This is a genomic window from Shinella pollutisoli, from assembly GCF_024609765.1.
GTDB classification, from domain to species: Bacteria; Pseudomonadota; Alphaproteobacteria; order Rhizobiales; family Rhizobiaceae; genus Shinella; species Shinella pollutisoli.
Genome location: NZ_JANFDG010000003.1, coordinates 169,536 through 276,111, shown reverse-complemented (window position 1 = coordinate 276,111; position 106,576 = coordinate 169,536). Strand labels below are relative to the sequence as shown.

The following is a 106,576-nucleotide window of genomic DNA, read 5'->3' as shown; positions in this document are numbered from 1 at the left end:
CCTCAACGCAAGAATGAGAGACCATCTCACAAAAACGCTTGCGGCCTAACACCGTTGCTTTTTTATCCGTCCGTAAACCCCGGTCGCTCGGGTGGCCGATAGGCCGGGAGACAGCAGGATGAGGGGGAATGTCCCGCGCCCGAAGGCCGTTTCATCCCCCTCATCCGCCCCTCTTGAGCCGTCCTCCCTGGCGGAGAGGACGGGCCCCAGCCTTCGCTCAAAGGAAGTCGAAGTCGCCGGCGGAGAGCTTGGTCACGCCCTGCAGCGTGGCGATCAGCTCCTTGTCGGCGTTGTCGCCCTTGCCGTCGGCATCATACCAGAGACGGCCGTTGTCGGTCTCGAACAGGAAGACCGGCTTGGTGCTCCTGGCCGCCGGGTCCGCGCCGGTGACGAGGTTGACCGTCTTGTTCATGCCGAAGCTGTAGCCGCTGATGGCGAGCTTGTCCGTACCGCGGGTGAAATCGGTGATGACGTCGCCGTCGCCGCCGCGGCTGGCGGAATCGAAGACGAACCTGTCCCTGCCCGCCCCGCCCGTCAGCCAGTCGTCGCCGCCGCCGCCGATCAGGACGTCGTTGCCGCCGCGGCCCTGCAGCACGTCGTCGCCGTAGCCGCCGTCCAGCCGGTTGGCCGCCGAATTGCCGCGGATGTCGTCGTCGAGATAGGAGCCGATGATGGTCTCGATGTTGCGGATCTCCAGTCCCTTGGCGCTGCCGCCGTTGTTCGACTGCTTCTCCAGGTCGACGATGGCCGAGAGGGCGCCGGTGGAGAAGAACAGCGTGTCGGTGCCGGTGCCGCCGTCGAAGAGGTCCTTGCCGCCGGCGGCGTTCCTGTAGAAATAGTCGTCGCCGTGCCCGCCGTAGAGCTTGTCGCTGCCCGCGCCGTCGGTCAGCCGGTCGTTGCCCCTGCCGCCCTTCAGCGTGTCGTTGCCGAGCCCGCCATCGATGTAGTCGTCGCTGCCCGAGCCGGTGACGATGTCCTTGCCCTGGCTGCCCATGTAGCCGAGCGACTCGAAATTCTTGTAGACGGTCTTCGAGTCGAGCTTGATCGTCTTGGAGAAGGTCAGCGTGTAGCTCTTCTTCTGCTCCGCCAGCATCACCCAGAGGGCATCCTTGCCGCTGCCGCCGTTGGCGTTGTCGCCGAGGCCGGCATAGACGGTGTCGTTGCCCGCGCCGGCGTCGATCACGTCGCGGCTCTTGTTGAAGAAGTAGCTGTCGCCGTAGATCGTGTCGTTGCCGTTGCCGCCGTAGAGCCTGTCGTTGCCGCCATCGCCGGAGATGAAGTCGTGGCCGTCGCCGCCCTTCAGCGTATCCGCGCCCTCGCCGCCGCGCAGCGTGTCGTCGTGCCTGCCGCCGGTGAAGGTATCGCCGCCCGTGCCGCCGGTGATGTCGATGATCTCGAAGCCCTTCAGCGTCACCGACGCATTCGTCACGGAGGCGCTGGACGAGAGGACGAAGGTGAGGTTCTTCGTGAAGCTGCCGAGGTTGATGCGCGCCGTGTCCGTGCCAGCGCCGCCCTGGGCGTTCAGCGTCTCGCCGGCGCGCAGGAAGGCGCCCAGCATGTCGTTGCCGCTGCCGAGGTCGACGGTGTTGTCCATCACGATTGCGCCGTAGCTGTAGCTCTGGAGATGGACCTCGTCGTTGCCGACGCCCGTCAAGATCGTGTTGCGGCCGCCGTTGTCGACGACGCGGTCGTTGCCCGCGCCGGCGTCGATCACGTCGTCGCCGTAGCCGCCGTCGATGTCGTCGTCGCCGCCATGGCCGGTGAGCGTGTCGTTGCCGTCGCCGCCCGAAAGCCGGTCGTTGCCGCCGGTGCCGAGGAGCCTGTCGTTGCCGCCGTTGCCGTAGAAGGCGACGGATTGCGCCGAACCCACCGCTTCCACCACGTCGTCGCCGCCGCCGAAGCTGACGGAGAAGGTTTCGAAACCGGTGAACGCGCTGCCGTCCGACAGCGTCGCGTTGTTGCCGGTCACGCGGAAGGCCAGCGCGTCGGTGCCGTCGCGGATCACGGTCAGCCTGTCCGTCCCCGCGCCGCCGTCGGCGGTGTCCGCGCCGCCCGCACCGAGCAGCACGTGGTCGTTGCCCGCGCCGCCCTCCGCATGGTCGACGCCGCGCCCGGCGTCGAGCTCGTCGTTGCCCGCGCCGCCCTTCAGCGTGTCGTTGCCGTCATAGCTAGAGACGATGTCGTCGCCCGCGCCGGTGACGATGACGTTGTCGCCGCCGCCGGAGGCCTTGATGGTGAAATGCTCGATGCCCTTGTAAGTGGTGCCGTCGGAGAGCGTGCCGGTGGCGCTCGCCGCCGCGGCGGTGAAGTTGCCGGTCAGGCCCTCGACGACGAGCCGGTCGCTGCCGCTCGAATCGACGATCCTGTCCTTGCCGGCGAGCGTGCCGACGCGGTGGATATAGGTGTCGTTGCCGCTGCCGCCTTCCAGCACGTCGTTGCCGTCGCCGCCCTCGAGCGTGTCGTGGCCGGCGCCGCCGTAGAGCCTGTCGCTGCCGGCGCCGCCGTTCAGCGTGTCGTTGCCGGCATCGCCGGAAAGGGTGTCGTCGCCCTCGTTGCCAGAGAGCGCGTCGTCGTCCGCGCCGCCGTAGAGCCTGTCGTTGCCGGCACCGCCGCTCAGCGTGTCCCGGCCTGCGTCGCCGTGGAGCGTATCGTTGCCCGTGCCGCCCATCAGGTAGTCGGTGCCCGTCCCGCCCCTGAGCGTATCGTTGCCCGCGCCGCCGTCCAGCCAGTCCTGGCCGCGGCCGCCGGAGAGCGTGTCGTTGCCGGCGCCGCCGGAGAAGGTGTCGTTGTAGTGGCCGCCGGTGATGGTGTCGGCCCTGGCGGTGCCGGTGATGGTGAAGGCCTCGACGTTGACGACCTTGAAGCCGCCCGTGAAGGACGCGGTCTTGATCCAGTCGCCGATCTTGATCCTGAGGCCGGCCTTGTAGGCCGAATAGTCGACCACCAGCGTATCGATGCCCGAGCCGCCGTTGACGATGTCGCCGACGGCCTGCGCGGCAGTGCCGACGACGAGCCGGTCGCGGCCGGAGCCTCCGTAGAGCCTGTCCTTGCCCGCGCCGCCCGTCAGCGTGTCGTCGCCGGAGCGGCCGTAGAGCGCGTCGTTGCCGTTGCCGCCGTCGAGCTGGTCGGCCTGGAACGAACCGTCGATGATGTCCTTGCCGTCGCCGCCGTCCACGTAATCGTAACCGAGGCGTCCATAGATGCGGTCGTTGCCCGCATAGCCGCGGATCATGTCGAAGATTTCGTTCGTGCCGAAGAGTTTGTCGCTATTCTTCGTGCCTTGTATCGTGGCCATGATCAGCTCCGGATGGCGTGTCGGGGTATGACGAGGAGACGGATCGGGAGGATCGACTCAGGCCCCCGCGCGTCCGGAAACCTTATCGATGAATTCCTCCCGGCCCGGTATCCCCCGAACGGGTGAGGAGCGGGCGCTTCAGCCGTCGCCCCGGTCGCGGAGCAGCCCGCGCCGGTCGGCCTCCAGCGCGGCCTCGGCGCGGCTGGAGATGCGCAGCTTGCGGTAGATCGCCTTGATGTGGGTGGCGCAGGTGTTGCGCGCCATGCCGAGGGCCGCTGCGATGTCGACCGCCGTCAGCCCCTTGCCGAGCAGCGACAGCACCTCCTGCTCGCGCCGGGTCAGCGCCTCGGCGGGCTCCCCGTCCTCCGCCTTCGCGGACAGGCGGGGCATGGCGCGGAAATGCGCGATCATCCGGTGGGCGATCTGCGGCGAGAGCGGCGGCTCGCCGGCGTCGATGCGGCGCAGCTGCTCGATGAGGCTCGCCATGGTCGCGCTCTTGAGGATGTAGCCCTTCGCGCCGGCGGCCAGCGCATCGAACAGCGTGCGGTCGTTGTCGAAGATGGTGATGACGACGGGCATGGTCTCCGGCAGGGCGTCGGCGATGGCGCGGATGATCTCGACGCCGTCGCCGTCCGGCAGGCCGATATCGACCAGCGCCAGATCGAAGGCGCGGCGCTCCGGGCCGAACAGCAGCCGGCGCGCCTCGCCGGCCGTCGCGACGCCGGAGGCCGAAAGGCCGGCGAAGGCGGCCTGCAGGGCGCGGCAGATGCCCGTTCGCACCTCGCGATTGTCCTCCACCACCAGCACCGAACGGCCGGCGAGGCTGTGCGTCTCGTTCATGGCGGAGGCTCCGTGACGGGGAATTCGAGGCGGACGGAATGGATGCCGCCGCCGTCGTCGACGGCAAGTTTTCCGCCGAGCGCGCGGGCGCGGGCCTGCATGTTGGCCGAGCCGTGGTGGCGCAGGCCCGGCTCTGCGGCGGGCTTTCCGGCCGGCGCGCGGGCATTGGAGACGCTGTGCGTCAGCCGGCCGCCTGCAAGCGCGGAACGCACCGCGATCTCGCCCGGCACGCCGTGCGCCAGCGCGTTGGAGAGCGCCTCGCGGTGGATGGCGTGGAAATTGCGGTGGAGCGTATAGGGCAGCACGATCTCGCTGTCGTCGGCGGCCGGGTCGAGCGGCCAGGAGAGCGAGAAGCCATGCAGCTCCGCCCGTATCCGGCTTTCATGGCGCATCTGGGCGATGAGGCTCGAAAGCGTCACGTCGCGGCCGGCGAGCCCGCTGGCGATCTGGCGGATGTCGGAGAGCGCGTCGACGATGCATTCGTGCCGGCGGTCGGGATCGGCGGCGTGCAGGCCGGACAGCAGCGTCGCGCCCACCTCGTCGTGCAGGTCGCGGGCGATGCGGCTGCGCTCCTCGGCCACGCCGCGGTCGTAGGAGGCGCGGTCGGCGATGGTCGTCTCCACCAGCCGGGCGAGCTCGCCGGCCAGCGCCGCGTCACGCGGGTTGAACAGCCGCCGGCCCTCCTCGGCGAAGCGCAGCTCCGCGGCCGGCAGGCCCGCGAAGGCGGGGATCGCGAGGCCCTCGCCGTCGGAAAGCAGCTCCGGCCGCTCGGCCCCCGTCTCCCGCCGCTCGACATGCATCGGCCGGAAGGTCGCCTTCAGCGTTCCGATCCAGGCATCGGCGCGGGCCGCCGCCGTCGGCTGCAGGCCGACCGAGACGGTGCGGCGGTAGAGGTCGGCGATGTCGGGCGTGCCGCTGCGGAAGAGCTTCTCGAACAGAAAGTCGCGCAGCGGCAGGTAGGCGATGCCGGCCATCGCCACGGCGATGGCGAGCGATGCGGTCGGGGTGAGCCTGAACAGCATCACCAGCGCCGCGTCGCAGGCGAAGAGCAGCGCGAGCATGGCGGTGTAGAGCAGCACGCGATAGGCCCAGCGGCCGAGATCGAACAGGCGGAAGCGGGCGATGGCGAGCGCCGTGCCGATATAGATCGCGGCGAGCGGGATGAAGCCCAGCGCCTGGGTGATCAGCCCCTCGGAGCCGAGCGCGACCGGCAGCGCGACGAAGACGACGAAGACGCCCGCGCCGATGATCACCGACAGGCCGAGCCAGAGCAGCACCGCGCGTCCCGCCGGATCGCGCCGCGTCGCCCGGTACTGCGCCGCCACCAGCGCGACGATCGCCACCAGCATGAGGACGATGACGGTCTGCGCGGCGACGAGCCCGTGCGGGGCCCATTGCAGCCGGTAGAGCACGAGACAGGCGAGGCTCGCCGCCGGCACGGGCCACAGCCGCGCCGGCCGCACGACCGCCGTCGGATAGATCGCGAAGAGATAGATGGTCGCGACGCCGAAGAGGAAGGTGGAGAACTGGTTGACGATGGAGAGCGCCGTGAACAGCGCCGGGTCGAGGCCGAGATGGCGCGTGCTGTAGATCGCCGCCGAGAAGGCCGCGCCCGCGACGCCGAACCCCGCGGTGGCGAAGGCGACGACCGGCGGATGGGCTGGCCTCAGCGCCACGAAGAAGGCGGCGATGGTGGCCGTGAGGAAGCCTGCGGCGAGCTGCACCCAGAAGGCGGCGGGCAGCGAGTCGAGGGCGCGCGACGGCTGGACGGCGACGGGCACGACGTGCTCGCCCCCGTCATCCGCAAGAAGGGCGGCGAGGCGGGGACCGGTCATGAGCGCGGTGATCGCGCCCTGCCGTTCGAGGAAGCGGTCGAAGGCCGCGTAGCCCGGAAGCATGTCCGGTTCCTCGATGAAATCCGCCGGCTCCAGCCGGATCGCCGTCCCGGGCGCCGCGCCGGCCCCGAGCAGGCCGCGAAGCTCGCCCGCCCGGCCGTCGATCTCGGCGAGGATGCGGCCCTCGGCATCGACGCCGCGCAGGACGATGTCGCTCGCAGGCCGGCTCAGCGCGCCGTAGAGCACGAAAAGGCACGTGCCCGCGATCAGCAACAGGAAGACCAGAAGACGAAACAGCGGGGCGCGAAAATGCAAGGTCCGGAACCGTGGCAATGCTGCGATGGAATCGAAGTATAGCGCACAAGGCTTCCACGCAAGGCGGGACGTGAGGCATTGCATGCCAAATTTCCGGGCCTCGAAGCCTCGGTCCGCCGGACATGGCTGGAACAGGCGCGTTTGTATATGTTGGCGATATTGGCGGCGATTACTATTGGAAAGCGACCTGGGATCGACTTCCCGTCCGATCCGGGAGAGTTTCGGGTTTCAAACTTGCCGGGAGTGATGTTACCCACCGATGAATGGAGTCTATCTCTGCTGGAATCCTCCTTCCATGCAGTAAAAATCGAACCTCTCAAAAATGCCGAGGACAGGAAATTCTACCGCCCTGACGAGGGGTTGGACCTCACGTTGATCCCGTTCAACTCCCCTCCGGCAAGCCACGCCTGCGACTGCTGCACCTAACCGGGCCGGCAATACTTTGCTTCGTAGAACGCCCTCGCGGGGTTCATGTGCGCCACGCAAAGGAACGCCAGTTTCTCCAGGTCGCCGGCCTCGATAGCCTCGATCATGGCCAGGTGCTCGTCGCGAGCCTTCTCCGGCAGGCCGGGAACGCCGAGGCCGTGGGAACGGATGCCGTGGGTTTTCGCGTTTGACAGATCGATGGCCTCAACGAGGTAGGAATTGCCCGTGCCCTCGAAAAGCCTGCGGTGAAATTGGCTGTTGGCGGCGAAAATCTCGCCCAGGTCGCCGCCCGCGACCGCCTTCGCGTGCTGCTCCTGCGCGGTGCGCAAGGCGTCGAGCCATGACGGATCGGCAGGCAGCCTCATGCGCCGGGCCGCGGCGTCGTGAAGGATCGCGCGCAATTCGTAGAGCGCAGCGACTTCCTCGCGGGAGAAGTGGCGCACGACGGCACCCCTGTTGGGATGTCTCTCGACGATTCCGCGCCGTTCGAGCTCCTGCAGGGCGGCACGCACGATGTGGCGCTTGGTATCGAAGCGCAGGATGAACTCGTCTTCGTAGAGGCGCTGCCGCGGCAGGAAGCTTCCGAAAATGATGTCCCGCTCGAGCTCGCCGACGACCAGCGAGACGGCTTCTGCCGTGGTGGTTCCGTGAACGCTCATGGGGTCACCGTACGATTATCGATAATCTTCGCGGCATGCATGTCATCCTGAAGGGCGACGCGATCGGCGCCCCGAAAGAACTTGCGGGGGTTCACGGCGCTCATATAGTCCGCCCAGCCTGAGCCGGCAAATGGAGCCGGCTTCGCGGCCCTTGGGCACCGGCGCAAGGGTCCGGATCAACCGTATGGACCTCGCCGCGGTCGGCCAGACCCGGCACAGCCGTACACCGTCGCGAGACGATTTCCAAGGACATGGGCCTGGCCGCATGAACACGCATACCACCCCCGACATGCTGGTGAGCATAGACCCTTCCAATGGCGAGGAAGCCGGCCGCGTGCCGATCACCACGATCGACGAGCTCGACGCCGTGGTGGCGCGCGCCCGGCATGCCTATCGCACATCCGGCTGGAAGGATTTGCTTCCGCACAGCCGTTCCGCGGTGCTGCGCGCCATTGCCGACGGCCTCGAGGCTGAGAAGGAGGCGCTCGCCACGCTGCAGATGAGGGACAACGGCAAGCCGCTTTCGGAGTGCCGCAGCATGGTGGACTATGCTGTCGGCGCCTTCCATTACTACGCCTCGGTCTGCGAGACGCTGGAAACGGACGTCACCCCGCGCCGCGGAGATTACGTTTCGCTGACGGTCCTGGAACCTCACGGCGTCGTCGCGGCGATCACGCCGTGGAATTCGCCGATCATGAACGACACCACGAAGGTGGCGCCCGCGCTGGCGGCCGGGAATGCCGTCATCCTCAAGCCATCGGAGGATTCGCCGCTTCTGGCGCCGGAGCTCCTGCGCATCGCGCTGGCGGCCGGCTTGCCGCGGGACATGCTGCAGGTCGTCCAGGGGCGCGGCGCGATCGGCGCGGCGCTGGTCTCCCATCCCGGCGTGCGCATGATCTCGTTCACCGGGGGGACCTCGACGGGGCGGGCGATCGGCAGCATGGCCGGCAGCCGCCTGATACCGGCAGCGCTGGAGCTGGGCGGAAAGTCGCCCCATATCGTCTTCGCCGACGCCGACCGAAAACACGCGGTCGCGGCCGTCGCCGCGGGCATCTTCGGCTCGTCGGGCCAGTCCTGCGTCGCCGGGTCGCGGCTGTTCATCGAGGAAAACATCTATGACGAGGTGCTTGCGCAGGTGGTCGAGCGCGCCAGACGCATAGTCGTCGCCGCGCCCGACGCGCCGGGCGTCGAGGTCGGTCCGCTGGCGTCGTTTCATCACCGCGACCGGGTCCACGCCTTTGTCGAACGCGCGCGCGCCGAAGGCGGTCGCGTCCTGTGCGGCGGCAGGGCTCCCGAAGGCGAGCAATACGCGAAGGGCGCATATTATCTGCCGACGGTCATCGACGGATTGCCCGCCGATTCCCGGACCTGCCAGCAGGAGGCCTTCGGTCCGGTCCTCGTCGCCATCCCGTTCCGGGACGAGGCGGACCTGATCGAAAAAGCCAACGGCACGCCCTTCGGCCTCGCCTGCGGCATCTGGACGGAGAACTTCAAGAAGGCATGGCGCATCGGCCGCGCGCTCGATGCCGGTTCCGTCTGGGTCAACACATACAAGCAATCCGTGACCACAACCCCCTTCGGCGGCTTCAAGGACAGCGGTCTCGGCCGCGAGAAGGGCATCGACGGCCTGCGGCTCTATTGCCAGGTCAAGAGCATGTTCTTCGGCCTGCACGAGAAGCCGCTGCCGATTGCCAAGTAACCTCGTTTCCGGTGATGAACACAATGAGACCAAACGAAAAAGTCGCCCTTTACGGGTTGGGCAACATGGGCTTTCCGATCGCCAGACGGATTGCCGGCGCGTTTCCGCTGCAGGTAGCCGACCTGAACAGGGACATGGTGGACCGGGCCGTCGCGGAGTTCTCGGCCGTCGCCATCGGCAGCCCCGAGGAGCTGGCCGAGACCCGGATCGTCGTGCTCTCGCTGCCCAGTCCCGCAGCCTCCGCCGGCGTGCTGAAGCAGATCGCTCCGCATCTGCCGAGGGGCAGCGTCGTGGTGGAAACCAGCACGGTCAATCCGGCGGACATAGCGGCGGCGAGCAGGCTGCTGCTGCCCCACGGCATCGCACTGGTCGATGCGTCCGTCATGGCCGGCGTCAGCCAGATGGAGACCGGCACGGCGATGCTGCTGATCGGCGGCGAGGAAGAGCATATCGAGGCGGTCAGGCCGGTGCTTAACGCCATTTCCGACAGGCTGATCACGTTCGGGCCGCTCGGAACCGGTGCCGCCGCCAAGGTGATCAACAACGCCGTCGCCCATGCCGTGATGGTCGTCGTCGCCGAGGCGGGTGCCATGGCCACCGCCACCGGCGTCGACATCCAGAAGCTCGTCGGCCTTCTGTCCGACGTGCAGATGGGCCTGCACCGTCCCCTGACCTTCCGCTACGCGCAACGCATCCTCAAGGGGGATTATGCGGGCGGCATGCCCCTCGATGCGGCGCGCAAGGATTCGGTGCTCGCGCTCGCGCTGGCGCAGGACTGCGGCGTGCCGCTGTTTGCGATCCAGGCGTCGCAGACCGTCTACGACATCGCCGCCGCATCCGGATATGGCCGCGAGGACTATGCCGCGATTGCCAAGATATGGAGCGACTGGGGCGTGCCGGCCTGCCCCGCCGCCTCGGGTTGAGCTTTCCCGCCATGCCGGCCGCGCATTGCCCGGCCATCGGCGGGGGAACGCGCAGGATCGTCCCGGCGCGCCTGCGCGGGACGTCACGGAGGCCTTTCAGCCATGGACGCGATGCACGTCTGCGCCGCGCTTCAGTGGCTTCTTGTACCTATTAAAACAACACATGTTGAAATTTCATTTGATGCCGTGATCACGCTACGTGCCTTGCGTCGTGTCGTAGATAACGCCGCGATACCGGGCCGAAGATAGGAGGAAAATCTATATAAAACACGATCTTATTGGCGAAATCACTGCTTGTGCAATTCTTGATCCAGCAGGACCGCGCTGAAGGGAGCGAGAATCGCGCCCGATCACACCCATTTCACCGCAAAATTGCAATTTCGGCGTAATTCAGCGCGTTTTAGCGCAGTAGTCGGGGCCTTACGACGGCCACGCCTGCTGCTCGGACCGGAAACAGCGACCAAAAGATCGGCTTGACAAGCCAGGCATGACCCGGTTTACTTAAATGGTACAAACGTTGTCCATATAACAAATACCAACGGCCTTGACATCGAAAGGGGAACACATGGCTTTCACGAAGAAGATTATGCCGGCACTCGCGGCTGTGGCGTGCCTTGGCGTCTCACCGGCTCTTGCCGAAGGAACCGTCACCGTGCTTTCTCCCGGCGGCACGGTTTTCGCCGGCGGCAAGGCGGCGCTGTGGGGGCCCGCCGGCGAGGCTCTCGGCATCGCGGTGAAGGAGGAGACGACCGACGAGGGCCTTCCGGCGGTGCGCCTGCAGGTCGGCGCCGGGAACGTGACGGCCGACATCGTCTTCCTCGCCGATTACGAAGGCGAACTCGGCGGCCGCGAGGGCATCCTCGAGCCCCTCGACTACTCGGTCATCGACAGGTCGAAGTTCCTGCCCGGCACGACCTCGGACTATTGCGTCGGCGTCTACGGCTACGCGACGGTCATGGCGTGGAACACCAAGACCTACTCCGGCGAACAGCCGAAGACCTGGCAGGACTTCTTCGACGTCGAGAAGTTCCCCGGTCGTCGCGCGATGCGCTCCAACGCCGAGACGCAGATCGAGGCCGCCCTGCTCGGCGACGGTGTCCCCGCCGCCGAACTCTACGACGTCATGGCGACGGACGAGGGCCTGGAGCGCGCCCTGAACAAGATCCGCGCGCTGAAGCCGCATATCGCCGTCTGGTGGTCGTCGGGCGCGCAACATGGCCAGTTCATGAAGGACGGCGAGATCGACATGACCACGGGCTGGAACGGCCGCTTCGAATTCGCCCGCAAGGAAGGCGGCGCCGTCGACTACACCTTCAACCAGGGCATCCTGGCGACGGATTGCCTTGCCGTTCCGAAGGGTGCGCCGAACAAGGATCTGGCGATGAAGATGATCGCGGAGATGTCCAATGCGCGCTCGCAGGCGGAGATGAGCAAGTACACCAACTACGGTCCTGTCATCCCCGAGGCCTTCTCGATCGGCGTCATCGATTCCGAGGCGGCGAAGGTCCTGCCGACCAACCCCGAATACTCGGACGGTCTCATCATTCAGAACATCGGCTGGTGGCTGGACAACAACGACAGGGTCAAGGCTATGTATGAGGACATGATGACCGAGTGATTTCCGGGCGCAGTCGAGACAGGATACATCCAATATGGCCTTAGCATTCAACGGAGCGCGCCCATCGGGCGCGCTTGCCGGACACGCCGATACCGGCGCCGACATCGACATCTCGGGTTTGACCAAGACCTATGGGGATTTCACCGCCCTGCGGAACGTCGACCTGTCGATGCGGCCCGGTGAATTCGTGGCCGTGCTTGGCTCGTCCGGCTCGGGCAAGAGCACGCTCCTGATGGCGCTGGCGGGCTTCATCCAGCCCGACAGCGGATCGATCCGCGTGCGCGGCCGGGAGGTTCTCGGAGACCCGGCCAACAGGCGGGGATTCGGCGTGGTCTTCCAGAACTACGCCCTTTTCCCGCACATGACCGTCTTCGAGAATGTCAGTTTTCCGCTCAGGCTGCGCAAGATAGCGAGGTCCGAGGTTGCGCGCCGCACCGAACAGGTGCTGGAAACCGTCAAGCTCGGCGGCTACGGCGACCGCCCGATCGCAGCGCTTTCCGGCGGGCAGCGGCAACGCGTCGCTCTCGCCCGCGCCATCGTCTATGAGCCGCAGGTGTTGTTGATGGACGAGCCCCTGTCCGCGCTCGACAAGTCGCTGCGCGAGGAGATGCAGATCGAAATCCGCGAGCTGCACGAGAAGCTTCACATCACGACGCTCTACGTCACCCACGACCAGCGCGAAGCGCTTACGATGGCGGACCGCATCGCCGTCATGAGCAAGGGCGAGATCATGCAGATCGATACGCCCGAACGCATCTATCGCGAGCCCTCCAGCGAGTTCGTCGCCCGGTTCCTCGGCGAGGCCGTCGTCTTCAGCCGCGGCGATGCCGGGCGCGCTTTCTCGAACCTGCCGCCCGCACCGGCCGCGAACCTCGACCTGGTCATGATCCGGGGAGAGGACTTCCGGCTGGAGCCGGCCGCGCGGGAGCCGTGCAGCCAGACCACGGCGACGGTGGCGGCGGTGGTGTTCCAGGGAGACAGCTGGCTCGCCAGGCTGACCACCGCCGGCGGACTGCCGTTCGACGTGCGCATACAGCGCGCGGACTCGCGGCGCGTCGCCTCCCTCACCGGCGGCGCGGAGGTGACGCTGTATGTCCGGCACGAGGACATCCATTTCCTGCGGGTGGATCCATGAGCGCCTCGGCGACATCGGCCGGTACCGTGCCGGCTCGGGGCGAGGGGAGGCTGACCGGGATCTTCGGGCCGTCCCTCCGGCCGTATCTCGGCCTGATGCCGGGCCTCGCGATCGTCTTCCTCTGCGTCGCGCTACCCTGCCTGTGGCTGCTGTACCTCTCCTCCTTCGACGATGCGGGCCGGCTCAGCGCCGTCAACTACGAGCGCCTGATCGACCAGGTCAGCTATCGCCGTATATTCGTGACGACCTTTCTGGTCAGCGCGCAGACCGTTATCTGCTGCGTCCTCCTCGGCGTTCCGCTCGCGACGTTCATCGCATCGCTGGGGCGGCGGTCGGCGGCCCTGTTCATCGGCGCCATCCTCTTCCCGCTGTGGACGTCGCTTCTGGTCAGGGCCTATGCATGGCTGGTCATCCTCCAGCGCAACGGCCTCGTCAACAACTGGCTGATGTCCGCGGGCGTCATCGACGAGCCCCTGCCGCTGGCCTTCAACACCTTCTCGACGGTCCTCGGCATGACCCACATCATGCTGCCGATATTCCTGCTCCCGGTCATCGGCGCCATGCGCGACATCGACCGCAGCCTCATCCGGGCGGCTGCCAGCATGGGAGCCTCGCGCACCTATACCTATCGCAAGGTGTTCCTGCCCCTCGCGCTGCCGGGCATCGTCGCGGGCGCGACGCTCGTCTTCGTCATGAGCCTCGGCTTCTATGTCACGCCGGCGATCCTGGGCGGCGGCAACGTTCAGGCCATTTCGATGCGCATCGCACGCAGCCTGTCGACATATTCCAACTTCGGGGCCGCCGCCGCCATCGGCGTCGTGCTGCTCTTGTCGACGTTGGCGCTCCTGGCAGTAAGCCTGCTGATCCGCAGGCTGGCGCAGGGGCGCGCGGGAGGCGGCCATGCTTGACGGATTTGCCCGCAACCGCGCGCTCGCCTGGGCGGGGTGGAGTTTCGCCCTGGCGATGATGTTCTTCCTCATCGCGCCGTCGCTGATCGTCATCCCCATGTCCTTCTCGTCGTCGGAGTACCTGGAGTTCCCGCCGCGCGACTTCTCGATGCGATGGTATGAAGGCTTCTTCGGCTCCCTGGCATGGCTGCAGGCCGCGCGGGCCTCGCTGATCGCCGCCGTCTCCACCGCCGTGCTTTCCGTGCCGGTGGGCACGCTGGCGGCCTACGCGGCGCGGTTGCTGCCGTTGCGCATGAAGATCGTCGTCGGCGCCTTTCTGCTGATGCCCGCGATCGTGCCCTCCATTCTGGTCGCCATCGGCTATTTCTTCGTCCTGGCGCAGATCAATCTCATCGGCACGATGACGGGCCTGGTGCTGGGCCATACCGCTCTCGCCATTCCGGTCGTCTTCGTCATCATGAGCGCGGCCTTCGCCACCTTTGACGCCAATCACGAGCGGGCGGCCGAAAGCTTCGGGGCGGGCCGCCTGACCATCTGGAAGGACGTCATCATTCCGCAGATCAAGGCGCCGCTGTTCGCCTCCGCGCTGCTCGCCTTCGTCACGTCGCTCGACGAGGTCGTCGTGGCGATGTTCATTTCCTCCGGCTCCAACGCAACCCTGCCGAAGGTGATGTTCAGCGCCCTGCGCGACAGGATCGATCCCACGGTCGCGGCGATTTCCACCATGCTGCTTCTCATCGCGATGGTCGCTGTGGTCTCCCTGCTGAAATCGGGGTCCAAGCGGGCAGACGGCTAGCTGCGATACATTCGGAGATCTGGAACGACAATGAACGATGACGAGACAGTCGAAAGCCTCGACGGCGGCCCCTACGATTTCATCGTCGTCGGCGCCGGGTCGGCGGGCAGTGTCCTCGCCGGGCGGCTGAGCGAGAGCGGGCGCCATCGCGTCCTGCTCCTCGAAGCCGGCCCCCGCGACACCAGCCCGTGGATCCACCTGCCTCTCGGATATTCGAAGCTCTATACGGATCCCCGCTATAACTGGATGTACGAGAGCGAGCCCGAGCCCGGCATGAAGGGCCGCAACACCTATCAGCCGCGGGGAAAGGTGCTCGGCGGCTCCAGCTCGATCAACGGCATGATGTATGTGCGCGGCAACCGCCTCGATTTCGACGACTGGGCGGACGCCGGCTGTACGGGGTGGTCCTATGCCGATGTCCTACCCTACTTCATGCGCGCGGAAGACCAGTCGCGTGGCGCGGACGCGTATCACGGCGTCGGCGGCCCGCTCAAGGTATCGGACCAGTCGTTCGACCACGAGCTGCCCAATGCGCTTTGCGCAGCCGCCCTGGAGGCCGGGCTCGAGGCCAATCCGGACTTCAACGGGGAACGGCAGGACGGCTTCGGCTACTACCAGATGAACGTCCACAAGGGGCGGCGCTGGAGCGCCGCGCGCGGCTATCTCGCTCCCGCCCGCAAGCGCCCGAATCTCCGGGTCGTCACGTCCGCGACGGCCGAGGCGCTCGTCGTCTCGGACGGCGTGGTTCGCGGCGTGAAATTCAGGACCGGGGGCAGGTCGCTCGTTGCGGAGGCGCGGGAAACAATCGTCTCGGCCGGAACGATCGCCTCGCCGCAGCTGCTGATGCTCTCCGGCATCGGCCCCGCGCGGCATCTCGCCGAGCATGGCATCGCCTGCCGCGTCGACAATCCGAATGTCGGCCGGAACCTGCAGGACCACACGAACGTCCAGCTCATGTTCCGATGCAGCAGGCCGGTCACCATCAACGATCTGGCCAACAGCTTCGTCCGCAAGATGTTCGCCGCCCTGCGATATGCCGCATTCCGCAAGGGGTTTCTCGCAGAGACCGGCATCTATGTCGGGGGATTTGCGCGCAGCGATCCGGGCATGGACAGGCCGGACGTGCAGATGGCGATGGCGGCATGGAGCGTGGCGGAGCGAACGGCGAAGGGCGCCCGCCAGCACCCCTATTCCGGGTTCAGCCTCAGCCCCGAGCACGTCGCGCCGGAGGCAAGGGGCTCGATCACCCTGCGCTCGGCGGATCCGGGCGCTCACCCGCGGATAAGGTTCAATTTCTTCCAGACCGAGTATGACGTCAGGGCGATGCTCTTCGGCATCCGGCTCGTCCGGCAGATCGTGGCCCAGCCGGCGATTGCGCCGTACATCACGGCGGAGATCCAGCCAGGACGGACGGTCGAAAGCGACGAGGCGCTCATCGAGTTCATCCGCGAGAAGGGCGGTTCGGACATTCATGCGGTGGGGACGTGCCGGATGGGCGTCGACGGTTCGGCGGTCGTGGATCCCCGCCTGAGGGTCGGGGGCATTGGCGGTCTCAGGGTCGTGGATGCATCGATCATGCCCACCGTGGTGCGAGGCAATACCCACGCCGCGACCGTGATGATCGCGGAAAAGGCATCCGACCTGATCCTCGAGGACAACGCCCGCTGACCGGCGGCGTACAGACGGCGCCTTGCGGCCTTCGCGGGTCGGCACCGGCAACGGTTTCACCGTCGGGCGCCGGCTCTGCCCTACCGCAGCCGTATCAACCGGTGGTAAGGTTTTTGATATTTAAACAAAAATATAAGACTTTTGCTGCCTGAACAGGATAATAGCCCGCCGAAGCCTTACAAGCTTTACAGCGGAAGAATGCCTACCATTATCGCATTTACGGCATACTCGTAGTCGCTTGCCGGCCTCCGCACGATGCAGCCGGTCCGAATACAGGCGAAATCAGCAATGTTCATTGACAACAATTATTATTGTTATGTATGAACAATCACATTCGAGCACCTTCCGGGTGCTGCCGGGCAGGAAGGAGCTTGATTGCGATGGGGACGACCGAGGACATGATCAGGGTGGAAGCACGCGCACGCGCGATAGCGAAGGCGGGGAGCGTTCAGGACGCGATCGAGACCGGGGCGCTGGAGCCGGTCGTCGCGCTTTCGGTCTCGGAGGCCCTGGTCATCGGCCTGCTCAATCAGGGGGTACGGAAATACCTGGCCGTCTTCGGCCACGGTTCGACCGCATTCGGCGAGGTGCTGCGCGTTTACGAGCAGGCCGGCGTCGTCCGCACCTTCGCGTTTCACAACGAGGTGGCGATGGCCCATGCGGCGAGCGCCTTGCGCTGGCAGTACGGAGAGGTCGCAGCCCTCGTGACGTCGATCGGGCCGGGCGCCTTGCAGGCGATGGCGGGTTCGCTGACCGCGATCACCAACCATGTCGGCCTCTACCATATCTACGGGGACGAGACGACGTTCGGCGAGGGACACAACCTGCAGCAGATCCCGAAGAACGAGCAGGCCGTGTTCAGCCGCATGACGGCGCTGATGGGCGAGTCCTATCTCCTCCACACGCCGGAAGCCATGCGGGACATGCTCAAGCGCGGCTCGGCGCGGGTCAACCATCCCTACCGCCCCGGACCGTTCTACATCCATCTGCCGATGAACGTTCAGCCGGTCGGGATCGAGAGCTTCAACCTGAAAGCCCTGCCGGCGAAGGTCTCGACGAGAATCGGCGGCGCCCATCCCTCCGCATTGTCTCCGGCCACCGACCTGATCTCGCGCTACAAGCGCATCGTCATCAAGGCCGGCGGCGGCGCGCGATCGTACGGCAAGGAACTGCAGCGGCTTGCCGAGGCCATCGGCGCAGCGGTGGTCGTCGCACCCGTCAGCCACGGCCTCATCGCCGATGACCACGATCACAACATGCTGCTGGGTGGCGGCAAGGGCAGCATCTCGGGCAACTTCGCGATGGCGAATGCCGACCTCGTCATCCTGGCCGGGTCGCGCGGCGTGTGCCAGTCGGACTGCTCGGGGCTCGGATACGAGAAGGCCGAAGCGGTCATCAATATCAATGCGAACCCCGACGACGCCGTCCACTACAACAAGACGGTGCCCCTGGTCGGGGATATCGGCCTCGTGGCGGACGAGCTGGCCGCGGCCTGCGAGCCGCTGCGCCTCGCGCAGGACCCGGACCGGAGGGCATGGCTCGAGCAATGCACGCAGAAGAAGCGCGAATGGAAAGCCCGTCTCGATTCGCTGGTCGCAGCACCTGCCGTCCCCGATGCCCGCTGGGAGCGGCCCGTGCTGACCCAGGCGGCCGCGATCAAGGCCGTCATCGATTTCGCCGGCGAGCACGCCCTGCCGAAATTCTTCGATGCGGGCGACGTGCAGTCCAATGCGATGCAGCTTTGCGCCGATCCGCACATCGGCCTGACGTTCACCGATGGCGGCGCCTCCTACATGGGCTTCGCGGCCAGCGCGCTGATCGCCAGCGGCATCGCCGACGACCCCCGCTACGGCATTGCCGTCACCGGCGACGGATCGTTCTGGATGAACCCGCAGGTGCTGATCAACGCCGCCGAGCATCGCGCACGGGGATGCCTCGTCGTTCTCGACAACCGGCGGATGGGAGCGATCAGCTCCCTGCAGGTCGCGCAGTACGGCCGCGACTTCAGGACGGCCGACGACGTGGTCGAGGTGGACTACCTCGCCATGGCGCGGGCCGTGGCGGGCGTCAGGGCGATTGCCGGCGGCGACAGCGTGGCCGGCATACGCGCAGCGCTCCTCGACGCCATCGCCCATCCCGGCCTCACGGTGGTGCACGTCCCCGTCGTGTGGGACCGGGACGGCACGGGCAATGTCGGCTCCTTCGGCCGCTGGAACGTCGGCAGCTGGTGCGAGGCCGTGCAGCGCGATTACCTGGCTCAGGATCTGTGAGGCGCATACCATGTGGAACCGCGAATATCCCGATCCGCAGCATTTCATCGCCGGCGCCTGGCAGCCCGGCGCCGCGGGCGACCGGCACGAGATCGTCGACCCGGCGTCCGGCGAGGTGATCGCGCGCCTTTCCGGCGTCAGCCCTGCCCAGGTTGAGGAGGCGATCGAAGCCGCCGGCTCCGCCTTCCACGCCTGGTCCGCCGTCCCGGCCTGGGAGCGGGCCGAGACGCTGTCGCGGGCGGCGACCATATTGCGCCAGCGCACGGACACGATCGCGCGATGGATGACCCTCGAGCAGGGCAAGCCGCTCGCCGAATCCAGAGCGGAGGTGCACGCCGCCGCGGATGTGTTCGTCTGGGCCGCGGAGGAGTGCAAGCGCACCTATGGCCGGCTGATACCCTCGCGGGTGAAAGGGGTGCGGCAGTTCACCGAGTTCGAGCCGGTGGGGCCGTCCGCCCTCTTCGCACCGTGGAACTTCCCGCTGATCCTGCCGACACGCAAGGTCGCGACGGCGCTCGCGGCGGGATGCACGGCCGTCCTGAAACCCGCCGAACAGACACCGGCCAGCGCGATGGCGCTGGTGCTGGCATGCCTGGAGGCGGGCGTCCCCGCAGGCGCGCTGAACCTGCTGACGGGAGATGCGCCGCCGATTTCGCAAGCGCTGCTGCAAAGCCGCGTCATCCGGAAGGTCTCGCTGACCGGGTCCGTGGCTGTCGGCCGGCAGGTGGCGCGGCTTGCCGGCGAGCATCTGAAGAAATGCACGCTGGAGCTCGGGGGGCATGCGCCCGTCATCATACTCGACGATTGCGACCTGGAGCATGCGGTCGCAACGCTGGTGAGGACGAAGTTCCGCAATGCCGGGCAGGTCTGCGTTTCTCCCACGCGCCTGCTCGTTCAGCAGGGGATCGCCCGGCAATTCACCGAACGCTTTGTCGCCGCCGCCGCCCGGCTTGCGGTCGGCCCCGGCCTGGACGAGGCGACGCAAATGGGGCCTCTCGCGACGGCGCGCAGACGTGAGGCCGTCGACGCGATGGTCCGCGATGCGCAAGCGAAGGGCGGAAGGCTGCTGACCGGAGGGGTCGTTCCCGAAGGCTCCGGCTTCTTCTATCCCCCGACCGTGATCGCGGATACCCCGGTCACGGCCTCGGCCTTGCGTGACGAGCCGTTCGGCCCGGTCGCGCTTCTATCGACGTTCACGGATGTCGACGACGCCGTCGCCGAAGCCAACCGTCTGCCGCTGGGCCTTGCTGCCTATCTCTTCACGACCGACCTGAAGCACGCGCGCGACCTGTCCGCCGGGATCCGTTCGGGCATGGTCGGCATCAACCACGTGGCGTTCGGCCTGCCCGAAACGCCGATGTGCGGTGTCCGCGACAGCGGTTACGGCCATGAGGGCGGCAGCGAGGGGATCCGCGAATATCTGGTGACGAAATTTGTCAACGAGTACTGCTGAGAGACGCGCATGCCGAATTCGCCCGCGCGGGCCGCAGCGCGCCGATGCGGCGCGGCCCGGGCCCGCATCACTCGAGGATCCGGTCGTCGATGCTCTTCAATGCCGAGATGATCTTCTCGAAACGGCCGGCCTCGCCGCTGACCAGCGCCGTCACGGAGGTCACGCCCACCGACGCCACGGCTTCGCCCCGCGCATTGAACAGGGGGCGGGCGACGCAGGTCAGCCCCTCGTGAAGCTCGCTGGCGTCGATGGCATAGCCGCGCTCCCTCGTCAGCGCGAGATCGATACGCAGCGCGTCCCGGCTCGTGATCGTATTCTTCGTGAACGCAACGAGGTCCATGCCCTCGATGATCCGGTCCTGCCGGTCCTGAGGCAGAAACGCCAGGATGGCCTTGCCCGCCGCCGAACTGTGCATCGGCTCGAACGCACCGATCTGATGGCGGATGGTCACGAGCGAGGCCGACAGCGCGAAATCGGCGAGCAGCACGCGGTTGTTGATGAAAAGCCCGAGATGGGCGGTTTGCTGGACCGAATCGGCCAGCTCCTGCAGGCGCTCGTGAAACGAGTTGATCAGCCTGGTCTTCTCGCGCAGCCGCGATGCCCAATAGTAGAGCCGCCCGCCGACATCGTATTCCTTGGTGACGGCATCCTTGCGCAGGAAGCCCTTGCTTTCCAGCGTCTGGAGGAAACGGAAGGCCGATGCCCGGTCGATGTCAAATCGCCGGATGATGTCGGACAGCTTGAGAGGCGTGGATGAATCGATGATCTCGTCGAGTATCGCCAATCCCTTCTCCAGGGTTTTGATGTTGCCGGAGGCGGGCTTGCGGTCTGGCTCGTCAACGGGCTCAGTCATTTTCGTTCTCATAGTATGTGTTTGATATTTCGACAATCTCTATTGGAATCGGCGCCGATTGTCAAACACGACTTACAGATTCGATGCTGCCCGGACGCGGAAAGCACTGGCTACGCTGATGAATCGGCCTTCGCGCCGACCGGTTTCCAAATGGACCGCCGACTGCAGTTTTTTCTTTTAAAACAAAAATTATTGAGTATATAGATCTAAGTACCATAATACGCCACCGAACCGGCTGCGAGGGGGAGCGACGATGCGGACCTATGAGGAATTGATCGAGGCCAATAGACGGCGGCGCATCCACCAGCTCGCATTCGTGACGAGCGACCTCAGACGATCGATGACGGCGTGGGTCGAAACGCTGGGGATCGGCCCCTGGGAGGTCTATTCCTTCAATCAGGACAACGTCTCCGAACTCAGGGTCGGCGGCAGGGTGATCTCCGAGCCGTTCTCGTTTCTCGTGGCGTTCACCACGGTCGGCGACATGCAGTTCGAGATCATCCAGCCGATTTCCGGCCCCACGATCTATCAGGACTACATTGACCGCCGCGGCGAGGGCTTTCACCACGTCAAGGAGAAGATCGACGACGCGCAAATGGAGCGGACGCTGGCGGACTATGCCGGTATCGGCATCGGCGTGATGCAGGCGGGCGTCCTCGACGCCGACACGCACGTCTTTCTGGATAGCGAAAGGGCCGTGGATTTCATCTACGAGCTCGGCAACTGCGCGGTTCTCAGCAACTCGGGCGAGCGCATCGAGGTGTTCCCCTCTCCGTCGGCCGCATGAACGGAAAGGTCCGCAGGACGCGCGATCGCGCAAAACGAGGTTCATCATGAAGAAGACCATCATCATTTCGGGCGGCTATACGCCGCACCGCCCGTTCGAGGCAGCCGGGAAGGTCAAGGCCATGCTCGAGGCCGTCGGCCACGAGGTGGACCTGTTCGACGACCTGTCGGCGTACGATCGGCTCGATCTTTCGGCTTACGATCTGATCGTACCGAACTGGACGCTGGGAGAGATGAGCGTCGAAACCTCCAGGAAGCTGTGGCAGGCGGTTGCGTCGGGCACGGGGCTCGGCGGCTTTCACGGCGGCATGGTCGACGGCTTTCGCGGGAACGAGCGCTTCCGTTTCATCGTCGGCGGCGCCTATGCGGCCGAACCCGGCGGCATCCGCGACTACCGCGTCCGGGTGACCGGGCGCGACGATCCCGTCATGGAAGGGATCGAGGATTTCGATCATCGATCCGAGCAGTATTACCTGCATGTGGATCCTGCCGTGCAGGTGCTGGCCGAGACCACGTTCTCCGCGACCCCCTATCCGTGGCTGGAGGGCGTCAGGATGCCGACCGTCTGGAAAAAGCGCTTCGGAGAGGGACGCGTATTCTTCAGCGCGCTCGGGCACGTTCCCGAAGAGCTGGATCACCCGTCGGTTCGCAGCATCCTGACCAGAGGGTTGGCCTGGGCCGCGCGGTGACGCGCGGTCGTCGACGTCATCGAATATCACATGGAGGACCAGCAGTCATGATCGCCACCAACGCGGGTGTCCGTTTCAACCACGTCAGCATACCGGCGAAGGATTTCGACGCCTCGGAAACCTTCTACCGCGAGGTCCTGGGCTGCGAGCGGATCGCCGCGCCGAACTTCGGCTTTCCCGTATGCTGGCTGCGGCTTGGCGACGTGCAGCTCCATCTCCAGAAGGTCGGGCCCGACGCGGGGGTCCTGACCTACCAGCATTTCGCCGTGACGGCGGAAGACTTCGTCTCGGTCTATCGCGCCCTGCTCGATCGCGACGCCTTCGAACAGGGCACGCGCTATGCCGACGTATGGCTGCTTCCGTCGGGAGAGCTGCAGATGTTTGCACGCGACCCGTCGGGCAATCTCTTCGAGATCAATCACCCAGATGCTTCCCGTGTCGATCTCTCGGCATTCGTCCGCGCTCCCCGGCGTCTTTCCGATGAGGTCGCGCAGGCCCCGCAGCACGCCGGCGCCACGCTTTTCCTCTAGGCCCGAACCGGAACGCGCGAGGACGGCGTTGCCGGCTGCTCGTGCAGAAAGTATCGACGTGAATTCCGACGACATCAAACTGGTGAATCTGGCGTTCCGCGTGCCCCGCGTGGAGGCGGCCGGGGCTTATGCCGACGCGGTACCGGGCTGGTCGAAGACCGCACTGCACGACATCGACGGGGTGCCCTTCATGGAAGCCCGGCTTGGCGACGTGCGGATCAATTTCTTCGAGAACGCTGTCTACGACGAAGCGCCGGAAAGCGCCCCGCCCGGCTTCCTGCATGCCAGCTTCGCCGTCGCCGACCTCGAGGGCTTTCTTTCCGACGTGCACTGGCGCGCGCATCTGACCTGGGGACCGGCCGAGATACGCGGCGGTTTCGGCCGCAGGCGGATCGCCTTTTTTGAGCCCTTTCCCGGATGCCGGATCGAACTGATGGAGGAAATCGATGATTGACGCGGAGAAGCTCGAAATCTTCAGACGGGCCGGCGCTGCCACGGTGCACGAAGCCTACGGCCGGAAGGGCGACCTCGCCCCCGGCCTGCGTGCCATGACCGGCGGGATCTGCATTGCGGGGACGGCCTTCACCGCCGTATGCGAGAGGGGCGACAATCTCGCGATCCATCGGGCGGTCGCCGAGGCCGGCAGCGACGACGTGCTCGTCGTGTGCGGACATGGGGAACTGGTCGGCTATCTCGGCGACATATTGGCGGAGGCCGCGCTCTCGCGCGGCATCGCGGGGGCGGTCATAGACGGCGGGTGCCGCGACATAGCCGAACTGCGGCGCATGCGGTTTCCCGTCTGGGCCCGCGACCTTGCCATCCGCGGTGCAACGAAGATCCGGCCCGGATCCTTGTCGAAGCCGATCTGGGTCGGCAGCGTCGGCGTTGCGCCGGGCGACCTCGTCGTCGCCGACGACGACGGCGTGTGCGTCGTGTCCGCCACGGACGTCGACCGGGTTCTCGAAGCGACGCTGAGCCGGCTTGCCCAGGAAGAGATCATCCGGGAGAAGCTGCGCGACGGCCACCTGACGCTCGACCTGCTGAACCTGCGTGATCACGCGGCAAGCTAGCAAACGGTGCGGATTGATCCATGCGCGGCGAGATTGCGGTTCCCGTGCGACGCGACACGAATAATTAGCCGGAGAAACGCCTGAGCGAAAAGGGGCGGATGTCGGAAGCGGGCTCTCGTTTACCGATCAGGCTCGTCACGATGTGCGCGGTCATGGGCGCGGCGGCCAGGCCGACGTGGCCGTGGCCGAAGGCGTGGAGGATGTCCGGCGAGAGAGAAGAACGATCCATCACCGGCAGGCCGTCCGGCGTGGAGGGCCGGTGCCCCATCCATCGCGTTATCCCGCAGGCCTGCAGCGCGTCGCGCATCGAGGGATACGTGGCGGCGGCGTGCTTCAGCAACAGGTCGGCGCGTCGCCAGTCCGGCGAGGCGCGAACCGGGGCGATCTCGACCTGTCCCGCGATCCTCAACCCCGCACGCGTGGGCGTGTTGGCCGATTTGCTGTCGCTCGTCATGACGGGAATGGAGGGCCCCGAATGCAAGCCTCCGATCACGGCGTGGTATCCCCGCTCGCTGCACAGCGGCACGTTGTCCCCGCACAAGCGCGCCAGCCTGCGCGAGCCGATCCCCGCGCAGATCACCGCCGCGTCGCAGTCGACCATGCCCTTGCTTGTCTCGACGCCTCTCAGACGTCCTTTCGCGACGGAGAAGCCCGTCGCGGCCGCCGTCACGAGCTGCCCGCCGCCGGCAAGGACATGGTCCTTGATCGAGGCGACATATGCGCCGGGATCGACGCAATGGGCGCCTTCGGCGACGAGCGCTCCGAAATCGTAGCCCGGGCCCAGCGCCGGCTCGACGGCGCGCAGCGCCGCACCCTCGTATTCCGTCCAGCGCACGCCGTTCTGCCGCCTCAGGCGCCAGGAGAGCCCGTCCGATGCGAAGGCGCTGCGATCGGGATAGACATAGAGCAGCCCGCGGGAGGCGATCAGCTCCGGCTGCCCGATCCTTGCGGCAAGCGCGCGGTGCCGCGCCGGGGCGTCGGACAGCAGGGAGGCGAGCGCCTTCGCGGTGCGCTCCACCCGCGCTTCGGTGAAACCGGAGAGGAGGAAGCGCACCAGCCAGGGCAGCATGGCGGGAAGGTACGGCCAGCGGATCGTCAGGGGACCGGTCGGATCGAGCAGATAGCCCGGCACCTTCTTCCAGAGGCCCGGCACGGACATGGGCACGACGGAGGCGGGGCTTATCCAGGCGCCGTTCCCGAAGCTGGCCGCCTGTTCTCCGCCGACGGGGCCGGGTTCTATGATCGTGACGCGGTACGTCTCCGCCGAGAGCGCGGCGGCGACGCACGCTCCGACGATGCCGCTGCCGATAACCGCTATGTGCCTGTCCGCCGTCATGTCACCGATCCCGTTCCTGCGAGGATTTGCGCGCCCCGCCGGATCGCGCGATCCCGCGCAGGGCGGCGGAGCTGGCATCGTCCATGCGCCGGCCGTCCGCACTCCCGGACCCTCTTCCCCCCGATCGGGAGGGGTCGCATTCCTGGCATGGGGATGTTCAAGGGCTTCTCCGGAAAACGCATGAGCCGAGGGTCTCCGCACGCGGCGACGCGTGCAGCTGGCGGGAAAGAAAAACGGGCGGGCGTAGGCTAGCCGGGCATCATGCGCGCCGTCTCCGGTCGCGCGGCCCGGCAGGGCGTCAGGTCGAAGGCGATGTGCTGTTCCAGTCCCTCCGCTATGTCGAACAGGGCGGCTTCGCTGCCCCGGGGGCCGAGGATCTGCATGCCGATCGGCAGGCCCGTGCCGGAAAGGCCGCAGGGCAGCGTTATCGCCGGCAGATCCAGGAAATTGGCGAGGATGTTGATGTTCGGCTCGCCCAGGAAATAGAAGCGGTCGACCGCCGTCAGCTTGCCCGGCGGGTTCATCGAGACGGGCAGCGCGATGAAGCCGACCGTGTCGAAAAGCCCGAGGACGGCATCGTGCAGCTCCTCGCGCAGCGAGAGGGCCGCGAGATAGTCGTCGAACCCGATCGATTCCCCGGCGAGCGTCCGGGTCCGGAACACGGTGCCGTAGTCCCCGTACCGGGCGCGGACCGCGCCGGCGTGATTTGCGGCGACCTCCGCCATCATGGCGACGGAGGCGGCGGCGTGGATCAGTTCCAGCGACGGGAGCCGGACCTGCCTGATGGTGCCGCCGCCGGCTTCCACCAGCATGCCGAGGCGATCGTAGGCCGCACCTGTCTCGGGATGGAGCCGGCTTTCCAGCGCCCAGGAGACGGTCGCCAGGCCGAGGCGGATGCCCGAGAAGTCGCCGGCTGCGGGATTGCCGCCGGCGCCCGCGGTGCGGGACGGCCCGGTCCGCTGCGCGATGCAATCGTAGACCGTCCGGCAGTCGCGCGCGTTGCGGGCCATCGGCCCGACATAGTCCATGGTGACGCTCAGGGGGCGGACGCCGCGCCTGGAGATGCTGCCGGAGCCGGGCTTCAGGCCGACCACGCCGCAATGGGCGCTCGGCGAGCGGATCGAGCCGGCCGTGTCGGTGCCGATCGAGGCAAGGCAAAGGCCGGCGGCGATCGCCACGCCCGATCCGCTCGACGAGCCTCCCGGGAAATATTCGGGGTTCCAGGGGTTTCTGGCCGGCGGGAAGGGCAGGTCGAAGGACGGTCCGCCGAAGGCGAATTCGTGGCAGTTGGCCTTGCCGATGACGATGGCGTCGCCGGCGCGGAGACGGGCGACGACCTCGGCGTCGCGGGCCGGCACCGTTCCGAGCGACGATCGCGAACAGGCCGTCGTCGGAACGGCTTCGACGTCGATGATGTCCTTTATCGAGAGGGGCACGCCGGCGAGAGCGCCGAGGGCGTCCCCGCGCGCCGCCTTGGCGTCGACGGCGCGGGCCTGGGCGAGCGCGCTCTCGTGGTCGACGAATGTGTAGGCGGCGAGGGCCGCCTGCTTCGCGTCGATGCGATCGAGATAGTACCGGGTCGCCTCGACGGCGGAAAGCCGGCGCGCGGATATCGCCTCCCGCAGCTCCCGGATCGTCAGGGCACCGACGTCATTCATGGCGGCCGTCCCCGCCCTGCGACGGGCCCCGCGCATCCGCGCACGCCTGCCGCACGAGATCGACCATCGCCCGCAGGAGGCGGCGTCCGCGTTCGAGCTCGACCCTCTCTTCGTCGGTGGTGTCCGGGGGCAGCTCCGCCGGGTGATGAGGCTTTGTCATGCAGGCGTCCTGGATTGGGCTTCGCGGCGGCCGCCCTTCGGCGGCCGCCGGCCTTGGGCTAGAGGTCGAGGCCTTCCGGAATGGTGGAGGCGGAAACGCCGATCGCTTCCATGTTCCTGATCACCATCTCGCGGATGCCGCCGATGTTCTTCTGGTAGTTGATCCAGACGTTGATGAAGTCCCGCCAGGTCGCCCTGTCCTCGCGGCGGAAGCCGCCGTTGGTGGAGGCGCCGTAGGAGGGCTGCGGAACGACGAGCTTGCCGAGCTGCGGGTTCTTCTGCACCATCGTCAGGGCAAGGAAGATGTCCACGATCTGGCAGTCGGCCCGGCCTGCCTGGACGGCCGCGACGCCTTCGTCCACGGACTTGAAGCGCATGACGTTGGCGTTCGGGCAAAGGCGGGTGACGATCTGGTCGTGGGACGAGCCGACGTCGACGGCGATCGTCACCGAGGGATCGTTGAGGTCGACCCAGTTGACGCCCTCGAACCCGTTCTTGCGGATCATCGCGAAGGCGCTCATGAAGAGGGAGTTGCAGAAGTCGACCACGAGCGCGCGCTTCGGCGTCGGCGACATGCCGAAGAAGAGATCGATCTTGTCGGCCTCCAGGTCGAGAACGGCGTTGCCCCAGGTCGTCTCGACGATCTTCAGCTGCGCGTCGAAGGTGGCGGCGATGTCCCTGGCGAAATCGATGCAGAAACCCTTCCACTCGCCGCTGGAAAGATCCTTGTAGGTGAAGGGCGCGCCGCCCGCCACGGCCCCCATGCGAAGTTCCTTCGTGCGGGCGACCCGGTCCATCACGCCTTCCTTGCCGCCGTCCTGCGCCGCGGCCGCGGCCGGCACCGCGAGGGTCGACAGGGCAAGCCCCGCCGTCAGGAGTTCTCGTCGATTGGTCATGCTCATTGTTCCACTTGCTCCCACTCTTCAGCTTCTTACGGTTGGCGGCCGCTGGCCGCATGCAGGCGATGTCCGTCGTTGGCGGCGCCCGCCCTGCATTCTGTCTGCGCCTACGCGCTGTCCTTGCGATGGAAATGGGCCAGGAAGGCGCGGGTGGCGGGGTTCTGCGGCTCGTCTATGACGAGATTGGCAGGCCCTTCCTCGACGATCACGCCGTCGCGCATGAAGATCACCTTGTCCGCGACCTCCCGGGCGAAGGCCATTTCGTGGGTGACGATGACCATGGTCATGCCGTCATGCGCCAGTGAACGCATCACCGCCAGCACTTCGCCGACGAGCTCGGGGTCCAATGCGGAGGTCGCCTCGTCGAAGAGCATGACTTCCGGCTGCATGGCGAGGGCGCGGGCGATGGCGACGCGCTGCTTCTGGCCGCCGGAAAGCCGGCTCGGAAAGTCGCGCGCCTTGTCGGGCAGGCCCACCTTGGTCAAAAGTTCCATGGCGAGCGCCTCGGCCTGGGCCTTCGGCATCCGGCGCACGGTCATCGGGGCCTCGGTGATGTTGCCGATGACGCTCAGATGGGGAAACAGGTTGAAATGCTGGAAGACCATGCCCGTATTGGCGCGGAACCCCGCGAGCTTGTACTTGGAGAGGGGCGAGGTGCCGGGACCGAAGGAGAAGCGGTTCTCCCCGATGCGGATGCTTCCCCGGTCGGGGGTGACGAGCAGGTTGAGGCAGCGCAGCAGGGTCGACTTTCCCGACCCCGACGGGCCGATCAGCGCGACCACGCCGCCGGGCTCGACGGTGAGGTTGATGTCCCGCAGGACATGCAGGGGGCCGAAACTCTTGCGCAGGCCGCTGACTTCGATCTTCGGTTCAATGGCCATGGCTCAATCCCGGGTCGAGAGCTTCTTTTCGCCGTAGCGCGCCAGTGCCGTCAGCGGGAACAGGATCGCGAGATAGGCAAGGGCGATGGCGGTGTAGACTTCCAGCGGCTTGTAGCTGTCATGAGCGATGATCTGCCCCTGATAGAGCAAGTCCGGAACGGCGATGATCGAGATCAGGGACGTGTTCTTGAGCTGGATGATCGACTGGTTCAGCATCGGCGGCGCCATGCGTTTCAGCGCCTGCGGGAGGACGATCTTCTTCATGATCTGGTAGGGCGTCATGCCGAGGGCCATGCCCGCCTCGCTCTGGCCGACATCGATGGACACGACCCCGCCGCGGATGATCTCGGCGTAGAAGGCCCCGCCGTAGAGGGAGAGCGCGATCAATCCGGCGGAGACGCCGGACAGCTGGATCCCCGAGAGGATCGGCAGTGCATAGTAGAACCAGATCAGCTGGACCAGCAGCGGCGTGCAGCGGAAGAGCTCCACATAGGCCGCCGCGACGAAGCGCAGCAGCCGGAAGCGGGACAGCATCATCAGCCCGGTGATCAGGCCGACGACGATCCCGAGGATGACGACGGCGATCGTGAACCCGATCGTGACGCCCATCCCTTCGGCAAACAGATATCGATAGTTCCAGAGGAACTGGAAATCCCAAGCATACATGATTGACCGATCCGCTCCTGCGCCGCCTATGCCGTGATCATTTCGTCCAGCGCGGTGGGGTCGACGCCCGTTTTCTGCAGCCACGAATAGACCGGCGGAAGCCGGTTCGCGATGGATTCGACGACGACGTCGATGAAGCACGGGCCGTCGTGGCCGAAGGCCTCGCGGACGGCCGTTTCCAGCTCTTCCGGCGTTTCGACCCGGAAGGAGCGGATGCCGTAGACCGCCGCGAGCTTGTCCATGCTGTAGGCGTTGAAGTCGACGGCGAACGTGCCGTCGTTCGTCCGATCCGCGTCGCTCACCCGCTGCAGCGCCTTGATCCAGCCGAAGCAGGCATTGTTGAAATGGATCAGCACCGCGGGAATGTTCAGCCGCGACAGGGTCTCCAGCTCGCCGGCCGACATCCCGAGCGATCCGTCGCCGAAGAGGCCGACCGGCCGGATTTCCGGCGCGGCGTAATAGGCCCCGATCACCGCGGGTATCGCGTAGCCCAGCCCGCCGAAGAACCGGGGGATGACGAGGCGCGACTGGTCGTCCCTGAGCTTCAGGAAGCGCGTGGAATAGGGGGTCGGCGTGCCGGCGTCGGAGATGACGTTGCAGGGCATGGGCAGGTGCCGGTTGAGGCTCTCGATCACGTATTCCGGCCGGATCGGCACGGTCTCCTGGCGCAGGCTCGGCGCGGCCTGCTCCCAGAAGGCCCTGCGGCGGGCGTTGATCTCGCCGACCCAGCCGGTCGCGGCCGGCCGGTGCGAGGGATCGATCGCGTCGGACAGGGCCTCGAGCACCGCGCGGGCGTCGCCGAAGATGGGCAGGTCGACCTGGTAGGTGTTGGCGATGACCTCGGGATCGAGATCGATCTGCACGATCCGGCAGGCGGCCTCCTGCGCGGGGCGCTGCCAGTTCATCGTGGCGACGGATCCCATGCGGCAGCCGACATAGACGATGAGATCGGCATTCTCCAGCGCCCACAGGGCATGCGGGTGGAAGCCGTTGTCGCCGATGATCCCGATGCTGAGGCGATGGTCGTCGCGCATCGCGCCCTGGCCGGTGATGGTCGTGACGACCGGCACGTCCATGCGCTCGGCAAGCGACGTCAGCGCGGCGGACGCGCCGGAGCGGTTCACGCCGCCGCCGGCAACGATCAGCGGCCTGCGGGCGGCAAGCAGCGCCGCCACGCCGTCCGCGATGGCGTCGGGCTGCGGCTGGACGCGATAGGAGGGGGCGACGCGGCACTGCTGCTCGACATGCAGGGAGACGCCGGCTTCGGGCATCGCCTCGTAGAGGATGTCCTCGGGCAGGGCCAGCACCGTCGCTCCCGGGCGGCCCGCCGTGGCGGTGCGGAAGGCGCGGCGGACGATCTCGGGCAGCTTCGCGACGGAGGGAAGCGTCTCGACATGCTTGGCGACGGGGCGGAAGAGCTCCGCGATCGGCAGTTCCGTCAAGGTGCCCCTGCCGACGCCGGCCCGGGGGATGTCGTTGACCAGGAGGATCACCGGCACGGAGGACTTGTTGGCCTCCGCGACGCCGGGCAGCGCATACATGGCACCGGCGCCGCTCGGCACCTCCGCAACGGCGGGCCGGCCGGAAACGCGGGCATAGCAATCGGCCATGAAAAGCGCGGAACGCTCGTCCCGGCACAGGATGTGGCGGGGCGCCCCGTCGACGGATTTGAGCGCGCCGTAGAGGGCCACGTTCGTATCGCCGGGCACGCCGAAGATCACCTCGACGCCATAGCCGGAAAGCATTTTCACGAGGGCTGTCGCGCCGTTCATTTCGTGACCCTTGTTCGCGATTGCACAGTAGGGTCAAACCTGTCATACGCCTTGAGGGCGTGTCGATACAAGAAATTCGAACAGCCTTTTGCGGAATTTTGTAGTCGGCGTCGCGGCGAGCGGATCGGCGGTCTGCCCTGCGCCTTGCCTTTCGAGGAAGGGCCGTCATCTCGTCCGGACACGGCGGCATCGGGGTGCGGGAGCAAAATGGCCAAGCCAAGCCTGACACTGGTTCAGACGTTCTATCATCTGGCAAAGCACGGGTCCTTCTCCGCGGCATCGCGCGAGCTGAACCTGAGCTACCAGTCGGTGGCAAACCACATCCGCAGGCTCGAGCAGATCCTCGACGGAAAGCTCATCGTCTCGGAACAGGGGGCGAAACGGATTTCCCTCACCCCGAAGGGGACCATCCTCTACAACATCCTCAATCCCGAGCTCGACGTCATGCTCGAGCGGATCAAGACCCTGATCGACACGCAGCGTGCGATCATCCGCATCGGCGTGCCGCAGGGCTTCTTCCTGCACGTGTTCCCCCGCATCATCGCGCAGTTCCGCACGCGCTACCCGGACCATGAGCTCGCCTTCTACGAGCGCGACACAGCCCTCTCCGATCTCGTGCGGAACGGCGACGTCGACGTGCTCATTTCGGAGCGCTATTTCGGCGATCCGATCCTCACCCAGCGGCTTCTGGGCACCTACGAGCTGAGCCTCGTCTATCCCGCGGCCTGGGGACCGGCGCCGCCCCAGGACGGCGTCGTCGAGTGGTTGAGGGGGCGGCCGTTCATCACGCACGAGCCCGGCCAGACCCTGCGCAATATCGCGCTCGACGTCCTCAAGCTCAGGGGACTGGATATCGCTCCGCTCATCTCGGTTTCGAGCAGCACCAGCGTCAAGCGATGCATAGAGGACGGTTTCGGCTTCGGCATTCTCCCGGCGTGGAGCGTGGGCAGCAGGGACACGCAGGTCTCCAGGCTGGCGCTGTCCGGATTGCCGCCCGTGCAGGTCTATTTCGGAATGGCGAGCTTTCTCCAGGACAACCCGGCGGTCCAGCATCTGTATCACTCCTGCCGGAGTGAATTCCTGCACGCGACCGACGTCTCCGACGTCTCGATTTGAATGCGCGGTCCGCTGTCCGGAAAACGGGCGTCCCGCAACGAGCGGACCCCGGGGCGCATCGGCCGCCCCGGGCCCGTGTCGCGAGGCTACCCGCCGTAGGGCATGAGGCCGACCGGCGATGTCCCGGAATAGTTGGCGTAGACGGTCTTCTTGCGCAGGAAGGCCTCCAGCCCGTGGACGCCGTCGTCGCCGCCGAGCCCGCTGTTGCGGTAGCCGTTGTGGAAGCCCTGCAGCGATTCCGGACCGACACGGTTGATGTAGACCTCGCCGAAGTTCACGTCGTTGACGGCGCGCATGATCTTCGAGAAGTCGTTCGTGAACAGATAGGCCGACAGGCCGTAGCGGCTGTCGTTGGCGATGGCGAGCGCCTCGTCGAAATCCGCGACCTTCATGATCGGCACGACCGGCCCGAAGATCTCGTCCTGCATGATCGGCATCGCCGGTTCGACGCCGGTCAGCACGGTCGGCGTCATCCAGTAGCCGCCCGCCACCGGCGGCGTGTCCGGGCGGCCGCCCTTGAGCACGGCCTCCGCACCCGCGCCGATCGCCGCCTCGACGATGCGCTCGACCTTCTCCAGCTCGCGGGCGGAAACCTTCGGGCCGAGGTCCGTCTGTTCCGACAGCGGGTCGCCGAGCCGCAGCGAGCGGCTCGCCGCGACGAACGTCTCCACGAACCGGTCATAGACGCGCGCGTGCACCAGCGTGCGCTCGTTGCAGATGCAGACCTGGCCGCAGTTCATGTAGCGCGAGGTGACGGCGGAGCGGACGGCGAGGTCTATGTCGGCGTCGTCCATGACGATGAAGGGCGCCTTGCCGCCGAGCTCCAGCGAGACCGGCACGAGATTGGCGGACGCCGTCGCCATGATGCGCTTGCCGGTCGGCACGCTGCCGGTCATGGTGATGAGGTTCACGTCCGGATGGGAGGTCAGCGCCTCGCCGATCTCCGCACCGCTGCCCGTCACGATGTTGACGACGCCGGCCGGCACGCCGGCCTTCTCGAACAGGCGCGCCATGTAGAGCGCGGAGAGCGGCGTCTCCTCGTGCGGCTTCAGCACGATCGTGTTGCCGGCGATCATCGACGGGGCGACCTTGCGGCTGACGAGGGCGGCCGGATAGTTCCACGGGATGATCGCCGCGACGACGCCGACGGGCACGCGCTGGATCCAGATCTGCTCGCCGCGCGCGTCCGAGGGCAGGATCTCGCCCTGGATGCGGCGGGCGAATTCCGCGTAGTAGGAGAAGAAGCCGGCCGCGCCGCCGATCTCGCCGCGCGCCTCGAGGATCGGCTTGCCCTGCTCCTGCACGACGATGCGGGCGAGCTCCTCGGCGTTCTCGGTGATCAGCGCGGCGATGCGCTGCATGATCGCGGCCCGTTCGAGCGGGGCGAGCGCCGCCCAGGCGGGCTGGGCCCTGCGGGCGGCGGCCAGCGCCTCGTGCGCCTGCTCGCGGCTCGCATCGGCGACGACGGCGAGCACCGTGCCGTTCGTCGGGTTGAACACCTCGCGCGAACCGCCGCGCCCCTCGACCCGGCGTCCGTCGACCAGCATCGCGTTCTGACTGTTGCTCATTGCGTTTCTCTCCCTGAAGATGTTGCGGTCACGCGACGGCGTCGCGCATGGCGGCGGGCCGCGCCAGATCGAGCGCATAGTCGATCGCCTCCAGCAGGCTGCTCGCCTGCGCCTTGCCGGTGCCGGCGATGTCGAAGGCCGTGCCGTGGTCGACCGAGGTGCGGATGACCGGCAGGCCGAGCGTGACGTTGACGCCGCTGAGCGCCGTCCACTCGCCGGTCGCCGTGTCGACACCGAAGCCGAGCAGCTTCACCGGAATATGCCCCTGGTCGTGATACATGGCGACGACGGCGTCGTACTGGCCGGCGCGCAGCTTGACGAAGACGGTGTCGCCCGGCACCGGGCCGTCCAGCCGGAAGCCGCGTGCACGATAGGCCTCCACCAGCGGCGCGGTGACGTCGATGTCGTGCCGGCCGAAGATGCCGCCCTCCCCGGCATGGGGATTGAGGGCGGCGATCGCGATGCGCGGCTCAGCGATGCCGAGGCTCTTCAGCGTGCGGTGCGTGAGATCGACCACCCGGCCGATGCGCTGCGGCGTCGCCTTCTTCGGCACCTCCTCCAGCGCGCAGTGGGTGGAGACGTGGGTGACGCGGAAATTCTCGTGCGCCAGCATCATCACGCTGTCGCGCACGCCGGTGAGATCGGCGAGAAGCTCGGTGTGACCGGCATAGTCGTGGCCGGCAAGATGCAGCGCCTCCTTGCTGAGCGGGGCCGTGACGATCGCCGTGACGGTGCCGGCGAGCGCCTGCTCGACGGCGATGCGCACCGCCTCGTAGGCCTGCTGGCCGCCCTCGGCGCTGACCTGGCCTATCTCGACGGGCCGGGCGAGGGGGGTCGTCGGCAGGATCGCCGCCGGCGGCGCCTTGGCGATCTCGTCGACGGTGATGGCGGGCGGCGCGGCCATGCCCAGCCGCCGGGCCGTCTCCTGCAGCGTGCCGACGTCGCCCACCAGAAGCAGCCGCAGGTCGCCCTCCGCCAGCCGGTCGGCGAAGGCGGCGAGCGCCTTGATGGAGATCTCCGGCCCGATCCCGGCCGGATCGCCGACGGTGATGGCTATGGTTCTTCTCTCCATTGTGTCTCTCACTTGATTATCAGGATTTTCGACCGGTCGATCGTCAGGAAGACGGCGGCGATCAGCACGGCGCCCTTGATGATGTTCTGCAGATAGGGGTCCATGCCGATCATGTTCATGCCGTTGGAGAGGATCGCGATGATCATCACGCCGAGCACCGTGCCGCGGATGCGGCCGATGCCACCGGTGAGCGGCGTGCCGCCGACGACCACGGCCGCGATCACGTCGAGCTCCAGCCCCTGGGCGAGCTGCGCCGTCGCCGCCATGGTGCGCGCGGCCTGCAGCAGGCCGGCAAGCCCGCAGAGCGTGCCGCACAGCACGAAGACGCCGAGCTTCACCCGGTTGACGGGAATGCCGCTCAGAAGCGCCACCCGCTCGCCGCCGCCGACGGCGCGCACCTCGCGGCCGAAGACGGTGTGGTTGAAGACGACCGCCACGACGAGGAGCGCGGCGAGCGCGATCAGCACGGAATGGGGGATGCCGAAGCTGCGCGACGCATAGACCTGCAGGAAGCCGGGATCGGAAATCGAGACGGGCGCGCCGCGCGTGTAGAGCAGCACGACGCCGCGGTAGATCACCAGCGTTCCGAGCGTGACGATGAAGGACGGGATCTTGCCGTAGGCGAAGAGCACGCCGTTGACGAGGCCGCAGGCGAAGCCGACGAGGACCGCCGGCATGACGGCGAAGGCGCCCATCTGGCTCGACGCGGCGGCCGCGGCAAGCGCGCTCAGCGCGACGATCGAGCCGACCGACAGGTCGATCGAGCCGTTGACGATGACGAAGGTCATCGCCAGCGCCGCCACCAGCAGCACCGTGCTCTGCTGCAGCACGATCAGGCCGTTGTTGACGGTGAGGAAGCGGTCGGACAGGAGGGCGAAGACGACGCAGAGCACGGCCAGCAGCAACACGGGAAACAGGTCCCGGATGCCGCGCCCGCCCGCAAGCTTCGCCGGCGGCGTCGCGACCGCCGCGGATTTCGCTACATCATCCACCTTACCACCTCCTCCTCCGAGGGCCTTGCGCCCGGCGCGAAGCGATGCGAGATCGCGCCCCGGCGCGTAACAATGATCTGGTCCGCCACGCCGATCAGCTCGGCGAGGTCCTCCGTCACCATGAGGATCGTCATGCCCTCGTCGGCGAGCTGCCGCATCAGCCGGTAGATCTCGGCCTTGGCGCCGACGTCGACGCCGCGCGTGGGATTGTTGAGCAGGAGCATCCGCGGCCCGGTCGCCAGGCACTTGCCGAGCACGACCTTCTGCATGTTGCCGCCGGAGAGCGACGACGTCGCCGCGTCGCGGCCTGCGGCCTTGATGCGCAGCCGGGCGATCATCTCGTCGGCCACCCGGCGCCCCGCCGGCCGGTCGACGAAGCCGCCCGCCGTCCTCGGGCGCGCCGCCATCGTCAGGTTCTCCTCGATCGCGAATTCCGGGATCAGCCCCTCGCCGGTGCGGTCGCCCGGCACGTAGGCGATGCCCTGGCGCCAGGCGTCGCGCGGGTCGCCCGGGCGGAACGGCTTGCCGTCGAAGGTCATCCGGCCGGAAAGCACCGGCTCGGCGCCCATGACCGCCTGCAGCATGGCGTCGCCGCCGGAGCCCTTGAGGCCGCCGATGCCGACGATCCGGCCGGCCGGCACGTCGAGCGAGACCGGGCCGAGGCCGGAGCGCGTGACGACGTCCTCGAAGGAGAGCTCGATGCGGGCCTCTTCCCGTGCGGGGGTCGCGGCCGGGAAGATGCCGCCGTCGAACTCGCGCCCGACCATCAGCTCGTGCAGCCGCCCCTCGCTCATGCCGGCGGCCTCGAAGCTGTCGACGAGCGCGCCGTCCTTCAGCACCACCAGCCGGTCGGAAATCTCGAAGACCTCGTTGAGGTGATGCGAGACGAAGGCGACGCCGTGGTCCTGGTCGCGCAGGTTGCGGATGACGGCGAGAAGCCGGTGCGCCTCGCGGTTGTTGAGGAAGGCCGTCGATTCGTCGAAGAAGACGAAGCGCGGCTTCGAGGCGAGCGCACGCGCCACCTCGACGGTCTTCAGCTGGCCGAGGTCGAGGCTGTCGATGTCGGCGGAAACGGAAATGCCGGAGTCCAGCCGGTCGAGGATCGCCTGCGCCTCCGCCTTCAGCTGCTTCCAGTCGACGAGGCCGAGCCGGCGGTAGCGGCGCAGCCGCCCGAGCATCACGTTCTCGGCGATGGTCAGCGAGCGGTTGACGTTGAGCTCCTGGAACACCAGCGCCACGCCCTGGGCCTCCGCCTCGGCGAGGCTTTTCGGCGCATAGGGCGCGCCCTCCAGCGTGACGGTCCCCGTGTCCCAGGGAAAGACGGCGGCGAGCGCCTTCAGCAGGGTCGACTTGCCGGCGCCGTTCTCGCCGACGAGCGAGACCACCTCGCCGCGGCGGAAATCGGCCGAGACGCCCGACAGCGCCTGCGAGGCGCCGAAACTCTTGGAAATGTCGCGAGCGGACAGCATGAAGGCCTCCCGGCCGGCCGGATGCGGGAGGAGAGCGGCAGGCGCTCTCCTCCCTCGGCAGGCTTTACTTGCTGTACTTCATCTCGAAGACGGCGCTTTCGGCATCCTTGTTGTAGGTCTGGGAATGCGCCTTGAAGTCATAGACGGGGACGCCGCCCGGGAAGTCGGCCTTGAACTGCGCCACGCGGTCCTGCGTCAGCGGCAGCAGCTCGAGCTTGATGTTCGCCTTCTCCGCCGGGACCTTGTGGCCGTTCAGATGGTCGTACATCGTCACGAGCGCGAAACCGCCCTGCAGCCAGTGGCCGCCGATGTCGAAGAGGAGCGAACCGGCCTCGACCGCGTCGATGTTCTCCGGGTTGAGGTCCATGCCGACGACGATGATGTCCTTGCCCGGCACCTTGCCGGCGCCGGTGATCGCCGCCATCACGCCCGTCGCCGTGCCGCCGTTCGCGGCCCAGACGCCCTGGACGTTGGGATTGCCCTGCCACAGGCTCTCGAACACGGTCTGCGAGGTGTCGCGCACGAAGTTGCCGTCGACCTCGCCGACGACCACGACCTCCGGATGGGCGTCGAGCGCATCCTGCAGGCCGGCGCGGCGGTCGATCGCGACCGAGGTGCCGGCGGTGCCGTTGACGACGGCGATGTACTTCTTGCCGTCGGCGGCCGGCTCGAGTGCCGCGAACAGCGCCTCGGCCATCTGCTTGCCGGCATCCCGGTCGCTCGGGCCGATGAAGGCGAGGTAGTTCGGGAACTGCTCGGTCTGCGGCGCGAAATCGGCATAGGTGTCGGTCAGGATGACCGGGATGTTGCTCTGGTTGGCGAGCGTCAGGCCCGGCACGGCCGTCGCCCAGTAGGGCGTGAAGATGATGCCGTCGACGCCCTGGGCGACGAGGTCCTCCAGGCTCTTGATCATCTGGTCGGGCTTGTTGTCGGCGTTGAGCACGACGAGCTCGACGCCGAGCTCGCCCGCGCCCTTCTTCATGAAGTCGACATAGGAATTCCAGAACTGCGCGTCCAGCGTCGGCACGACCACGCCGACCGTCGGTTCGTCCGCGGCCTGCGCCGGCGCGACAACGGCTGCGGCCGCCAGCATCAGGCCGGCCGCCATCGACTTGAGAAACGTTCTCATTCTATCTCCTCCACCTTCGGTGTCTCTGACGGAATCTGGCGTTCCGACGCCAGCCTTGCTCCACCCGTCTTCATTGTGCGTCAAAAACCTATCAAGTTTTTCCAAGCTGTCCAGCATGATTTGACGTAATTTGGATTCTTTTTGGAATTTTTTGGAACATCTTGACGAGACGGGCGATCACTCCCTACCCTCGCGCCAACCAGGAGGATCCCCGCCGCATGCTGCCCGCCAAACGACGCGCCCGTATCATCGAACTGCTGCGCACCGAGCACGCGGCCTCGCTGCGCGACATGGCGGAGGCGCTCGACAGCTCGCTGTCCACCGTGCGCCGCGACGTCGAGTACCTGTGCGAGACGGGGCTCCTGCAGCGCACCCACGGCGGCGCGCTCCTGGAGCCGACCGCGCTGAAGACGCTGGAGCCGACGCCGGAGATCGCCTCGGCCATCGCCAGCGCCGAGAAGCAGGCGATCGGCCGGCGGGCCGCCGCGATGATCCAGCCCGGCCAGACGGTGATCTTCGACAGCGGCACGACGACGGCGGCGGCCGCCGTCTCGGCGCGCGAGCGCAACGTGCCCTTCACCGCCGTCACCAACGACCTGACGATCGGCTCCGTGCTCTCCGGCAACGCCGCCATCCACACGACCGTGACGGGCGGGTACGTGCGGCCCGGGTCGGCCACGCTGCTCGGCGCGGGCGCGATGCAGACGCTCACGCGGCTGCGCGCCGACATCGCCTTCATCGGCACGCATGCGCTGACGCAGGAGGCGCTGTCCGACACGTCGATCGAGCTCGCCGAGATCAAGAGCACGATCCTGCGCGCCGCCGACCGCGTCGTGCTGCTCGCCGACAGCGGCAAGTTCTTCAGCACGTCCTTCTGCACCTTCGGCCGGCTCGTCGACGTCCACCTCATCATCACCGACAACAAGCTGCCGCCCGAGCATGCCGCCGCCATCCGCGCCCTCGGCATCCCGCTCGAGATCGTCGAGAGCGCGCCCGTCGGCCTCAGGGGCGTCGCGTGAGCCGGCTGCGGCTCGTCGCCGACGACCTCACGGGCGCGCTCGACAGCGGCTGCGCCTTCGCCGATCCGGCCGCGCCGGTGCGCGTCGCCGTTCCGGGCCGGGCGCTGCCGGCGGGAGACAGGCTCGCCGTCAGCACGGAATCGCGCGACATGGACGAGGCCGCAGCCGTGGCCGCCGTCGCGGCCGCGGTGCGCGCCTTCGCCGGCGCGGGTCCCGATACCCTCTGGTTCAAGAAGATCGACAGCGTGATGCGCGGCCACCCCTTCGCCGAGACGAAGGCAGCCTTCGAGGCGGGCGGCTTCTCCGGCTGCGTCTTCGCCCCCGCCTATCCGGACATGGGGCGGATCACCCGCGACGGCCGGCAATACGTGACGGGCGGGACCGGCGACCCCGTGCCCGTCGGGCCGGGCTTCCGCGAGGCCTTCGGCCGGCTCGGCCTCGCCGTGACCCTCGTCGACGCCGACCGGCAGGAAGTCTTGCGCGAGCAGGTGGCGCGCCTGAGGCAGGCGAAACCGCAGGGCAGGACGCTGTGGGTCGGCACCGGCGGCCTCGCCGCCGTCCTCGGGAAGGCGCGGGCGCCCACCCCCTTCCCGCCCGTCCGCGGCGTGATCGTCGGCACCAACCATCCCGCGACGCGCGCGCAGGTCGCAAGCGCGCTTGCCGACGGCACCGTGGCGGAAGGCATCCCGACCGGTGACAGGCCCCGGCTGCTCGCCCCCGCCCTGACGGCCACGGACGCCGCCGCGACGCACCGTATTCTGCGCCGCCACCTGCCGGAAATCGACGTGTCCGACCCGGAGGAGACGTCCTTCGTCGTCACCGGCGGCGACACGCTCTCGATCGTGCTCGACACGACGGGCGCTGACTTCCTGGAATGCATCGGCGAGGCGGCGACCGGCGTGCCGGTCTCCCGGATCAGCGGCGGCCGATGGCACGGCGTCACCATCCTGTCGAAGTCCGGCGGCTTCGGCGACGCTGCCCTGTTTTCCCGGCTGGTCGCCCGGACGGACGGGCCGGGCCGGCGCGAATCCGCGCGATCCCTCCTCTAGCCGCCTGTCCCGAAAAGCCGGGCGATACGCGGCGCCGCGGAGCGCTAAGCTTCGTTTTCGTCGGTTTTCTGGTGATTGCAGCCGCCTTCCGATTCCCGATCCGATTGTGCCTATTGCCCGCCTGCGCCCGGCCGGGCAGAGTGCCGCCATGTGGCCGATCTACGTCATCAACCTCGACCGGGTCCCCGCGCGTCTGGCCGAAAGCCGCGCCCGGCTCGACGCGGCGGGGCTCGCCTTCCGGCGCGTGCGCGCCGTCGACGGCCGCATGCTCACGGAGGACCAGCTGCGCCGGGTCGGCGCGCCGCGGCCGCGCTTCGCCAAGCGCCCGGTGACGCCCGCCGAGGTCGCCTGCTTCCTCAGCCATCGCAAGGCCTGGGCGGAGATCGCCGCCGGCGACGCGCCGGTCGCGGTCGTGCTGGAGGACGACTTCGTCCTGGAACCCGGCGCCGCCCGCATCCTGGAGCGGCTCGCCCGGCTTCCCTGCACATGGGACATGCTGAAGCTCTACAGCGACGGCGCGCGCCCGATGGTCGAGGCCGTCCCGCTTGCCGGCGGCTACCGCATCGGCACGCCGCTGGTCCTGCCGCCCACGACCGTCGCCTATGCCATCACCCGCCCCGCCGCGCGCGCGCTCACCGCCCTGCCGCCGTCGATCGCCTGGCCGATCGACCTCTACCTCAAGCGCTGGTGGGAGCACGGCGCCTCGATCAAGGTGGTGGAGCCGGCGGTGGTGCGCCCGGACGAGCGGCACGGGCTGACGAGCAGCATCGACGAGAGCCGCAGGCGCATGCGCGCCAACGTCGTGCTGCGCTTCCTGCGCAACGCGGCCTATCAGCTCGATTTCCGCTACAGGATGCACCGCTACGCCGCGATGCGCGCGACCAGGCCGCGCTGGCCGGAGACGGAGCCGGAGGGGAGCGGCGGCGCATGACCGAGGCCCTCCGGCGGACCATCCTGGCGACGCTCGCGGATGCGGCGGCCGCCGGCCCCTATGCGCTGATCGACTATCCCAACTATCTCAATCCCGGCGACGCGGCGATCTGGCTCGGCGCGCGGCGTGCGCTCGAAGCGATCAACGGCCGCCCGCCCGCCTATGCGGCGACGCTGCGCGGCTTTTCGCCCGCGCGCTGCCGGGCGGCCATCGGCGGGGGAACGGTCTATTTCCTCGGCGGCGGCAATTTCGGCGACCTCTACCCGCGCCACCAGCGCCTGCGCCTCGACGTGCTGCGCGCGCTGCCCGGCAATCCGGTCGTCCACCTGCCGATGAGCTGCGCCTTCGCGCCGGCGCCGGACGAGGCGCTGCTCGCCGAGACGCGCGCGCTCTATCGCGACCGCCCGTCGACGCGCCTCTTCGCCCGCGACCGCCGCGCCCGGTCGGAGCTGCAGGAGCGCTTGGGGCTCGACGCCGTAACCTGCCCGGATCTCTGCCACCTGCTTTCCCTCGCCGCCCCGCCGCCGTGTCGGGACCTCGTCCGGCTGATGCGCCGCGATCCGGAAGCCGCGGGCCCTTCGACCGGTCCGGCGCGGGACTGGCGCGACATGCCCGGCCAGCGCCTTGCCAACCGGCTGGGGAAGCTGCTGCTTGCCGCCGCGCCGGCGAGATTGGCGTTGACGGCGCAGGACGGGGTCGCCACGAGAAAGGTGAACCATGCCGTCGCCGCGCTCGCGCGGGGCCGCGCGGTGGAGACGGACCGGCTGCACGCGGCCCTCCTCGCCGCCGCGATCGGCCGCGAAGTCCTGCTGCACGACAATGCGACGGGAAAGGTGCTGGCCTACCGCGAGACCTGGGCGGCGCTGCTGCCCGATCTCTTCCGCCCACAGTGAGACGACGAGATGGCGAGACGAAGACCCGCAGCGAGACTGAGCGTCCACACCTCGGCGGACGGGCTGCGCCGCACCGTGCATTCCGGCCCGCTCGCCCCGCCCGTCTGGTTCGAGCGGAACCGGCCGGGGCCGGGCCTCGCGGCCGGCCCGGTCGCCCCGGATTTCGCGCTCGTCGCCCTCCTCCCCCATGCGATGAAGGCCGGCTACGATATCGAGCCCGACTTCGCCGTCGACCGCACGCTGCTGGAAGGCCTGGCGCACTACCAGGAGGTCTGGCACCGCTGGCGGCCGGACGTCTTCGCCGAGAAGATCGCCATCCGCGCCGAGCCGGTCGAGCGCGTCACCGCCTCGCCAGCCGAGAGGCGCCGGGCCGTCGCCGCCTTCTCCGCGGGCGTCGACAGCAGCTTCACCCTGCTGCGCCATGCCGGCGGCACGGACTGGCCCGGCCGGCGCGATCTCGCATCCGCCGTCATGGTGCACGGCTTCGACATGCCGCTTTCCGCCGCGGAGGGCTTCGCGCGGCTGAGCCGGCGGGGCGAGGCGATCGCCGGCGAGCTCGGCGTCGACTTCTTCACGCTGCGCACCAACTGGCGCGAGACGGCGCCGAACTGGCAGATGAGCTTCGGCGCGGGGCTTGCTGCCGTGCTGCAACAATTTTCGGCCGGCCACGGGACAGGGCTGATCGCCACCGAGGAGGCCTACGACAACGCCTTCACGATCTGGGGCAACAGCTTCTGGAACGACCGGTTCTTCTCGCGCGGGGACTTCCGCATCGAATCGGACGGCGGCGCCTACGACCGCATCGACCGCATCTCGGCACTCGCAAGCCGCCCGGCGATCCTCGCGCAGCTCTCCGTCTGCTGGGCGGGACCGCGCAGCGGCGACAATTGCGGCACCTGCGCCAAATGCGTGCTCACCAAGCTCAACTTCACCGTCGCCGGCGTGCGCGACCCCTGGCCGTTCCCGGAGCCGCTCGACGCCGCCCAGGTCGCGGCGATGCCGATCGGCACCGCCTGGCAGGCCCGTTTCCTCGCCCTGATCGAGCGGCGGCTCGCAGCGCTTCCGGCGCCCGACCCCGTCCTGCTCGAGGCGATCCGCGCCCGGCTCGCCCGCGCCGCCCGCGAGAACGGCCACGGCGCGGCCATCGACCTGCCGAAGATCGCTCGTCCCAAGCCGAAATGGAAGCGCGCCGGCGCCCGCGCCATCGACAGGCTGAAACGCCTGCGGCGCTGACCGCCGCTCAGATCGGCCGGCCGACGAGCATGCGCGGATGGCCGCTGCCGGCCGTTCCCTCCGCCTGGCGGATGAAGAAGGATTTGAGGCCCGGCAGGCGGTCGACGAGGCCGAGGCCGACGTCGCGCAGCACGCGCAGCGGCGTCACGTCGTTGGAGAACAGCCGGTTCAAGACGTCGGTGGTGACGCCCATGCGGACCGTGTCGAAGCGGCGCCATTGCTCGTAGCGCTCCAGCACCGACAGCGCGCCGATGTCGAGCCCCAGCCGGTCGGCCTCGACGATCGTCTCGGCGAGCGCCGCCACGTCCTTGAAGCCGAGGTTGAGCCCCTGGCCCGAGATCGGGTGGATGCCGTGCGCCGCGTCGCCCGCCAGCGCGAAGCGCGGCGCGACGAAGGCGCGCGCGAGCGTCAGGCCGAGCGGGAAGGCACGGCGGCCGCCGACGACCTTCAGCGCCCCGAGCTTGTGGCCGAAGCGGCGCTCCAGCTCCTCCTCGAAGACGAGGTCGTCGCTCTCGACGAGGCGGCGGGCGTCCTCCGTGCGCTCGGTCCAGACCAGCGAGGAGCGGTTGCCGGTGAGCGGCAGCGTGGCGAAGGGGCCGGCCGGCAGGAAATGCTCCTCCGCCGTGCCCTCGTGCGGGCGCTCGTGCTCCACCGTGGTGACGATGCCGGACTGGCCGTAGTCGAAGCGGACGGTCCTGATGCCGGCTATGTCGCGCAGCTTCGAGCGCACGCCGTCGCAGGCGACGAGAAGCCGCGTCTCGCGCATCGTACCGTCGGAGAGGCCGACGGTCGTGGCGTGCTGGCCGGTCGTAAAACCCTCCGCGGAGGTCGACCAGCGGACCGGGATGCCGAGCCCCTCGGCCTGGCGCAACAGGCTGCCGGTGATGGCGCGGTTCGATACCATGTGGGCGAAAGGCTCGCCGTCGTCGCCCGATCCCGCGCCTTCGAAGGTGAGGAAGACGGGGCGGACGGGATCGGCCGTGCGCGAATCGGTGATGACCATGCGGCGGATCGGCTCCGCCTCGGGCGCGACCTCCGGCCAGACGCCGAGCACGCCGAGCAGGTTGCGCGCGGCCGCGACGATGGCGAAGGCCCGATCGTCGCGCTGCCAGGCGGCTTCCGGGGCGCCGTCCACCACTTCGACGGCAAGATGCGGCGCGGCCTTCTTGACGGCGACCGCCAGCGACAGGCCGACATAGCCGCCACCGGCGACAAGCACGTCGAGCGTCGGCAGATCGGACATGGGCGTTCTCCTGATGGGCGGCTTGAGGTCTTCAAGCCCCCTATATAGAGGAGGACGAACCCCTTTCCTACCTCCGGAGCCCGCCCAGATGTCGCGCCAGCCCCCGCCGAACCCCGCCATGGATGTCCTCCTGCGCACGCTCGACCTCAAGCGGGTGGAGAAATCGCTGTTCCGCGGCGAGAGCCCGCAGGTCGGCTGGCAGCGGGTGTTCGGCGGCCAGGTGATCGCCCAGGCGCTGGTGGCGGCGACCCGCACGGTCGGCGCCGACCGCTTCGTCCATTCGCTGCACGCCTATTTCGTGCTGCCCGGCGATCCGTCCGTGCCGATCGTCTACGACGTCGAGACGATCCGCGACGGCGGCACCTTCGCGACGCGCCGCGTGGTCGCCGTGCAGCACGGCAAGCCGATCTTCTTCATGACCGCCTCCTTCCAGGTCGACGAGCCGGGCTTCGAGCACCAGACGGCGATGCCCGACGTGCCGCCGCCGGAAAGCCTGCCGGACGAGGCGGAGATGCGCGCAACGCTGCTGGCAAAGGCGCCGGAGCCCATCCGCGCCTATTGGGAACGGCCGCGGCCGATCGAGCTCCGTCCCCTCTCGTTCGACCGCTACCTCTCGGGCCGCCGGCAGGCGCCGCGGCAGGACGTCTGGATGCGGACGACCGGGCCGGTGCCTGAGGACCGCGGCCTGCGCGCGGCCGTGCTTGCCTACCTTTCGGACATGACGCTGCTCGACACGGCGCTCGCCGCCCACGGCACCTCGATCTTCGACCGCTCGCTGCAGATCGCCAGCCTCGACCACGCCATGTGGTTCCATCGCCCGGCGCCGCTCGACGACTGGCTGCTCTACAGCCAGGACAGCCCCTGCACCTCCGGCGGGCGCGGCCTGACGCGAGGGGGCATCTTCAGCCGCTCCGGCACACTCGTCGCCTCGGTCGCCCAGGAGGGGCTGATTCGGAAAAAGGCAAAGGGCTAAATTTTAGTCACGACCTTTGGTAAGACTTATTTTTAGGCATATGCTCCGGCGATTTTTTGTCACCCGCCGGGAGAGATTTATTTTTCCCTTAAATTTCAGAAAGTTAGCCCGAACCGTCGAATCTGGCACGCCCCTTGAATGTACCCGTCCAGTCGTTGTGGCCGCTCCGGCGGCAACGGCAAGGAGAGACGGCCCCGGCTGGGGACACGAACGAAGGATGGGAAACCAGATGAAAATTGTGATGGCCATTATCAAGCCGTTCAAGCTCGATGAGGTTCGCGAAGCCCTCACCGCGGTCGGTATCCAGGGCCTGACCGTGACGGAAGTGAAAGGCTACGGACGCCAGAAGGGGCACACGGAAATCTACCGCGGCACCGAATATGCCGTGAGCTTCCTGCCGAAGCTGAAGGTCGAGATCGCCGTGCCGGGCGACCTTGTCGACAGGGCCGTCGAGGCGATCGCGTCCGCCGCCAAGACCGGCCAGATCGGCGACGGCAAGATCTTCGTCTACGCCATCGACCATGCCGTGCGCATCCGCACGGGCGAAACCGATTCCGAAGCGCTCTAAAGCAAACGGCAGATCAGGGAGCATTTTCAATATGTCGTCCAAGTCCATCATCAACGCACTCGCCCGCGCCGGCACCGCCGCCGCGGCCCTGCTCGCCCCGGTCGCAGCCCTTGCGCAGGAGGCCACGGAAGCGGCCCCCGAGGCGGCCCCGGAAGCCGCGGTCTCGGCGATCAACTCCGGCGACACCGCCTGGATGCTGACCTCCACCGTCCTCGTCCTGTTCATGATCCTGCCGGGCCTGGCCCTCTTCTACGGCGGCCTCGTGCGCGCCAAGAACATGCTGTCGGTGCTCATGCAGTGCCTGGTCGTCTCCAGCGTGATCATGATCGTCTGGGTCGTCTACGGCTACAGCCTCGCCTTCTCCAACGGCGGCGGCCTCAATGCCTTCGTCGGCGGCTTCGAGAAGCTGTTCCTTTCCGGCGTGACGCCGGACAGCGCCTCCGGCAGCATCCCGGAATACGTCTTCATCTCCTTCCAGATGACCTTCGCCTGCATCACGCCGGCGCTGATCGTCGGCGCCTTCGCCGAGCGCATCCGCTTCTCGGCGGTCATCCTCTTCACCGCGCTCTGGGTCACCTTCGTCTATTTCCCGATCGCCCACATGGTCTGGTCGGGTGACGGCGCGCTGATCTGGGACTGGGGTGCGCTCGACTTCGCCGGCGGCACGGTCGTCCACATCAATGCCGGTGTTGCGGGCCTCGTCGGCGCGATCATGGTCGGCAAGCGCACCGGCTACGGCAAGGACATGATGGCGCCCCACTCGATGACGCTCACCATGGTCGGCGCGAGCATGCTGTGGGTCGGCTGGTTCGGCTTCAACGCCGGCTCGGCGGTCTCGGCCGGCGGCGGCGCGGGCCTTGCCATGATCAACACCTTCACCGCCACCGCGGGCGCCGTCGTCGCCTGGTGCCTGATCGAGAACTCCGCCCGCGGCAAGGCCTCGATGCTCGGCGCCGTCTCCGGCGTCATCGCCGGCCTCGTCGCCGTCACGCCCGCCGCCGGCTCCGTCGGCCCGATCGGCGCGATCGTGCTCGGCGCCGTCGCCTCGGCCGCCTGCTACTTCGGCGTCTCGGTGATCAAGAACCGGTTCGGCTACGACGACACGGCCGACGTCTTCGGCGTCCACGGCATCGGCGGCATCGTCGGCGCGCTCGGCACCGGCATCTTCGCGTCGAGCTCGCTCGGCGGCGTCGGCTATGCGGAGGGCGTCTCCATGGACGGCCAGGTCTGGGTGCAGTTCATCTCCGTCGTCTTCACCATCGTCTGGTGCGGCGTGATCTCGGCGATCCTCTACAAGATCGTCGACGTCGTCGTCGGCCTGCGCGTGCCGGTCGAGGCCGAGCGCGAGGGCCTGGACCTCTCCTCCCACGGCGAAGCCGCCTACCACTCCTAGGGCGGCCGGCGGCGCAAGAGGCGCCGCCCGTTTCCTCCCGGCCCGGACCCCGCGTCCGGGCCGTTTTCGTTTCGGGGCGGCATGGTTAACACGCCATTAAGCCTTCCTTCGTAGGGTGCGAAAACGGACGCCGCCGCGAATCGCTCGGGACGGTGCGACCGCGACGGCATTGGCACGGGCTGGAACCATGGGCAGAAGCATTTCGGCAGGACTGGACAATCGGCACGACCGCTTCGTTCTCTCGGCGTTCGTCTGGCGGCAGATGCAGATCCTCCTCGGGCTGGCGATCTTCCTCGGGCTGGCGCTCGCCGTCGCCGCGCTCTCCACCTGGAACGTCTCCGACCCAAGCCTCTCCTACGCCTCCAGCGGCGAGCCGGCCAACATCCTCGGCTATCCCGGCGCCGTCTTCGCCGATCTCTTCATGCAGTTCTTCGGCCTTGCCAGCGTGATCGCGCTCCTGCCGGTCGTCGCCTGGGGCCTCGGGCTCGTCAGCGGCCGGCGCTTCAGCCGCCTGCCGCAGCGCGCGGCCGCCTGGTTCGGCGGCGCCATCCTCGCCTCCGCGGCGTTGAGCTGCGCGCCGGTCACCGTCACCTGGCCGCTGCCGAACGGGCTCGGCGGCGTCTTCGGCGACATGATCCTGCGCTTCCCCGCCCTCTTCACCGGCGCCTATCCGACCGGCACCTTCGCCATCGTGCTCGGCGCCGTCGTCGCGCTGCCGGCGCTCTGGTGCCTGCTCTATTCCGCCGGCATCCTCGGCGCATCCGCCATCGACGACGAGGAGGACTTCGCCCCCGTGCCGGCCCAGAGCCGCGCCCGCACCGTCGTCGAGGACGACGAGGCGGAGGATCGCGAGGGCCCGCTCACCCTTCTCGCCGGTGCGGCGACCCATGCCTGGTATACCGGCCAGGCGCGCCTGCGCCGGCTCTTCGGCCTTTCCGGCCGGCATCGCCGGGCGCGCGGCATCGAGCAGCCCTACGACTTCAACGAGGACGAGTTCGGCACGCTGAACGAGCCGGTGCGCGCCCGCGGCACCGCGCGCGTCGAGCCGTCGCTGGAGCCCGGCCTGCGCCGCGCCGTCACCGCGCCGCCGATGGACGACGACCTGCCCTTCGACCTCGACGACGACCCGCTGCCGCGCCCGAGCGGCATCCTGCCCGACGACGAGGACGACGATCCGGCCGCCGACTGGGCGCCGCGCCGCGCGCCGGCACGCCAGCAGATGCCGCTTTCCGGCTCCCGCGTCGTCGCCCCCGCCGCCCGGCCGAAGCCCGGCCAGCGCGTCGAGCGCGAGGCGCAGACCTCCTTCGTCGGCCCAGACGGCTTCCAGCTGCCGCCGATCCACCTGCTCGCCGAGCCGAAAGGCCCCGTGCGCGACGCCACGCTCTCCGCCGACGCGCTGGAGCAGAACGCCCGCATGCTCGAAGGCGTGCTGGAGGACTTCGGCGTCAAGGGCGAGATCATCCATGTCCGCCCCGGCCCGGTCGTCACCCTCTACGAGCTGGAGCCGGCGCCCGGCATCAAGTCGTCCCGCGTCATCGGCCTTGCCGACGACATCGCCCGCTCGATGAGCGCGATTGCCGCCCGCGTCGCCGTCGTGCCCGGCCGCAACGCCATCGGCATCGAGCTGCCGAACCAGGGCCGCGAGATGGTGTTCCTGCGCGAGCTGATCGCGTCGCGCGACTTCGAGGGCTCGAAGGCGAAGCTCGCCATGGCGCTCGGCAAGACGATCGGCGGCGAGCCGGTCATCACCGACATCGCCAAGATGCCGCACCTGCTCGTCGCCGGCACCACCGGCTCGGGCAAGTCGGTCGCCATCAACACCATGATCCTGTCGCTGCTCTACCGGATGAAGCCGGAGCAGTGCCGGCTGATCATGATCGACCCGAAGATGCTGGAGCTCTCCGTCTACGACGGCATCCCGCATCTGCTCTCCCCCGTCGTCACCGACCCGAAGAAGGCCGTCGTCGCGCTGAAATGGACGGTGCGCGAGATGGAGGAACGCTACAAGAAGATGTCGAAGATCGGCGTGCGCAACATCGACGGCTTCAACAGCCGCGTCGAGCAGGCGCGCGAGAAGGGCGAGGCGATTACCCGCACCGTCCAGACCGGCTTCGACCGCCAGACCGGCGAGGCGACCTACGAGACCGAGGAATTCGACCTCCAGCCGATGCCCTACATCGTCGTCATCATCGACGAGATGGCCGACCTGATGATGGTCGCCGGCAAGGACATCGAGGGCGCGGTGCAGCGGCTCGCGCAGATGGCGCGCGCGGCCGGCATCCACGTCATCATGGCGACCCAGCGCCCCTCGGTCGACGTCATCACCGGCACGATCAAGGCGAATTTCCCGACCCGCATCTCCTTCCAGGTGACGTCGAAGATCGACAGCCGCACCATCCTGGGCGAACAGGGCGCCGAGCAGCTCCTCGGCCAGGGCGACATGCTCTACATGGCCGGCGGCGGGCGCATCCAGCGCGTCCACGGCCCCTTCGTGTCGGATGCCGAGGTGGAGGCCGTGGTGGCGCATCTGAAGACGCAGGGCGCGCCGCAATATCTCGACGCGATCACCGCGGACGACGACGAGGACGGCGACATCGGCGGCGGCCCGGCCGGCACGGCGAACCTCGACGATTCCGACGATCCCTACGACCAGGCGGTCGCCGTGGTGCTGCGCGACGGCAAGGCGTCGACCTCCTATATCCAGCGCCGTCTCGGCATCGGCTACAACCGCGCCGCCTCGCTGATCGAGCGGATGGAGCAGGAGGGCCTGATCGGCCCGGCCAACCACGCCGGCAAGCGCGAGATCCTGGTGCCGACGGAAGACGAGATCTCGGCGCGCTGACGCCATCATGGCGCCGCCTTTGGCGGGCATCAGAACGACATGAAGGAGACCGACATGATCCGAACCGAATCGGGCCGCGCAGGCACGGCCCTCACCCGTCGCGGCTTCACCGGCCTTTTCGCCTTCGCGCTGGTCGCGGGCCTCTCCGCGCTCGTTCCCGCCGATGCCTCGGCGCAGGCCGGCGGCGCCGCGCAGAAGATCGCCGACCACTTCGCCTCGGTGAAGACGATGATGGGCGAGTTCGTGCAGTTCGGCCCGCGCGGCGAGCAGACCGGCGGCAAGTTCTACATCAACCGCCCCGGCAAGATCCGCTTCAACTACGAGGACCCCTCGCCGATGCGCGTCATCGCCGACGGCAAGTCGGTGGTGATCGGCAACCGCAAGCTCAAGACCTGGGACATCTACCCGCTCTCCAAGACCCCGCTCAACCTGCTGCTCGGCGAGAAGATCGACCTCTCGGCCAAGATGGTGCGCTCGGTCAAGGAGGAGGCGGACCTCACCACCATCGTGCTCGGCGACAAGACCATGTTCGGCGATTCGACCATCACCATGATGTTCGACCCGAAGACCTACGACCTGCGCCAGTGGACGATCACCGACGCGCAGGGCAAGGACACGTCCGTGATGATCTTCAACGTCCAGACCGGCGTGCCGCTGGACGACAAGGTCTTCGCCATCCCCTATGACGAGGTGCGCAACCGCGGCTCGAAGTGAGGTTTTCGTTTCCGTTTGCCGCCCCATGCGCTAAGACGCCCCCGAACAGCAGGGGGCGTTGAATGGCACTTTCGATCGCGACGTGGAACATCAACTCGGTGCGGCTGCGCATGCCGCTCGTCGAGCATTTCCTGAAGACCTGGTCGCCCGACATCCTGTGCCTGCAGGAGACCAAGTGCCCGAACGACCTCTTTCCGATGAAGCCGCTGAAGGCGCTCGGCTACGAGCACATCGTCATCCACGGCCAGAAGGGCTATCACGGCGTCGCCACCGTCTCGCGCCTGCCGCTCACCGAGCTCGTCGAGCGGCGCGACTATTGCGGCGTCGGCGACGCGCGCCACGTCTCCGTGCTCTTCCACCACCGCGGCAAGTCGATCCGGCTGCATAATTTCTACGTGCCGGCCGGCGGCGACGAGCCGGACCGCACGATCAACCCGAAATTCGGCCACAAGCTCGATTTCATCGAGGAGATGAAGCTCCTGCACGCCGAGGCCGAAGCCGGCATCTCCTCGATCCTCGTCGGCGACCTCAACATCGCGCCGCTCGAGCACGACGTCTGGTCGCACAAGCAGCTCCTGAAGATCGTCAGCCACACGCCGGTGGAGACCGCGGGCCTCATCGAGGTGATGACGAAGGGCGCCTGGGTCGACCTGATGCGCCGCAAGGTGCCGGCGCAGGAGAAGCTCTACACGTGGTGGAGCTACCGCGCCGCCGACTGGGCGGCCGCCGACAAGGGCCGCCGCCTCGACCACATCTGGTCCTCGGCCGACCTGGAGCCGCATCTCGCCGGCATTTCGGTGATTCGCGAGGCCCGCGGCTGGGAACGGCCGTCCGACCATGTGCCGGTGATCGCCGAATTCATCTTCTGATCATCGTTTCAGGCAAACCGCCCCGCAAGCCCGCGGATCCCGTCGATCATCGCGGCGAGGTTCTCCCGGATGCGCGCGTCGACCATCAGCGCCACGTCCGGATATTCCTCCAGCATGCGCCGGAAGAGCGGGCGGTTGATGCGGATCACCTCGCCGTCGGTGAGCGCGGTCGCCGTGTATTTGCGCTCGACGGCCGAGATCATCGCGATTTCCGAGAGCAGCGTGCCTTCGCCCGCCTCTCCCTCCTCGCGCAGCGAGCCGTCGCGGGCGGTCGAGGTCAGCCGGAAGATGCCGCTCGCCACCACGAAGCCGCAATCGGCCGAGGCGCCCTCGCGGAAGAGGGTCTGCCCCTCGACCAGTCGCCGGCGCTCGGCGCCGAACGCCATCAGCCGGAGCTTGTCGTCGGAAAAGCCGGCGAAGAGCGGCACGCGGGAAAGAAGGGCGATGTCGTCGCTGAGAGCCACGGCGGGCGCTCCTTACTTACGTCTCAGGGGACAATCTTGTAGCCGCCGTTCTCTGTCACGAGAATCTCCGCATTGGAAGGGTCCCGCTCGATCTTCTGCCGGAGACGGTAGACATGGGTCTCCAGCGTGTGCGTCGTCACGCCGGAATTGTAGCCCCAGACCTCCTCCAGCAGCACGTCGCGCGTCACCACCTTCTGGTCGGCGCGGTAGAGGTAGCGGATGATCGCCGCCTCCTTCTCCGTCAGGCGGATCTTCTGGCCGCTCTCGGTGGTGAGCAGCTTCTGTCCGGGCTTGAACGTGTAGGGGCCGACGCTGAAGGTCGCGTCCTCGCTGCTCTCGTGCTGGCGCAGCTGCGCGCGGATGCGGGCGAGCAGCACGGCGAAGCGGAAGGGCTTCGTCACGTAGTCGTTGGCGCCCGCCTCCAGGCCGAGGATCGTGTCCGAATCGGTGTCGTGGCCGGTCAGCATGACGATCGGCGCCTTGAAGCCGCCCTTGCGCAACAGCTTCACCGCCTCGCGCCCGTCCATGTCGGGCAGGCCCACGTCCATGATCAGCAGGTCGACCTGGGTAGCCCGCGCCGTCTGCATGCCCTTGGCGGCCGTCGTCTCCTCCAGCGTGCCGAACTCCTCGTAGAGCGAGAGCTGTTCCACGAGGGTCTCGCGAAGGTCGTCGTCGTCGTCGACAAGAAGGATCGTGCGGGATGTCATGCTTTACCTCTCGGCATTCCTCTGGAAAGTAGGTGAATCGACGCTTTTGGCAAGTGCGCTGATGGCGCAGGCAAGAGAGGCGCGAGCGAGGCGGGCAAGCATGAAGGCGATCAAATCCCCTGAACATTTCGTGAAGACCGTCCTCGTCCGCCCGGCGTCCGGCCGCAGGAGCCGGGCGATCCTCCAGTTCGGCCCGCTCCGCATCCCGGCGGCGATCGGCCGCAGCGGGCGCACGAGCCGCAAGCGGGAGGGCGACGGCGCGACCCCGATCGCCGCCATGGCGCTGCTCTCCGGCTTCCTGCGCGGCGACCGCGTCGACAGGCCGCCGACGGCGCTGCCGCTTCGCCGCATCGCCCCGTCGATGCTGTGGTGCGACGCGCCGGACCATCCGTGCTACAACCGCCTCGTGCGCGCGCCCTTCCGCCCGAGCCACGAGGAGATGCACCGGGCGGACGGGCTCTACGACCTCTGCCTCGTGCTCGACTGGAACGTCACCGGGCGCCGGCGCCATCGCGGCTCGGCGATCTTCCTCCACCTCATCCGTCCCGGCTACGAGCCGACCGCCGGCTGCATCGCCATTGCGCGGCGCGACATGGTTCGCATCCTGCCGCATCTTCGGCGCGGCACGGTCGTGCGCATCCTGTGACGGCTTTTTCACAGGCCGCCCCGATGCAATCGCCGGCAGCCTTCCCTATATCAGGACCGACCGTCGCCGGGCTGCAAGGCGCCACGGGAAGCCCCTCACGGGCTCAAGCACGCCATCATTTTTCATGGAGACTTTCCGATGATCGATCAACCGACCATTGCCTTTCACGACGGGAACCGCATTCCGCAGGTGGGCCTCGGCGTCTGGCGGACGCCCAACGACACCGCCGTCAACGCCGTCAGGGTGGCGCTCGAGACCGGCTACCGCCATATCGATACCGCCGCGATCTACGAGAACGAGGAGGGCGTCGGCGAGGGCATCCGCGCCTCCGGCGTCGCCCGGCAGGACATCTTCCTCACCACCAAGCTGTGGAATTCCAATCAGGGCTTCGATTCGACGCTCGCCGCCTTCGACGCCAGCCTGAAGCGCCTCGGCACCGACTACGTCGACCTCTACCTCATCCACTGGCCGGCGCCGCAGCGCGACCGCTACGTCGATACCTGGAAGGCCTTCATCCGGCTGAAGGAGGAAGGCCGCGTCCGCTCCATCGGCGTCTCCAACTTCAACCCGCCGCACATCGAGCGCATCGTCGGCGAGACGGGCGTGATGCCGGTCATCAACCAGATCGAGCTCCATCCCGACTTCCCGCGGAAGGAGGAACGCGCCTTCCACCAGAAGCACGGCATCGTCACCCAGTCCTGGAGCCCGCTCGGCCAGGGCCAGCTCCTGGAGAACCCGGTGGTCGCCGGGATCGCCGGGAAGCACGGCCGCACGCCGGCGCAGGTCGTCATCCGCTGGCACATCGACAACGGCCTGGTGGTCATTCCGAAGTCGGTGACGCCGTCGCGCATCGTGGAGAACTTCAAGGCCTTCGATTTCAGGCTCGACGACGAAGACATGCAGACCTTCGCCGGCCTCGAGAAGGAGGGCCATCGCATCGGGCCCGACCCGATGACCGCGACGTTCTGAGTCGCGTTCGGGGGCAGGCGATGCCCCCGATCCCCCCGTCCCGCCTAAGGCAGCGTCTTCGGCGGGACGAACGCCTCGAGCCGGCCCGCGCCCGGCTCGACATCCGCCCATTTCCCGATATCGAAGGCGATCACGGCCAGCCCCGCCGTCGGGTACTTCGTCGCAAGCCGCGCGAGCGCCTCCGCCGCGCCCTGCGGCGCCAGCAGCAGCGCCGTGTCTTGGAGGCCCGGATTGTGGCCGACGACGAGGAGCGTGTCCCCCTCCTCCGGCGCCGCGCGGACGGCGGCGAGGATGGCGGGCGGGGCGGCCTCGTAGATCGAGTCCGCGAGGCGCGCGGGGCAGGAGCCGCCGAGCGCGGGCTCGACCAGCGCCCAGGTCTCCCGCGTGCGCCGCGCGGACGACACCAGCGCGAAATCCGGCCGGAGGCCCGCGGCGGCGATATGGGCGCCGATGCGCGGCGCGTCACGGCGGCCGCGCTCGCCGAGCGGCCGGTCGCGGTCCGCGACGCCTTCCGGCCAGGCCGACTTCGCATGGCGCAGCAGGAGAAGGCGTTTCACGAGGGTCTCCCGCAGACGGAGAGGCCGGGAGCATGCCCCCGGCCTCCATCATCACGACGGCAACGCGGCCGTATCACTGCCATTCGCGGATGTCGACGAAATGACCGGCAATCGCCGCGGCGGCGGCCATGGCCGGCGAGACGAGATGCGTGCGGCCCTTGAAGCCCTGGCGGCCCTCGAAGTTGCGGTTCGAGGTCGAGGCGCAGCGCTCGCCCGGCTTCAGCCGGTCGTCGTTCATGGCGAGGCACATCGAGCAGCCCGGCTCGCGCCAGTCGAAGCCCGCTTCCTTGAAGATCCTGTCGAGGCCCTCGGCCTCCGCCTGCTCCTTCACGAGGCCGGAACCCGGCACGATCATGGCATTGACGGTGGGCGCGACCTGCCGGCCGGCGACGACCTTGGCGACGGCGCGCAGGTCCTCGATGCGGCCGTTGGTGCACGAGCCGATGAAGACGCGGTCGATGGCGATGTCCGTCATCCTGGTGCCGGGCTTCAGGCCCATGTAGTCGAGCGCCCGCCACTTGGAGGAACGCTTGGTCTCGTCCTCGATGTCGTCCGGGTTCGGCACGACGCCCTGCACCGAGACGACGTCCTCCGGCGAGGAGCCCCAGGAGACGATCGGCGGCAGGTTGGCGGCATCCAGCACGACGACGCGGTCGAAATGGGCTCCTTCGTCGGTATGCAGCGTCTTCCAGTAGTCGAGCGCCATCTCCAGCGCCTTGCCCTTCGGCGCGCGCGGCTTGTCCTTGATGTAGGCGAAGGTCGTCTCGTCGGGCGCGATCAGCCCGGCGCGCGCGCCGCCCTCGATCGTCATGTTGCAGATCGTCATGCGGCCTTCCATCGACAGCGAGCGGATCGCCTCGCCGGCGAACTCGATGACGTGGCCGGTGCCGCCGGCCGTGCCGATCTCGCCGATGATGGCGAGGATGATGTCCTTGGCGGTGACGCCCGGCGGCAACTGGCCGTCGACGCGCACCAGCATGTTCTTCGCCTTCTTCTGGATCAGCGTCTGGGTGGCGAGCACGTGCTCGACCTCCGACGTGCCGATGCCGTGGGCGAGCGCGCCGAAGGCGCCGTGCGTGGAGGTGTGGCTGTCGCCGCAGACGATGGTCATGCCCGGCAGCGTGAAGCCCTGCTCCGGGCCGACGATGTGGACGATGCCCTGGCGCTTGTCCCGCTCCGAGTAATACTCGACGCCGAAGTCGGCGGCGTTCTTCGCCAGCGCCTCGACCTGGATGCGGCTTTCCTCGTTCTTGATGCCCTGGTGGCGGTCCGGCGAGGTCGGCACGTTGTGGTCGACGACGGCGAGCGTCTTCTCCGGCGCGCGGACCTTGCGGCCGGCCATGCGCAGGCCCTCGAAGGCCTGCGGGCTCGTCACCTCGTGGACCAGGTGACGGTCGATGTAGAGAAGACAGGTGCCGTCTTCCTGGCGGCTGACGATGTGGTCGTCGAAGATCTTGTCATAGAGGGTCCGGGGTGCGCTCATGGCTCTTCATCCGTCTGGGCATGTTTAGGAGATACTGGAAATCGGCAGCGCGCAGCCGCCGGATCGCGGACGATCAGGATAGGCGGCCGGTGAGCGCCCCGAAGACGCGCGCAAAGAAGCGTGCCGGCAGGCGCTTGTGATCCTGCAGCACGACGACATGCCTTTCCGTGCATCCGAACTTGGATTCCATGGCCCGCATATAGCGATTTTTCGACGTTTCGGCAATCGCCAAGAATCAGTGGCCGATGCCGCGCCTGAGCCGACGTTCGAACGCCCTGAGCGCCAGCGACAGGCCTATGGTGAGGATCAGGTAGACATAGGCGACGATGGAATAGGTCTCGAAGAAGCGGAAGGAGCCGGAGGCGTAGACCTTGCCCATCTGGGTGATGTCGGCGACGCCGAGCACGGAGACGAGCGAGGAATCCTTGACCATCGCCACGAAGTCGTTGCCGAGCGGCGGCAGGATGACGCGGATCGCCTGCGGGAAGACGACGAGGCGGAAGCGCTGATAGCGCGAGAGCCCGAGCGCCTTCGCCGCCTCGACCTGCCCCTTGTCGACCGACTGGATGCCGGCGCGGAACACCTCGGCGATGAAGGCGGAATAGCCGATCGTCAGCGCGATGATCGCCCGCCACATCAAGGAGACGTCGCGCACCTGCACCGGTTCGAGGAGACCCGCGGCGACGAGCGGCGCGAGGAGGAAATTGACCGCGGCGACCAGCGCCGGCGCGCCGACGAAGGCGACGTAGAAGAGCAGCACGAGGATCGGCACGCCGCGGATCACTTCCGTGTAGAAGCGCGCGACCTGCCGCAGCGCCGTCCGCTCGGAAAGTGCCAAGAGCGCCACCCCGAGCCCGAGCAGCGTGGCGAGCGCGAAGCCGACGAGGGTCACGAAGATCGTGACCCAGAGCCCCTTCACGACGACGCCGAAGACCTGCGCGTAGAGATCGTTGGCGACGATGACGGCGGCGAGCACGGCGGCGATCGCCGCGAGCGCCACCAGCCACCAGGGATAGTCGGCCTTCGTCCCGGCCGGCGAGGCGGGCGCCATGGCCGGCGGCTACTCGCCCATCTTGTAGTCGAGGAACCACGTCTTATCGAGCGCCTCCAGCGTGCCGTCGGCCTTGAGCGCGGCGATCGCCGCATTGACCGGAGCGACGAGGTCCGAGCCCTTCGGAAAGATGAAGCCGAAGTCTTCCGTGCCGAGCGGCTCGCCCACCACCTTCAGCTTGCCGCCCGAGGCCTGCACGTAGCCGTTCGCCGCCACGCTGTCGGTGAGCACGAGGTCGACGTCACCCGCCTGCAGCGCCTGCACCGTCGCGCCGAAGGTCTCGAACAGCTTTATGCGCGGGTTCTGCTCGTTGCCGTCGAGGATCTCGTAGACGGCGGTATAGAAGGGCGAGGTGCCCGGCTGCGCGCCGACCAGCCCGTCCTCGACGGCGGCGAAGGACTTCGCATCGGCAAAGCGCGTCTCGTCGGCGCGCACCAGCATGAACTGCTGCGAGCGCATGTAGGGATCGGAGAAGTCGACCTTCTCCTTGCGGTCGTCCTTGATGGTGATGCCGGTCATGCCGATGTTGTACTGGTCGTCGGAGACCGCCTGGATCATCGCGTCCCAGCTGACGTTCTGGTACTCGACCTTGAAATTGAGGCGCCTGGCGATCTCGTTCATCGCGTCGTATTCCCAGCCCACCTGCTCGCCCGTCTTCGGGTCGACGAACTGTAGCGGCGGATAGGCGTTCTCGGTGGCGACGACGACCGTACGCCCGCCGAGGTCCGGCAGGTCGGCGGCAAGGGCGGCGGCGGGCAGAAGGGCAACGGCGGCAAGGCCTGCAAGGACGGCGCGGCGGGAAACCATCGGGACATGCTCCTGGAATTGTGGCGCCGGCACACTGTCACAGGTGCGGGGAGGCAGGCAAGGCTTGCGGGCAGCGCTGCGGACGCGCGCGACGAAAAAGCCGCCGGGCGAACCGGCGGCTTTGGAGAATGCGTTTGCGCGGGGCGCGGCCGCTTATTCGGCAGCGGCTTCCTGGGCCTTGGCGGCGGCTTCGGCAGCCTCCGCAGCGGCCTTCTCGGCGGCGAGCGCCTGGGCGGCTGCGACCTTCTCGGCCTCGATGCGGGCCTTTTCCTCGGCCACGGCCTGGCGCTCGGCGTCGTTCAGCTTGCGGGCGCGCGTGCCGGTGTTCTCGACGATACGGGCCGACTTGCCGCGACGGTCGCGCAGGTAGTAGAGCTTGGCGCGGCGGACCTTGCCGCGGCGAACCACCTCGACGCTCTCGACGAGCGGCGAGTAGATCGGGAAGACGCGCTCGACGCCTTCGCCGTAGGAGATCTTGCGGACGGTGAAGCTCTCGTTGAGGCCGCCGCCGGAGCGGGCGATGCAGACGCCCTCGTAGGCCTGCACGCGGGTGCGCGAACCTTCCGTCACGCGGACGTTGACGCGGACGGTGTCGCCCGGGGAGAATTCCGGAAGCGTGCGCTTGGCGGCGATCTTGGCGGCCTGTTCGGCTTCCAGCTGCTGGATGATGTTCATCGGTCTAACCTCTTCGTTCTTCTGGAACGGCCAGAGCGCTCGACGGTCACCTTTCGGCCGCAGCCTTGGGTTTCGCCCGATGCCGGACGGGAGCGGATTCGCAGTTCTTTGCTTGCAGGTCGGCGGGCGTGAGCCCAAATCCGAGCGGGCCATTACACCAATCGCGGGCGCTTGTCATCCCCGACCGTGCAAGAATCGGCCGCCCGCCGCATTTTTCGCCACTTGCCGACCCCCGATCGCCGCGCTATCAGGCCGGAGAGGACGCGGGGAAGAACGGGCCGTGACGATCGCCGAGATGACACTGCTGTTTGCCGCAGGCTTCCTGTCCGGCGTCGTCAACGCGATTGCCGGCGGCGGCACCTTCCTCACCTTCGGCGCCATGACGCTCGTCGGCCTGCCGCCGATCGTCGCCAACGCCACCTCCTCGATCACCCAGTTCCCGGGCTACGTCACCTCCGCGCTCGCCTATGCGCGGGAAATCCGCGCCGATCTCCGCGAGGCGATGATCCTCGGCGCGCTGTCGCTGGTCGGCGGCCTTTCCGGGGCGCTGCTCCTGCTGTCGCTGTCGAACCCCTCCTTTCGGGCGCTGGTGCCGTGGCTGCTGCTCGCCGCGACCGTCCTCTTCGCCGCCGGGCCCTACCTGAAGCCCAAGGCGCTGAGCCCGGAAAAGCCGATCTCGCCGGCGGGGCTCGCCGGCCAGTTCGTCACCTCGATCTACGGCGGCTTCTTCGGCGCCGGCATGGGCATCATGACGCTCGCCGTGCTCGGGCTGACCAAGGGCGGCGACTACCACCGGCTGAACGCGCTCAAGAACTTCCTCGCCGTGGTGATCGCCGGCATGGCGATCGTCGTCTTCACCGGCGGCGACGTGGTCGGCTGGCCGCAGGCCGCCGTCATGGTGCCGGCGGCGGCGATCGGCGGCTATTCCGGCGTCTGGGCCGCGCGGCGCGTGCCGCAGGCGGCGATCCGCGCCCTCGTCGTCGGCGTCGGCCTGATGCTGACCGCCTATTACTTCGTCAAGGCCTGAGGCGGCAGCAGGTCGGGCCGGCGCTCGCGCGTCAGCCGCTCTGCCTCCGCGCGGCGCCATTTCTCGATCTCGCCGTGATGGCCGGAGGTGAGCACGGCCGGGATCTCCCGCCCCTCCCAGACCTGCGGGCGCGTATAGTGCGGATGCTCCAGCAGCCCGTCCTCGAAGCTCTCGTGCGTGCCGGAGAGCGCGTTGCCCATGACGCCGGGCAGGATGCGGACGACGGCGTCGATGAGGATCATCGCCGCCGGCTCGCCACCCGACAGGATGTAGTCGCCGATCGAGACCTCCTCCAGGTGCCGCCCGTCGATCACCCGCTGGTCGACGCCCTCGAAGCGGCCGCAGACGACGACCGCGCCGGGGCCGGCGGCCAGCTCGCGCACGCGCGCCTGCGTCAGCGGCTTTCCGCGCGGGCTCATGAGGAGACGCGGGCGGCCGTCGTCCGCGCCCGCATGGTCGATGGCACGGGCGAGCACGTCCGGCTTCAGCACCATGCCGGCGCCGCCGCCGGCCGGCGTGTCGTCGACGGTGCGGTGGCGGTCGGTGGCGAAATCGCGGATCTGCACGCAGTCGAGCGTCCAGTCGCCGCGCGCCAAGGCCTTGCCGGAGAGCGACTGGCCGAGGAAGCCCGGGAACATCTCCGGATAGAGCGTGAGCACGGTGGCGCGGAATGCCACGTCATTCCCCCTCTTCCGGCGGCCGGCGCCGCCGGCTTCCGGGACCGCCGCCCTCCTCCTCGTCGAGGCCGGCGGCGACCGGGTCGATCAGCAGGCGGCCCGCCTCGAGGTCGATCTCCAGCACGGCGGCCTCGGAGAAGGGGATCAGCACCGGGCGCTTGCCCGGGCCCTTGAGCTCCAGCAGGTCGCCCGCGCCGAAATCGAAGATGCCGGTGACCGTGCCGTGGCTGCGGCCGGTCGCGTCCACCGCCTCCAGCCCCTCGAGGTCGGCGTAGAAGAACTCGTCGTCGTCGAGCTCCTCGTCCGGCAGGTTGTCGCGCTCGATATAGAGGTCGAGGCCGTTCAGGGCCTCGGCGGCATTGCGGTCGTTGACGCCGCGGAAGCGCACGACGACCATGTTCTTCGCCTCGCGGATCTCCAGCACCTCGAACGTCCGGCCGTCCTCGGCATGAAGATGGCCGTAGTCGCCGAGCGCCACCGGATCGATCGTATAGGACTTCACGCGGACCTCGCCGCGCAGGCCCTGGGCGGCACCCACCGTGCCCATGAGGACGGGATTTTCCAGTTTCGCCATGGTGCTGCGTTCCAAGCCTCGATCAAACGAAAGCGGGCGGCATGAGACACACCGCCCGCCCGAAAGGAATCCGGCGTCCGATTATTCGGCGGCAGCGGCAGCGGCGTCTTCGGCCTTCTGCTTCTTCTCGGCCTCGCGCTCCAGCGCCTTCTTGCCGGGCTTGGCCTTTTCCGGGTTGTTGCGGGCTTCGCGCTTGACGAGGCCGGCCTCGTCCAGGAAGCGGGCGACGCGGTCGGTCGGCTGCGCGCCCTTGGCGAGCCATTCCTTGATGCGGTCGGCGTCGAGCTGGACGCGCTTCTCGTCGTCGCGGCCGAGCAGCGGGTTCCACGAGCCGAGCTTCTCCAGGAAGCGGCCGTCGCGCGGGCTGCGGGCGTCGGCGAGAACGATCTGGTAGTAGGGGCGCTTCTTGGAACCGCCGCGGGCGAGACGAATTTTCAGGGACATGTCATTTCTCCTTGGGATCGATGCGACCGCTTGCTTCAAGCGGTGCTCTGGTTTGCGCCGCTGAAATCGGCGGCAATGGCTTCATGATGGCGGATCACCTCGCGGATGATGAAGTTCAGGAACTTCTCCGCGAAATCCGGGTCCAGATTGGCATCCTTTGCCAGGCGGCGAAGGCGTTCGATCTGGTATTCCTCGCGCGCCGGATCGGCCGGCGGCAGGTCGTGCGTCGCCTTGAGCACGCCCACCGCCTTGGTGCAGCGGAAGCGCTCGGCGAGCATGTGGACGAGGGCCGCGTCGATGTTGTCGATCGACTGCCGGTACTCGGAAAGCTGTTGTCTGACGCCCGGATCGACGGTCACGCGGTCCCCCTCACTTCTTCTTCGGCAGGCCGGGAAGCCCCGGCAGTCCGCCACCGAGACCCGGCAGCCGACCGCCGCCCAGACCCGGAAGGCCGCCGCCGCCGAGGCCGGGAAGCCCGCCCGGCCGGATGCCGGCGGCTTCCGCCTGCCTGGCGAGCGCCTCGAGCTGCTTCGGGTCCATCTTCGACAGGTCCGGCATGCCGCCGCCCATGCCGCCGAGCCCCATCTTGCCGGCAAGGCCGCCCATCATCTGCTTCATCAGCCCGCCGCCCTTCTTGCCGCCCATGGCCTTCATCATGTCGGCCATCTGGCGGTGCATCTTGAGGAGCTTGTTGATGTCGGCCGCATCGGTGCCGGAGCCGCTGGCGATGCGCTTCTTGCGCGAATGCTTGAGGATGTCCGGATTGGCGCGCTCGGCCCTGGTCATCGACGAGATGATGGCGAGCTGGCGCTTGAACAGGCCGTCGTCGAGACCGGCGGCCGCCATCTTGTCCTTCATGCCGCTCATGCCGGGCATCAGCCCCATGATGCCGCCCATGCCGCCCATCTTCTGCATCTGGCGCAGCTGGTCGGCGAGGTCGTCCAAATCGAACTTGCCCTTGGCCATCTTGGCGGCCATGGCGGCCGCCTTCTCGGCGTCGATGTTCTCCGCCGCCTTCTCGACCAGCGAGACGATGTCGCCCATGCCGAGGATGCGGTCGGCGACGCGGCGGGGATGGAACTCCTCCAGCTCGCCCATCTTCTCGCCGGTGCCGATCAGCTTGATCGGCTTGCCGGTGACGGCGCGCATGGAGAGCGCGGCGCCGCCGCGTCCGTCGCCGTCCATGCGGGTGAGCACGAGGCCGGTGATGCCGACGCGCTCGTCGAAATTGCGGGCGAGGTTGACGGCGTCCTGGCCGGTCAGCGCGTCGGCGACGAGCAGGATCTCGTGCGGATTGGACTTCCGCTTGATCTCCGCCATCTCCATCATCAGCGGCTCGTCGATATGGGTGCGGCCCGCGGTGTCGAGGATGACGACGTCGTGGCCGCCGAGCTTCGCCGCCTGCACGGCGCGCGCGGCGATGTCGGTCGGCGACTGGCCGGCGACGACCGGCAGCGTATCGATGCCGGTCTGGACGCCGAGCTGGCGAAGCTGCTCCTGCGCGGCCGGACGGCGCGTGTCGAGCGAGGCCATCAGGACCTTCTTCTTGTCGCGCGTCGCAAGCCGGTTGGCGATCTTGCCGGTGGTGGTGGTCTTGCCCGAGCCCTGCAGGCCGACCATCATGACGACGACGGGGGCGGGCGCGTTGAGGTCGATTGCGACGCCCTCGGAGCCGAGCATGGCGACGAGCTCGTCATGGACGATCTTGACGACCATCTGGCCGGGCTTGATCGACTTCAGGATCTCCGCGCCGACCGCCTTCTCGCGCACGGCCTCGGTGAAGGCGCGCACCACTTCCAGCGCCACGTCCGCCTCGAGCAGCGCGCGGCGGACCTCGCGCAGCGCCGCCGAGACGTCCGCCTCGGAGAGCGCACCGCGGCCCGTCAGTCCATTGAGGATGGAGCCGAGGCGGTCCTGGAGTGTTTCAAACATCGCGTCTTCCTTCTTGTTTCCGCACGAAGCGGAAACGTCGGTGCTCTCCGTGACGAAAACAAGACGCAAAGCCGAAAAGCACCCGAGGGCGCATCGCGCTGTCGGATGTTGACCTCCGGGATCTCTCGCGGGTCCCGGTCGGCGGCTTCAAGCGTCGTCACTTGTCGCAGATGCGGCGGCTTAAACAGGAAAGCGGCCGGAAAGTCAAGGATCGCCGTCCCGATTGCAGACTCCGTCTGGTAAATCCGGCCGGCTTGCGCCATATACGCGCAGGAAGAGAGGCCCCTTAGCGGTCTCGAATGGAACATCCGCCATGGCAGCACACGCGCAATTCGCCCGCATGAACGGACTGGGAAACAGGATCCTCGTCGTGGACATGCGCGGCCGCAGGGACGCCGTGACGCCGCGGGCGGCGATCGCGCTCGCCGCCGACCCGGCGACGGGCTTCGACCAGATCATGGCGATCCACGATCCGCGGACGGACGGCACCGACGCCTTCATCGACATCCTCAATTGCGACGGCTCGAAGGCTCAGGCCTGCGGCAACGGCACGCGCTGCGTGGTGCAGGCGCTCGCCGGCGAGACGGGGCGCAAGACCTTCACCTTCCAGACGGTCGCCGGCATCCTCAACGCCGTCGAGCACGAGGACGGCACGATCTCCGTCGACATGGGCCGGCCGGTCTTCGACTGGGACCGCATCCCGCTGGCGGAAGAGTTCTTCGACACGAGCCGCATCGAGCTGCAGATCGGCCCGATCGACGCGCCGGTGCTGCATTCGCCCTCGGCCGTGTCGATGGGCAATCCGCACGCCGTCTTCTGGGTCGAGCGCGACCCGATGAGCTACGACCTCGACCGCTTCGGCCCGCTGCTCGAAAACCATCCGATGTTCCCCGAACGGGCGAACATCACGCTAGCGCAGGTGACCTCGCCGTCCGCCATGACGACGCGCACCTGGGAGCGCGGCGCGGGGCTGACGCTCGCCTGCGGCTCGGCGGCCTGCGCGGCCGCCGTCAGCGGCGCGCGCACGGGGCGGACCGGCCGCACGGTCGCCGTGACGGTCGCCAGCAGCCCGGGCCGCGGCACGCTTCACATCGACTGGCGCGAGGACGGCAAGGTCGTCATGACGGGGCCTGCCGAATGGGAATGGTCCGGCACGCTCGACCCCGAGACGGGCGCGTTCAGCCGCGACGAAGCCGGGGCGGCCGCCCTTTGAGCGGCGTGACGGTCATAACCTTCGGCTGTCGCCTCAACACCTACGAATCCGAAGTGATGCGGGCGCAAGCCGAGAAGGCGGGGCTCAACAACGCCGTGCTCGTCAACACCTGCGCCGTCACCGGCGAGGCGGTGCGCCAGGCCCGGCAGGCGATCCGCCGGGCGCGGCGCGAGAATCCGCATGCCCGTATCATCGTCACCGGCTGCGCCGCGCAGACGGAGAGCCACGCCTTCGCCGCCATGCCGGAGGTCGACGCCGTGCTCGGCAACGAGGAGAAGCTGAGGAGCGCCGCCTACCGGGCGCTGCCCGACTTCGGCGTCTCGGCCGAGGAGAAGCTCCGCGTCAACGACATCATGAGCGTGCGGGAGACCGCGCCGCAGATGGTGCGGCTGATCGACGGCCATGTGCGCGCCTTCGTGCAGGTGCAGAACGGCTGCGACCACCGCTGCACCTTCTGCATCATCCCCTACGGCCGCGGCAATTCCCGCTCCGTGCCGATGGGCGCCGTGGTGGAGCAGGCGCGAAAGCTCGCCGGAAGCGGCTACGCGGAGATCGTGCTGACCGGGGTGGACGCCACCAGCTACGGCGCCGACCTGCCCGGCCGGCCGACGCTCGGCCTGCTGGCGAAGACGCTGCTGAAGCAGGTGCCGGAGATCCGCCGGCTGCGCCTCTCCTCCATCGACGGCATCGAGGCCGACGGCCATCTCTGGGACCTGATCGCCGACGAGCCGCGCTTCATGCCGCACCTGCATCTCTCGCTCCAGCACGGCGACGACCTGATCCTCAAGCGCATGAAACGGCGGCACTCCAGCGCCGATGCGCTGTCCTTCTGCGAGCGCGTGCGCAGCCTCCGCCCCGAGGCGAGCTTCGGCGCCGACATGATCGCCGGCTTCCCGACGGAGACGGAGACGATGTTTTCCAACGCCGTCCGCCATGCGGAGGACTGCGGCATTGCGCATCTCCACGTCTTCCCCTACAGCCCGCGCCCCGGCACGCCGGCCGCGCGCATGCCGCAGCTCGACCGGGCGCTCGTCAAGGAGCGCGCCGCGCGGCTGCGCGAGACGGGGAAAAGACTGCATGCGATGCATCTCGACCGCATGGTCGGCAGCCGGCAGACGATCCTCGTCGAGAACAACGGGCTGGCGCATACGGAAAACTTCACGCTCGTCGACGCCGCCGGCCTTCGCCCCCGCGACCTTGTGCCGGTCACGATCACCGGCCACAATGGCCGCCACCTGACGATGCGGACCGACACCGCCACCCCACGCAACTAGCGGACAGCTTCCATGGCCCTCGGCTTCATCAAGAAGATCTTCACTTTCGGCAAGGACACGGAGGCCGAGCCCGCCGCGGCGCCGCCAGCCGTCGAGGAGCACGACACGCTGCTGGAGGAGGCCGAGGCCGCCAATCCCGAGGCAGGCCTGCACGTCCCGGCCGACGCCGAGCCCGACATCTATCCCCTGCCGCATGCGGCGGACGTGGAGGTGGAACCGGCCGAGCCGGCGGCTGCGGACGATCTTCCGGAACCCGACGAGGCGCCGCCGATCGCCGCGGAGGAGGCGGCCGAGCCGGAAGCCGTCGCGGACGAGGAGCCCGTCGCCCCCGCCCTGCCGAAGGGCTTCACCACGGCCGAGCCCGAGCCCGAGCCGGAGGCCGAGACGGCCGCGGCACCGGTCCGCCGGACCTGGTTCCAGCGCCTGCGCGAGGGCCTGTCGCGCACCTCCTCGCAGCTGACGGGCCAGATCGCCGGCCTCTTCACCAAGCGCAAGCTCGACGACGCGACGCTGCAGGACCTGGAAGACCTGCTGATCCAGGCCGACCTCGGCGTCGAGACGGCGCTCAGGATCACCGACACGCTCGCCGCCGAGCGCTACGGCAAGGACGTGACCGGCGGCGACGTCTCGCGCATCATGGCAAGCGAGATCACCAAGGTGCTGGCGCCCGTCGCCAGGCCGCTGGCGCTCGACCTCGCCCACAAGCCGCATGTCATCCTCGTCGTCGGCGTCAACGGCACCGGCAAGACGACGACGATCGGCAAGCTCGCCGCAAAACTTTCCGGCGCCGGCCTGAAGGTCATGCTCGCCGCCGGCGACACCTTTCGCGCGGCGGCCATCGAGCAGCTGAAGATCTGGGCGGAGCGCACCGGCTCCGACATCGTCGCCTCCAGGCTCGGCGCCGATGCGGCGGGCCTCGCCTACGAGGCCTACGAGCAGGCGAAGGCGAAGAAGAGCGACGTCCTGATCGTCGACACCGCTGGCCGCCTGCAGAACAAGGCCGAGCTGATGGCGGAGCTGGAGAAGATCGTCCGTGTGCTCGGCAAGCTCGATCCCGACGCGCCGCACACCGTCCTGCAGACGCTCGACGCCACCACCGGGCAGAACGCGATGAACCAGGTGGAGATTTTCCGCAACGTCGCGGGCGTCACGGGCCTGATCATGACAAAATTGGACGGTACGGCCCGCGGCGGCATCCTTGTGGCGATTGCCGCCAAGCACAAGCTGCCGGTCTATTTCATCGGGGTCGGCGAGGGGATCGACGATCTCGAACCCTTCGAGGCGAAGGATTTCGCCGAGGCGATCGCAGGAGTCGGAGAATGAGTGACCAGAATGTAGGCAAGGGCGCCGAATCGGGACTGGGCCGGCTGGTCGAAGGCGCCGGCAAGCTCGATCCCCATCCCGTGCGCGGCACCGTCATCCAGGAAATCGAGAACCGGCGGGACTGGGACCGCAAGGCGGACGAGGCGAGGGTCAGCCCGCTCCTGAAGATGGTGCTGGAGCTCGGCCCCCTCGTCGTCTTCTTCTTCGCCAACTCGCGCGGCGAGTGGCTCGCCTCGCATTTCCCGCTGCTCGCCGAGATGGGCGGGCCGATCTTCATCGCCACCGGCCTGTTCATGGCGGCGACGGCGTTGGCGCTCGTCGTCTCCTGGGTGCTGACACGCACGCTCCCCGTCATGCCGCTCGTCTCCGGCATCGTCGTCTTCGTCTTCGGCGCGCTGACGCTCTGGCTGCAGAACGACACCTTCATCAAGATGAAGCCGACCATCGTCAATTCGCTGTTCGGGGCGATCCTGCTCGGCGGCCTGCTGTTCGGCAAGCCGCTGCTCGGCTACGTCTTCCACGCCGCCTTCAAGCTCAGCGACGAGGGCTGGCGCAAGCTGACGCTGCGCTGGGGCCTGTTCTTCGTCTTCCTGGCGGTGCTGAACGAGGTGGTCTGGCGCTCCTTCTCGACCGACTTCTGGGTCGCCTTCAAGGTCTGGGGAACGATGCCGATCACCGTCCTCTTCACGCTCTCGCAGATGCCGCTGATCATGCGCCATTCGATCGAGGCGGAAGAGGGGAAGGCGTCCTGAGAACGCCTCAGCCGGCAGGCGCGGAAAGCGCCTTCTCGATCGCCGGATAGAGCCCGTCCTTCAAGCTTTTATCGTCGAACGGGCCGACCTTCTTGTAGAGGATCGTGCCGTCCGGGCCGACGAGATAGGTCTCGGGGATGCCGTAGACGCCCCAGTCGATCGCCATGCGGCCGGCCGGGTCGAGGCCGATGGCGGAGAAGGGATTGCCGAGCTCGCCGAGGAAGCGCAAGGCGTTCTCGTCGCCGTCCTTGTAGTTGACGCCGACGACGGTGAGCCGCGGGTCCTTCGACAGCGCCAGGATGATCGGATGCTCCTGCCGGCAGGGCACGCACCAGGACGCCCAGAAATTGACGAGCGTCAGCTTCCCCTTCGCCGTCTCCGTCGTCAAGGCCGGCACCGGCACGCCGTTGCGCGTCGCGCCGGAGAGCGGCTCCAGGTCGCGCCAGGGCGCCTTGGTGCCGATCAGCGCGGAAGGGATCTCGGAGATGTCGCGGCCGGAATTGAGCTGCGACCAGAAGATCAGCGCCAGGCCGAGGAAGATCGCCAGCGGCAGCGCGGCGAGGACGATGCGCGCGCGCATGCCCTTGCCGGCATCGGCCCTGCCGTCCTCCGTCCCGCTCATTGCGCCTCGCCGGAATGGGCGGAGCGGCGGCGGATGCCGGCCGCTTCGAGCCGCGCCAATTCCTTCTGCCGGCCGCGATGGTCGAGCCAGACCCAAAGCACAAGACCGAGGGCGATGCCGAAGGCGGAGAGATAGGACAGCGTGACGTAGAAGGCGTGGCTCATGCGTCGCTCCCCTCGCGGCCGACGGCGCGCGCGGCGTGGCGGCGCAGCACCGAGATGCGCCGGCGCAGGATCTCGTTGCGCATGGCCAGCACATGCAGCGTGAAGAAGAACAGCGTGAAGGCGACCGCCATCACCATCAGCGGACGCAGGAACTCCGGGTCGATGGTCGGCCCGTCGAGGCGCACGACGCTCGCCGGCTGGTGCAGCGTGTTCCACCACTCGACCGAGAACTTGATGATCGGGATGTTGACGAAACCGACGAGGATCAGCACCGCGCCGACCTTGGCGGCGCGCGTCGGGTCGTCGGCCATCGCCCGGTTGAGCGCGATCAGGCCGAGATACATCAGAAACAGCACGAAGACCGAGGTGAGCCGCGCGTCCCAGACCCACCAGGTGCCCCACATCGGCTTGCCCCAGAGCGAGCCGGTGATAAGCGCGATCAGCGTGAAGCAGGCGCCGAGGGGCGCCGCCGCCTTGGCCGAGACGTCGGCGAGCGGATGGCGCCAGACCAGCGTGCCCAGCGCCGAGACCGCCATCACCGAATAGCACATCATCGACAGCCAGGCGGCCGGCACGTGGATGTACATGATGCGCACCGTCTCGCCCTGCTGGTAGTCGCCGAGCGTGGCGAAGGAGAGGTAGAGGCCGAACGCGAACAGACAGAGCGTCAGGCCCGCCATCCACGGCCACAGGAGTGCGACGAGCGCCAGGAAGCGCGTCGGGTTGGCGAGATCGCTGAATTTGCGGATGGCAAGGCTCGGTTCGCTCATGACGTTCCTTTAACGCGCAATCCCCCCCGCTTCAATTGATCTGGCGCAATCACATTCGCGTCAATTCGGCACGTCAGTCGCTCGAAAGCCGGAGTGCGGCCGCCGCCGCGACCGGTCCGATCACCGCAAAGAACAGGTTGATCGCGACGAGAATAAGGAAGGGCGGCAGGAAGGGCGCCGGATCCTCGATCGCCGCATGTACGGCGCTGACGCCGAAGATCAGCACGGGAATGGCGAGCGGCAGCACGAGGATCGACACCAGCAGCCCGCCGCGCGGCAGGGCGACGGCGATCGCCGCCCCGGCGGCGCCGATGAAGGTGATCGCCGGCGTGCCGGCAAGCAGCGTCAGCGTGGTGGCGCCGATCGCCACCTCGTCCATGTTCATGAACAGGCCGAGCAGCGGGGCGGCGATGACGAGCGGCAGGCCGGTCGCGATCCAGTGCGCGAGGCACTTGACGAGCACGGTCAGCACCAGCGGCGTCTCCTGCATCAGCAGGAGATCGAGCGAGCCGTCCTCGCGCTCGGCCTGGAACAGCCGGTCGAGGCCGAGCAGCGCGGCGAGCAGCGCACCGATCCACAGGATCGCCGGTCCGATGCGCGACAGCAGGTTGAGGTCGGGCCCGACGCCGAAGGGAATGACGGCGACCACCGTCATGAAGAACAGCACCCCGATCAGCGCGCCCCCGCCGGCGCGCACCGAGAGCCTTATGTCGCGGAGGAGGAGGGGGATCATGCAAAAATACCCCTCTCTGGCTTGCCGGCCATCTCCCCCTCGAGGGGGGAGATCGGCAAGACGCTAGCCGGCTGCCCGGCCCGCTTCGCCTGTGTGTGGCAAGACGTCGCAACGATTCGATCTCCCCCCTTGAGGGGGAGATGGCCGGCAGGCCAGAGGGGGGTAACACCCTGCACGCCCATCACCATACCCCCTGCTCCGCACCCGCGAACCCGGTCATCCACAGCTCCCGCGCCCCTTCCAGCCCGAGCGGCTGGTGCGTGGCGGCGATGGCGATGCCGCCCTGCGCCAGATGGTTCGTCACCAGCCCGGCGAACATCGCCTCGGCCGCCACGTCGAGCGCGGCCGTCGGCTCGTCGAGGATCCAGACCGGCCGCCAGGCGACGAGGAGCCGCGCCATCGCCATGCGCCGCTGCTGGCCGGCCGAGAGATAGCCGAAGGGAAGGTGCAGGATGCCGCCGAGCCCGACGGCCGCCGCCGCCGCGTCGACGCCGATCCCCGCGCCGCCGTGAAGGTCGCCGTAGAAGGCCTTCCAGAAGACGAGGTTCTCCTCGACGGTGAGCTCCCGCTTCATCGCGTTGCGGTGGCCGAGATAGTGGCAGGCCTCCCCCAGCCGCTCCACCGGGTGCGCCGCAGCAAGAAGCCGCGCGGTGCCGGAAACGGCCGGCAGCAGGCCGGCGAGAACGCGCAGCAGCGTCGACTTGCCGGAGCCGTTCGCGCCCTTGACGATGAGCGCCTCCCCGGCGTCGATTCCGAAGGAAACATCCCGGAAAATCAGGTCCTCGCCCCGCTTCGCACTCAGACCCTCGGCAAGGAGCCGCATGGTACGTCACTTTCCCTTTACGACCTTGGTCGCAATGCAAAAAAATTGTCCCGATTTGCCGGACGGCACTCTGGAACCTTCTTTAGAAATTATCTATAACCCCCGCAACACGCCAGCGGTCGGCGTGAATTTCATCCAAGCGCCGAACACGGGAATGATTTCCGCGTACGGACAGCGGAAATGGCCGCACCCGCATCCCATTCGCGCTAAACGCGCACGGGCGTTCGTACGTCAGATTTCTGGCGCCAGACGAGACGGGGTATAAAGTGTCCAGATCCCTAGACAGCTTCAATTGTCGTTCGACCCTGACGGTGGGCGACGTCGACTACGTTTACTACAGCCTGCCCAAGGCTGAGGCCAACGGCCTCGCCGGGGTCTCGAAGCTGCCCTATTCGATGAAGGTGCTCCTCGAAAACCTGCTGCGCTTCGAGGACGGCCGCTCCGTCACCAAGGACCATATCCTCGCCGTCGCCGAATGGCTGAACAACAGGGGCACGGTCGAGAACGAGATCGCCTATCGCCCGGCGCGCGTGCTGATGCAGGACTTCACCGGCGTTCCCGCCGTCGTCGACCTCGCTGCCATGCGCGACGCGATGGTCTCGCTCGGCGGCGACCCGGAGAAGATCAACCCGCTGGTGCCCGTCGACCTCGTCATCGACCACTCCGTCATCGTCGACGAATTCGGCACGCCGACGGCCTTCGCCCGCAACGTCGAGCTCGAATACCAGCGCAACGGCGAGCGCTACCGCTTCCTGAAGTGGGGCCAGCAGGCGTTCAAGAACTTCCGCGTCGTTCCGCCGGGAACGGGTATCTGTCATCAGGTCAATCTGGAGTATCTGGGCCAGACGGTCTGGACCAAGGAAGAAGACGGCGAGATCGTCGCCTACCCGGATACCTGCGTCGGCACGGACAGCCACACGACGATGATCAACGGCCTCGGCGTGCTCGGCTGGGGCGTGGGCGGCATCGAGGCGGAGGCCGCCATGCTCGGCCAGCCGGTCTCCATGCTGCTGCCGGAAGTGATCGGCTTCAAGCTGACGGGCAGGCTCAAGGAAGGCGTCACCGCCACCGACCTCGTGCTCACCGTCGTGCAGATGCTGCGCAAGAAGGGCGTGGTCTCGAAGTTCGTCGAGTTCTTCGGCCCCGGCCTCGACAACATGACGCTCGCCGACCGCGCCACGATCGGCAACATGGGCCCGGAATACGGCGCCACCTGCGGCTTCTTCCCCGTCGACGGCGAGACCGTCAACTACCTCACCATGTCCGGCCGCGAGGAACAGCGGATCGCCCTCGTCGAGGCCTATTCCAAGGCGCAGGGCATGTGGCGCGACGGCGACGGCTCCGACCTCGTCTTCACCGACACGCTGGAGCTCGACCTCGGCGAGGTCGTGCCCTCCATGGCCGGCCCGAAGCGTCCCGAAGGCCGCATCGCGCTGGAGAACATCGCCTCCGGCTTCGCGACCGCGCTCGAGAACGACTACAAGAAGCCCGGCCAGCTGCACAACCGCTATGCCGTCGAGGGCACGGACTACGACATCGGCCACGGCGACGTGGCGATCGCCGCCATCACGTCCTGCACCAACACCTCGAACCCCTCGGTGCTGATCGCCGCCGGCCTGCTCGCCCGCAACGCGGTCGCCCGCGGCCTGAAGACGAAGCCGTGGGTGAAGACGTCGCTTGCGCCCGGATCGCAGGTGGTCGGCGAATACCTCGCCAAGTCCGGCCTGCAGGAGGACCTCGACAAGCTCGGCTTCAACCTCGTCGGCTTCGGCTGCACGACCTGCATCGGCAATTCCGGCCCGCTGCCGGCGCCGATCTCCAAGACGATCAACGACAAGGGCCTGATCGCCGCCGGCGTGCTCTCCGGCAACCGCAACTTCGAGGGCCGCATCTCGCCGGACGTGCAGGCGAACTACCTCGCCTCGCCGCCGCTCGTCGTCGCCTATGCGCTCGCCGGCACTGTGCAGAAGGACCTGACGAAGGAGCCGATCGGCAACGACCGCGACGGCAACCCGGTCTACCTCAAGGACATCTGGCCCTCCTCGAAGGAGATCCAGGCGTTCATCATGAAGTACGTCACCCGCGAGCTCTACGCCACCAAGTATGCCGACGTCTTCAAGGGCGACGCCAACTGGCAGGCCGTGCAGGTGCCGGCGGGCCAGACCTATGCCTGGGACGACCAGTCGACCTACGTGCAGAACCCGCCCTACTTCATCGGCATGGGCAAGACCGGCTCGGGCATTTCCGACATCCGGGGCGCCCGCGTGCTCGGCCTGTTCGGCGACAAGATCACGACCGACCACATCTCGCCGGCAGGCTCGATCAAGGCGGCCTCGCCCGCCGGCGCCTATCTCATCGAGCACGGCGTCGGCGTCGCCGACTTCAACCAGTACGGCACGCGGCGCGGCAATCATGAGGTGATGATGCGCGGCACCTTCGCCAACATCCGCATCCGCAACCACATGCTGGGCCCGAACGGCAAGGAAGGCGGCTACACGATCCACTATCCCTCCAAGGAGGAGATGTCGATCTACGACGCCGCCATGAAGTACAAGGAAGAGGGCGTTCCGCTCGTCATCTTCGCCGGCGTCGAATACGGCAACGGCTCCTCGCGCGACTGGGCGGCCAAGGGCACCAACCTGCTCGGCGTCAAGGCCGTGATCGCCCAGTCCTTCGAGCGCATCCACCGCTCCAACCTCGTCGGCATGGGCGTCGTGCCCTTCGTCTTCGAGGAAGGCACGACCTGGGCGAGCCTCGACCTCAAGGGCGACGAGCTGGTGACGATCGACGGCCTCGAGGGCGACATCAAGCCGCGCGAGAAGAAGATCGCGAAGATCACCTATTCCGACGGCACGGTGAAGGAGGTCCCGCTCCTCTGCCGCATCGATACGCTCGACGAGGTCACCTACATGAACAACGGCGGCATCTTGCAGACCGTGCTGCGCGACCTCGCCGCCTGACCGGCCGACAGGCCGAAGCCATCGATGCCGGGGCCGCAGGGCCCCGGCATTTTCGCGGACGGATCCCGCTCCCGTTCGCGCGCGCGAATCCTGATCCCGTTTGCACACGCAAATCTCACTCCAATGTGACTTCCGGTCCGCGCGGCAAGCGCGTATGACGGGCGTTCACGGCCGGCCATCGCCGGCGCGCCACTGGAAGCGATCATGCCGCGACGACGCATTGTGGGATGTCTGGCTGCCCTGCTTGCCTTGATGGGCGGCGCGACGGCCGCTCCAGCACAGGAGGCAAGGCCCGCGAGCGGCGTGGTCGAGCTCTTCACCAGCCAGGGCTGTTCCTCCTGTCCGCCGGCCGACAAGGCCCTGGAAACGCTCGCCCGCGAGGGCAGCGTCGTGGCGCTCGCCTATCATGTCGACTACTGGAACTATCTCGGCTGGGCCGATACGCTCGGCTCGAAGGAGAACACCGAGCGGCAATACGCCTATGCCCGCATGTTCGGCCGCAACGGCGTCTACACGCCGCAGGCGGTGCTGAACGGGCGCGAGCACATGAACGGCGCCGACCTCCCCGGCATCCGCGCCCGCATCGACGCGCTGTCGGGCGAGGGCAAGGGCCTCAGCGTGCCGGTCGGCATCGAGGTGAAGAACGACGAGCTGCGCATCCGCGTCGGCGAGGGCCAGGGCAAGGCCAACATCGTCATCGCCTATTTCGAGCGCGAGCGCGCGATAGAAATCGACAAGGGCGAGAACCGCGGCAAGACGGTCAACTACTGGCACGCGGTGACGGACATGGAGACGATCGGCATGTGGGAGGGCAAGGAGACGAACCTGATCCTGCCCGCCGCCATGCTGGCGAAGAAGAAGACGAGCGGCGGCTGCGCGGTGCTTTTGCAGCGCATGCGCACGGCCGAGACGCCGGGCGCGATCCTCGGCGCGACGCTGCTGGTTCCGGGCGGGCAGGCCCGCTGAACCCTTTCCGGCGGGGGAGGTCCGGTCCGGCGTCTTCGAGGGGCTGGGGCTTGAGGGTTCGAAGACAGACGGACCGGACCGGACAAAGTTGCCGGCAACGGAATACAGGGCAACTTCGACAGCGCTGCGCGCAGGCCAGCTTCCCGCACAGGTCACGGTCCGGCGCCACAGCGACGGACGGACTTTCTCCTGCAATTTGGGCGTCGGTTGGGCTGAAATGCGGCGGAACGAAATTTGCCTGCGGGAGGGCCACATGATGGAAGCGGACGTGAGGAAGCTCTTCGCGCGATACGAGCGTTTCTTCGAGCGCTCGCTCGGCGGCGACATCGACATGGACGAGGCGGCCGCGCTCTATGCGCCCGCCTTCATCGCGGCCACGCCGGCCGGCGTGATGACCGGGACGAACGACGACCGGTTCCGCCAGGCGTTGGCGGACGGCTACGCGCACTACCGGGCGATCGGCACGAAGGGTATGCGGATACGCGCCGTCCGCCTCTCGCCGATCGACGAGCACCATTGCGTCTCCCATGTCGCCTGGACGGCGACCTATGCCCGCAAGGGCGGGCCGGACGTGGCGATCGATTTCGACGTCCACTACCTCGTCCGGACGCAGGACGGGGACGCCAGGGTCTTCGGCTGGGTGGCGGGCGACGAGCAGGCGCTCATGAAGAAGCACGGCATCGTCTGAGAGGCCGCCGGCCGCCGCGACCGGCCGGCGCGCTTGCATTTCGGAGCCGCTCAGGCACACTGTCACCGAGCCGTCACAGTGAAGGCGCGGAGATACGATGAGCGACCAGCCGGATTTGCAGTCCTCCAGCGTGGTGGACCTTCGGGAATATCGCAACAGCAAGGAGCCGCTGCCGGTCACGTTCCACAGGCGCGAACTCGATGCCATCCTGCGCGTCTACGGCCGCATGGTCGGCGACGGCGAATGGCGCGACTACGCCATCGACCACACCCGGGAGAAGGCGGTCTTCTCCGTCTTCAAGCGTTCCGGCGAGATGCCGCTCTACCGCATCGAGAAGAACTCCAGGCTCGCCGCCCGGCAGGGCGCCTACAGCGTGATCAACACGCACGGCACGATCCTCAAGCGCGGCCACGACCTCGGCCAGGTGCTGAAGGTGTTCGACAAGGCGCTGCGCCTCATCGAGACCTGACTATTCCATCGTCGCCGGAAAGGAATCGGGCGCCGGCGCGGTCTCCGCCCCTTCGCCGAGCGCGCGCTGCATGAACACCGTGTCGAGCCAGCGGCCGTGCTTGAAGCCGGTCGCTGTCATCCGCCCGGCCTCCGCGAAGCCGGCCGCGCGGTGCAGCGCGATCGAGGCGGGGTGGGCGCCGCCGATGACGGCCGCCATCTGGCGGAAGCCGAGCGCCGTCGCGCGGCGGATCAGCTCGGAAAGCAGCGCCCTGCCGATCCCCTTGCCGCGCGCCTCGGGCGCCAGGTAGACCGAATCCTCCACCATCCAGCGATAGGCCGGCCGGGGCCGGAAAGCGGACGCATAGGCAAAGCCGAGGATGAGCCCGGTCTGCTCGACGGCGACGATATAGGGATAACCCTTGCCGGTGATCGTCTTGAAGCGCGCCGCCATCTCGTCGAGCGACGGCGGGTCGATCTCGTAGCTCGCGACCCCGTTCAGCACGGATTCGCGGTAGATCTCGGTGAAGGCGGCGATGTCGCCGAGGGCGGCGGTGCGGATGACGAAGGACATGGAGATCGACGTCGGCTGGAAGCGGGAAGGAAACTCCCTTCCCACATCCGCCGCCGGCTTTCAAGCCGCCGCCATGCGCCTCACCCGAAGACGACGAGGAGGTCCTTGGCGTCGATCTGGTCGCCGGCCCTGACGAGGACCTCGGCGACCACGCCGTCCTTCTCGGCATGCAGCGCGGTCTCCATCTTCATCGCCTCGATGGAAAGCAGCACGTCGCCGGCCTTGACCTCCTGGCCGGCGGAAACGGCGACCGTCGAGATGACGCCCGGCATCGGCGCGCCGAGATGGGCGGCGTTGCCGGCCTCGGCCTTGCGGCGGGCGACGGAGGCGGCCGCACGGTTGCGGTCCGGCACCTTGATGAGGCGCGGCTGGCCGTTCAGTTCGAAGAACACCTTGACGAGGCCCTTCTCGTCCGGCTCGCTCCGTGCCTGGTAGAGGATGACCAGCGACTTGCCCTTCTCGATCTCCGGCTGCAGCTCCTCGCCCGGCGCCAGCCCGTAGAAATAGGCGGGCGTCGGCAGCACGCTGACCGGGCCGTAGGTATCGGCGGCGAGCGCATAGTCGGTGAAGACCTTGGGATACATGAGGTAGGAGGCGAACTCGAAGTCGTCGACCTTGCGCTCCAGCTTCTCCTCGATCGCCGCGCGCTCCGCGTCGAGATCGGCGTCGGCGAGCAGCGAGCCGGGGCGCTCCGTATAGGGCGTCTCGCCCTTCAGCGCCTTCTTCTGCAGGCCTTCCGGCCAGCCGCCCGGGGGCTGGCCGAGGTCGCCCTTCAGCATCGAGACGACCGATTCCGGGAAGGCGATGTCCTTGGCCGGGTTCTCGACGTCGGCGACGGTCAGGTCCTGGGAGACCATCATCAGCGCCATGTCGCCCACCACCTTGGAGGAGGGCGTCACCTTGACGATGTCGCCGAACATCTGGTTGGCGTCGGCATAGGCCTGCGCCACGCGGTGCCACTTCGTCTCCAGGCCGAGCGAGCGGGCCTGCTCCTTGAGGTTGGTGAACTGGCCGCCCGGCATCTCGTGCAGGTAGACCTCCGAGGCCGGCCCCTTGAGGTCGCTCTCGAAGGCGGCATACTGGAAGCGCACGGCCTCCCAGTAGAAGGAGATGCGGCGGATCCATTCCGGGTCGAGGCCCGGATCGCGCTCGGAGCCCTTCAGCGCCTCGACGATCGAGCCGAGACAGGGCTGCGAGGTGTTGCCGGAGAGCGCGTCCATCGCCGCATCCACCACGTCGACGCCGGATTCGATCGCCGCCAGCACGGTCGCGGCGGAGATGCCGGACGTGTCGTGCGTGTGGAAATGGATCGGCAGGTCGGTCGCCTCGCGCAGGGCCTTGAACAGCACGCGCGCGGCCGCCGGCTTCAGGAGTCCCGCCATGTCCTTGACCGCGATCATGTGCGCGCCCGCCTTCTCCAGCTCGGCGGCAAGGGCGGTATAGTACTTGAGGTCGTATTTCGGGCGGGCCGCGTTGAGGAGGTCGCCCGTATAGCAGATCGCCGCCTCGCAGATGCGGTTCTCCTCGGCGACGGCGTCCATCGAGACGCGCATGTTGTCGACCCAGTTGAGGCAATCGAAGACGCGGAAGACGTCGATGCCGCCCTTCGCCGCCTGGCGGACGAAATACTTCACGACGTTGTCGGGATAGTTCTTGTAACCGACGCCGTTCGCGCCCCGCAGCAGCATCTGCAGGAGCAGGTTCGGCGCGTCCTCGCGGATGCGGGCGAGGCGGTCCCACGGGTCCTCGGTGAGGAAGCGCATCGACACGTCGAAGGTGGCGCCGCCCCAGCATTCGAGCGAGAAGAGCTGCGGCAGCGCCCGCGCGTAGGTGCCGGCCACGCGGGCGATGTCGTGCGTGCGCATGCGCGTCGCCAGCAGCGACTGGTGGGCGTCGCGCATCGTCGTGTCGGCGATGAAGGCGCGCCTTTCCGCCCTCACCCATTCGGCGAACTTCTTCGGCCCGAGCGCGTCGAGCTTCTGCTTGGTGCCGGCGGGGATGTCGCCGTTGATGTGGGGCACCACGGGCTTGGCGACGTCGGCGGACGGCTTCGGCCGGCCCTTCGCCTCCGGGTGGCCGTTGACGGTCACGTCGGCGAGATAGGTGAGCAGCTTCGTCGCGCGGTCCTGGCGCTTGACCTGCTGGAACAGCTCCGGCGTCGTGTCGATGAAGCGGGTCGTGTAGGAATTGTCGCGGAACTTCTCGTGGCCGATGATCGCCTCGAGGAAGGTGAGGTTGGTCGCCACGCCGCGGATGCGGAACTCGCGCAGCGCCCGGTCCATGCGGTTGATCGCCTCCAGCGGGTTCGGCGCCCAGGCCGTCACCTTGACGAGCAGCGGGTCGTAGTAGCGCGTGATGACGGCGCCCGGATAGGCCGTGCCGCCGTCGAGGCGGATGCCGAAGCCCGAGGCCGAGCGGTAGCCGGTGATGCGGCCGTAGTCGGGGATGAAGTTCTGCTCCGGGTCCTCGGTGGTGATGCGGCACTGCAGCGCGTGGCCGTTGAGGCGGATGTCCTCCTGGCGCGGGACACCCGAGGCCGGCGTGCCGATCGCCTCGCCGTCGAGGATATGGATCTGCGCCTTGACGATGTCGATGCCGGTCACGACCTCGGTGACGGTGTGCTCGACCTGGATGCGCGGGTTGACCTCGATGAAGTAGAATTTCCCCGTGTCCGCATCCATCAGGTACTCGACGGTGCCGGCGCCGATATAGTCCGTCGCCCGGGCGATCTTCAGCGAATAGTCGGCAAGCTCCCGGCGCTGCGCCTCGGAGAGATAGGGCGCCGGCGCGCGCTCGACGACCTTCTGATTGCGGCGCTGGATGGAGCAGTCGCGCTCGAAGAGGTGGACGACGTTGCCGTGCGTGTCGCCGAGGATCTGGCTTTCGACGTGGCGGGCGCGCTCGACGAGCTTTTCCAGATAGACCTCGTCCTTGCCGAAGGCGGCCTTCGCCTCGCGCTTGGCCTCGGTGACCTCCCGGATGAGGTCCTTGGGATCGCGGATCGCGCGCATGCCGCGCCCGCCGCCGCCCCAGGAGGCCTTGAGCATCACCGGATAGCCGATCGCGTCGGCGAGACGCCGGATCTCGTCCGGGTCGTCCGGCAGCGGCTCGGTCGCCGGCACGACCGGCACGCCGATCGAGATCGCAAGGTTGCGGGCGGCCACCTTGTTGCCGAGCTGACGCATCGTCTGCGGCTTCGGGCCGATGAAGGTGATGCCGTTCTTCTCGCAGGCTTCCGCGAATTCCGGGCTTTCCGAGAGCAGGCCGTAGCCGGGGTGGATCGCATCGGCCCCCGACAGCTTCGCCACCCGGATCACCTCGTCGATGGAGAGATAGCTCTCGATCGGCCCGAGGTCGCGCTCCAGATGCGGGCCGCGGCCGATCTGGTAGCTCTCGTCGGCCTTGAAGCGGTGCAGCGCGAGCTTGTCCTCCTCCGCCCATATCGCCACCGTTTTGAGCCCCAGTTCGTTGGCCGCGCGGAACACGCGGATGGCGATTTCGGAACGGTTGGCGACAAGGATCTTGGAAATGGGCAAGTCGGGCTCCTCAGGACTTGGAAGCGGGAATGCTGCACCCGCGAACAAAACTATTAACGAGTCAATTTTCGAAGTTCAATTTCGGAGTCGGCATCGGAAAAAAGATTCGCGACGTCACGAAACGAGGCCGAGCCGGAAGGCGAGCGCCACCGCATGCGGCCGGTTCCTCGCCTGCAATTTCGCCTGGATGCCGTTCATGTACCAGTCGACCGTGTGGCTGGTGATGCCGAGGCGCTGGGCGATCTCCGGCGAGGTCATGCCCTCGGCGAGAAGCCGCAGCGCCTCCATCTCGCGCCGCGTCAGGCCGATGCCGCCGGCGGGCGACGCCGCCTCCGGGACGGGATGGGCCGCGTCGTACAGCTTCCAGAACAGGCGCCGGGCGACGGCCTCGAACAGGCTCGCCTCGGCCGGGTGCAGTTCCACCGGCCGGCCGGCGACGGAGAGGCCGCCGGCCAGCCCGCCGCGGCCGTGCACGGGAAAGGTGTAGCCGTCCTGCAGGCCGGCGCGGTGCGCGTCCGCCATCATGCGCTCCATGCGCTTGCGCTGCGGGCTCGCGCGGAAGGCGGCGAGCGCGTCGCGCCAGCGGAAACCCGCCTGCGCCTGGCCGAGATAGTGCAGCATCGGATCGGCATGGAGATAGTGGCGGTCGCGGTAGGTCTCGATCCAGCCCTGCGGCAGTTGCGCCGCCAGCACCATCTCCTCCGGCCGCGCCGCCGGCGGGCGGATGCGGAAGAGGCAGTAGCAGTCGAAGCCGCAGGACGCGGCCAGCCGGCCGAAGGCCGACGCCATCTCGCCGCGCTCCCTGAGCTCGTCCATCCCCGCGAGAAACCGCAGCAACGCGTCGATCTTCGTGTCCTGCATCGAGAACGCCATCCCCGGCCGGGCGGCGGACGGGACGTCCGCCGCATTTTCCCCCGTCCCGCATTTGGCAGGATCGCACGCGATCACGCAAGATTTCATGTCCGTCACGAAAATTGCTCACTTCCGGAGAACTTTTGCCCCTTCCGCCCACTAATAGCGCAGGGCAGGTATCAGCAGCCGCTGCACCGCACAAAACAGGAACCGCCCGGAAAGGCCTTTTCTCGTGTCATTGTTCCAGGTCTATTCAAGAGCTCTCAGCTATCTCGCGGTCTATCGATTTCGCGTCTCGGCGGTCGTGCTGGCGAACGTCGTGCTCGCCGTCATCGCCATCGCCGAACCGATCCTGTTCGGCCGCATCATCGATGCGATCTCCTCGAAGGGCGAAGTGACACCGATGCTGCTGCTGTGGGCGGGCTTCGGGCTGTTCAACACGGTCGCCTACGTGCTCGTCGCCCGCGAGGCGGACCGGCTCGCCCACGGCCGGCGCGCGAGCCTGCTGACCGAAGCCTTCGGGCGGATCATCTCCATGCCGCTGTCCTGGCACAGCCAGCGCGGCACCTCCAACGCCCTGCACACGCTGCTTCGCGCCTGCGAGACGCTGTTCGGCCTGTGGCTCGAATTCATGCGCACGCACCTCGCCACCGCGATCGCGCTCGTGCTCCTGATCCCGACCGCCTTCTCGATGGACGTGCGCCTGTCGCTGGTGCTGCTCGTGCTCGGCGTGCTCTACGTGATCATCGGCAAGGTGGTGATGAACCGCACCCGCGAGGGCCAGGCCTCGGTCGAGAACCATTACCACACCGTCTTCTCCCACGTGTCGGATTCGATCAGCAACGTCTCGGTGGTGCACAGCTACAACCGCATCGAGGCGGAGACCCGCGAGCTGAAGCGCTATGCCGAGCGGCTGATCAACGCCCAGTTCCCGGTGCTCGACTGGTGGGCGCTCGCAAGCGCGCTGAACCGCATCGCCTCGACCATCTCGATGATGACGATCCTGGTGATCGGCACCGTGCTGGTGCAGCGCGGCCAGCTGAAGGTCGGCGACGTCATTGCCTTCATCGGCTTCGCCGGCCTGCTGATCGGCCGCCTCGACCAGATGAAGGCCTTCGCCACGCAGATCTTCGAGGCGCGCGCCAAGCTCGAGGACTTCTTCACGCTGGAAGACGCCGTGAAGGAGCGCGAGGAGCCGGCCGGAGCCGGCGAGCTCGGCGAGGTGAAGGGCCGGGTCGAGTACCGCAACGTCAGCTTCGACTTCGCCAACGCCACGCAGGGCGTCAGCGACGTGTCCTTCACCGTCGAGGCCGGCCAGACCGTCGCCATCGTCGGGCCGACGGGGGCCGGCAAGACGACGCTCGTCAACCTCCTGCAGCGCGTCTACGAGCCGCGCTCGGGCCAGATCCTCATCGACGGCGTCGACATCTCGACCGTCACGCGCAAGTCGCTGCGCCGCGCCATCGCCACCGTCTTCCAGGACGCCGGCCTGCTCAACCGCTCGATCTCCGAGAATATCCGCCTCGGCCGCGAAGGCGCGACCCAGGAGGAGGTGGAGGCGGCGGCCGAGGCCGCGGCGGCGAACGATTTCATCGCCTCGCGCCAGTCCGGCTACGACACCCATGTCGGCGAGCGCGGCAACCGGCTTTCGGGCGGCGAGCGCCAGCGCATCGCCATCGCCCGCGCCATCCTCAAGAACGCGCCCATCCTCGTGCTCGACGAGGCGACGAGCGCACTCGACGTGGAGACCGAGGCGCGCGTGAAGGCCGCGATCGACGGGCTTCGCCGCAACCGCACCACCTTCATCATCGCCCACCGGCTCTCCACCGTGCGCGAGGCCGACCTCGTCATCTTCATGGATCACGGCCGCATCGCCGAGATGGGCAGCTTCGACGCGCTGAGCCAGAGCAACGGCCGCTTCGCCGCCCTGCTCAGGGCAAGCGGCATCCTGACCGACGACGACGTGCGCAAGAGCCACACGGCGGCGTAGACGGAGACGCGCCCGCCTTCCCTTGTGACGGGGAGGGAGGGCGCACAGCGGCCTGCGGGAAGCCGTCGGAGCTCAGGCCTGCCGCACCACCCCGTTCCTGGCGTCTGGCCCGAACCTTCCATCAATGGAAGGTTCGGGCGACCGCAACGAAAGCCCTCCGATAGCCACACGACGCGTAAAAGCCGGTGCACCCTACCGCCCGCCTTGATGAGGAGGTCGCTGCGCAGCAGCGGGTTAGAGGAAGCCGCCGGTATTCCGGCGTGCCGCCTCACCCCGCCCAAGCCCGCGGCGCGACCCTCCCGCCCAGGGCAATGTTCGGACAAGGCTGGTATTGGATTGTGAGGCTCTGCTTTGATGGAGGGCCTTGAGATGATTTGTCGGCATTGCGGGAGTGCGACAACCATTCGCAACGGTAAGAGCGGCAGCGTGCAGCGGTTTCATTGCCGCTCCTGCCAACGCTACTTCCGTGCCTGCCCGCCGAAGTTCAGCCGTGACGTCAAGGCGATGGCCGTCGACATGCATCTCAACAACGTCGGCATCCGCAAGATCGCCCGCTTCGTTGGCGCGGCACCTGCAACGGTCATCGCCTGGATCCGCAAGGCCCATGAAGCCATGATGGCAAGCAAGAGCACGGCGGCGCATACGGATACGGTTGCCGATATCATCGAGATGGACGAGATCTACACCTTCGTTCAAAAAAACGGCAGCGCGCCGTTGTCTGGACGGCCTATTCCCGCCGTCGGGGCTGCGTCGTCGCCTACCATATCGCCGATACCGGCGTAAGAAGCGCCATTGCGCTCTACGAGCGCACCAAGGCCGTCGTGCCGCATATCGCGGCGATCTTCACCGATGCCAACTCCTGCTACCGGCTGGCCTTCGAGCGGCACGGCATCGTCGAGCCGCACCGCGAGACAAAGGCCGAAACCCATCTGATCGAAGCCGTAAACTCGTCGATCCGGGATAACCTTGCACGCTTCAACCGACGATCCAAGCGCTTCTCCAAGTCGATCGACATGCTCGATCTCTTCTTCAACCGCAAAAGGTTCAAGACGGACAGCCAAAAGTGAACACTGCCCCCGCCCAGGGAGGGTAGAACCGCTGCATCAGAGTGCAAGACCCTCCGGCGGCAAGGGCGTACCGTCGACGGTGACGGAAAGGCCGTCGTCCCTGCGCGCGACCGCGATGTCGATCGTCCGTCCGTCGAGTTTCAGCGTCGCCGCATAGCCGGTCCAGTGCGGCGGCAGCACCGGTTCGACGAACAGGCGGCCCGCCTCCTTGCGGATGCCCAGGATGCCTTCCACGGCGGCGCGGTAGAGCCAGCCGGCCGAGCCCGTGTACCAGGTCCAGCCGCCCTGACCGGTCCGCTCGCCCACGCCGTAGACGTCGGCGGCGACGACATAGGGCTCCACCCGGTAGCGCTCCGCCGCGTCCCGGTCGAGCGCATGGTTGACCGGGTTCAGGAGACCGAAGCAGTCCCAGGCCTCCTGCGCGCGGCCCTGCCGGGCGAGCGCCAGCACGAACCAGGCGGCCGCATGCGTGTACTGGCCGCCGTTCTCGCGCACGCCGGGCGGATAGGCCTTGATGTAGCCCGGATCCTGCGGCGTCTCGGCAAAGGGCGGCGTGAACAGGCGGACGATCCCCGCCTCGCGGTCGACCAGCCGGTCGAGCACCGCGTCCAGCGCCTGGCGCGAACGGTCCGCGTCGCCCCGGCCGGAAAGCACGCTCCAGCTCTGCGCGATGGAATCGATCCGGCATTCGGCGCTTTCCGCCGCGCCGAGCGGCGTGCCGTCGTCGAAATATCCGCGGCGATACCAGCCGCCGTCCCAGCCGGCCGTCTCCAGCGCCTGCTTCAGCCGCGCCGCATGCTCCTCCCACAGCACGGCACGGGCGTGGTCGCCGCGCGCGCGGGCGATCGGCGCGAAGTCTTCGAGCGTGCCGAGCAGGAACCAGCCGAGCCAGACGCTGGTGCCGCGTCCCGCCTCGCCGACGCGGTTCATGCCGTCGTTCCAGTCGCCGCCGAGGATCAGCGGCAGGCCGTTCTCGCCGGTGCGGCGCAGAGCGAGGTCGAGCGCGCGGGCGCAATGCTCGTAGAGCGGTGCTTCCTCCGGCGAGCGGGCCGGACGGAAGAACGAATCGTGCTGGCCTTCGGCGAGCGGCTGTCCCTCGAGGAAGGGCAGCACCTCGTCCAGCACGGCACGATCGCCGGTCACGCGGCAATAGCGCTCCACCGCATGCGCGAGCCAGACGACGTCGTCGGCGATGATGGTGCGCACGCCGGCGCCGCTGTCGGGCAGCCACCAGTGCTGCACGTCGCCCTCGGCGAACTGCCGCCCGGCGGCGTTGAGGATCTGCTTGCGCGCGAGCTCCGGCCGATGGATCAGGAAGGCGAGCGTGTCCTGCAGCTGGTCGCGGAAGCCGTAGGCGCCGCTCGCCTGGTAGAAGGCGGAGCGGGCGGTGATGCGGCAGGCGAGCGCCTGATAGGGCAGCCAGTCGTTGACCATGCGGTCGAAGGCGGCGTCCGGCGTCCTGACCTGGAACGTGTCGGCGAACCCCTGCCAGCGGGCCTTGGCCGCGGTCATGACCGCGTCGAAATCGACCGCCCGGCTCCTGGCAGCGAGGGCGGAAGCGGCCTCGGCGTCCGGCGCGTCGCCGAGCGCGAACAGGATCTCCTGCCGCTCGCCCGGCTTCAGGACGATCTCGACGGCGAGCGCCGCGCACGGGTCGCCCATGCCGTCGGCGGCACCGGAGAGCCGGTGGCCGTTGGCGACCGCCGAGGGCATGACGATATCCCCGTCCGCGCCGATGAACTCCCGCCGGCGCGCGGTGAAGCCCGCAAGCGGGAGGCTTGCCGCAAAGAAGCTCGTGCGGCCGGAATAGTCGATGCTGTAGCGGTTCTCGGCGAAGAGCGCCCCGCTTGCCGCATCCTGGCGCGTCAGCACGAAGGGTGCCGTCCGCGCCGGATTGTTGCCGAGCACCCATTCGACGTAGCCGTAGACGCAGAGCCTGCGCTCCGTCCGCCCCGTATTCGTCAGCGCCAGGCGCGAATATTTCACCGGCTCTTGCGGATCGACCGTCTGGACGAGGTCGAGCTCGATCCCGTCCTCCCAGCTTCGGAAGGCCGAATAGCCGAGGCCGTGCCAGGCATCGAAGCGCACCGACGGCTTGCGCGACAGCGCGGCGAAGGGCGTGGCGACGAGGCCGCCGTCGAGGTCCTTGACGTAGAAGGCCTCGCCCGGCCGGTCGATCACCGGGTCGTTGCTCCAGGGGGTGAGCTGGAAGTCGCGCGAGTTGCGGCTCCAGGTGAAGCCGCCGCCCTCGGCCGGGACGTGGAAGCCGAAATGCGGGTTGGCGACGACGTTGATCCAGGGATGCGGCGTCGCCTCGCCGCCGCGCAGCCGCACGGCATATTCGCGGCCGACCTCGTTGAAGCCGCCGAAGCCGTTCCAGAAGGAAAGGCCCTCGCCGTCGATCTCCGCCGGGGCCGCGGCGGCGGGCTTCGGCAGGGGAACGACGCGCCGCATGTCCTCCTCTGCGCTGCCGCGCGGCGTGGCGTGGAGCGCGACGGCGCGGGCGATCTGGTCGGTGAGCGAGCCGTTCCTGGCATGGAAGACCGCACGGGCGGTGGACAGCAGCGCCTGCCAGGTCGCCACCTCCATCAAGTCGCGGCGCACGGCGAAGATGTGCTGGCGCAGTCCGTCCGATTGCCCGCGCATGCGCAGGTTCTCGCAGAGCTGGTCGAGCGTGTGCTGCATGTCCTGCGCATAGGAGGAGGCGCGCTCGTTGACGATGACGAGGTCGGCGGCGACGCCGCGGTGGCGCAGGTATTCCTGCGCGCGCAGCGCCTCGCGGGCGACGTCGAGGTCGATCTCCTCGTTGATGCGCAGCACGAAGATCGGGAAATCGCCGGAGATCGCCAGCGGCCAGAGCGCGGCCTGCGAGGCGAGCCCCGTCTGGATCGTGCCGGCGTCGGCGCGCAGATGCGTGTCCGGATAGACGAGGTAGCGGCCGAGCGCCTGGAAGCTCGCGGCCTCCCGCGAGGTGACGCCGATATGGCGCAGGTGCACCTGCGAGCGCGTCCAGGCGTGGATCGTCTCGTGGTTGAAGCTGTCGGGATGGCGGTAGCGGTCGATCGCCGCGTCCACCTCGGCCCGGCTCGGTGCGGCAATGGTCCAGAAGATCACCTTCACCTTCTTGCCGGCCGGCACGCGCACGACGCGGCGCAGCGCCATCACCGGATCGAGCGTGAAGCCGTCGGTGCCGGAAAGATGCGCGCCGGCGTCGAAGGCGGCCGCGGTCGAAAGCGTGCGGCCGCGGCCGATGAAGCGGCGGCGGTCGGTCTCGACCTCGGTGCGCCGCGAAGGGCCGGCGTTGTCGACGATCAGATGGGCGACCACCATGTCCGGCTCGTTCGGATGGCGCTTGTTGCGCCAGGCGCGGACGACGTCGCCCTTCCTGCCGATCTCGGTGCGGACGAACATCTTCGAGAACAGCGGATGGGCGCTGTCGGCCTCGTCGGTCGAGATCACCGGCTCCAGGTAGGAGGTCACCTCGATGAAGCGGTCCTCGGGCCCGGTATTGAGCAGCGTCAGGCGGCGGCCCTCGGCGTCGTGCTCGGTCGCGACGATGCATTCGACCTCGCTCGTCAGCGTGCCGACCGTCTTGATGAACTCGGCCTTGTCGTCGCCGAACTGCGCCTTGACCTCCTCGCCCTCGGCGCGCTTCGGCTCGGCGGTCGCCGACCACCAGTCGCCGCTCGCCGTGTCGCGCAGGAACAGGAAGGTGCCCCAGCGGTCCTCGGTCGGATCGGGCTTCCAGCGGGTGACGGACTGGCCGTTCCAGCGCGAATAGCCGGAGCCGTTCGCCGTCAGCATCACGGCATAATGGCCGTTCGACAGGAAGACGGTCTCGCGGTCCTTCGAGAACGGGTCCTTGATGACGCGGACTTCCGGACGCAGCAGGTCGGCCTGGGTGGAGCCCACCGTCTCCGGCTCGCGCTTGGCGTTGATGACCGGGATGTCGCGCGGGGCCTTCTCCTGCAGGAGCAACTCGGCCGCCTCGATCACCGGGTCGGCATGGAAGCGCTCGCGCAGCGCGCCGTTGAAGACGACGTTGGCGACGGCGGCGATCGACATGCCGTGGTGGTGGGCCATGTAGTTCCTGACGACCGCGCAGATCTTGCCCTCCGGCACGCGCGTCGGCGTGAAATCGACGGCGTCGTGAAAGCCGTAGACGCCGAGCGCGCCGAGCTTGCGCAGCCGCTTTAGGTTTTCGAGCGCCGCCTTCGGCGCGTATTGCGTGGCGAGCAGCGAGGCGTAGGGCGCGATCACCGCGTTCTGGCCGAGGCCGCGCTTGAGGCCGAGCGTCGGCACGCCGAAATTGGTGTACTGGTAGGTGAGCTCGTGGTCGCGCGCGTTGAAGGCGGCCTCCGAGATGCCCCAGGGCGTGCCGAGCCGGCGGCCGTGGTTCATCTGCTCCCTGACGATCAGGTTGTTCGTCTGGTTGAGGATGCCGCCCTGGCGCTCCTGCATGACGAGCGGCGGCATCAGGTATTCGAACATCGAGCCCGACCAGGAGACGAGCGCGCCGCGCGAGCCGACCGGCACGACCGGGCGGCCGAGCTTGTACCAGTGCTCGGTCGGCAGGTCGCCCTTGGCGATGGCGAAGAGGCTGGTGAGCCGCGCCTCGGAGGCGAGCAGGTCGTAGCAGGCCTCGTCGAGCTCGTTGGTCTCGACGCGGTAGCCGATGGAGAGGAGGCGCCGCTCCGGGCGGAACAGGAAGCCGAAATCCATCGAGAAGGCGATGTCGCGCGCCCGGTCGCGCAGCACGATCAGGCGGTCGCGCAGCGCCTCGATGCTGCCGAGGTCGAAGACGCTGTCGGCGATGTGCGCCTCGCAGGCGGCGACCAGCGCGCCCGCCCAGTGCACGACCTCGCTGCTCTGCGGCGACTTGATCTCGTGGTCGAGGTTGACGATCAGCTTGTTGACGTCGCGCGCCAGCACCGAGAGGTTGATGACGCGGATCGAGGCGAACTCGTGCTCGCGCTTGACGGCGGCGAGCGCGTTGCGGAAGCCGGTGATGCGCTCCTCGATGAGGCGGCGCAGCGGCCGTACCGTCTTGCGGTCGTCCGGCAGGTCCTCGAGCGCCTCCGACAGGATCGCGGCGACGTCGCCGATGCCGTCGAGGCTGCCCTGGAGGTAGGCCGAGGGGGCCTCCGCCCATTCGCGGCAGAGCGAGGAGACGGCGATGAGGTGGCCGGCGAGGTTGCCGCTGTCGACCGCCGAGACGTAGCGGGGGCCGAGCGTCTCCAGCGTGTTGGTGCGGTACCAGTTGTAGAGGTGGCCGCGGTATTTCGGCATGCGGTCGATCGTGCCGATCGTCTGCTCCAGCCGGCGCACGGTCTCCTCGAAGGAGATCCAGCCGAAATCGCGCGCCGAGATCACCGAGAGCAGGTAGACGCCGATATTGGTGGGCGAGGTGCGCTCGGCCAGAACGGGGTGGGGCGTCTCCTGGAAATTGTCCGGCGGCAGGAAATGCTGCTCGGCGGTGACGAAGGTCTCGAAATAGCGCCAGGTGCGCCGGGCGATCTTGCGCAGCTCCGTCACCACCTCGTCGGGCACGACGAGCTGGTCTTCGGTCTCCGCCGTCTGGCTCACGTACCAGGCGATGGCGGGCGAGAGCGCCCAGACGATCGCGAAGGGGATTCCGATGAAGGGAAGGCCCGTGTCGGAGACGGCGGCGAGCGCCACGGAGAGCGCGGCGAGCGCCGGCGCCTGCCACATCGACTTGTAATGGGCGAGGATGTCGCCGCGCGCGGCGCTGTCGGCCTGCGCGGCGGTGCGCCATTCCAGCATCAGCCGGCGGCTGATCATGGTGCGGTAGAGCGAGCGGACGATCGCGTCAGCCATCAGCGCCGCCGAATGGGCGATGAAGACGATGCGCAGCGCGACCTGCGCATTGGCCGCGCGGATGTCGGACAGCACGCGATGGACATGGGCGCGCGCGACGATGTCGTTGCGGCGCGGCATCAGGCCGGAGATCAGCGACAGGGTGGGTGCGACGAAGAGCAGGAAGATGAGCACCACCTGCCAGACCAGCGCCTGGCGCGGCTCCATGTAGTACCAGCCCATCACCGAGGCGACGAGCCAGCCGATGGGGATGAGGCTGCGGCGCAGGTTGTCGTACATCTTCCAGCGGCCGAGCATGGAGATGCCGCTCGACGGACGGAAGATATAGGGGATGAGCTGCCAGTCGCCCCGCGCCCAGCGGTGCTGGCGCGAGGTCTCGACGCCGTAGCGCGTCGGGAAGTCCTCGACGAGCTCCACGTCCGTCACCAGCGCGCAGCGGGCGAAGGAGCCTTCGAGCAGGTCGTGCGACAGGATGGAGTTCTCGTCGATGCGACCCTTCAGCGCCGCCTCGAAGGCGTCGACGTGGTAGAGGCCCTTGCCGGTGAAGGTGCCCTCGCCGGCGAGGTCCTGGTAGACGTCGGAAACGGTGAAGACATAGGGGTCGATGCCGCGGTCGGCGGAGAAGATGCGCTGGAAGGTGGAGGCTTCCTTGCCGGTGGTGAGCGACGGCGTCACGCGCGGCTGCAGGATGCCGTAGCCGGCCGTCACCTCGCCCGTCTCGGCATCCACGACCGGACGGTTGATCGGGTGGTGCAGCTTGCCGACGAGCTTCGTCACCGCATCGCGCATCAGCCGCGTGTCGGCGTCGAGCGTCATGACGTATTTCACGCCCTCCGGCACCGTGTTTGCACCGGGCAGGAAGCTGGTGTCGCCGTCGCCGCGCAGGAGCAGGTTCAGCTCGTGCAGCTTGCCGCGCTTGCGCTCCCAGCCCATCCACACGCCTTCCGACGGATTGTAGAGGCGGCGGCGATGCAGGAGGTAGAAGCGGGTGCGCCCGTCATAGGCATAGCGCGCCGAGAGCGCCGCGATCTCGCGCTTGGCATATTCCAGCACCTCCAGATCGGCGGGCGTCTCCTCCACCTTGCTGTCGGTCCAGTCGCTGAGCAGCGAGAAATAGATCTCCCCGCGCGGATTGGCGAGATAGTGCACCTCCAGGTTGCGGATCAGCTCGTCGACATGGTCGCGCTTGGCGATGAGACAGGGCACGACGACGAGCGTGCGCGCATCCTCGGGAATGCCGTCCTTGAACTCGTAGCCGACCAGCCGCGACGGCGTGACGAAGAAGGTGACGAGCGTGTTGAAGAGACCGGTCGCGCCCTCCGAGGCCGGCAGCGCGAAGAGGACGAGCATGATCAGCCAGGCGCCGTCGGGGATGTCGAGCTGGTCGAGGAAATAGTAGACGGCGATCATCGCCAGCAGCGTCAGGATGATGTTCGGCCCGGCGATCGACACCCAGTCGAGCTTGCGGCCGAAGCGGACGATGCGCTGGACGAGCGGCGGGCGGTAGCCGATGCGCTTCTCGAGCAGCTTGCGTTTCTTGCCGACGAGGAAGGCGCCGACATTGGCCTCGTAGCCGGGATCGTCCGCATGCGCCGCCGCGTCCTCCGCGGTCATGGCGAGCGCGGTCTCCGTCACCTCGATTTCCGTCTTGCCGGAGCGGCGCGCCAGCCGCTCGATCGTGCTGCGGTACTTGTTGCGCGAGCCGAAATCGAGATCGCTGTAGTCCGATCCCTGCCGCAGCGCCTCGTCGAGGCGGCTGACGCTCTCGAACCAGACCGGCCATTCCGTGTCGTCCACGGCGCGCAGGCTCTTGATCAGGTTGCTCATCGTCGCGTTGCCGGACGACAGGCGGTTGTTCTCCGAGACGATCAGCTCTTCGAGGTCGCTGCCGCGGCTCTCGATGCGCCGCTCCAGCCACTGGATAACGCTGCCGGAGGTCTGGAGACCGTCGCGCAGCCGGTGCAGCAACTGGGCTACGAAGGTGTTGTCGTCGACGAGATCGCCGAGGTCGCGCAGATAGGCCACGCACTTGTCCGGGTCCTCCAGCCGGATGAGCTCGTCGGCCACGTCGTTGGCCTTGAAGCGCATCTTGCGCGACCGCTCGACCCGGCTCGAGATGCGGCGCAGGTTCTCGAGCAGCACGAAGCGGATGAAGGAGGGCAGCGCCCAGAGCTCGCCGATCTTCAGCGCGTCGACCCGCTGGAAGCCCTGGACCATCGCCGTCAGGCTCTCGTGCGAGACGCTGCTGTGGGTATGGGCGACGTAGAGCCAGGCGAGCGCCAGCACGCGCGGCAGCTGCTGCCCCTCGATCTCGATCACCGGAAGCTGGCGGAAGAAACGCCGCGGGAAGTCGCGCCGGACCTCCTGGATCGCCTCCTCGACGACATAGTAGTTGTCGAGCAGCCACTCGGCGGCCGGGGTGATCTGGGCGCCGGCCTCCACGTCGCGCGCGGTCGCCTGGTAGACGCGGAAGATCTCCTTCTCGTTCTCCTTGTGGCGGGCGCGGAATTCGAAGGGCTGGAAGCCCGGCAGCGGCGCGCCCTGCTCGCGCGCCAGCATTTCCCCGCAATCGGCCAGGTCCTCCAGGGTGAGATAGGTGGCACGGATCGAATCGTTGTAGTCGATCTGCCGGGTCTCGGCGTCGCGCTTGAGGGCTGGCGGCGTATTGTGAAGGGGCATCTTCTCGTTTCTGGCTGCGGCAGGGTTGAGACGTCCGGCGACGGCCTTGACGCCGGACGGTTGTTCGCGAGCAGGCTTCGTGCGCGTGTCGCGCCTGACCGGTCCGTCGGAGAGAAAGGCCGGCTCAGGCGGCACGCGTATCGGCATCATGGCCGCGTGGTGCATGAAAACGGCATTTTTTAGCCGCTGGGACAAAGACTTGCAACATGGCGGCACGCGCCCTCCGTGCGGTTTGGTAAATCGCGGCAGGCGCCGGCATCGTGCGGACCGAATGCCGCCGGCAGGGGAAAGTTCCCGCCGGCGGAAAGAGCCTGTGCGCGACCGATCGCCGCCATTGACAAGGCCGGCGCGGCGGGCCAGTCTGCCGCCGTCAGGGTCTTCCGGGTCGCGTGCGGTCCGGAGGCTAAGAGGGAAGCCGGTGCGATTGTTCCTTGCCAGGGAACGCAAGGCCGGCGCTGCCCCCGCAACTGTGAACGGCGAGCTGCTGTCGCTCGATGCCACTGGCGCGAAAGCACCGGGAAGGCGAGACAGAAGCGAAGACCCGCAAGCCAGGAGACCTGCCCTGACGCCTGTTACGTCCATGGGCGGGGTGTCCCAATGGTGCGCTTGCTTCTCGCCTTTCGGGCGACAACCCAGCATGCGTGCGTCCGGTTCATCCCCCAATTCGCAAATTGGGGATCCACATGTTTGCATTTGCCGACCAGCTCTCCTCCGGCGACGGAAAGGCGGAATCCGTCTTCATCTCCTGGCTGCTCTGGCAGCCGCGCGGGGCCGACCTTGCGTCGGAAGCGCTGAAGGAGGTGCAGAAGCTCGCCCGCTACGGCGCGGCCGACCCCGACATCAGCCGGCTGCGCGCCCTCTTCGCCTCGCTCGCGGGACTGGACGGCACGGCGCACTAGGCAGGCCAGATATAAAGGCATGTTGACATAAAGATGTCTTTATGTGATTTCCGGGTATGCATCCATACCCGGAGGGTTCCGCCATGGCCGGTTCCGATCTCGACAGCCTGTTCGGCCCCGAACTTCCGCCCCGCGACGGGGGCGGGATCCTTGCAGCGCTCCAGGCCGCCGCGCGGGAAAGGATTCTCGTGCTCGACGGGGCGATGGGCACGGAGATCCAGACGCTCGGCCTCGTCGAGGCGGATTTCCGCGGCAGCCGCTTCGGCGATTGCGCCTGCCACCAGCAGGGCAACAACGACCTCCTGACGCTCTCCCAGCCCGGCGCGATCGAGGACATCCACTACCGCTATGCGCTCGCGGGCGCGGACATCCTCGAGACCAACACCTTCTCCTCCACCGTGATCGCCCAGGCCGACTACGGCATGGAGGCGATGGTCTACGAACTCAACCGCGACGGCGCGCGGCTCGCGCGGCGTGCCGGTCTCAGGGCACAGGAGAAGGACGGCCGCCGCCGCTTCGTCGCGGGCGCGCTCGGGCCGACCAACCGCACCGCCTCGATCTCGCCGGACGTCAACAATCCCGGCTACCGCGCCGTCACCTTCGACGACCTGCGCACCGCCTATGCCGAGCAGCTGCGCGGGCTGATCGACGGCGGCGCCGACATCGTCCTGATCGAGACGATCTTCGACACGCTGAACGCCAAAGCGGCGATCTTCGCGGCGCGCGAGGTGTTCGAGGAGAAGGGCATCTTCCTGCCCGTCATGATCTCCGGCACGATCACCGACCTTTCCGGCCGCACGCTCTCCGGCCAGACGCCGGAGGCCTTCTGGAACTCGGTGCGCCATGCCGAGCCCTTCTCCATCGGCCTCAACTGCGCGCTCGGCGCGAACGCCATGCGCGCGCATCTGGCGGAAATCGCGTCCGTCGCCGGGACCTTCGTCTGCGCCTATCCGAACGCCGGCCTGCCGAACGCCTTCGGCAAGTACGACGAGAGCCCCGACGAGATGGCCGCGCAGATCGAGGGCTTTATGCGCGACGGCCTCGTCAACATCGTCGGCGGCTGCTGCGGCTCGACGCCGGACCATATCCGCGCCATCGCCGAGGCCGCCCGCCGTCACAGGCCGCGCGACGTCCCGGACATCCCGCGCCGGATGCGCCTCTCCGGCCTCGAACCCTTCACCCTGACGGACGACATCCCCTTCGTGAACGTCGGCGAGCGCACCAACGTCACCGGCTCGGCGAAATTCCGCAAGCTGATCACCGCCGGCGACTATGCGGCAGCGCTCGACGTCGCCCGCGACCAGGTGGCGAACGGCGCCCAGGTCATCGACATCAACATGGACGAGGGCCTGATCGATTCGGCGAAGGCCATGACGGAATACCTCAACCTGATCGCCGCCGAGCCGGACATCGCCCGCGTGCCGGTGATGATCGACAGCTCCAAGTGGGAGGTGATCGAGGCGGGCCTCAAATGCGTGCAGGGCAAGCCGCTGGTCAACTCGATCTCGCTCAAGGAGGGCGAGGAGGCCTTCCTGCACCATGCGAAGCTGGTGCGCGCCTATGGCGCCGCCGTCGTCGTCATGGCCTTCGACGAGCAGGGCCAGGCCGACACGAAGGCGCGCAAGGTGGAGATCTGCGCCCGCGCCTACAGGCTGCTCACCGAGGTCGCCGGCCTGCCGCCGGAGGACATCGTCTTCGACCCGAACATCTTCGCGGTCGCCACCGGCATCGAGGAGCACGACAATTACGGCGTCGACTTCATCGAGGCGACGGCCGAGATCACCGCGAGCCTGCCGCACGTGCACGTCTCGGGCGGCGTCTCCAACCTCTCCTTCTCCTTCCGCGGCAACGAGCCGGTGCGCGAGGCCATGCACGCCGTCTTCCTCTACCACGCCATCCAGGCGGGCATGGACATGGGCATCGTCAATGCCGGCCAGCTCGCCGTCTACGACACGATCGAGCCGGAGCTGCGCGAGGCCTGCGAGGACGTGGTGCTCAACCGCGTGCCGAAAGCCGGCGGCACCGCGACCGAGCGCATGCTGGAGATCGCCGAGCGCTTCAAGGGCGCCGGCGGCAAGGAAGCCAAGGAACGCGACCTCGCCTGGCGCGACTGGCCGGTCGAGAAGCGGCTGGAGCATGCGCTCGTCAACGGCATCACCGAATTCGTCGAGGCCGATACGGAGGAGGCCCGGCAAAACGCCGAGCGCCCGCTGCACGTCATCGAAGGCCCGCTGATGGCCGGCATGAACGTCGTCGGCGACCTCTTCGGCGCGGGCAAGATGTTCCTGCCGCAGGTGGTGAAATCCGCCCGCGTGATGAAGCAGGCCGTCGCCGTGCTGCTTCCCTATATGGAAGCGGAGAAGCTGGCGAACGGCGGCAGCGGCAGGCGCGAGAGCGCGGGAAAAATCCTGATGGCGACCGTCAAGGGCGACGTGCACGACATCGGCAAGAACATCGTCGGCGTCGTGCTCGCCTGCAACAATTACGAGATCGTCGACCTCGGCGTCATGGTGCCGGCGGCGAAGATCCTCGAAACGGCGAAAGCCGAGAAGGTCGACATCATCGGGCTCTCGGGCCTCATCACCCCCTCGCTCGACGAGATGGCGCATGTCGCCGCCGAGATGGAGCGCGAGGGCTTCGACATTCCCCTCCTGATCGGCGGGGCGACGACGAGCCGCGTGCATACGGCCGTGAAGATCCATCCGCGCTACAGCCTCGGCCAGGCCGTCCACGTCAACGACGCGAGCCGCGCGGTCGGCGTCGTCGGCGCCCTGCTCTCGCCCGAGGCGAAGCCCGCCTACATCGAGCGGCTGCGCGCCGAATACCGCAAGGTCGCGGACACCCACGCCCGCAGCGAAGCGGAGAAGCAGCGCCTGCCGCTCGCCCGGGCGCGCGAAAACGCCTTCCGCGCGGACTGGGCCGCCTACCAGCCGAAGACGCCCTCCTTCCTCGGCACGCGGGTGTTCCAGGACTGGGACCTCGCCGATCTCGCCCGCTACATCGACTGGACGCCCTTCTTCCAGTCCTGGGAGCTGCGCGGCGTCTATCCGAAGATCCTTGCAGACGAGAAGCAGGGCGAGGCCGCCCGCCAGCTCTTCGCCGACGCCCAGGCGATGCTGGAGAAGATCATCGCCGAAAAGTGGTTCACGCCGAAAGCCGTCGTCGGCTTCTGGCCGGCAGCAAGCGTCGGCGACGACATCCGCCTCTTCACCGACGAGACGCGCGAAAACGGGCTCGCCACCTTCTTCACGCTGCGCCAGCAGCTCTCCAAGCGCGACGGAAGGCCGAATCTGGCACTCTCCGACTTCGTCGCCCCGGCGGATAGCGGCAAGCACGACTATCTCGGTGGCTTCGTCGTCACCGCCGGCATCGGCGAGATCGCCATCGCCGAGCGTTTCGAGCGGGCGAACGACGACTATTCCTCGATCCTCGTCAAGGCGCTCGCCGACCGCTACGCCGAGGCATTTGCCGAACGGATGCACGAATATGTGCGCAAGGAGCTCTGGGGCTACGCGCCGGACGAGACCTTCTCGCCCACCGAGCTGATCGGCGAGCCCTATGCCGGCATCCGCCCGGCGCCCGGCTATCCCGCCCAGCCGGACCATACGGAGAAGACGACGCTCTTCCGCCTGCTCGACGCGGAGCGCGAGATCGGCGTGCGGCTGACGGAAGGTTTCGCCATGTGGCCGGGCTCCTCCGTCTCCGGCCTCTACATCGCCTCGCCGGAAAGCTACTATTTCGGCGTCGCCAAGGTCGAGCGCGACCAGGTGGAGGACTATGCCCGGCGCAAGGGCATGGAGGTGCAGGACGTCGAGCGCTGGCTCGGCCCGGTGCTCAACTACGTGCCGGTCGCCGAAGCGGCGGAGTGATCGGGTTCATTCACCGCGCAGTTCCGGACGCAAAACCGCGTTCGGCGCTTTCGCTGGAATTGCTCAATCGCCCCGACCGCGGAACCGCCGCTGGTAGGCCGGGTTGTAGAGCGAGCTCTCGCGGAAATCCTCGGCCGCAAGCGTGCGGCCGACGAAGATCAGCGCCGTGCGCTCGATGGGCGCCTCCGCCACCTTCGCCGCGATGTCGCCGAGCGTGCCGCGGACGATGCGCTCGTCCGGCCAGGAGGCCTTGACGACGATGGCGACCGGGCAATCGGCGCCGTAGAGCGGCGTCAGCTCCGCGACCACCTGATCCAGCGCATGGATGGCGAGATGGATGGCGAGCGTCGCCCCCGTCTTGCCGAAATTTTCGAGCGTCTCGCGGTTCGGCATCGGCGAGGCGCGGCCGGAGACGCGGGTGAGCACGAGGCTCTGGGCGACAGCCGGGATCGTCAGTTCCCGCCCCAGCGCCGCCGCCGCCGCCGCGAAGGAGGGCACGCCGGGCGTCAGCGTATAGGCGAGCCCGTGCCGCTCCAGCCGGCGGATCTGCTCGGCGACGGCGCTCCAGACGGAGAGGTCGCCGGAATGGAGCCGCGCCACCTCCTCCCCCGCCTCCGCCGCTCGCAGGAATTCGGCCTCGATCTCGTCGAGCGACATCGGCGCGGTGTCGACGATGCGCGCGCCCGGCGGGCAGTATTGCAGCAGTTCCGGCGAGACGATGGAGCCGGCATAGAGGCAGACGGGGCATCTTTCGATGAGGTCGCGCCCGCGCACGGTGATGAGATCGGCCGCCCCCGGCCCGGCACCGATGAAATGAACGGTCATCTGCTTCCCCCGATTTCCTTAGCCGGCTTAGTCCAGCTCCATTGCGTCACCGGCATGGCCGGCCGCCAGCCCGTCATGGTGCCGACGGGGGCCGCGCGGGCGAGATCGATGCGGATCAGCGAACCGCCCAGGCCCGCATGCCGCGAAAGCAGCACCGCCTCCATCTCCGTCGTCACCGCGTTGGCGACGAGCCGACCGCCGGGCTTGAGACCGGCGATCGCCGCTTCCATCACGCCGTCCTCGCTGCCGCCGCCGCCGATGAAGACGGCATCCGGCGCGGCGAGCCCGGCAAGCGCCTGCGGCGCCGCGCCTTCCACGACGGCAAGACCCGGCACGCCGAAGCGGGCCGCGTTGCGGCGGATGCGGGCGGCGCGCTCGGCATGCGCCTCGACGGCGATGGCGCGCAGCGACGGATCGGCGAGCATCCATTCGATGCCGACGGAGCCGGAGCCCGCACCGATATCCCACAAAAGCTCCCCCCGCCGCGGCGAAAGCGCCGACAGCGTGAGCGCGCGCACCTCGCGCTTGGTGATCTGGCCGTCGTGCTCGTAGAGCCCGTCGTCGCGGCCCGGCGCAAGCGCCAGCACGCGCGCGCCCTCCCCCGCCGCGACCTCAACGGCGCAGACGTTGAGCATGTCGGCGTCGGCGAGCGCGAAGGCATCGGCGCGGTGGTGGCTCACCCGCTCGCGCGGGCCCCCCAGCGCCTCCAGCACGGTGAGCCGCGAGCCGCCGAAGCCGCTTTCCGTCAGCAGTGCGGCAAGTGCCGCGGGTCCGTCGCCGTCGGAGGTGAGCGCGAGGATGCGGGCGTCCGGATGGAGATGCGGGCGGATGAGATCGAGCGGCCGCCCGTGCAGCGAGACGCAGGCGGTCTCCTGCAGCGCCCAGCCCATGCGCGAGGCGGCGAGGCTGAAGGAAGACGGCGCCGGGAAGACGCGCATTTCTTCGCGCGCGATGCGCCGCGACAGCGTGACGCCGACGCCGTAGAAGAAGGGATCGCCCGAGGCGAGCACGGCGACCGGCCGCCCCCGCGCCGCCAGCACCGCCTCGACCGAGCGTTCGAACGGGCTGAGCCAGGCATGGCGTTCGCCGCGGATCGCCGCATCGGCCAGCGCCAGATGCCGCTCGCCGCCGAAGACGACCTCGGCCTCCGCGATTGCGGCCTTGGCCGCGTCGCCGAGACCGGCTAGACCGTCCTCACCGAGACCGACGACGGAAAGCCAGGGCGGAAGGGACGGATCAGGCGTGGACAAGAGACGCATCCTCATTCTGGGCGGCACGACGGAGGCGCGCGAACTCGCCGCGCGCCTTGCCGGCCGCACCGATCTCGCCGTGACGCTGTCGCTCGCCGGCCGCACGCTCGATCCGGCGCCGCAGCCCGTTCCCGTCCGCAGCGGCGGCTTCGGCGGCGTGGCGGGACTCAAAGCGTATCTCCGCCGCGAGGCCGTCGACCTGCTGATCGACGCGACGCATCCCTTCGCGCAGCGGATCTCCGCCAATGCCGAGGCCGCGGCGGAAGGCGCGCACGTCCCCCTCGTCCGCCTCGAACGCTCCGGCTGGAGCGAGACGCCGGCCGACCGCTGGACGCGCGTCGGTTCGATGGCCGGGGCCGTCACGGCGCTCGGCGCGGCGCCGCGCCGCGTCTTCCTCACCATCGGCCGGCAGGAGACGAAGGCCTTCGACGCCGCGCCGCAGCACCACTATCTCGTGCGCAGCGTCGACCCCGTCGATCCGCCGCTCGAGGCGCCCGACGTCGAATACCTCCTGTCGCGCGGCCCCTTCGCGGTCGAGGCGGAGGTGGAACTCCTGCGACGGCATCGCATCGACGTCGTCGTCAGCAAGAACTCCGGCGGCGAGGCGAGCTTCGGCAAGATCGTCGCCGCGCGCATCCTCGGCCTTCCCGTCGTGCTGGTCGACCGCGCGCCGGCGGCCGATGGCAACCGGGCGGAGACGGTCGAGGAGGCGGAACGGCTCGCCGATCATCTGCTCGGCTCCCGGTAGAAGCGCGGCGTGTAGACGAGGTCGGGGAGGCCCGGCCGGGCGATCGTCCGCGTCTCCGGCGAGCCGATGACGACGCAGGTCGCCATGTCCGCCCGCTCCGCCTCGGCCTCTCCGAGCGGCATGACCAGCATGCGCTCGTCCGGCCGGCCGGCGGCGCGGCCGAAGACGACCGGCGTGGCCGCCGGCAATATCTCGCGCAGAAGCGCGAAGGCGCGGCCGAGCTGCCAGGGGCGCGCCTTGCTGATCGGATTGTAGAGCGCGATCACCAGGCCGGCTTCCGCGACGAGCCGCAGCCGCTTCTCGATCACGTCCCAGGGCTTCAGGTTGTCGGAGAGCGAGATGGCGCAGAAATCGTGGCCGAGCGGCGCGCCGATGCGGGCGGCGACGGCGAGCATGGCGGTGACGCCCGGCACGACGGTGAGATCGACGGTCTTCCATTCCGCCGGCCCGGCATCGATCGCCTCGCAGACGGCGGCCGCCATGGCGAAGACGCCCGGATCGCCGCCCGAGACGACGCATACCGCCTCGCCCGCCGCCGCGCGGGCAAGCGCGGCCTCTGCGCGGGAGAGCTCCTCGCGGTTGTCGGAGGCGACCTTGACCTGGTCGGGGCGCAGGTCCAGCCGGTCGAGATAGGGGAAATAGCCGAAGAAGGCGGTCGAGGCCTCGACCGCGCGCCGCGCCTCCGGCGTCATCTGGTCGGGATTGCCCGGTCCCGTGCCGATCACGAAGAGTCTGCCCGTCATGGCCGGCCGCTCCAGCCCGGCACGAGCACGAGCGAGAAATAGGGCGCGGCATCGTCCGGCTTCTCCGCAAGCCGCACGGAACGGCCGGCGGGCGTGGTGCCGCGCTCGACATAGATCGCCTCACCGAGCCGGCCGGCGGCGGCGAGCGCCCGGCGGATCTTCGGCAGGTTGCGGCCGACCTTCATGATGACGGCGGCCTGCGTGTCGCCGAGCCGGCGCGAGAGCTCCGCCTCGGCCATCGTGCCGGGCAGCACCGAGAGCACGTCGTCGCCCTGGACGATGGGCAGGCCCGACAGCGACCAGCAGCCGGACATGGCGGTAATGCCGGGGACGACCTCCGTCGGGAAGCGATGGGCAAGCCGCACGTGCAGGTGCATGTAGGAACCGTAGAACAGCGGGTCGCCCTCCGACAGGATCGCGACCGTGCGGCCGGCGGCAAGGTGCTCCGCGACGGCTTCGGCCGAGGCGTCGTAGAAGGCGGTGATGCGGCTCTTGTAGTCGTCGTGTTCCTTGTCGATCTCGACGGTCACCGGATAGTGGAGCGGCAGCTCGGCCATGCCGGGCCGCAGCAGGCCCTCGACGATGGCGCGGCCGTTGCCGGTGCCGCCCGCCTTGGCGAACCAGGCGAGCACGTCCGCCTCACCGAGCGCGCGCACGGCCTTCAGCGTCAGCAGCTCCGGGTCGCCGGGGCCGGTGCCGACGCCGTAGAGTTTGCCCGCGCCGCTCACAGGCCGGACCTCGCGAGCGCGTTCAGCGCCGCCGCCGTCATGGCGCTGCCGCCGAGCCGGCCGCGGACGATGGCGCATGGCACGCCGTAGGAGTTCTCCATGAGCGCCTCCTTCGATTCGGCGGCGCCGACGAAGCCGACCGGCATGCCGAGGATCGCCGCCGGCTTCGGCGCACCGTCGCGCAGCAGTTCGAGCAGGTAGAAGAGCGCCGTCGGCGCGTTGCCGATCGCGACGACCGAGCCCGCCAGCCGGTCGAGCCAGAGGCGGATGGCGGCGGCGGAGCGGGTATTGCCGATCTCGGATGCGAGTTCCGGCGTGCGCGGGTCGCGCAGCGTGCAGATGACGTCGTTCTCCGCCGGCAGCCGGGCCGCCGTGACGCCGCGCGCCACCATTTCCGCATCGCAGAAGATCGGCGCGCCGGCGACGAGTGCCGCCCGGGCGGACGCGACGAAGCCGGGCGAGAAGGCGAAATGCTCCGCCGCCTCCACCAGCCCCGCCGCATGGATCATCCGCACGGCGACGTCGGCCTCGGCCTCGGAGAAGCGCGAGAGATCGGCCTCGGCGCGGATGATGGCGAAGGAGCGCTCGTAGATGGCGGTGCCGTCCTTGATATAGTCGTAGTCTGTCATGTCCTGCCCTGGAATGCGGCCTTCAACCGGCTTCTGCCGAGCCGGTCGAGAAGGGAGTCGAGAGGTTCGCCGGGTGCCCGTTCGCGCGAGAGAAGCGCCTCGAGACGGGCGAAGGCGGCAGCGGCATCGTCCGTCACGGCGAGCGGCTCGTCGCCGGCCCGGCCGCCGGGCACGAGGCCGAGGCCGCCCGCGCTGCCGGCAAGCGTGACGGCGGCGGCGGCCGGATGGGCGCAGCCCTTGGCGCAGCCGGAAATGTGGATGCCGGGCGCCCCGCCGAAGAGCGAGGGCGCCTCCGCGACCAGCAAGTCGGCGACGGCATGGGTGTCGATAAGGCCGGAGGCGCAGCCGGCGCTGCCCGCGCAGACGGAAATCGCATTGCCGGGCGCGTCCGGATCGGTCCGGAAGCCGTGCGCCGCGGCCGCGCGGATCGTCGCCGCGAGGGCTTCTCCGGCAAGACCCGGCACCAGCAGCGCGCGATGCGGCGCAAGCCGTATTTCCGTCGCGCCGAGCCGTTCCAGGTCGTTCGCGAGCCCTTCCAGCCTGTCGGCATGGATCCGCCCGTAGGGTAGCCGCAGGCCGAGCACCTGCCCCGCGCCGACGGCGATCGGCCCGACCGGCACCGGCGGCAGCGATGGACGAACCGTCGGCCCCGCCAGCGCGGGAACGAGCGCCTCGCCGAGATCGCGCCCGCGCGCGGCCGGGCCGAGCGCGGCGAGAAGGCCGAGCAGCCCGACGACCGTTTCCACCGCGTCCGCCGCATCCGCGCGGGCGACGGGGCGGGCGGAAAATGCATCGCCTGCGGTGGAGATTCGCCACATCACCCCTTCGGCCGTCCGCTCGGCATCGAGCCGCAGGTCGGCGACCATGTCGGCGAGCGAGAGCACGCCGCCGCCGTCGACGACGACGGCGAGCTTCGGCGCCAGCGCGAAACCACGGGCGGCGATGGCCGCCTCGATGGCCGCGGCCACCGGCGTCGCATCGGCCGCCTCGGAGGGGTCGAGCCCGGAAAGCGGCGGCACCTCGATGGCGGTGCCGGAGCGCAAGGCGATGTCGGCGGCGTCGAGCCCGGACGCCAGCATCCGCGCGCTGTCGGCGGTCAATCCGCGGATCTGCAGATTGCCGCGCGCCGTCACCTCGACGAGGCCGTTGCCGTGGCGGCGGGCGAGCGCCGCGATGGCGCGCCACTTTTCCGGCGAAAGCCCGGCCGCGCGCGGGCGCAGGCGCACGAGCAGGCCGTCGCCGGTCGGCATCGGCGCGGCGACGGACGGGCAGGCGCCGCGGCGCACGGGCGGCGGCGGCAGGCGAAGAGCAGCGCTCATGCCGGCCCCTCCTTCCCATCCGCTTCATCAGGCGGCAAGGAGGCCGTCCCCTTCTCGCCGCCGGGGAAAAGGTGGCCCGAAGGGCCGGATGAGGGGACCTCCTGCTTCGATTGCCCTCTCATCCGCCTGCCGGCACCTTCTCCCCGATCGGGAGAAGGGAGATGCCGGACCGTATCCCCGTTCCCCTCACCGTCGGGAACCGGGCGGCGGATGAGATAGGTATCCATGATCCAGCCGTGTCTTTCCCGCGCGGCCCTGCGGGTCTCGGCGATGGTCTGCGCCATTTCGGAAAGATTGCCGAAAACGAGGATCTCCATCGGCGTGCCGAGATAGGCGCCCCAGTGGATCTCCGCCCCGGGGTCGTCGACCGTCGCGAAGGCCTGGACACCGTCGAGCATCACCGCCACGTCGCGCGCGCCCTCCGGCCAGCCCTCGGCCAGCCTGCGGCCGGTGGTGATCTCGACCGGCAGGCCGATGCGGTTCAGCGGAATGCGGTGGCCGGCGCAGAGCGCCTGCAGGCTGGTGATGCCGGGAATGACGTCGTAGTCGACGGCGACGCGTCCGCCGGCACGCACGTGCTCGACGATGCGGATCGTGCTGTCGTAGAGCATCGGATCGCCCCAGACGAGCAAGCCGACCGTCTCCGCCTCGCCGACCGAATCGAGGAGCATCCTCTCGTAGATCGCCGCGATCGCCGCGTGCCAGTCGGTGACGCCCGCGCCGTAGTCGCCGTCGGCGCGCCGCTTCGGCACGGAGAATTCGAGGACGCGCGGTTCGGCGCCCCTGATGAAGCGCCGGCAGATCTCGCGGCGCATGTCGGCGAGGAAGGCCTTCTCCTCGCCCTTCACGGGAAGGAAGAGCACGTCGCAGCTGTTCAGCGCATCGATGGCCTGAACGGTCATGTGGTCGGGATTGCCCGCGCCGATGCCGATGATGCGAATGCGTCGTGCCACTGTCGTCTCCGTGCGCCCTGTGCGCTGCCGGCTGTCCCGCGGCCCGGTTTGGGTCCCGCTTCGTCCTTCCTACTCGCAAACCCTACCAGAAAACAGTGCCCCGATCGCGTCCTCGGCCGGTCTTTTTGAGACTCACGCTGCCTCGCGGCTGCGCAAGTACAATTTCGGCGAGCTGCCGAGCATGCGGCGGAACATGGTGGTGAAGGCCGGCACGCTGTCGTAACCCGCCTCCAGCGCCACCTGCGTCACCGGCAGTCCGGCGGCGAGCTTCGGCAGGCAGGCGAAGATCGCCGCCTGCTGGCGCCAGGTGGAGAAGGAAACGCCCGTCTCCTCGCGGAAGAGCCGCGTGAAGCTGCGCCGGCTCATGGCGAGCCGCGCCGCCCAGTCGTCGATCTTCGCATCCGCCGACGGCCCGTCGACGAAGCGGCGGCAGAGGGCGGCGAGCCGCGGATGGGCGGGGAAGGGCAGGCCGAGCGGCCGCGCCCGCAGCCGCCCGATCTCGTCCATCAGCAGCGCCGTGACGAGTTCGGCCCGGTGCGCGTCGTCGCTCACCCGCCGGTGGCGCACCGCCTCGTCGAGGAGGTGATGGGCGAGCGCCGTCACCTCCAGCACCGCCGGTTCCGGCGAGCCCGCGAGCCCCTCGTCGGAGAAGACGTAGACCGAACGCATCGTCACGTCGCTGTACATCTCCACCGAATGTTGGAGCCCGCGCGGGATGAGCAGCGCGTGGCCGGGCGGGATCATCCAGCGCCCGCGCACCGTCGCGACGAGGACGACGCCGGCGACGACGCAGAGGAACTGCGCGCGGCGGTGGCTGTGCGCCGGCACGACATAGCCGCCGGGGATCTCGGCGCTGTGCACCAGCACGTCGGCGTTCGACTGCTCCATCCACGCCAGGTTGCGCAGGTGGTCGTCGTCGAGGGAGGCGGTGAGATCGTGCGACAGTTTGTCCATTTTTGGCCCGAACGCGTAAGAAATGGACCAGAGCACGAAAGCAGGCCGCGGGCAATCCCTGTATGGAGGGGCTTTGAATCCTTCTCGAAACGATCGAGGTCCAGATGTCGGCGGTCACGCCTGCCGCGCCTTCCCCTGCGCGCACCACCTTCTCCATCATTCT

At 68.3% G+C, this 106,576-nt stretch carries 90 protein-coding genes, 2 pseudogenes and 1 riboswitch (1 of these 93 running past the window's edge); of the genes and pseudogenes, 44 read left to right on the top strand and 48 right to left on the bottom strand.

Annotation, left to right across the window (positions count from 1 at the left end):
• Positions 1 to 217 precede the first annotated feature (217 nt).
• The 4 genes from NNZ72_RS04080 to NNZ72_RS04065 all read right to left on the bottom strand — a co-directional run bounded on the left by NNZ72_RS04080 (position 218) and on the right by NNZ72_RS04065 (position 7,370).
• Positions 218 to 3,295, bottom strand: a complete 3,078-nt coding sequence (locus NNZ72_RS04080) for a calcium-binding protein (RefSeq protein ID WP_257313095.1) — start codon at positions 3,293 to 3,295, stop codon at positions 218 to 220.
• 138 nt (positions 3,296 to 3,433) lie between these two features.
• Positions 3,434 to 4,135: a response regulator gene (locus tag NNZ72_RS04075; RefSeq protein ID WP_257313092.1), complete on the bottom strand. Its 702-nt coding sequence runs from the start codon at positions 4,133 to 4,135 to the stop codon at positions 3,434 to 3,436.
• Positions 4,132 to 6,243 (bottom strand): sensor histidine kinase, encoded by a 2,112-nt coding sequence (locus NNZ72_RS04070; RefSeq protein WP_257313090.1) that lies wholly within the window; start codon positions 6,241 to 6,243, stop codon positions 4,132 to 4,134. Before NNZ72_RS04070 ends, NNZ72_RS04075 begins: the two co-directional genes overlap by 4 nt.
• A 464-nt stretch (positions 6,244 to 6,707) precedes the next feature.
• Positions 6,708 to 7,370 (bottom strand): GntR family transcriptional regulator, encoded by a 663-nt coding sequence (locus NNZ72_RS04065; RefSeq protein WP_257313087.1) that lies wholly within the window; start codon positions 7,368 to 7,370, stop codon positions 6,708 to 6,710.
• 265 nt (positions 7,371 to 7,635) lie between these two features.
• On the opposite strand from NNZ72_RS04065, the gene NNZ72_RS04060 reads away from it, so the two are divergent.
• The 9 genes from NNZ72_RS04060 to NNZ72_RS04020 all read left to right on the top strand — a co-directional run bounded on the left by NNZ72_RS04060 (position 7,636) and on the right by NNZ72_RS04020 (position 19,840).
• On the top strand, positions 7,636 to 9,069 hold the full coding sequence (locus NNZ72_RS04060; protein WP_257313084.1) for an aldehyde dehydrogenase: 1,434 nt from the start codon (positions 7,636 to 7,638) through the stop codon (positions 9,067 to 9,069).
• Positions 9,070 to 9,083: 14 nt separating this feature from the next.
• Positions 9,084 to 9,992: an NAD(P)-dependent oxidoreductase gene (locus NNZ72_RS04055; RefSeq protein ID WP_306766172.1), complete on the top strand. Its 909-nt coding sequence runs from the start codon at positions 9,084 to 9,086 to the stop codon at positions 9,990 to 9,992.
• A 652-nt stretch (positions 9,993 to 10,644) separates the two neighbouring features.
• The gene (locus NNZ72_RS04050) at positions 10,645 to 11,610 is read left to right on the top strand and encodes an ABC transporter substrate-binding protein (protein WP_257313080.1); all 966 of its coding nucleotides are present in this window, start codon (positions 10,645 to 10,647) and stop codon (positions 11,608 to 11,610) included.
• Between the two features lie 34 nt (positions 11,611 to 11,644).
• On the top strand, positions 11,645 to 12,745 hold the full coding sequence (locus tag NNZ72_RS04045; RefSeq protein WP_257313079.1) for an ABC transporter ATP-binding protein: 1,101 nt from the start codon (positions 11,645 to 11,647) through the stop codon (positions 12,743 to 12,745).
• Entirely contained in the window at positions 12,742 to 13,653 is a 912-nt protein-coding gene (locus NNZ72_RS04040) for an ABC transporter permease (RefSeq protein WP_257313076.1), read from the top strand. The genes NNZ72_RS04045 and NNZ72_RS04040 overlap by 4 nt, the downstream gene beginning before the upstream one ends.
• A complete protein-coding gene (locus NNZ72_RS04035; RefSeq protein WP_257313073.1) occupies positions 13,646 to 14,449 on the top strand; it encodes an ABC transporter permease in 804 nt (267 codons plus the stop codon). The genes NNZ72_RS04040 and NNZ72_RS04035 overlap by 8 nt, the downstream gene beginning before the upstream one ends.
• 30 nt (positions 14,450 to 14,479) lie before the next feature.
• Positions 14,480 to 16,117: a GMC family oxidoreductase gene (locus NNZ72_RS04030; RefSeq protein WP_257313071.1), complete on the top strand. Its 1,638-nt coding sequence runs from the start codon at positions 14,480 to 14,482 to the stop codon at positions 16,115 to 16,117.
• Between the two features lie 380 nt (positions 16,118 to 16,497).
• The gene (locus NNZ72_RS04025) at positions 16,498 to 18,387 is read left to right on the top strand and encodes a thiamine pyrophosphate-dependent enzyme (RefSeq protein ID WP_257313069.1); all 1,890 of its coding nucleotides are present in this window, start codon (positions 16,498 to 16,500) and stop codon (positions 18,385 to 18,387) included.
• A 10-nt stretch (positions 18,388 to 18,397) separates the two neighbouring features.
• Positions 18,398 to 19,840: an NAD-dependent succinate-semialdehyde dehydrogenase gene (locus NNZ72_RS04020; protein WP_257313067.1), complete on the top strand. Its 1,443-nt coding sequence runs from the start codon at positions 18,398 to 18,400 to the stop codon at positions 19,838 to 19,840.
• A 67-nt stretch (positions 19,841 to 19,907) separates the two neighbouring features.
• Here NNZ72_RS04020 and NNZ72_RS04015 read toward each other — a convergent pair whose 3' ends face one another.
• Positions 19,908 to 20,693, bottom strand: a complete 786-nt coding sequence (locus NNZ72_RS04015) for an IclR family transcriptional regulator (protein ID WP_257313065.1) — start codon at positions 20,691 to 20,693, stop codon at positions 19,908 to 19,910.
• 253 nt (positions 20,694 to 20,946) lie between these two features.
• Between NNZ72_RS04015 and NNZ72_RS04010 the strand changes: the two genes are divergently transcribed.
• From NNZ72_RS04010 to NNZ72_RS03990, 5 genes are read left to right on the top strand one after another with little or no spacing between them, the layout of a single operon-like run.
• Positions 20,947 to 21,480 carry a VOC family protein gene (locus tag NNZ72_RS04010; RefSeq protein WP_257313062.1) on the top strand — a complete coding sequence of 178 codons (534 nt, stop codon included), beginning with the start codon at positions 20,947 to 20,949 and terminating at the stop codon, positions 21,478 to 21,480.
• A 46-nt stretch (positions 21,481 to 21,526) separates the two neighbouring features.
• A complete protein-coding gene (locus NNZ72_RS04005; RefSeq protein ID WP_257313059.1) occupies positions 21,527 to 22,168 on the top strand; it encodes a ThuA domain-containing protein in 642 nt (213 codons plus the stop codon).
• 47 nt (positions 22,169 to 22,215) lie between these two features.
• Positions 22,216 to 22,698, top strand: coding sequence for a VOC family protein (locus tag NNZ72_RS04000; protein ID WP_257313057.1), 483 nt, complete (start codon positions 22,216 to 22,218; stop codon positions 22,696 to 22,698).
• A 58-nt stretch (positions 22,699 to 22,756) separates the two neighbouring features.
• On the top strand, positions 22,757 to 23,152 hold the full coding sequence (locus tag NNZ72_RS03995; protein WP_257313054.1) for a VOC family protein: 396 nt from the start codon (positions 22,757 to 22,759) through the stop codon (positions 23,150 to 23,152).
• The gene (locus tag NNZ72_RS03990) at positions 23,145 to 23,768 is read left to right on the top strand and encodes a 4-carboxy-4-hydroxy-2-oxoadipate aldolase/oxaloacetate decarboxylase (protein ID WP_257313049.1); all 624 of its coding nucleotides are present in this window, start codon (positions 23,145 to 23,147) and stop codon (positions 23,766 to 23,768) included. The genes NNZ72_RS03995 and NNZ72_RS03990 overlap by 8 nt, the downstream gene beginning before the upstream one ends.
• 64 nt (positions 23,769 to 23,832) lie before the next feature.
• Here NNZ72_RS03990 and NNZ72_RS03985 read toward each other — a convergent pair whose 3' ends face one another.
• From NNZ72_RS03985 to NNZ72_RS03955, 7 genes are all read right to left on the bottom strand, one after another.
• Positions 23,833 to 25,104: an NAD(P)/FAD-dependent oxidoreductase gene (locus NNZ72_RS03985; protein WP_257313045.1), complete on the bottom strand. Its 1,272-nt coding sequence runs from the start codon at positions 25,102 to 25,104 to the stop codon at positions 23,833 to 23,835.
• A gap of 248 nt (positions 25,105 to 25,352) precedes the next feature.
• Positions 25,353 to 26,762, bottom strand: coding sequence for an amidase (locus NNZ72_RS03980; RefSeq protein WP_257313042.1), 1,410 nt, complete (start codon positions 26,760 to 26,762; stop codon positions 25,353 to 25,355).
• Positions 26,755 to 26,922, bottom strand: a complete 168-nt coding sequence (locus tag NNZ72_RS03975; RefSeq protein ID WP_257313039.1) for a hypothetical protein — start codon at positions 26,920 to 26,922, stop codon at positions 26,755 to 26,757. Before NNZ72_RS03975 ends, NNZ72_RS03980 begins: the two co-directional genes overlap by 8 nt.
• 58 nt (positions 26,923 to 26,980) lie before the next feature.
• Complete coding sequence (locus NNZ72_RS03970; protein ID WP_257313036.1) at positions 26,981 to 27,817, bottom strand: transporter substrate-binding domain-containing protein; 837 nt, start codon at positions 27,815 to 27,817, stop codon at positions 26,981 to 26,983.
• 110 nt (positions 27,818 to 27,927) lie between these two features.
• Positions 27,928 to 28,701, bottom strand: coding sequence for an amino acid ABC transporter ATP-binding protein (locus tag NNZ72_RS03965; protein ID WP_257313033.1), 774 nt, complete (start codon positions 28,699 to 28,701; stop codon positions 27,928 to 27,930).
• Positions 28,702 to 28,704: 3 nt separating this feature from the next.
• Positions 28,705 to 29,367, bottom strand: a complete 663-nt coding sequence (locus tag NNZ72_RS03960) for an amino acid ABC transporter permease (RefSeq protein WP_257313029.1) — start codon at positions 29,365 to 29,367, stop codon at positions 28,705 to 28,707.
• Between the two features lie 26 nt (positions 29,368 to 29,393).
• Positions 29,394 to 31,139, bottom strand: coding sequence for a thiamine pyrophosphate-binding protein (locus tag NNZ72_RS03955; protein ID WP_257313027.1), 1,746 nt, complete (start codon positions 31,137 to 31,139; stop codon positions 29,394 to 29,396).
• A 207-nt stretch (positions 31,140 to 31,346) separates the two neighbouring features.
• Between NNZ72_RS03955 and NNZ72_RS03950 the strand changes: the two genes are divergently transcribed.
• Complete coding sequence (locus NNZ72_RS03950; protein WP_257313024.1) at positions 31,347 to 32,255, top strand: LysR family transcriptional regulator; 909 nt, start codon at positions 31,347 to 31,349, stop codon at positions 32,253 to 32,255.
• A gap of 86 nt (positions 32,256 to 32,341) precedes the next feature.
• Here NNZ72_RS03950 and aldA read toward each other — a convergent pair whose 3' ends face one another.
• The 5 genes from aldA to NNZ72_RS03925 all read right to left on the bottom strand — a co-directional run bounded on the left by aldA (position 32,342) and on the right by NNZ72_RS03925 (position 38,485).
• Positions 32,342 to 33,823 (bottom strand): aldehyde dehydrogenase, encoded by a 1,482-nt coding sequence (gene aldA / locus NNZ72_RS03945; protein ID WP_257313020.1) that lies wholly within the window; start codon positions 33,821 to 33,823, stop codon positions 32,342 to 32,344.
• Between the two features lie 28 nt (positions 33,824 to 33,851).
• Complete coding sequence (gene pdxA / locus NNZ72_RS03940; protein WP_257313017.1) at positions 33,852 to 34,895, bottom strand: 4-hydroxythreonine-4-phosphate dehydrogenase PdxA; 1,044 nt, start codon at positions 34,893 to 34,895, stop codon at positions 33,852 to 33,854.
• Between the two features lie 8 nt (positions 34,896 to 34,903).
• On the bottom strand, positions 34,904 to 35,887 hold the full coding sequence (locus NNZ72_RS03935; protein ID WP_257313014.1) for an ABC transporter permease: 984 nt from the start codon (positions 35,885 to 35,887) through the stop codon (positions 34,904 to 34,906).
• Positions 35,875 to 37,356 carry a sugar ABC transporter ATP-binding protein gene (locus NNZ72_RS03930; RefSeq protein ID WP_257313012.1) on the bottom strand — a complete coding sequence of 494 codons (1,482 nt, stop codon included), beginning with the start codon at positions 37,354 to 37,356 and terminating at the stop codon, positions 35,875 to 35,877. Before NNZ72_RS03930 ends, NNZ72_RS03935 begins: the two co-directional genes overlap by 13 nt.
• A gap of 64 nt (positions 37,357 to 37,420) precedes the next feature.
• Positions 37,421 to 38,485, bottom strand: coding sequence for an ABC transporter substrate-binding protein (locus NNZ72_RS03925; protein ID WP_257313011.1), 1,065 nt, complete (start codon positions 38,483 to 38,485; stop codon positions 37,421 to 37,423).
• Between the two features lie 218 nt (positions 38,486 to 38,703).
• Here NNZ72_RS03925 and NNZ72_RS03920 point away from each other — a divergent pair, with 218 nt between their 5' ends.
• The 5 genes from NNZ72_RS03920 to NNZ72_RS03900 all read left to right on the top strand — a co-directional run bounded on the left by NNZ72_RS03920 (position 38,704) and on the right by NNZ72_RS03900 (position 43,610).
• Complete coding sequence (locus tag NNZ72_RS03920; RefSeq protein ID WP_257313008.1) at positions 38,704 to 39,504, top strand: DeoR/GlpR family DNA-binding transcription regulator; 801 nt, start codon at positions 38,704 to 38,706, stop codon at positions 39,502 to 39,504.
• Entirely contained in the window at positions 39,501 to 40,553 is a 1,053-nt protein-coding gene (locus tag NNZ72_RS03915; protein WP_257313005.1) for a four-carbon acid sugar kinase family protein, read from the top strand. The genes NNZ72_RS03920 and NNZ72_RS03915 overlap by 4 nt, the downstream gene beginning before the upstream one ends.
• A gap of 148 nt (positions 40,554 to 40,701) precedes the next feature.
• On the top strand, positions 40,702 to 41,484 hold the full coding sequence (locus NNZ72_RS03910; protein ID WP_257313002.1) for a glycosyltransferase family 25 protein: 783 nt from the start codon (positions 40,702 to 40,704) through the stop codon (positions 41,482 to 41,484).
• The gene (locus NNZ72_RS03905) at positions 41,481 to 42,377 is read left to right on the top strand and encodes a polysaccharide pyruvyl transferase family protein (protein ID WP_257313000.1); all 897 of its coding nucleotides are present in this window, start codon (positions 41,481 to 41,483) and stop codon (positions 42,375 to 42,377) included. Before NNZ72_RS03910 ends, NNZ72_RS03905 begins: the two co-directional genes overlap by 4 nt.
• Before the next feature lie 9 nt (positions 42,378 to 42,386).
• Positions 42,387 to 43,610, top strand: a complete 1,224-nt coding sequence (locus NNZ72_RS03900; protein ID WP_257312995.1) for a hypothetical protein — start codon at positions 42,387 to 42,389, stop codon at positions 43,608 to 43,610.
• A 7-nt stretch (positions 43,611 to 43,617) separates the two neighbouring features.
• Here NNZ72_RS03900 and NNZ72_RS03895 read toward each other — a convergent pair whose 3' ends face one another.
• A complete protein-coding gene (locus tag NNZ72_RS03895) occupies positions 43,618 to 44,853 on the bottom strand; it encodes a ubiquinone biosynthesis hydroxylase (RefSeq protein ID WP_257312992.1) in 1,236 nt (411 codons plus the stop codon).
• 88 nt (positions 44,854 to 44,941) lie between these two features.
• Between NNZ72_RS03895 and tesB the strand changes: the two genes are divergently transcribed.
• The 6 genes from tesB to NNZ72_RS03865 all read left to right on the top strand — a co-directional run bounded on the left by tesB (position 44,942) and on the right by NNZ72_RS03865 (position 52,212).
• Positions 44,942 to 45,826: an acyl-CoA thioesterase II gene (tesB, locus tag NNZ72_RS03890; RefSeq protein ID WP_257312990.1), complete on the top strand. Its 885-nt coding sequence runs from the start codon at positions 44,942 to 44,944 to the stop codon at positions 45,824 to 45,826.
• A 217-nt stretch (positions 45,827 to 46,043) separates the two neighbouring features.
• Entirely contained in the window at positions 46,044 to 46,394 is a 351-nt protein-coding gene (locus NNZ72_RS03885; RefSeq protein ID WP_160872107.1) for a P-II family nitrogen regulator, read from the top strand.
• A 31-nt stretch (positions 46,395 to 46,425) separates the two neighbouring features.
• Complete coding sequence (locus NNZ72_RS03880; RefSeq protein WP_257312983.1) at positions 46,426 to 47,787, top strand: ammonium transporter; 1,362 nt, start codon at positions 46,426 to 46,428, stop codon at positions 47,785 to 47,787.
• Between the two features lie 187 nt (positions 47,788 to 47,974).
• Positions 47,975 to 50,629, top strand: a complete 2,655-nt coding sequence (locus NNZ72_RS03875) for an FtsK/SpoIIIE family DNA translocase (RefSeq protein WP_257312978.1) — start codon at positions 47,975 to 47,977, stop codon at positions 50,627 to 50,629.
• A 39-nt stretch (positions 50,630 to 50,668) separates the two neighbouring features.
• The gene (locus NNZ72_RS03870; RefSeq protein WP_371747694.1) at positions 50,669 to 51,343 is read left to right on the top strand and encodes an outer membrane lipoprotein carrier protein LolA; all 675 of its coding nucleotides are present in this window, start codon (positions 50,669 to 50,671) and stop codon (positions 51,341 to 51,343) included.
• Positions 51,344 to 51,405: 62 nt separating this feature from the next.
• Positions 51,406 to 52,212: an exodeoxyribonuclease III gene (locus NNZ72_RS03865; RefSeq protein WP_257312972.1), complete on the top strand. Its 807-nt coding sequence runs from the start codon at positions 51,406 to 51,408 to the stop codon at positions 52,210 to 52,212.
• An 8-nt stretch (positions 52,213 to 52,220) separates the two neighbouring features.
• Here the strand turns inward: NNZ72_RS03865 and NNZ72_RS03860 are convergent, their stop codons facing one another.
• Together NNZ72_RS03860 and NNZ72_RS03855 are read right to left on the bottom strand one after the other, a co-directional pair.
• Positions 52,221 to 52,676 carry a cyclic nucleotide-binding domain-containing protein gene (locus NNZ72_RS03860; protein WP_257312969.1) on the bottom strand — a complete coding sequence of 152 codons (456 nt, stop codon included), beginning with the start codon at positions 52,674 to 52,676 and terminating at the stop codon, positions 52,221 to 52,223.
• 23 nt (positions 52,677 to 52,699) lie between these two features.
• Positions 52,700 to 53,383, bottom strand: coding sequence for a response regulator transcription factor (locus NNZ72_RS03855; protein ID WP_257312966.1), 684 nt, complete (start codon positions 53,381 to 53,383; stop codon positions 52,700 to 52,702).
• 100 nt (positions 53,384 to 53,483) lie between these two features.
• Here NNZ72_RS03855 and NNZ72_RS03850 point away from each other — a divergent pair, with 100 nt between their 5' ends.
• Positions 53,484 to 54,029, top strand: coding sequence for a L,D-transpeptidase family protein (locus tag NNZ72_RS03850; protein ID WP_257312963.1), 546 nt, complete (start codon positions 53,484 to 53,486; stop codon positions 54,027 to 54,029).
• Between the two features lie 138 nt (positions 54,030 to 54,167).
• Positions 54,168 to 54,998, top strand: a complete 831-nt coding sequence (locus tag NNZ72_RS03845; protein WP_257312960.1) for an aldo/keto reductase — start codon at positions 54,168 to 54,170, stop codon at positions 54,996 to 54,998.
• Positions 54,999 to 55,042: 44 nt separating this feature from the next.
• Here NNZ72_RS03845 and NNZ72_RS03840 read toward each other — a convergent pair whose 3' ends face one another.
• The 6 genes from NNZ72_RS03840 to rplS all read right to left on the bottom strand — a co-directional run bounded on the left by NNZ72_RS03840 (position 55,043) and on the right by rplS (position 59,571).
• Entirely contained in the window at positions 55,043 to 55,555 is a 513-nt protein-coding gene (locus NNZ72_RS03840; RefSeq protein WP_257312957.1) for a SixA phosphatase family protein, read from the bottom strand.
• Between the two features lie 73 nt (positions 55,556 to 55,628).
• Positions 55,629 to 57,038, bottom strand: a complete 1,410-nt coding sequence (gene leuC / locus NNZ72_RS03835; protein WP_257312955.1) for a 3-isopropylmalate dehydratase large subunit — start codon at positions 57,036 to 57,038, stop codon at positions 55,629 to 55,631.
• A gap of 73 nt (positions 57,039 to 57,111) precedes the next feature.
• Positions 57,112 to 57,270, bottom strand: a complete 159-nt coding sequence (locus NNZ72_RS03830) for a hypothetical protein (RefSeq protein ID WP_257313123.1) — start codon at positions 57,268 to 57,270, stop codon at positions 57,112 to 57,114.
• Between the two features lie 3 nt (positions 57,271 to 57,273).
• Positions 57,274 to 58,089, bottom strand: coding sequence for an amino acid ABC transporter permease (locus NNZ72_RS03825; RefSeq protein WP_257312953.1), 816 nt, complete (start codon positions 58,087 to 58,089; stop codon positions 57,274 to 57,276).
• 9 nt (positions 58,090 to 58,098) lie between these two features.
• On the bottom strand, positions 58,099 to 58,896 hold the full coding sequence (locus tag NNZ72_RS03820) for a transporter substrate-binding domain-containing protein (RefSeq protein WP_257312950.1): 798 nt from the start codon (positions 58,894 to 58,896) through the stop codon (positions 58,099 to 58,101).
• A gap of 153 nt (positions 58,897 to 59,049) precedes the next feature.
• Positions 59,050 to 59,571, bottom strand: coding sequence for a 50S ribosomal protein L19 (gene rplS, locus NNZ72_RS03815; RefSeq protein ID WP_257312948.1), 522 nt, complete (start codon positions 59,569 to 59,571; stop codon positions 59,050 to 59,052).
• A 295-nt stretch (positions 59,572 to 59,866) separates the two neighbouring features.
• Between rplS and NNZ72_RS03810 the strand changes: the two genes are divergently transcribed.
• Complete coding sequence (locus NNZ72_RS03810; RefSeq protein ID WP_306766180.1) at positions 59,867 to 60,598, top strand: sulfite exporter TauE/SafE family protein; 732 nt, start codon at positions 59,867 to 59,869, stop codon at positions 60,596 to 60,598.
• Here the strand turns inward: NNZ72_RS03810 and trmD are convergent.
• The 5 genes from trmD to ffh all read right to left on the bottom strand — a co-directional run bounded on the left by trmD (position 60,580) and on the right by ffh (position 64,225).
• The gene (trmD, locus tag NNZ72_RS03805) at positions 60,580 to 61,275 is read right to left on the bottom strand and encodes a tRNA (guanosine(37)-N1)-methyltransferase TrmD (protein WP_257312944.1); all 696 of its coding nucleotides are present in this window, start codon (positions 61,273 to 61,275) and stop codon (positions 60,580 to 60,582) included. The genes NNZ72_RS03810 and trmD overlap by 19 nt on opposite strands.
• Position 61,276: 1 nt before the next feature.
• Positions 61,277 to 61,849, bottom strand: a complete 573-nt coding sequence (gene rimM / locus NNZ72_RS03800) for a ribosome maturation factor RimM (RefSeq protein WP_257312941.1) — start codon at positions 61,847 to 61,849, stop codon at positions 61,277 to 61,279.
• An 81-nt stretch (positions 61,850 to 61,930) separates the two neighbouring features.
• Positions 61,931 to 62,293: a 30S ribosomal protein S16 gene (gene rpsP, locus NNZ72_RS03795; RefSeq protein WP_257312937.1), complete on the bottom strand. Its 363-nt coding sequence runs from the start codon at positions 62,291 to 62,293 to the stop codon at positions 61,931 to 61,933.
• Positions 62,294 to 62,328: 35 nt separating this feature from the next.
• The gene (locus NNZ72_RS03790; RefSeq protein ID WP_257312935.1) at positions 62,329 to 62,652 is read right to left on the bottom strand and encodes a chorismate mutase; all 324 of its coding nucleotides are present in this window, start codon (positions 62,650 to 62,652) and stop codon (positions 62,329 to 62,331) included.
• A 10-nt stretch (positions 62,653 to 62,662) separates the two neighbouring features.
• Positions 62,663 to 64,225, bottom strand: a complete 1,563-nt coding sequence (ffh, locus tag NNZ72_RS03785) for a signal recognition particle protein (protein WP_257312932.1) — start codon at positions 64,223 to 64,225, stop codon at positions 62,663 to 62,665.
• Between the two features lie 313 nt (positions 64,226 to 64,538).
• On the opposite strand from ffh, the gene dapF reads away from it, so the two are divergent.
• Genes dapF through NNZ72_RS03765 form a run of 4 tightly spaced genes read left to right on the top strand, consistent with a single transcriptional unit; the run spans position 64,539 to position 68,787 of the window.
• Positions 64,539 to 65,438 (top strand): diaminopimelate epimerase, encoded by a 900-nt coding sequence (gene dapF, locus NNZ72_RS03780; RefSeq protein WP_257312930.1) that lies wholly within the window; start codon positions 64,539 to 64,541, stop codon positions 65,436 to 65,438.
• Positions 65,435 to 66,712 (top strand): tRNA (N(6)-L-threonylcarbamoyladenosine(37)-C(2))-methylthiotransferase MtaB, encoded by a 1,278-nt coding sequence (gene mtaB / locus NNZ72_RS03775; RefSeq protein ID WP_257312926.1) that lies wholly within the window; start codon positions 65,435 to 65,437, stop codon positions 66,710 to 66,712. Before dapF ends, mtaB begins: the two co-directional genes overlap by 4 nt.
• Positions 66,713 to 66,724: 12 nt before the next feature.
• Entirely contained in the window at positions 66,725 to 68,035 is a 1,311-nt protein-coding gene (gene ftsY / locus NNZ72_RS03770; RefSeq protein WP_257312924.1) for a signal recognition particle-docking protein FtsY, read from the top strand.
• Complete coding sequence (locus NNZ72_RS03765; RefSeq protein WP_257312920.1) at positions 68,032 to 68,787, top strand: septation protein A; 756 nt, start codon at positions 68,032 to 68,034, stop codon at positions 68,785 to 68,787. The genes ftsY and NNZ72_RS03765 overlap by 4 nt, the downstream gene beginning before the upstream one ends.
• A 7-nt stretch (positions 68,788 to 68,794) precedes the next feature.
• On the opposite strand, the gene NNZ72_RS03760 is transcribed toward NNZ72_RS03765, so the two are convergent.
• The 5 genes from NNZ72_RS03760 to ccmA all read right to left on the bottom strand — a co-directional run bounded on the left by NNZ72_RS03760 (position 68,795) and on the right by ccmA (position 71,899).
• Entirely contained in the window at positions 68,795 to 69,409 is a 615-nt protein-coding gene (locus NNZ72_RS03760; protein ID WP_257312917.1) for a DsbE family thiol:disulfide interchange protein, read from the bottom strand.
• Positions 69,406 to 69,573 (bottom strand): heme exporter protein CcmD, encoded by a 168-nt coding sequence (gene ccmD / locus NNZ72_RS03755; RefSeq protein WP_257312914.1) that lies wholly within the window; start codon positions 69,571 to 69,573, stop codon positions 69,406 to 69,408. Before ccmD ends, NNZ72_RS03760 begins: the two co-directional genes overlap by 4 nt.
• Positions 69,570 to 70,343, bottom strand: a complete 774-nt coding sequence (locus tag NNZ72_RS03750; protein WP_257312911.1) for a heme ABC transporter permease — start codon at positions 70,341 to 70,343, stop codon at positions 69,570 to 69,572. The genes ccmD and NNZ72_RS03750 overlap by 4 nt, the downstream gene beginning before the upstream one ends.
• A gap of 73 nt (positions 70,344 to 70,416) precedes the next feature.
• A complete protein-coding gene (gene ccmB, locus NNZ72_RS03745; protein WP_257312908.1) occupies positions 70,417 to 71,076 on the bottom strand; it encodes a heme exporter protein CcmB in 660 nt (219 codons plus the stop codon).
• Positions 71,077 to 71,257: 181 nt separating this feature from the next.
• Positions 71,258 to 71,899, bottom strand: a complete 642-nt coding sequence (gene ccmA, locus NNZ72_RS03740; protein ID WP_257312906.1) for a heme ABC exporter ATP-binding protein CcmA — start codon at positions 71,897 to 71,899, stop codon at positions 71,258 to 71,260.
• Between the two features lie 266 nt (positions 71,900 to 72,165).
• On the opposite strand from ccmA, the gene acnA reads away from it, so the two are divergent.
• The 4 genes from acnA (at position 72,166) to NNZ72_RS03720 (ending at position 76,982) form a co-directional block, all read left to right on the top strand.
• Positions 72,166 to 74,859, top strand: coding sequence for an aconitate hydratase AcnA (gene acnA / locus NNZ72_RS03735; RefSeq protein WP_257312903.1), 2,694 nt, complete (start codon positions 72,166 to 72,168; stop codon positions 74,857 to 74,859).
• Positions 74,860 to 75,063: 204 nt separating this feature from the next.
• On the top strand, positions 75,064 to 75,825 hold the full coding sequence (locus NNZ72_RS03730; protein ID WP_371747689.1) for a DUF1223 domain-containing protein: 762 nt from the start codon (positions 75,064 to 75,066) through the stop codon (positions 75,823 to 75,825).
• 256 nt (positions 75,826 to 76,081) lie between these two features.
• Positions 76,082 to 76,513 carry a DUF6841 family protein gene (locus tag NNZ72_RS03725; protein ID WP_257313119.1) on the top strand — a complete coding sequence of 144 codons (432 nt, stop codon included), beginning with the start codon at positions 76,082 to 76,084 and terminating at the stop codon, positions 76,511 to 76,513.
• 97 nt (positions 76,514 to 76,610) lie between these two features.
• The gene (locus tag NNZ72_RS03720) at positions 76,611 to 76,982 is read left to right on the top strand and encodes a DUF2794 domain-containing protein (protein WP_257312901.1); all 372 of its coding nucleotides are present in this window, start codon (positions 76,611 to 76,613) and stop codon (positions 76,980 to 76,982) included.
• Here the strand turns inward: NNZ72_RS03720 and NNZ72_RS03715 are convergent, their stop codons facing one another.
• From NNZ72_RS03715 to NNZ72_RS03705, 3 genes are all read right to left on the bottom strand, one after another.
• Positions 76,983 to 77,534: a GNAT family N-acetyltransferase gene (locus NNZ72_RS03715; protein ID WP_257312899.1), complete on the bottom strand. Its 552-nt coding sequence runs from the start codon at positions 77,532 to 77,534 to the stop codon at positions 76,983 to 76,985. It abuts the gene before it with no gap.
• Positions 77,535 to 77,614: 80 nt separating this feature from the next.
• Positions 77,615 to 81,070 carry a pyruvate carboxylase gene (pyc, locus tag NNZ72_RS03710; RefSeq protein ID WP_257312896.1) on the bottom strand — a complete coding sequence of 1,152 codons (3,456 nt, stop codon included), beginning with the start codon at positions 81,068 to 81,070 and terminating at the stop codon, positions 77,615 to 77,617.
• 114 nt (positions 81,071 to 81,184) lie between these two features.
• The gene (locus NNZ72_RS03705; RefSeq protein WP_257312893.1) at positions 81,185 to 81,931 is read right to left on the bottom strand and encodes a LuxR family transcriptional regulator; all 747 of its coding nucleotides are present in this window, start codon (positions 81,929 to 81,931) and stop codon (positions 81,185 to 81,187) included.
• 223 nt (positions 81,932 to 82,154) lie between these two features.
• On the opposite strand from NNZ72_RS03705, the gene NNZ72_RS03700 reads away from it, so the two are divergent.
• The 3 genes and pseudogenes from NNZ72_RS03700 to NNZ72_RS03690 all read left to right on the top strand — a co-directional run.
• Positions 82,155 to 83,912, top strand: a complete 1,758-nt coding sequence (locus NNZ72_RS03700; RefSeq protein WP_257312890.1) for a glucan ABC transporter ATP-binding protein/ permease — start codon at positions 82,155 to 82,157, stop codon at positions 83,910 to 83,912.
• A gap of 354 nt (positions 83,913 to 84,266) precedes the next feature.
• Complete coding sequence (locus tag NNZ72_RS03695; protein ID WP_257312888.1) at positions 84,267 to 84,695, top strand: transposase-like zinc-binding domain-containing protein; 429 nt, start codon at positions 84,267 to 84,269, stop codon at positions 84,693 to 84,695.
• Positions 84,659 to 84,979: pseudogene (locus NNZ72_RS03690) on the top strand (hypothetical protein); the annotation flags it as partial. The gene NNZ72_RS03695 and the pseudogene NNZ72_RS03690, both read left to right, overlap by 37 nt.
• A gap of 36 nt (positions 84,980 to 85,015) precedes the next feature.
• Here the strand turns inward: NNZ72_RS03690 and NNZ72_RS03685 are convergent.
• Positions 85,016 to 93,496: a glycoside hydrolase family 94 protein gene (locus tag NNZ72_RS03685; protein WP_257312884.1), complete on the bottom strand. Its 8,481-nt coding sequence runs from the start codon at positions 93,494 to 93,496 to the stop codon at positions 85,016 to 85,018.
• A 356-nt stretch (positions 93,497 to 93,852) separates the two neighbouring features.
• Positions 93,853 to 94,075, top strand: a riboswitch (cobalamin riboswitch).
• 104 nt (positions 94,076 to 94,179) lie between these two features.
• On the opposite strand from NNZ72_RS03685, the gene NNZ72_RS03680 reads away from it, so the two are divergent.
• Together NNZ72_RS03680 and metH are read left to right on the top strand one after the other, a co-directional pair.
• The gene (locus tag NNZ72_RS03680; protein ID WP_257312883.1) at positions 94,180 to 94,395 is read left to right on the top strand and encodes a hypothetical protein; all 216 of its coding nucleotides are present in this window, start codon (positions 94,180 to 94,182) and stop codon (positions 94,393 to 94,395) included.
• An 83-nt stretch (positions 94,396 to 94,478) separates the two neighbouring features.
• Positions 94,479 to 98,264, top strand: a complete 3,786-nt coding sequence (gene metH, locus NNZ72_RS03675) for a methionine synthase (RefSeq protein WP_257312879.1) — start codon at positions 94,479 to 94,481, stop codon at positions 98,262 to 98,264.
• A 63-nt stretch (positions 98,265 to 98,327) separates the two neighbouring features.
• On the opposite strand, the gene cobM is transcribed toward metH, so the two are convergent.
• The gene (gene cobM / locus NNZ72_RS03670) at positions 98,328 to 99,089 is read right to left on the bottom strand and encodes a precorrin-4 C(11)-methyltransferase (protein WP_257312877.1); all 762 of its coding nucleotides are present in this window, start codon (positions 99,087 to 99,089) and stop codon (positions 98,328 to 98,330) included.
• Positions 99,086 to 100,339, bottom strand: coding sequence for a precorrin-6y C5,15-methyltransferase (decarboxylating) subunit CbiE (gene cbiE / locus NNZ72_RS03665; protein ID WP_257312875.1), 1,254 nt, complete (start codon positions 100,337 to 100,339; stop codon positions 99,086 to 99,088). Before cbiE ends, cobM begins: the two co-directional genes overlap by 4 nt.
• Here cbiE and NNZ72_RS03660 point away from each other — a divergent pair.
• Entirely contained in the window at positions 100,332 to 101,087 is a 756-nt protein-coding gene (locus NNZ72_RS03660; protein WP_257312872.1) for a cobalt-precorrin-6A reductase, read from the top strand. The two genes, cbiE and NNZ72_RS03660, sit on opposite strands and share 8 nt — an antisense overlap.
• Here the strand turns inward: NNZ72_RS03660 and NNZ72_RS03655 are convergent.
• The 6 genes and pseudogenes from NNZ72_RS03655 to NNZ72_RS03630 all read right to left on the bottom strand — a co-directional run bounded on the left by NNZ72_RS03655 (position 101,066) and on the right by NNZ72_RS03630 (position 106,413).
• Entirely contained in the window at positions 101,066 to 101,830 is a 765-nt protein-coding gene (locus tag NNZ72_RS03655; RefSeq protein ID WP_257312871.1) for a precorrin-3B C(17)-methyltransferase, read from the bottom strand. The genes NNZ72_RS03660 and NNZ72_RS03655 overlap by 22 nt on opposite strands.
• Positions 101,827 to 102,558 carry a precorrin-2 C(20)-methyltransferase gene (locus NNZ72_RS03650; RefSeq protein WP_257312869.1) on the bottom strand — a complete coding sequence of 244 codons (732 nt, stop codon included), beginning with the start codon at positions 102,556 to 102,558 and terminating at the stop codon, positions 101,827 to 101,829. The genes NNZ72_RS03655 and NNZ72_RS03650 overlap by 4 nt, the downstream gene beginning before the upstream one ends.
• The gene (locus NNZ72_RS03645) at positions 102,555 to 103,187 is read right to left on the bottom strand and encodes a precorrin-8X methylmutase (protein WP_257312866.1); all 633 of its coding nucleotides are present in this window, start codon (positions 103,185 to 103,187) and stop codon (positions 102,555 to 102,557) included. Before NNZ72_RS03645 ends, NNZ72_RS03650 begins: the two co-directional genes overlap by 4 nt.
• Positions 103,184 to 104,506, bottom strand: a complete 1,323-nt coding sequence (gene cobG, locus NNZ72_RS03640; RefSeq protein WP_257312863.1) for a precorrin-3B synthase — start codon at positions 104,504 to 104,506, stop codon at positions 103,184 to 103,186. The genes NNZ72_RS03645 and cobG overlap by 4 nt, the downstream gene beginning before the upstream one ends.
• Before the next feature lie 203 nt (positions 104,507 to 104,709).
• A pseudogene (cobF, locus tag NNZ72_RS03635) lies at positions 104,710 to 105,459 on the bottom strand (precorrin-6A synthase (deacetylating)); the annotation flags it as partial.
• Positions 105,460 to 105,591: 132 nt separating this feature from the next.
• Positions 105,592 to 106,413 carry an AraC family transcriptional regulator gene (locus tag NNZ72_RS03630; protein WP_257312860.1) on the bottom strand — a complete coding sequence of 274 codons (822 nt, stop codon included), beginning with the start codon at positions 106,411 to 106,413 and terminating at the stop codon, positions 105,592 to 105,594.
• Between the two features lie 104 nt (positions 106,414 to 106,517).
• On the opposite strand from NNZ72_RS03630, the gene NNZ72_RS03625 reads away from it, so the two are divergent.
• On the top strand, positions 106,518 to 106,576 hold the 5' end (the start) of the coding sequence (locus NNZ72_RS03625) for an MFS transporter (RefSeq protein ID WP_257312857.1). Its footprint extends 1,141 nt past the window's final position; only the first 59 of its 1,200 coding nucleotides appear in the window; it begins with the start codon at positions 106,518 to 106,520; its stop codon lies beyond the right edge, outside the window.

What these genes read in the sequence shown, in the direction of transcription:
- NNZ72_RS04080 (WP_257313095.1), bottom strand. Translation starts at nt 3,295, where the DNA reads ATGGCCACGATACAAGGCACGAAGAATAGCGACAAACTCTTCGGCACG.
- NNZ72_RS04075 (WP_257313092.1), bottom strand. Translation starts at nt 4,135, where the DNA reads ATGAACGAGACGCACAGCCTCGCCGGCCGTTCGGTGCTGGTGGTGGAG.
- NNZ72_RS04065 (WP_257313087.1), bottom strand. Translation starts at nt 7,370, where the DNA reads ATGAGCGTTCACGGAACCACCACGGCAGAAGCCGTCTCGCTGGTCGTC.
- NNZ72_RS04060 (WP_257313084.1), top strand. Translation starts at nt 7,636, where the DNA reads ATGAACACGCATACCACCCCCGACATGCTGGTGAGCATAGACCCTTCC.
- NNZ72_RS04055 (WP_306766172.1), top strand. Translation starts at nt 9,084, where the DNA reads ATGAACACAATGAGACCAAACGAAAAAGTCGCCCTTTACGGGTTGGGC.
- NNZ72_RS04045 (WP_257313079.1), top strand. Translation starts at nt 11,645, where the DNA reads ATGGCCTTAGCATTCAACGGAGCGCGCCCATCGGGCGCGCTTGCCGGA.
- NNZ72_RS04040 (WP_257313076.1), top strand. Translation starts at nt 12,742, where the DNA reads ATGAGCGCCTCGGCGACATCGGCCGGTACCGTGCCGGCTCGGGGCGAG.
- NNZ72_RS04035 (WP_257313073.1), top strand. Translation starts at nt 13,646, where the DNA reads ATGCTTGACGGATTTGCCCGCAACCGCGCGCTCGCCTGGGCGGGGTGG.
- NNZ72_RS04030 (WP_257313071.1), top strand. Translation starts at nt 14,480, where the DNA reads ATGAACGATGACGAGACAGTCGAAAGCCTCGACGGCGGCCCCTACGAT.
- NNZ72_RS04025 (WP_257313069.1), top strand. Translation starts at nt 16,498, where the DNA reads ATGGGGACGACCGAGGACATGATCAGGGTGGAAGCACGCGCACGCGCG.
- NNZ72_RS04020 (WP_257313067.1), top strand. Translation starts at nt 18,398, where the DNA reads ATGTGGAACCGCGAATATCCCGATCCGCAGCATTTCATCGCCGGCGCC.
- NNZ72_RS04015 (WP_257313065.1), bottom strand. Translation starts at nt 20,693, where the DNA reads ATGACTGAGCCCGTTGACGAGCCAGACCGCAAGCCCGCCTCCGGCAAC.
- NNZ72_RS04010 (WP_257313062.1), top strand. Translation starts at nt 20,947, where the DNA reads ATGCGGACCTATGAGGAATTGATCGAGGCCAATAGACGGCGGCGCATC.
- NNZ72_RS04005 (WP_257313059.1), top strand. Translation starts at nt 21,527, where the DNA reads ATGAAGAAGACCATCATCATTTCGGGCGGCTATACGCCGCACCGCCCG.
- NNZ72_RS04000 (WP_257313057.1), top strand. Translation starts at nt 22,216, where the DNA reads ATGATCGCCACCAACGCGGGTGTCCGTTTCAACCACGTCAGCATACCG.
- NNZ72_RS03990 (WP_257313049.1), top strand. Translation starts at nt 23,145, where the DNA reads ATGATTGACGCGGAGAAGCTCGAAATCTTCAGACGGGCCGGCGCTGCC.
- NNZ72_RS03985 (WP_257313045.1), bottom strand. Translation starts at nt 25,104, where the DNA reads ATGACGGCGGACAGGCACATAGCGGTTATCGGCAGCGGCATCGTCGGA.
- NNZ72_RS03980 (WP_257313042.1), bottom strand. Translation starts at nt 26,762, where the DNA reads ATGAATGACGTCGGTGCCCTGACGATCCGGGAGCTGCGGGAGGCGATA.
- NNZ72_RS03975 (WP_257313039.1), bottom strand. Translation starts at nt 26,922, where the DNA reads ATGACAAAGCCTCATCACCCGGCGGAGCTGCCCCCGGACACCACCGAC.
- NNZ72_RS03970 (WP_257313036.1), bottom strand. Translation starts at nt 27,817, where the DNA reads ATGACCAATCGACGAGAACTCCTGACGGCGGGGCTTGCCCTGTCGACC.
- NNZ72_RS03965 (WP_257313033.1), bottom strand. Translation starts at nt 28,701, where the DNA reads ATGGCCATTGAACCGAAGATCGAAGTCAGCGGCCTGCGCAAGAGTTTC.
- NNZ72_RS03960 (WP_257313029.1), bottom strand. Translation starts at nt 29,367, where the DNA reads ATGTATGCTTGGGATTTCCAGTTCCTCTGGAACTATCGATATCTGTTT.
- NNZ72_RS03955 (WP_257313027.1), bottom strand. Translation starts at nt 31,139, where the DNA reads ATGAACGGCGCGACAGCCCTCGTGAAAATGCTTTCCGGCTATGGCGTC.
- NNZ72_RS03950 (WP_257313024.1), top strand. Translation starts at nt 31,347, where the DNA reads ATGGCCAAGCCAAGCCTGACACTGGTTCAGACGTTCTATCATCTGGCA.
- aldA (WP_257313020.1), bottom strand. Translation starts at nt 33,823, where the DNA reads ATGAGCAACAGTCAGAACGCGATGCTGGTCGACGGACGCCGGGTCGAG.
- pdxA (WP_257313017.1), bottom strand. Translation starts at nt 34,895, where the DNA reads ATGGAGAGAAGAACCATAGCCATCACCGTCGGCGATCCGGCCGGGATC.
- NNZ72_RS03930 (WP_257313012.1), bottom strand. Translation starts at nt 37,356, where the DNA reads ATGCTGTCCGCTCGCGACATTTCCAAGAGTTTCGGCGCCTCGCAGGCG.
- NNZ72_RS03925 (WP_257313011.1), bottom strand. Translation starts at nt 38,485, where the DNA reads ATGAGAACGTTTCTCAAGTCGATGGCGGCCGGCCTGATGCTGGCGGCC.
- NNZ72_RS03920 (WP_257313008.1), top strand. Translation starts at nt 38,704, where the DNA reads ATGCTGCCCGCCAAACGACGCGCCCGTATCATCGAACTGCTGCGCACC.
- NNZ72_RS03910 (WP_257313002.1), top strand. Translation starts at nt 40,702, where the DNA reads ATGTGGCCGATCTACGTCATCAACCTCGACCGGGTCCCCGCGCGTCTG.
- NNZ72_RS03905 (WP_257313000.1), top strand. Translation starts at nt 41,481, where the DNA reads ATGACCGAGGCCCTCCGGCGGACCATCCTGGCGACGCTCGCGGATGCG.
- NNZ72_RS03900 (WP_257312995.1), top strand. Translation starts at nt 42,387, where the DNA reads ATGGCGAGACGAAGACCCGCAGCGAGACTGAGCGTCCACACCTCGGCG.
- NNZ72_RS03895 (WP_257312992.1), bottom strand. Translation starts at nt 44,853, where the DNA reads ATGTCCGATCTGCCGACGCTCGACGTGCTTGTCGCCGGTGGCGGCTAT.
- tesB (WP_257312990.1), top strand. Translation starts at nt 44,942, where the DNA reads ATGTCGCGCCAGCCCCCGCCGAACCCCGCCATGGATGTCCTCCTGCGC.
- NNZ72_RS03885 (WP_160872107.1), top strand. Translation starts at nt 46,044, where the DNA reads ATGGGAAACCAGATGAAAATTGTGATGGCCATTATCAAGCCGTTCAAG.
- NNZ72_RS03880 (WP_257312983.1), top strand. Translation starts at nt 46,426, where the DNA reads ATGTCGTCCAAGTCCATCATCAACGCACTCGCCCGCGCCGGCACCGCC.
- NNZ72_RS03875 (WP_257312978.1), top strand. Translation starts at nt 47,975, where the DNA reads ATGGGCAGAAGCATTTCGGCAGGACTGGACAATCGGCACGACCGCTTC.
- NNZ72_RS03870 (WP_371747694.1), top strand. Translation starts at nt 50,669, where the DNA reads ATGAAGGAGACCGACATGATCCGAACCGAATCGGGCCGCGCAGGCACG.
- NNZ72_RS03865 (WP_257312972.1), top strand. Translation starts at nt 51,406, where the DNA reads ATGGCACTTTCGATCGCGACGTGGAACATCAACTCGGTGCGGCTGCGC.
- NNZ72_RS03855 (WP_257312966.1), bottom strand. Translation starts at nt 53,383, where the DNA reads ATGACATCCCGCACGATCCTTCTTGTCGACGACGACGACGACCTTCGC.
- NNZ72_RS03850 (WP_257312963.1), top strand. Translation starts at nt 53,484, where the DNA reads ATGAAGGCGATCAAATCCCCTGAACATTTCGTGAAGACCGTCCTCGTC.
- NNZ72_RS03845 (WP_257312960.1), top strand. Translation starts at nt 54,168, where the DNA reads ATGATCGATCAACCGACCATTGCCTTTCACGACGGGAACCGCATTCCG.
- leuC (WP_257312955.1), bottom strand. Translation starts at nt 57,038, where the DNA reads ATGAGCGCACCCCGGACCCTCTATGACAAGATCTTCGACGACCACATC.
- NNZ72_RS03825 (WP_257312953.1), bottom strand. Translation starts at nt 58,089, where the DNA reads ATGGCGCCCGCCTCGCCGGCCGGGACGAAGGCCGACTATCCCTGGTGG.
- NNZ72_RS03820 (WP_257312950.1), bottom strand. Translation starts at nt 58,896, where the DNA reads ATGGTTTCCCGCCGCGCCGTCCTTGCAGGCCTTGCCGCCGTTGCCCTT.
- rplS (WP_257312948.1), bottom strand. Translation starts at nt 59,571, where the DNA reads ATGAACATCATCCAGCAGCTGGAAGCCGAACAGGCCGCCAAGATCGCC.
- NNZ72_RS03810 (WP_306766180.1), top strand. Translation starts at nt 59,867, where the DNA reads ATGACACTGCTGTTTGCCGCAGGCTTCCTGTCCGGCGTCGTCAACGCG.
- rimM (WP_257312941.1), bottom strand. Translation starts at nt 61,849, where the DNA reads ATGGCGAAACTGGAAAATCCCGTCCTCATGGGCACGGTGGGTGCCGCC.
- rpsP (WP_257312937.1), bottom strand. Translation starts at nt 62,293, where the DNA reads ATGTCCCTGAAAATTCGTCTCGCCCGCGGCGGTTCCAAGAAGCGCCCC.
- ffh (WP_257312932.1), bottom strand. Translation starts at nt 64,225, where the DNA reads ATGTTTGAAACACTCCAGGACCGCCTCGGCTCCATCCTCAATGGACTG.
- dapF (WP_257312930.1), top strand. Translation starts at nt 64,539, where the DNA reads ATGGCAGCACACGCGCAATTCGCCCGCATGAACGGACTGGGAAACAGG.
- ftsY (WP_257312924.1), top strand. Translation starts at nt 66,725, where the DNA reads ATGGCCCTCGGCTTCATCAAGAAGATCTTCACTTTCGGCAAGGACACG.
- NNZ72_RS03765 (WP_257312920.1), top strand. Translation starts at nt 68,032, where the DNA reads ATGAGTGACCAGAATGTAGGCAAGGGCGCCGAATCGGGACTGGGCCGG.
- NNZ72_RS03760 (WP_257312917.1), bottom strand. Translation starts at nt 69,409, where the DNA reads ATGAGCGGGACGGAGGACGGCAGGGCCGATGCCGGCAAGGGCATGCGC.
- ccmD (WP_257312914.1), bottom strand. Translation starts at nt 69,573, where the DNA reads ATGAGCCACGCCTTCTACGTCACGCTGTCCTATCTCTCCGCCTTCGGC.
- NNZ72_RS03750 (WP_257312911.1), bottom strand. Translation starts at nt 70,343, where the DNA reads ATGAGCGAACCGAGCCTTGCCATCCGCAAATTCAGCGATCTCGCCAAC.
- ccmB (WP_257312908.1), bottom strand. Translation starts at nt 71,076, where the DNA reads ATGATCCCCCTCCTCCTCCGCGACATAAGGCTCTCGGTGCGCGCCGGC.
- ccmA (WP_257312906.1), bottom strand. Translation starts at nt 71,899, where the DNA reads ATGCGGCTCCTTGCCGAGGGTCTGAGTGCGAAGCGGGGCGAGGACCTG.
- NNZ72_RS03730 (WP_371747689.1), top strand. Translation starts at nt 75,064, where the DNA reads ATGCCGCGACGACGCATTGTGGGATGTCTGGCTGCCCTGCTTGCCTTG.
- NNZ72_RS03725 (WP_257313119.1), top strand. Translation starts at nt 76,082, where the DNA reads ATGGAAGCGGACGTGAGGAAGCTCTTCGCGCGATACGAGCGTTTCTTC.
- NNZ72_RS03720 (WP_257312901.1), top strand. Translation starts at nt 76,611, where the DNA reads ATGAGCGACCAGCCGGATTTGCAGTCCTCCAGCGTGGTGGACCTTCGG.
- NNZ72_RS03715 (WP_257312899.1), bottom strand. Translation starts at nt 77,534, where the DNA reads ATGTCCTTCGTCATCCGCACCGCCGCCCTCGGCGACATCGCCGCCTTC.
- NNZ72_RS03705 (WP_257312893.1), bottom strand. Translation starts at nt 81,931, where the DNA reads ATGCAGGACACGAAGATCGACGCGTTGCTGCGGTTTCTCGCGGGGATG.
- NNZ72_RS03695 (WP_257312888.1), top strand. Translation starts at nt 84,267, where the DNA reads ATGGAGGGCCTTGAGATGATTTGTCGGCATTGCGGGAGTGCGACAACC.
- NNZ72_RS03685 (WP_257312884.1), bottom strand. Translation starts at nt 93,496, where the DNA reads ATGCCCCTTCACAATACGCCGCCAGCCCTCAAGCGCGACGCCGAGACC.
- NNZ72_RS03680 (WP_257312883.1), top strand. Translation starts at nt 94,180, where the DNA reads ATGTTTGCATTTGCCGACCAGCTCTCCTCCGGCGACGGAAAGGCGGAA.
- metH (WP_257312879.1), top strand. Translation starts at nt 94,479, where the DNA reads ATGGCCGGTTCCGATCTCGACAGCCTGTTCGGCCCCGAACTTCCGCCC.
- cobM (WP_257312877.1), bottom strand. Translation starts at nt 99,089, where the DNA reads ATGACCGTTCATTTCATCGGTGCCGGGCCGGGGGCGGCCGATCTCATC.
- NNZ72_RS03655 (WP_257312871.1), bottom strand. Translation starts at nt 101,830, where the DNA reads ATGACGGGCAGACTCTTCGTGATCGGCACGGGACCGGGCAATCCCGAC.
- NNZ72_RS03645 (WP_257312866.1), bottom strand. Translation starts at nt 103,187, where the DNA reads ATGACAGACTACGACTATATCAAGGACGGCACCGCCATCTACGAGCGC.
- cobG (WP_257312863.1), bottom strand. Translation starts at nt 104,506, where the DNA reads ATGAGCGCTGCTCTTCGCCTGCCGCCGCCGCCCGTGCGCCGCGGCGCC.
- NNZ72_RS03630 (WP_257312860.1), bottom strand. Translation starts at nt 106,413, where the DNA reads ATGGACAAACTGTCGCACGATCTCACCGCCTCCCTCGACGACGACCAC.